Genomic DNA, 115,343 nt, shown 5'->3' with positions numbered 1-115,343 from the left:
CGAGAGCAGGTGTCCGTGCAGCTTCTCCAGCGGGGCGGACTCGATGCCGAGGTCCTGGCCCATCGCGCCCTCGCCGATCCGCAGCCGCTTGGCCACCCACGGCAGGGTCGGCCCCTGGAGCAGGGTGAAGACGACGACCAGGATGAAGACGATGTTGAAGACGTCCTCGGCCTCGTGGGCGCCGGACACCACCGGGATGGTGGCCAGCACGATGGGCACCGCCCCGCGCAGCCCGGCCCAGCTCAGCAGGGCCTGTTCGCGGGCGGGCACCTTGAACGGGGTCAGCGAGAGCACCACCGACAGCGGCCGGGCCAGGAAGACCAGCACGCCGCCGATCACCAGCGCGGGCACCACCGAGGAGCCCATGGTCGCGGGCGTGCAGAGCAGGCCGAGCAGGACGAACATACCGATCTGGCCGATCCACGCCAGCCCGTCGGCGAAGCCGCGGACGGCGGGCCCGTGCGGCAGCTTGGAGTTCCCGAGGATCACCGCGCTGATGTAGACGGCGAGGAAGCCGGAGCCGTGCAGCAGCGCGCCGCCCGCGTACGCGAGCACGGTGAGCGCCATCACGGCGATCGGGTAGAGGCCCGAGGAGGGCAGTGCGACGTGCTTGATCCCGAAGGCACCGAGCTTGCCGACGGCGAAGCCGACCGCGGCGCCGATCGCCAGTTCGGCGAGGATCGTGCCGATCATGACGTACCAGGGGTCCAGCTCGCCGGCGGTGGCGAAGGCGACGACCAGGATGACGACGGGCGCGTCGTTGAAGCCGGACTCGGCCTCCAGCAGGCCGGTCAGCCGGTGGGGCAGCGGGACCATCCGCAGCACCGAGAAGACGGCCGCCGCGTCGGTCGAGGAAACTATCGCGCCGAGCAGCAGTGAGGTGCGCCAGTCCAGGCCGACCAGCCAGTGCGCGCCGGCCGCGGTGGCGAACACGCTGACTCCGACGCCGACGGTGGCGAGCACGGTGGCCGCCGGCATCACCGGCTTGATCTCCCGCCAGCTGGTCTTGAGGCCGCCCTCGGCCAGGATCACCACGAGCGCCGCGTAGCCGATCACCTGGGTCAGCTCGGCGTTGTTGAAGGTGACGCCGATCCCGTTCTGCCCCAGCGCCACGCCGATCCCCAGGTAGATCAGCAGGCTGGGCAGCCCTGACCGGGTGGAGATCCGTACGGCGACCACCGCGAAGAGCAGGATCACGGAGGCTTCGAGGAGGAGCTGGTTCAGATGGGAGACGTTCACGCAGGGGCACCTCGGGCAGGCAGGGGCGGACGGGGTGTCTGGTGGTGCTGGGGGCCGACCCGTTAAGGAGGCGTCAATGCTCCTCTTGCGGATCGTTACTCAGTCTAACATTTTGCCATATCTTTAGCTTGGTCCCCCGTTCACGGCTCCCGGCCGACTCGGCCTAATGTGGTGCCCTGTCACGGCCGCAGGCCCTGGACACGCCCGCCCGCCCCGAAGTCAGGACCGCAAGGACCCAGATGCCCCGCTCGAAGAAGTTCCGGCGCGCCCGTCTGTTCGTGATCGTGCTGGTCGTGCTGCTGGTGGCCGGCGTCGGCTACGGCGGCTACCGCGGGGTCACCGCGGTCCGCGCCTCCTTCCCGGAAGTGGACGGCAGCGTCAAGGTGGCGGGCCTGAGCGCGCCGGTCGACGTGAAGCGGGACGCCAACGGCATCCCGCAGCTGTACGCCGACACCTCCGAGGACCTGTTCCGCGCCCAGGGCTACGTCCAGGCGCAGGACCGTTTCTGGGAGATGGACGTCCGTCGGCACATCACCGCCGGCCGGCTCTCCGAGATGTTCGGCGACGGCCAGGTCGACACCGACACCTTCATCCGCACCATGGGCTGGCGGCAGGTGGCGCAGAAGGAGTACGACACCAAGCTGTCGCCGGAGACCAAGAAGTACCTGCAGGCCTACTCGGACGGCGTCAACGCCTGGCTCGCCGAGCACCCCGGCGGTGAGAAGGCCTCGCTGGAGTACGCCCTGCTCGGCGCCGTCAACAGCGGCTACACGCCCGAGCAGTGGAGCCCGGTGGACTCGGTGGCCTGGCTCAAGGCGATGGCCTGGAACCTCTCCGGGAACCTCCAGGAGGAGATCGACCGCTCGCTGCTGACCCAGGACTTCGGCCCGGACAAGATCGCCGAGCTGTACCCGGACTACCCGTACGCCCGCAACGGCACCATCGTGAAGACCGGCACCGTCAACGGCGACAACTACCGCCCCGCCGACGGCTCCCCGCAGCCCGGCGCGGGCAACGGCACCGCCACCGCCCAGGGCGCGGCCACCACCAAGGCGCTGCTGCAGGGCCTCACCGACCGGATCGACGGGATGCCGCAGCTGCTCGGCCGCCCCGGCCAGGGCATCGGTTCCAACTCCTGGGTGGTCGCCGGCAGCCACACCACCACCGGCAAGCCGCTGCTGGCCAACGACCCGCACCTCGGCCCCGGCCTGCCCTCGGTCTGGTACCAGATGGGCCTGCACTGCCGGACCGCCTCCCCGGCCTGCCAGTTCGACGTCTCCGGCTTCACCTTCGCGGGCATGCCCGGCGTGGTGATCGGCCACAACAAGGACGTCGCCTGGGGCTTCACCAACCTCGGCGCCGACGTCACCGACCTCTTCCTGGAGAAGGTCACCGGCCCGGACACCTACCAGGTGGACGGCAAGGACGTGAAGTTCGACCTGCGCAAGGAGACCATCAAGGTCGCCGGCGGGGACGACCGCACCATCACCGTCCGCACCACCCAGACCGGCGCCCCGCTCATCTCCGACCAGAGCAACGAGCAGCAGAACGTCGGCAAGTACGCCCCCAACGGAACCTCCGCCCCCGACCGCGGCACCGGCGGCTACGGCGTCGCCCTGCAGTGGACGGCGCTCAACCCCGGCAAGACCATGGACGCCGTCTTCGAGCTCGACAAGGCGAAGAACTGGGACGACTTCCGCGCAGCCGCCAAGGACTTCGCCGTCCCCGCGCAGAACCTGATCTACGCCGACGCCAAGAACATCGGCTACCAGGCCCCGGGGGACGTCCCGGTCCGCGGCAAGGGCGACGGCACCTACCCGGCCCTCGGCTGGGACTCCGGCTACCAGTGGAAGAGCTCGATCCCCTTCACCGCGCTGCCGTGGAGCCTCAACCCGTCCTCCGGCTACATCGTCACCGCCAACCAGGCCGTGGTCGACCCGAGTTACAAGTACAGCCTGACCAAGGACTGGGAGTACGGCACCCGCGCCAAGGAGATCACCGACCAGATCGAGGGCCTGCTCAAGAACAACGGCAAGATCTCGCCGGACGACATGCAGACCCTGCAGCTGGACAACACCAACGTGATGGCCAAGACGCTGGTCCCGCTGCTGCTCAAGCAGCAGATCGACGACCCGTACGTGCGCCAGGCGCAGGACCTGCTGAAGGACTGGAACTACCACCAGGACGCCGACTCGGCCGCCGCCGCCTACTACAACGGCGTCTGGCGCCAGCTGCTCACCCTCGCCTTCGGCCAGAAGTTCCCGGCCGACCTCCGGGCCAAGGACAACTGCCTGCTGGTGCGCCAGCAGGACGACCCGACCAAGCCGGACAGCACCACCAGGATCGTCACCGAGTGCGGCACCCGCGACCCGGGCAAGGCCCAGCCGGACGGCGGCGACCGCTGGACCGAGGTGGTGCGTGCGCAGCTGGACAAGCCCGACAGCTCGTGGTGGACGTACATCGACTCCCAGCACACCGTGCAGAAGGGCCTGGACAACCTCCTCAAGGAGGCGATGAAGAATGCCCGCCAGGAGCTGACCTCGCTGCTCAGCAAGGACATCTCCACCTGGAGCTGGGGCCGGCTGCACAAGCTGGAGCTGCGGGAGCAGACGCTCGGCACCGACGACTCCTCGATCGCCTCCCCGGTGCTCCACAAGCTGCTCAACCGCGGCCCGTACCGCCTCTCCGGCGGCTCGGCGGCGGTCGACGCGGCGGGCTGGAACGCGGCGGCCGGCTACCAGGTGGACTGGATCCCGTCGATGCGGATGGTGGTCGACCTGAACGACCTGGACTCCTCGCGCTGGATCAACGTCGGCGGCGCCTCCGGCCACGCCTTCCACGCCAACTACAACGACCAGACCGACCTCTGGCTCAAGGGCAAGCTGCTGACCTGGGCCTTCGGTCCGGATGCGGTCGAGAAGGCCACCACGCACAAGCTGGTGCTCACCACCGGCTGACGCCGGTACTCGCCGGCGGCCCCGTTCCCCTCAGGGAGCGGGGCCGCTGTGTCCTCGCCCGCTCGCCTCCGGGGCGCTCCGGCCCGGTGCCGACGGTCGGCGCTCCCTCGCTCCTGCGTCGCTCCCTCGCGCTCTCGCTTTCGGCACCGGCGCGCCCCTTCGGCTCGGCGCGGGGCCGTTCACCCCTCCGGGCCCAGCCGCCGGACGCCCGAGGGCGTGACCGCCAGGTCCACCGGCCGGTCGTGCGGCTCGGCCGGCACCCGGTCCAGCAGCTCGTGCTCGTACAGCAGCACCGCCAGCACCGGCCGTACGCCCGCCCGCCCCAGCCGGGCCAGTACCCGGTCGTAGCTGCCGCCGCCCCGGCCCAGCCGCAACCCGTCGCGGTCCACCGCCAGGCCCGGCAGCAGCACCACGGAGGCCTCCGTCACCGCCTCCGGCCCGAGCCGCGGGCCCACCGGCTCCAGCAACCCGCGCCCGGCCGGGGCCAGTTCCCCGGGCCCTGCGTACTCGGCCCAGTCCAGGTCGTTGTCGGCCAGCAGCACCGGCAGCAGCACCCGCACCCCGCCGGCCCGCAGCGCGTCCAGCAGCGGCCGCGTCCCCGGCTCGGTGCCCACCGAGACGTACGCGGCCACGGTGGCGCCCGGACCAGCCAGCTCCCCGGCGTGCCCGGCCAGCGCGCGGGCCGCCGCCACGCGCCCCTCAGCGGAGAGTGCGCGCCGTTCCGTCAACAGCCGTGTCCTCAGGTCGCTCTTCTCGTTGTGCATCGGATCCTCCACGTGTCCAGACCGTCGACGCGCAGAGCCTGCCACGCGAAAGGGCGCCCCGATTGTCCACCCCGCTGCTGGTCCAGGCCCTGGCCGCGCTGAGCGCCCCCGCGGTGGCCGGCGCCACCGTCCTCGGACTGCGGGGCCGCCGGGCCCGGGCCTCGGCCGCCGCCGGCGCCGAGCGGCTGAAGGCCCGGATCGCCGAACTGGAGGAGCGCTGCGCCGAGCTGGAACGCACCGCCTCCTGCGATCCGCTCACCGGCGTGTGGAACTACCGCCACCTGCAGCTCACCCTCGACCGGGAGATCGAACGGGCCCGCCGCGCGGAGCAGACCGACCAGGCCGACGGCCCCCGCCCGCTCGCCGTGCTGATGCTGGCCATCGCCGGCTTCGACGCGGTCGTCGCCGAGCACGGCCGCGGCCGTGCCGGTGCCGTCCTGCGGGACCTCGCCCAGCGCCTCGCGATGGAGATCCGCCGGGCCGACACCCTCGGCCGCTACAGCGGCGAGGAGTTCCTGGTGGTGCTGCCCGACACCGGCGCCGAGGGCGCCGCACAGGTCGCCGAGCGGCTGGTCTGGTCGGTCCGCCGGCACCTGCTGCTCGACTGGTCCTCCGGCACCCGCGCGCCCCGCCCGGCGCACGGGAACGGCCTCACCGCCGCCGTCGGCATCGCCGTCCTGCCCGAGGACGGCACCCACGCCGCCGTCCTGCTGCGCGCCGCCGACGCCGCGCTCGCCGAGGCCCGGGCGGCCGGCGGCGACTGCTGGCGGAGCACCGCGGGGGCCCCCGAGCGGGCCGCCGCCGGGCGCCCCGCACCGGTCGCTTCGGGCGCCGGACAGGGGCCGACTGCCGAACGTAACCGTTCGGAAAAGCCGGGTAGTCTGTCGGCCTGTGCCGGCGGGGACCCCCTCGCCCAGCCGGTCACGTCCCATACGCCAGCCAGTGTGGCCGTGCCCCGCGACGTGCTGTCCTAGCCGTCCCCGCGCGTGCGGCCGGGCGAAAACGTGCCTGAGTAAGGTAAACGCATGACGACGACCAACTCCCGAGTTCCGGTAACCAAGGCCGTGGTACCCGCGGCCGGACTGGGCACCCGCTTCCTCCCGGCGACCAAGGCCACCCCGAAGGAGATGCTGCCCGTCGTCGACAAGCCGGCCATCCAGTACGTCGTCGAGGAGGCCTCGGCCGCGGGCCTGTCGGACATACTGATGGTCACCGGCCGCAACAAGCGCGCGCTGGAGGACCACTTCGACCGCGCCTACGAGCTGGAGGAGCTGCTGGCCCGCAAGGGCGACGAGCAGCGCCTCGCCCGGGTCCGGGAGTCCGTCGAGCTGGCCAACATGCACTACGTCCGCCAGGGCGACCCCAAGGGCCTCGGCCACGCCGTCTCGGTCGCCGAGCAGCACGTCGCCGGCCAGCCCTTCGCCGTCCTGCTCGGCGACGACCTGATCGACCCGCGCGACCCGCTGCTCTCCCGGATGATCGAGGTGCAGCAGGAGCTCGGCGGCTCGGTCGTCGCCCTCATGGAGGTCGAGCCCTCCCAGATCCACCTCTACGGCTGCGCCGCCGTCAAGGCGAACGGCTTCGGCGAGGACGTCTTCCAGGTGACCGACCTGATCGAGAAGCCCGAGCCCGGCGAGGCCCCCTCGAACTACGCCGTCATCGGCCGCTACGTCCTCGACCCGCTGGTCTTCGACGTGCTGCGCGAGACCCCGCCCGGCCGCGGCGGCGAGATCCAGCTCACCGACGCCCTGCGCGAGCTCACCGCCCGTGAGCCGGAGGACGGCGGCCAGGTCCACGGCGTGCTCTTCACGGGCCGCCGCTACGACACCGGTGACCGCGCCGACTACCTGCGCGCTATCGTCCGTCTGGCCGCCGAGCGCGAGGACCTGGGCCCGGAGTTCCGCTCCTGGCTGCGGGAGTTCGTCGGCTCCGAGATGCAGGACTGACCGCACGACAGAGAGCGAGCCGCCGATGACCGGGTCCACCGAGCACAGCACCACGCCCGCAGCCTGCTGCGACGCAGGAGCGGACCCGGCACCGGCGGCGCCCCGCCTCTGGACCGTGGACGAGCACCTCGCCGACGTGCTCTCCGCGGTCGGCCCGCTGCCCGCGATCGAGCTCCAGCTGCTCGACGCCCAGGGCTGCCGGCTCGACGAGGACGTCGTCGCCGACGGCGACCTGCCGCCCTTCGACAACAGCTCGATGGACGGCTACGCGCTCCGCACCGCCGACACCACGGGCGCCACCGACGCCTACCCCTCGGTCCTCTCCGTGGTCGGCGACATCGCCGCCGGCGCGGGCGAGCTGCCCAGGGTCGGCCCCGGCCAGGCCGCCCGGATCATGACCGGCGCCCCCCTGCCGCCCGGGGCCCGGGCCGTCGCCCCGGTCGAGTGGACCGACGGCGGCACCGGCACCGGGGTGGCCGCCGCCGCGATGACCGCGCCCGTCCCGGACGAGGAGGTCCGCGTCCTGCGCCCGGTCGCCGACGGCGCACACATCCGCCGCCGCGGCAGCGACGTCGCGGCCGGCACGAAGGTCCTGGAGGCCGGCACCCGGCTCGGCCCCACCCAGCTCGGCCTGCTCGCCGCGATCGGCCGGGCCACCGTGAAGGTCCGCCCGCGCCCGCGGGTCGTGGTGCTGTCCACCGGCAGCGAGCTGGTCCAGCCCGGCGAGCCGGTCGGGCCCGGGCAGATCGCCGACTCCAACAGCTTCACCCTCACCGCCGCCGCCCAGGAGGCCGGCGCCATCGCCTACCGGGTCGGCGCCGTCCCGGACGACGCCGACCGGCTGCGCGCCGTGCTGGAGGACCAGCTCGGCCGCGCCGACCTGATCGTCACCAGCGGCGGGGTCAGCGTCGGCGCGTACGACGTGGTCAAGGAGGTCTTCGAGACCTACGGCGGGATGGACTTCCGGAAGCTGCGGATGCAGCCCGGCAAGCCGCAGGGCTTCGGCCGGATCGGCGGCGCGAGCGGGGTGCCGCTGCTCGCCCTGCCGGGCAACCCGGTGAGCGCCTACATCTCCTTCGAACTCTTCGTCCGCCCGGTCATCCGCACCATGCTCGGCGCCGCCGACGTGCACCGCCCGGTCGTCCGCGCCCTCTGCCCGACGGCGCTGCGCTCCCCGGCCGGCCGCCGGCAGTTCCTGCGCGGCCGCTACTCGGCGGCCGACGGCACCGTCGAGCCGGTCGGCGGCGCCGAGTCGCACCTGGTCGGCGCACTGGCCCGGGCCGACTGCCTGATCACCGTCCCCGAGGACGTCACCGACCTGCCCGCCGGCAGCGCGGTGGACGTGGTGCTGCTGGACTCCTGAGCGCGCCGGGTCAGGAGTGCCCCGGAGGCGGGCGGGCGAACAGCAGCGGTACGGTAGCGCGGTATTCGACCTGCGCGCCCCTGGAGTTACCCGTGACGACACCCCCCGGCGACCGCCTCACCCACGTCGACGACCAGGGCGCGGCCCGGATGGTCGACGTCTCCGAGAAGGCCACCACCGCGCGCACCGCCGTCGCGGCCGGGCGGGTGACGGTCTCCCCGAAGGTGGTCGAGCTGCTGCGCGGCGAGGGCGTGCCCAAGGGGGACGCCCTCGCGGTGGCGCGGATCGCCGGCATCATGGGCGCCAAGAAGACCCCGGACCTGGTCCCGCTCTGCCACCCGATCGCCGTCTCCGGCGTCAAGGTCGACCTCGCGGTCGTGGACGACGCGGTCGAGATCACCGCCACCGTGAAGACCGCCGACCGCACCGGCGTCGAGATGGAGGCGCTGACGGCCGTCGCGGTCGCCGGGCTGACCGTGATCGACATGGTCAAGGCCGTGGACAAGGGCGCCGCCATCGAGTCCGTCCGGGTGCTCAGCAAGACCGGCGGCAAGAGCGGCGACTGGTTCGCGCCGGAGGTGGGCGCGTGAGCGGGCGAAGCGAGCTCACCATCGAGAGGTGCGGGTTGCGCGAAGCGCCTGCCGAGCGAAACGGGGCGGGCGCATGAGGGCGCTCGCAGTGACGGTCTCCAACCGCGCCTCGGCCGGGGTCTACGCGGACAAGGGCGGCCCGCTGCTGGTGGCCGGCCTGACCGCGATGGGCTTCACCGCCGACGGCCCCCGCGTCGTCCCGGACGGGGAGCCGGTGGAGGCAGTGCTGCGCGAGGCCGTGGCGGCCGGTTACGACGTGGTGCTGACCACCGGCGGCACCGGCATCTCGCCGATGGACCTCACCCCCGAGATGACCGCCCGGGTGATCGACCGGCCGGTCCCCGGCATCGCCGAGGCCATCCGCGCGTACGGCCGGGAGAAGGTGCCCACCTCGGCGCTCTCCCGCGGGCTCGCCGGGCTCGCCGGACGTACCCTGATCGTCAACCTGCCGGGCTCGACCGGCGGCGTCAAGGACGGCCTGGCCGTGCTGGAACCGCTGCTCGCCCACGCCGTCGACCAGCTCGGCGGTGGGGACCACCCCCGGCCCGACGCCCCGGCCTCCGGGGCTCCAGCATCCGGGAGAGGGCACTGAACGCCGGCTGGCCGGTAGAACTCCACGAGGGGGAGGTCACGCTGCGCCCGATCCGGGCCCGTGACCAGCGCGAGTGGCAGGAGGTGAGCCGGCGCAACCGCGACTGGCTGCGGCGCTGGGAGGCCACCGTGCCGCCCGGCCCGGCCGGTCAGGTCGCCGGTCCCCGCCCGACGTACCGGCAGATGGTCCGCTTCCTGCGCGGCGAGGCCGCGGCCGGCCGGATGCTGCCCTTCGTGGTGCTCCACAAGGGCCAGCTGGTCGGCCAGTTGACCGTCGGCGGGATCACCTGGGGCTCGATGTGCTCGGCGAACGTCGGGTACTGGGTGGACGAGGCGGTGGCCGGCCGGGGCATCATCCCGACCGCCGTGGCGCTTTCGGTGAACTACTGCTTCCGCACGCTCGGACTGCACCGGATCGAGGTCTGCATCCGCCCGGAGAACCTCCCGAGCCGACGGGTGGTGGAAAAGCTCGGCTTCCGCTCGGAGGGAATCCGCCCGCGCTATCTCCACATCGACGGCGACTGGCGCGACCACCTGGTGTACGCGCTGACCGACGAGGAGGTCCCGGAGGGGATGCTGGAGCGCTGGCGGGCACTCAGCTCGGGCCGCGAGCCGGGAAATTGAATATATGTTCGAAAGAAATATCGATATGGCATCGCCGCGATGGCGGACCGTCACAAATGCCGGCAAAATAGTCGGAGAATCAGCTTGATCACACGACACGCCGCGCCAAATTGCTGCCAGGCCTTCCCCGGCGCCCGTACGGTGTGAATCGTGAGCAGTAGCGGCCTTATCTACGCCGTCATCGTAGGGGCCTGGGCCGCCTATCTGGTGCCGATGTGGCTCCGCAGGCAGGACGAACTCAACGAGGCGCGCCCGACGGAACGCTTCAGCACCGCCATCCGCCTGCTGGCGGGACGTTCGGCGCTGGAGCGACGGGCAGCCCGGGCCCTGGGCGACGAACCGCGTGACGACGAGCAGAGCAACGACGGCCCTCCCGGACGGGACGAGGCCGCCTCCGGCGACCCCGTCGCGCGGGAGCCCGAACCCCCGGTGGAACGCCCGGCCGAGCGGCCGGTGCCGGTGTCCGCGCCGGGAGCCGGGGGCGAGCGCCGGGCGCGGCTGCTGGCCCGCCGGCGCCGGATGGTCACCGCCCTCTTCCTCGCCTTCGCGCTCGGCGCGGTCGTCGCGGCGGTCGCCGGACTGGCCTTCCTCTGGGTCCCGGCCGTCCCGGCGACCCTCCTCACCCTGTACATCGGGCACCTGCGCAAGCTGGAGCGGCAGCGGTACGAGGTGAAGCTCGACCGCGTCCGGGCCGCCCAGGCGGCCGAGCGGCTGCGCAAGCGCGAGCAGCAGCGCGCCCAGGCCCCGGCCGACGGCGGCGGCCCGGCCGAGACCGCCGCGGCCGCGCAGCCGGCCCCGGCCGCGCCCGCCGAGGAGTGGACCGGACGTCGCCCGCACCTGCGACTGGCCGCGGATCCCGAGGAGGCGACCGTCTCGGTGCCCTCCGCCTCCGCGGTGGCCGAGGCGACCGAGCACGAGGAGTGGGTCGACGGCATGCGCGAGCGCGGTGCGGCCGGCCCGGACTCGTGGGAGCCGGTGCCCGTCCCGCTGCCGACCTACGTGACCGCGCCGGTCGCCCCCCGGGTCTCCCGCGGGCTCGACCTGTCGGCCCCCGGCACCTGGACCGCGGGCCGCCCCGCCGAGCCCCGCACGACCCCGCTCTTCGACCAGTACGCCGAACCGCAGGGCCCCGAGACCCGCCCGCGCGCGGCCAACGAATGACCCGGGCCGCCCCCCGACCAGCACCGCATCCCGGGGGGTGGTCACGGACCCCCTCCGAAAGGTGCTAGAGTTTCTTCTCGTTGGGGCTGTGGCGCAGTCCGGTAGCGCACCTCGTTCGCATCGAGGGGGTCAGGGGTTCGAATCCCCTCAGCTCCACCCAACGGATCGGCTCCGGCCGGTTCACCGAATCCCGCCGGGAGGCAACTCCCGGCGGGATTTCGCGTTTTGTGGCACCGGGCCCGCTCCGGGGCGCACTGTGGCTGGGATCACAACCCCTTCCGGGGGCGGTTTCTGACGCGGTTTGAGCCTCAGGGGGGTCGGTTATGGTGGGTGGGCCCAGACGCTGACGACGGAACGATCTGGTCTATCTCAACGGGGTGCCATCGAGGTGCGCGAGTTCGGTCTGACACGGTGGGCGCGGCAGTCCGGCCCGGAGGGATCCGGCGACGGCCCGGCACCCGGTAGATCGAACTCCTGGACCATCGCGGCGACCTGTGCGGCGGCGGTCTCGCTGGCGGTGTTCACCGTCTTCCGGCACGGCCACGCGGCCACCATGGTCGACATGCTGGTCTACCGGGCCGAGGGCCAGGCCGTCGTCCGGGGCGAGGACCTGTACGCGATGCGCCTGCCCGGCTGGGACCTGCCGGCCACCTACCCGCCGTTCGCGGCGATGCTCTTCGTGCCGAGCACCTGGTTCGACGTGAGCACCCTGCGCGTCCTGGTGATGCTCCTCAACTACGCGCTGCTCGCCCTGGCCGTCCACCTGTCGCTCAAGCTGGCCGGGTGGGGCAAGCAGCACCGCACGGCCGTCGTGATCCTGGCGGCCGGCCTGGGGATCTGGCTGGAGCCGGTCTTCACCACCTTCCAGTACGGCCAGGTCAACCTCGGCATCCTCTGCCTGGTCCTGTGGGACCTGACCCGCTCGGACCGCAACCGGTTCAAGGGCGTGGGGATCGGCCTGGCCATCGCCATCAAGATCACCCCAGGGCTGTTCGCCGTCTACCTGCTGCTGACCGGAAGGATCCGGGCCGCGCTGGTCTCGGGCGGCACGTTCCTGGCGGCGGGCCTGATCGGCTGGGCCGCGCTTCCGGACGCCTCGTACGGGTTCTGGACCAAGTACCTCTGGGACCCGAGCCGGGTCGGGGTGACCGTCCTGGTGGACAACCAGTCGCTGCGCGGAGCCGTCTGCCGGGTGCTCGACGTCAACGACCCGGGGCTGGTCGGGCTGATCGCCTCCGCGCTGGTCGGCGCCTTCGGGCTCGGGGTGGCCGTGCTGGCCGGGCGCTCCGCGCGGGTGCTGCGCCGGGCCGACGCCTGGGGCGGGGTCTGCACCGCGTTCACCGCGCTGCTGGTCTCGCCGATCAGCTGGACCCACCACTGGGTCTGGTGCATCCCGCTGATCGCCCTGCTGGTGGTGGAGGCCAGGACCAGGGCGCGCCGGGTGCTGCTCGGCGTGACCGTGGTGGTGTTCTTCTCCCACGTCATGTGGACCGTGCCGCACCGGTGGGGACGCGGGGTCGCCTGGTACTGGCAGCTGCCCGGCGCGCTCTACGCACCGCTGGGCATCGCCGTCCTGGTCGTCCTGGGGGTGCGGCTGTACCGCGCCCGGCGGCAGGCCGTGGACGACAGCGGTGGCGGAGCCTGGGCGCTCCTCGCCGCCAAGCTCGACCGCGATCCCGCACTGACCAACCGCACCTGACGGAACGGACCCGACGGCCCAGGACCCGACGGCCCCGGACCGGACCCGACCGACCCCGACCGGACGGACCAGAGCTCACGTGACCACCCAGACCGCACCCCCGTCGCCTCCCGCTGCCGGGCCCGCCGCCCGGACGTCGGCCGCGGCCCTGCTGATCGGCCCGGGCCGGCGCACCGTGCTGCTCACCGCGCTCTGCTTCGCGGTGACCTGTGCCATCGGCCTGCAGGGCTGGACGTCCGTGTCGCTCGGCGGTTTCGACCTCGGCATCTTCGACCAGGGCGTGCGCGGCTACGCCCACTTCGGGCTGCCCGTCTCCACCCTGAAGAGCTTCCACCACGAGTTCCCGCCCGGCTTCTCCCTGCTGGGCGACCACTTCTCGCCCGTCCTGGCGCTGCTGGCGCCGCTGTACTGGATCTGGGACGACCCGCGCTCGCTGATCGTCGGCCAGTCGCTGCTCTTCGCGGCCGGGGTGCCGCTGATCCGGCGGATCGCCGTGCACAGCTTCGCCGGGGCCCAACCGCGCACCGCCCGGCGGGCCGCCGACCTGGCCGGCCTGGTCTACGCGCTCGGCTGGCCGCTGCTGGTCGCCGCCCGGGTCGGGTTCCACGAAGTCGCCTTCGCCGTACCGCTGACCCTGCTGATGCTGGAGCGCGGACTGGTCCGCCGGTACGGCACGGTGGTGCTCGCCGCCGTGCTGCTGTGCTGCACCAAGGAGGACCTCGGCCTGATGGTCGGGGCGTACGGGCTGGTGCTGCTACTGCGCACCCGCCGCACCCGGGACCGGGCGGGCCGGTACACCGGCCTCGGCCTGCTGCTGGGCGGGCCGATCGCCTCGGCGGTGGCGATCACGTGGCTGATCCCGGCGATGGGCGGGGAACCGGGCTACTACTGGAACTACGGCTCCCTCGGCACGGACGGCGGGGACGCGCTGAGCAACCTGCTGCACAACCCGTTCCTGCTGGTGCAGGCCGCCTTCGACCAGCCGCTCAAGCCGCTGCTGCTGCTCTGGCTGTTCGGCACCACGCTCCTGCTGCCGCTGCGCTCGGCCACCGTGCTGTGCGCGGTGCCGCTGCTGGCCGAGCGGATCCTCTCCAGCAACCCCAACCACTGGTCGATCGCCCGGCACTACGACTCGATGCTCTGGCCGATCCTGCTCACCGCCGCCGTCGAGGTGCTGGGCCGGCTGAGCAGCGCCGAACGGCCCGCGCGGACCGTCCGGCGGGCCCGCCTGCTGGGCCTCGGCACGGCCGGGATCGCGCTGGTGGCCGCCGTACCGATCGGGCTGCTGCACCTGGCCATGCCCTCCTCGTGGGAGGCCAAGCCGAGCGAGGCCGCGCTGGTGCGGGCGGCCGCGCTCATCCCGGACGGCGCCTCGGTGGAGGCGGACAACCAGATCGCGCCGCGGCTGACCGCCCGGACGGACGTGGTGCTGGTGGACGGCACGCCGCGCGGGCGCGCGTACGTGCTCACCCGGGCGGACAAGCGGTCCTTCCCGTTCGCCGCGGACACCGAGCAGGCCGCGCGGATCCGACTGCTGCTGGCGCACGGGTACCGGCAGCTGTGGGCCGAGGACGGCGTGGTGCTGCTGCACCGGGAGAGCAGCGAGCCCGTCCCCGGCGAACAGGTGCCGGGGCCGGGCAGCAAGCCCGTCCAGGACAAGGTCCCGTCCGACGTGGGGCACGACCTCTTCCGCGGCTGAGCCGCACGGCCCGGGACGGCCGAGGGCCGACCGGAGACGCTGCTCCGGCCGGCCCTCGGGTCGTGCCGACGGTCAGGGACGGTCGGCGTAGGAGCCGCTGTGGTGGCTGCCCTGCGGCGGCACGGAGCCGTGGTGGCCGGGGCGCCGGCCGTGCGGGTGCCGGGTCAGGTTGTAGCCGAGGACGCCCGCCAGCGCGGCCAGGAAGCCGCCGCCGATCGTCCAGTACCAGCGGCTGTTCCAGCCGGAGAACCAGCCGGTGTACCAGTGCTCCTCCTCCGCCACCGGGGCGGCCGCCTTGGCCGTGCTCGCACCGCCGCCGACCGGCGGGACCAGCGGGGCCTTCAGCTCCCCGCCCTCCGGCTGGGCGTTGTCGGCGTTGCCCTTGGCGGCGACGTGCAGCCGGACGGCGGAGGCCAGGCCGAGGTCCGGCTGCGGGACGTCGGTGACCGACAGCCGGACGTAGTAGGTGCCGGGCAGCGGGTCGCCGGACCACGGCTCGGCCCAGGTGCGGACCTCGCGCAGGGTGCAGTCGAGCGTCAGGGCGGTGGTGTTCTGGTCACCGGTGGCGTTCTGGGTGCCGGCCGTGCAGGACTGGCGGCGGCGCAGCCCGTCGAAGACCTCGACGGACCAGGTCTGCGGGCCGTGCCGGTCGGTCGCCGGGGCCAGGTCGACGGTCAGGCCGACCGTCGGGGTCTGGCCCTCGGAGGCGCCGAAGGCCCAGTACAGGTAGTCGCCGGTGGAGACGGAGACCTTGGCGTCCTGGCCGGGGGAGAGGTTGACCGCGGTCAGGAAGGAGGTGCCGGCCTTGGTGGCCGGGGCCGGGGTGCCGCTCGCGCTGGGCGAGGGCGAGGGCGCGGCCGAGGCGGCCGGGGCACCGAGCGCCCCCACGGCGAGGGCGGGCAGCAGGGCGAGGGTGGCGAGGGCGCCGCGAATCGTCGTACGCATGGTCAGTTCTCCCGCCAGACGGCGATCCGCCAACGTGCGATCCAGCCGAACAGCAGGCCGAAGACCAGGCCGGCCAGGGTGAGGGTGAGCAGCAGGATCCAGCCGCGGCCGAGGCCCATCGCGGCGCCCTCGGGGGCGGGCGAGGAGGAGGCCAGGTCCACGGTCAGCTCCAGCGGCAGGCCGGGGTCGGCCTGGACGCCGGCCTGCGGGGCCAGCGAGTTGCTGACGACCAGGCAGACGGTCGTCTCCGGCTTGTCCTTCGAGTCCTTCGAGTCCTTCGCGGAGCCCGAGGAGGCGGTCGGGCTCGCGGTGACGTAGCCCGTGGAGTCGGCGGTGGACCAGCGCAGGCCGGTGGAGACCAGGTCGGTGCGGCTGCTGCCGGCGTCGGTGCCGCGGACCAGTTCCTGGCCGGTCGCGCTGGTGGCCTGCAGCAGGACGCCGTAGTCCCGGGCCACCGGGCGGTCGAGGCCGACGCTGACCGAGGCGCGCAGCTCCTGGCCGGCCTTGACCGGGACCTTGTAGACGCGGTGCTCGGAGAACTTCTCGCGGTCGGTGTAGACGCCCGGGGCGAGGACCGGGGCGCTCTCGCACTTGTCGGTGCCGGCGGTCTTGACCGGGGTCACCGTGTAGGTGTCGTTGGAGCGGTCGACCAGCTGCTTCACCTTGTCGGTGAGCTGCTCCTGGGTGCGGACGTCGGTGTAGGTGCCGCCGGTCGCGTTGGCGATGCAGAGCAGCTGCTGGCGGGTCTTGTCGTCGTGGGCCAGGCCCAGGGTGTCGACCACCAGGTGGATGCCCTGGGAGGCGAGCTCGCGGGCGACGTCGCACGGGTCGGGCGGGGTGCAGGTGTCCTCGCCGTCGGTGATCAGCACCACGCGGCGGGTGGTCTCTCCCTTGCCGAGGTCCTGGGCGGCGCCGCGCAGGGCCAGGCCGATCGGGGTCCAGCCGGTCGGGCGCAGGGTGGCGACGGCGGTCTTGGCCTCGACCTTGTTGGTCTTTCCGACCGGGAACAGCTGCTTGGTGTCCTGGCAGCCCTGGTTCTTGTCGTTGCCGGGGTAGTTCGCGCCCAGGGTGCGGATGCCGAACTCGGTCTCCGCGGGCAGGGCGTCGATCACCTCGTTCAGCGACTGCTGGGCCACCGAGATGCGGCTCTTGCCCTGGATGTCGGTGGCGGTCATGGAGCCGCTGACGTCCAGGACCAGGTCGACCCGGGGGGCCTCCTTGGGCCCGGGGGCGGCACCGGCTGATGGTTCGTCGGCGTGGGCGGGCAGGCCGAGGAGCAGCGAGGCGCCCGTTATCGCCAGGGCGGCCAGCAGGCTGCCGAGCCTGGTCTGTGGTCGTCGTCCGGTAGTCACCCGGCCGATCCTAGGGATCATCAGTTCGTCGTGGCGAAACGAGTCCGGATCGTGCACCGACCAGCCCCGGCGTGAACTCCGGCGCGCGGGACCGGAATCCGGGACTCACGGCGGCCTTACGCGGGCTGGATAGCCTTCGTATCCGGTGGGCGGAGACGGGGGCGCGATGGAGCTGGCGGCGGTCGGCAAGCGGTACGGGCGGGGCGGGAGGTGGGTGCTGCACGGGGTCGACCTGGCCGTCGGGCCGGGGGAGTTGGTGCGGATCGCCGGGGCGAACGGGAGCGGCAAGTCGACGCTGCTGCGGCTGGCCGCCGGGATCGAACGGCCGAGTACGGGTCGAGTGGCGCGGCCCGGTGCGACCGCGTACGTGCCCGAACGCTTCCCGCCGGCGCTGCCGTTCGACGCGGCCTCGTACCTGCTGCGGGTGGGCCGGGTGCACGGGCTGTCGGCGCGGACGGCGCAGCGGCGGGCGGGGGAGTGGCTGGACCGGTTCGGCATCGCGGACCGGGCGGGCACCCCGCTGAGCCGGCTGTCGAAGGGCACCTGCCAGAAAGTCGCGGTCGCCCAGGCGCTGCTCGCCGAGGCGCGGGTGCTGCTGCTGGACGAGGCGTGGACCGGGCTGGACCCGGAGGCCCGGGCGGTGCTGGACGAGGCCGCCGCCGAGCGGGCGGCGGCGGGCGGCACGGTGCTGTTCGTCGACCACGACCCGGCCCGGCCGGCCGGGCTGACCAGCGCCGCGTACCGGGTGGGGGCGGACGGCGGGCTGCGGCCCGTCGAGGACGTGGCTGCGGTGTCGGAGGAGCGCGGCCCGGTGATGGAGGTGGAGGTGGACGTCCCGGACGGCGCGCCGCTGCCGGAGCGGCTGCCCGGCGCGCCGGAGCGCACCTCGCTGGCCGGGACGGCGGTGCGGCTGGCCGTGCCGGCCGCGCACTCGGACGCGCTGCTGCGTCGGCTGCTGCTGGGGCGCCCGGCCGTGCGGGTGCTGGCGGTGCGGGCGCGCGGGGAGGCCGTGGCGGGGGAGCCGTCGTCCGGGAAGTCCTTGGAGGGGACCTCGGCGGGGGAGGCCTCGGTGGGACGACCCGGGCCGGGGGAAGCGGAGGGGGAGCGGTGAGGCAGCTCGGCTCGCTGACGCGGTACCACCTGGAGCTGCTGGTGCGCTCGCACGCCTGGCTGCCGCCGTTCCTGGCGTACGTGCTGCTGCTGGTGATCGGGGTGACGGCGGGCGACCCGCTGCTGGGCGCCCTCGGCTTCGGCGCCGGGGTGCTGCTGCCGGTGAGCGCCTGGTACGTGCGCAGCGTGCTGGCCGCGGAGCCGCCGGCCTCGCGGGCCTGCCTGGTCGCGGTGGCCGGACCGGCCCGGGTGCACCTGGGTGCGCTGCTGGCGGCGCTGACGGTCTCGCTGCTGCTGGCGGCGGGTCAGGTGGCGGCGCTGTGGTGGGCCGGTGGTGCGGTGGCCGACCCGGGAGCGGGGGCGACGCCCGGGGTGGGGACGGCGCTGCTGGCCGGGCTGCTGACCTCGGTGGTCTGCGCGCTGCTCGGGGTGCTGGCCGGGGCGCTGACCAACCGTCCGCTGGCGGCCCGCGGGCCGTACGGCATCCCGGCGGCGTTGGCGCTGGCCACGCTGCTGCTGGTGGTGCCGGTCTCGCCGGCCAACGCGGCCCTGCGCGCCCTGGTGAGCGCCGGGCGGACCGGCCGGGTCGCCGTGCCGTGGCCGGAGCTGCTGCTCGCCGTCGTGCTGCTGGCCGCGGGCTGCGCGGGTGCGGCGGCGCTGGCCGGGCGTCGGCCCGAGTGAGCAGCCGGGTCGGTCCGGGTGGGCACCGGAGGCTGGTGCGGGCGAGCACCGGGGCAATCGGGGCAATGGACGACACACCACGACGAAGAGCGAATCCTGGCGGATAGCACTCGTTAGGGTGCGGAACCAGGGCATCGGGCGCCGCTGCCGGTCCGCCCCGAGCGGTATCCCCTGATCGGCATCGCCCGGACGGCGGCATCGGGCTCCCCGCGATTTCCAGGACGGTCCGTGGCGACACCCTCCGCCGTGACGCGATCCGCCGCCGGGCCGAGCCGGCCGGTGGCGACCGGACGCACCACCGAGCTCGTCCTGCTGCTCGCTGCCGTCCTGACCGCCGTGTTCGGTTACGTCGAGGTCGGCGTCAACCTGGACGGCGAGGTCCCGGCCGACGCCGCCGAGTACGGCGGCGCGCTCGGGGTGCTCGCCCTGGCGGCGCACGCCGTGGTGCGGTGGCGGGCCCGGTGCGCGGACCCGCTGCTGCTGCCGATCGCGGTGCTGCTCAACGGGATCGGCCTGGTGGTGATCTACCGGCTCGACCGGGCCACCCCGGGCCGCGGCGCCGCCTCCACCCAGCTGCTCTGGTCGGCGCTCGGGGTGGCGCTGTTCATCGCGGTGGTGCTGCTGGTGCGCGACCACCGGCGGCTGCAGCGCTACGCCTACCTCGGGGCGCTCGCGGCGCTGGTCCTGCTGGTGCTGCCGATCTTCTTCCCGCCGGTGTACGGCTCGCGGATCTGGATCGTGATCGGGCCGCTCTCCTTCCAGCCCGGCGAGTTCGCCAAGGTCCTGCTGGCCGTCTTCTTCGCCGCCTACCTGGCCGTGCACCGGGACGCGCTGGCGCTCACCGGCCGGCGGGTCTGGCGTCGGCAGCTGCCGCGCGGGCGGGTGCTCGGTCCGGTCCTGCTGATCTGGGCGGCCTTCGTCGGCGTGCTGGTGCTGGAGACCGACCTCGGCACCTCGCTGCTGTTCTTCGGCCTGTTCGTGGTGATGCTCTACGTGGCCACCGCGCGCACCGGGTGGATCGCGATCGGGCTCGGCCTGGCCGCGGTGGGGGCGGTGACGGTGGGCTGGCTCTCACCGCACGTGCACAGCCGGGTCGCGGACTGGCTGGACCCGCTGGGCTCGATCGCGGCGGGCCGGGGCGCCAACCAGATCGCCCAGTCGCTGTTCGCCTTCGCCTGGGGCGGCGAGCTGGGCACCGGGCTCGGCAGCGGGCACTCGGTGCTGATCGGCTTCGCTGCCAAGTCGGACTTCATCCTCGCCACCATCGGGGAGGAGCTGGGCCTGACCGGGCTGATCGCGGTGTTCCTGCTGTACGCGGCGTTGGTCTCCCGGGGCTTCCGGACCGGCCTCGCGCTGCGCGACCCGTTCGGGCGGCTGCTGGCGATCGGGCTGGCCTCGATCGTCGCCCTGCAGGTGTTCGTGGTGGCGGGCGGGGTGCTCGCGCTGATCCCGCTGACCGGGATGACCATGCCGTTCATCGCCCAGGGAGGCTCCTCGGTGGTCACCAACTGGATCATCGTCGCGCTGCTGGTGCGGATGAGTTCCGTCGCGCGGCAGCCGGCGCCGGAGGCGGAGTGATGGCGCGGGTGCGGCCGCGCGGCAACGGCCCCCAGGGGCTGCCCGGCATCTCGGTCACCGGGCGCCGGGCGGGCACCTTCTGCCTGCTGCTGGTCGTGGCGCTGTGCGTCCAGGCCACCCGGGTGCAGGTGTTCCAGGCCAGGGAGCTCGACCGCAACAGCGCCAACCAGCGGCTCACCATCGAGCGGTACGCCCGGCCGCGCGGCGACATCCTGGTGGGTACCGAGCCGGTCACCGGCTCGGTACCCACCAGCGGCCGGTACGCCTACAAGCGCAGCTACCCCGAGGGCCCGACCTACGCGGCCGTCACCGGCTACGCCTCGCAGGCGTACGGCACCACCCAGCTGGAGGGCACCGAGGACGAGCTGCTGACCGGCACCGACGGCCGGCTGGCGGGCTGGTCGCTCCGGGACGCCGTGGCCCGTCGGCAGAACCCCGGCGGGGACGTGCACACCACGCTGAACCGGGCCGCCCAGGAGGCCGCGATGCGCGGACTCGGCGAGCAGAAGGGCGCGGTCGCCGCGATCGAGCCGGCCACCGGGCGGATCCTGGCGCTGGCCAGCACGCCCTCCTACGACCCGGGCAGCTTCGCCGGCCACGCCGCCGACGACCAGGAGGCCTGGAACCGGCTGCAGGCCGACCCCGACCAGCCGATGCTCAACCGGGCGCTGCGCCAGACCTACCCGCCGGGCTCGACCTTCAAGGTGGTCACCGCCGCGGCCGCGCTCGCGAACGGGGTGGTCACCGACATCGACGCGCCGACCGGGGCGCCCTCCCCGTACGTCCTGCCCGGGACGACCACGCCGCTGGTCAACGACACCCCGGCCTGCGACCGGCCCGGCCTGTCGCTGGACGCCGCGATGACCGCCAGTTGCAACAGCGTGCTCGGCTGGCTCGGGGTGCGGACCGGGCTGGACCGGATGGCGGCGATGGCCGGGAACTTCGGCTTCGACGACGCCAGGCTGGACGTCCCGGTGCGCGCGGCCCGCTCGGCCTTCGACACCCGGATGGACGAGTCGCAGCTGGCGCTCTCCTCGATCGGGCAGTTCGACACGGCGGCCACCCCGCTGGTGATGGCGATGGTGGCGGCGGGGGTCGCCGACAACGGGACGGTCATGCGTCCACAGCTTGTGGACAGGCTCACCAGGAGCGACGGGACCGTGGTGCGGCAGACGGCGCCGGTGACGTACCGGCAGGCGATGACGCCGGCGGTGGCCGCGCAGCTGCAGAAGCTGATGACCGACGTGGTGGAGAACGGGACCGGCGGCAACGCCCGGATCGCCGGGGCCGTGGTCGGCGGCAAGACCGGGACGGCCCAGCACGGGGTGGAGAACAGCGGGACGCCGTACGCCTGGTTCGTCTCCTGGGCCAGGCCGGCCGGCTCGACCGGGGTGCCGCCGGTCGCGGTGGCCGTGGTGGTCGCGGACAGTGACGCCACGGATGTCACGGGTGGCGCCCTGGCCGCGCCCATCGCCCGCTCGGTGATGCGGGCGGTGCTCGGCCTCTGACCGTCGCAGGGGTGCTGAGCTGCTGCTTTAGCTGCTCGGTGGCAGATGCGCCGTTTGCGAAGTGTCCGGTTTGTACAGCGATATGCGCCAATTCGGACAATGCGCCGATCCGGACTGTTCGTTTGCGACACTGGTGCTTTCGCCGGGTACTGTCCCATGTTTGTTCGGTTGGTCCCTGATGACACCCCACCGAGTGTCGGGCGGCCAGCCGCTAGGACACCCTCCCCCGCCTAGAAGGACCGCAGTTTTGGCCAGCAACACCCTTGGTGCGCGTCTGCTGCGACGCAAGCCCGTCTCGTCACTGATCGCGGAGAGCGAGGGCAAGGACGCCCTCCCGGCCGGCGCGCCCGAGGAGGGCGGACGCTCCGGCATCCACCTGCGCCGCTCCATCGGGCTCTGGCAGCTGTCCGCGATCGGCATCGGCGCCACCATCGGCACCGGGATCTTCTTCGTGCTGAACACCGCGGTGCCCTCCGCGGGCCCGGCCGTCATCCTGTCCTTCGTGATCGCCGCGGTCACCGCCGGACTCACCGCGCTCTGCTACGCCGAGATGGCCTCCGCGATCCCGGTCTCCGGCTCCTCGTACTCCTACGCCTACGCCACCCTCGGCGAGGGCGTGGCCTTCGGCGTCGGCATCTGCCTGCTGATGGAGTACGGCGTCTCCGCCTCCGCGATCGCCGTCAGCTGGGCCGAGTACCTGAACAAGTTCCTCGACCTGGCCTTCGGGTTCAAGATCCCCGAGCAGCTGTCCGGCGCGCCGGACAGCACCCACTGGTTCAACCTGCCGGCGCTGCTGCTGGTCGCGATGGTCTGCTTCCTGCTGATCCGCGGCGTCAGCGAGTCGGTGAAGGTCAACGCGGCGATGGTCGCGATCAAGATCGTCATCCTGCTGCTGTTCATCGGCGTCGCGTTCACCGGCTTCCACTCCGGCAACCTGACCCCGTTCATGCCGCTCGGCATCGGCGGCGTGCAGGTCGCCGCGTCCAGCATCTTCTTCTCCTTCATCGGCCTGGACGCCGTGTCCACCGCCGGTGAGGAGGTCAAGAACCCGCGCCGCACCCTGCCGATGGCGATCATCATCTCGCTGGTCGTGGTGACCCTGCTCTACATCCTGGTCGCCCTGGCCGGCATCGGCGCCCAGCCCTGGGACAAGTTCGACGGCCAGGAGGCCGGCCTCGCCCAGATCCTCCAGGACATCACCGGCCAGAGCTGGCCCGCGATGGTCTTCGCGATCGGCGCGATCCTCTCGATCTTCAGCATCACCCTCGTGGTGATCTACGGTCAGACCCGCATCCTGTACTCGATGGGCCGCGACGGCATGCTGCCCAAGCGCTTCGCCGAGCTCTCCCCGCGCACCGGCACCCCGGTCTGGAACACCATCGTGGTGGGCCTCGGCGTGGGCGCGCTGGCCGCCTTCGTCCCGCTGAACGTCCTGGCCGACATCACCAGCCTCGGCACGCTCATCGCCTTCTCGGTCGTCTCGCTCGGCGTGATCGTCCTGCGCCGCACCCAGCCCGACCTGCCGCGCGGCTTCAAGGTGCCCGGCTACCCGGTCGTCCCGCTGGTCAGCGTCGCCTTCTGCATCTACCTGATCACCGGCCTGCACGCCGACACCTTCCGGGCCGGGGCGATCGCCCTCGCCGTCGCCGTGGTCGTCTACTTCGGCTACAGCATCAAGCACTCCAAGCTGGAGCGGGCCGCGCAGGCGGCAGAGCCGGTGGACTCGGCGGAGTCGGCGGAGTCGGCGGAGTCGGCGGAGCACGCCGACCGCACCGACCGCACCGCCGGCTGACCGGAAGACGAACCAGACGTGAAGGGCCGCCGACCGCAACGCCATTCGGCGGCCCTTTTCGTGCCATCCCCCGCCCAGTGCCCCACGCCATGGCGACAGGGCCGGGCCCGCACCCCTAACCTTCCACCATGGTGAGCACCCGCACGCCCGGCTTGACCCGCCCGCGCGGCCGCTTCACCGGCCGCAGCAGAACGCCGGCCCAGACCATCGCGACCGAGACGTCGTCCAGACCCGGACGACCGCCGAGAGGCTTCTCCGTCCGCCCGTTCCCCCGTCAGCGTGGCGAGAGCACCTTCCCGCCCACGCACGATCGGCTGAATCCCGCCAAGCTCGCCTCGATGCGGAGCGTCCAACTGTTCGGCTGCCTCATCGCGGCCGGCTGGGCCGGCGCCTTCCCGCTCGTCTCCGACCTGGACAACCAGCGGGTCTGGGGCCTGATCGCCGCCCCCGCCTACCTCCTCGCCGGACTGCTCTGCCTGACCCTGCCGCGCCGCTTCGCGGCCCACGCCGCAGCCGCCGTCGCCCTCGTCGGCGCCGTCCTCGCCCCGCTCGGACTGCTCGCCCTGCACGGCCGCCACCAGTCCGAGGTCATGGTGGTCGAACGCTCGGCCCACCTGCTGCTCACCACCGGTGACGCCTACCTGCCGCACCCGGCGGTGGTCACCGACTACAACCCCTACCTGCCCGCGATGGCCCTGTTCGGCCTGCCGCGCCAGCTGCTCGGCGACTCCACCGCCTTCGCCAGGGTCGCCGGGGACGCCCGGATCTGGTTCGCCCTGACCTTCTTCGCCTGCCTGCTGGCCGCTTGGCGGCTGCTGCGCCCGTCCAGGGACCGCGCACCGCTGCTGCCGCTGGCCGTCCTCACCGCGTCGCCGCTGATAGCGCTCGCCCTGGCGGTCGGCGGGGTCGACCTGCCCCTGATCGGGGTCTGCTGCCTGGCCATGGCGCTCGCCGAGCGCGACCGCACCGTCGGCGCCGGGCTGGTGCTCGCCCTCGCCTGCAGCCTCAAGTGGACCGCCTGGCCCGCCCTGCCGGTGGCCGTCCTGCTCCTGTGGCGGCTGTACGGGCGCCGGCCCGCCGCCCGGACCGCGCTGATCGGGGTCGGGGTGAGTGCGGCGGTGATCGTGCCGTCCGTCCTGACCCAGGCGGACGCGCTGATCGAGCAGGTGGTGCGCTTCCCGCTCGGGATGACCGCGATCCGCACCCCGGCGGGCAGCCCGCTGCCCGGCAAGGTGCTGGCCGGCTTCGGGCCGACCGGGCACAGCATCTCGATGGCGCTGATGACCGTGGCCCTGATCGGGGTGGCGATCTGGCTGCTGGCCCGCCCGCCGGTGTCCGCGATCGCCGCCGCCGACCTGCTGGCCGCGGGGCTGGCGATCGCCTTCATGCTCGCCCCGGCCGGGCGGTTCGGGTACCTGGCGCTGCCGGCCGTCCTGGTGATCTGGCCCCGGCTGGCGGCCCGGCGCTGGAGCAGCCGCCTGCCGGTGCCTCCGCTCGGGCGGGTGCCGGACGAGCCGGAGCCCGCCCTGCCGAGAGGCTGAGGGCGGGCTCCGTACGACGGTGCCGCTAGCGGCCCGCGGCGGCCTTCAGGAGGGAGGCGACCGCCGGGCCGGCCGCGTCCACGCCGTGGCCGCCGCCCTGGACCTCGGCGGCGACCGCGAGGTTGCCGCGGAAGGCGGTGAACCAGCTGTTGGTGGTGGACGCGCCCTGGACCTCGGCGGAGCCGGTCTTGGCGCCCGCGTTGTCGGTGATCCCGGCCATCACGGCCTGGGCGGTGCCACCGGTGGCGGTGGCGTTCATCATCGCGCGCAGCTTGGCGGCGACGTCCGGCGAGATCTGGCGGGCCGCGGTCTGCTGCGGCAGGCCGGCGACCAGGATCGGCTGCTTGAAGGCGCCGCTCTGGACGGTCGCGGTGATCGAGGCGATGGCCAGCGGGTTCATCTGGACCTTGCCCTGGCCGATGTAGTTCATGGCCTGCTCGTCCTTGCTGCCCGGGGTCGGCGGCACCTTGCCGTCGGCGTTCGGCAGGCCGGTCTTCCACTCCAGGCCGATGCCGAAGACGTCCTTGGCCGTGGCGGAGAGCGTCTCGGGCTTGAGGCTGGTCAGGCCCTGGTTGATGAAGGCCGTGTTGCAGGACACCATGAAGTCCTGCTGGAGCGTGTTGTTCGGGAAGGCGCCGGGGAAGTCGTTCGGGATCGCGACCGCGTTGCTGCTCTTCTCCGGACAGGCCACCGTGCTGTCCGGGTTGAGGCCGGCCTCCAGCAGGGCCGTCGAGGTGACGATCTTCATCGTCGAGCCCGGCGCGAGCAGCCCGGTGAAGGCCCGGTTCTGACCGCTGGCGGGGGCGTTGGCGAAGGCCAGCACCTGGCCGGTGCTCGGCTCGATCGCGACGATGGAGCCGGACTTGCCGCCCAGGTCGGTCATCGCCTTCTCGGCGGCGGCCTGGATGGTGTTGTCGATCGTCACCTTGAACGGCTTGCCGGGCTTCGGCTCGACGATGGTGAACAGCTTGTCGGCGGCGGCCTTGCCGGCCGGGTCGCTGATCACCACGGCCTTGCCCGAGTCCGCGTCCTTGTTCGGGTCCGGCGGGAGCAGCTTCTGGGCGTTGTCCTGCAGGGTGGCCATCAGCGCCGGAGTGAGCGAGGCGCCCTGCAGCACCTTGCCGTTGCGGTCCACCACGGTGGACGGCGGGGCGAAGACCTGCTGAGTGGCGATGGTCTCGTTGCCGGACAGGTGCGGGTGGATCACCGAGGGCGCCCAGTGCACGGCCGGGGTGTTGTCGCTCATCTTCACGACGCCCAGGAAGCCCTGGTAGTCCCAGGCCCGGTTGGTGCCCTCGAACTCGGCACGGGCCTTGAAGCTCATCAGCGTGCCGGTGGGCCCGGGCGTGGCGGTCGCGGACGGCGAGTCGGTGGCGCCCGGGGTGCCGGCCGCCGGGGGCGTCGCGGAGGCCCCGGCGGCGGGCTTGGCGGGGGCCGGGGTGCCGGTGGCGGCGGAGAAGACCTGCTGGGTGGTCGGACCGGTCGGGGTGAGGGTCAGCGCGCTCGGCTTCACCTGGTCCCGGAAGGCGGTCAGCGCGGTGGTGGCCGCGGCCGGGTCGTCGGTCAGCGAGGCCGCCTTGGCGATGTCGCCGGAGGCCCAGGCCGCCAGGAAGTCCTTGGCGCCGGCCGCCGCCTGCTCGGCGGTGGGCGGCTCGGCGACCACCGTACGGGCCTTCTTGCCGCCGGACCCGGAGTCGTTCGAGCCCATCAGGCTGTACGCGCCGTAGCCGCCGCCCGCGAGGACGACGATGGACACGCCGGTGATGATGCCGATCTTCGCGCCACTGCGCATGGTGCAGGTCCCCCAGGGGTCTCGCGGCCGGGCGCAACCGGCCGGAGCCGGAAACGCGGTACGACCCCACCCTAGGCAGCGCGGATCGGTGCGCTGACGAATCGCCCGTCACTTGTGACGGATCTGGTACGTGTCGTGCACCGCATACGGACGAATCGGGGGGACGCGGTGTGGGCCGGACCACTTTCGAGCGCCGGGCCGGCCTCGGCTCCCGCCGTCAGATCCAGCTGTTGAACCACATCCGGCGGCGCCAGTCCTCCAGCGGGATCGTCTGCCCGGTGAACAGCGGGAAGAAGAACAGGAAGTTCCAGACGATCAGCAGCACCAGCAGGCCGGCCGCCGTGGCGCCGATGATCCGGCGGTCCCGGGAGGCGCCGGGCGGGCCGATCAGGGCGCCGACCAGCATCGTCACCGCGAGCACCAGGAACGGGACGAAGACCACCGCGTAGAACAGGAAGATCGTCCGCTGCTGGTAGGCGAACCAGGGCAGGTAGCCCGCGGCCAGGCCGCACAGCAGTGCGCCGGCCCGCCAGTCCCGCCGGAACGCCCAGCGCCACAGGCAGTAGACCAGGGCCACCACGGCCGTCCACCAGAGCAGCGGGGTGCCGATGCCCAGCACCTCGCGGGCGCAGTCGGCGGCGGTGCAGCCGGCCTGGCCCAGCTTGGGGGACTCGTAGTAGAAGGAGACCGGCCGGCCCAGCACCAGCCAGGACCACGGGTTGGACTGGTAGGTGTGCGGGTCGCTCAGGTGGGTGTGGAACTCGTAGACCGTCGAGTGGTAGTGCCACAGGGCGCGCAGGCCCTCGGGTATCCACGGGTAGTCGGTGGAGCGGCCGACCGCCCAGTCACGGCCCCAGCCGCCCTTCCCGGGGGCGGTGCTGCTGGCGAACCAGCCCCACCAGGACGCGACGTAGACGACCACCGAGACCACGACGACCGAGACGAAGGCCGGCACGACGTCCCGGGCGAGCACCGCCAGGTACGGCCGCGGGGCCCCGGCCAGCCGGCGGGCGCCGACGTCCCAGAGCACGGTCAGCACGCCGAAGGCGGCCGCCACGTACAGGCCGCTCCACTTGGTGGCGCAGGTCAGCCCGACGCAGACGCCGGCCGCGATCCGGTACGGGCGCCAGCCCAGGTTCAGCCGCTGGGCGAGCTCCGCGTTCTCCACCCCGCCGAGCCGCGAGGCCAGCAGGGCCCGGGTGCGGTCGCGGTCCAGCAGCAGGAAGCCGAAGGCGGCGACGATCCAGAACATCACCACCAGGTCCAGCAGGGCGGCCCGGCTCAGCACCAGGTGCAGGCCGTCCACCGAGAGCAGCAGGCCCGCCACGCAGCCCAGCAGGGTCGAGCGGAACATCCGGCGGGCGATCCGGGCCAGCATCAGCACCGACAGGGTGCCGAGCAGGGCCACCGCGAAGCGCCAGCCGAAGGGGTTCATCCCGAACAGCTGCTCGCCCACGCCGATGATCCACTTGCCGACCGGTGGATGCACCACGTACGAGGGCGTCGACCGGTACGGGACGGCCGCGCCCGGCGTCATGATCGTCGTGTTGGCGTCCTCCGGCCAGCTGATCTCGTAGCCGCCGTGCCAGAGCGCGTAGGCGTCCTTGGCGTAGTACGTCTCGTCGAAGATGATCGCGTGCGGCTGACCGAGGTCGGTGAACCGCAGGGCCCCGGCGAACAGCGCCACCGCGATCGGGCCCAGCCAGCCGGACCAGCGGCACAGGAAGTACCAGAGGTCCTGCGGCAGCGAGATGCCCAGGCGCAGCAGCAGCGGGGACTGCGGCACGTCGCGCGGCGTCACCCGCGGGCCGTCCGGCATCGGCGGCACCAGGCGCTCGGCCAGCGGCGCCGTCGGGCGGGCGAGGTAGCCGTGGCGGGCCAGGCGCTCGCGCCAGCCGGGGGCCGGAGGGGTCGGAGGGGCCGGGGGAACCGCCGGGGCCGGCGGGGCTGCCGGGGGTGCGGGGACGGTGGCGACGGCGGGCTCCGGTGGGCGGGGAGACGGCAGGCCGGCGCCGCCCCGCGCGGAGTGGTCCGTACCAGTGGGCGTCTGCGCCGCCTTGTCGCCGTTCATCCGCCACATCGTAGGGGCGCTCTTCGCACACGTGTCCGCTCCCTCGGAAGCTGACCGAATCGTCACCAAACGCCCCGCACCGCCGGTAGCTGGAAGGATGGGGCCCGTGACAGGAGTACTCGTTCTCGCAGGCACCCCCATCGGCGACGTCTCGGACGCCCCGCCCCGGCTGGTCCACGAACTGGCCACGGCCGACGTGATCGCGGCCGAGGACACCCGGCGGCTGCGCCGGCTCACCCAGGCCCTCGGGGTGACCCCGGCCGGACGCGTCGTCTCGTACTTCGAGGGCAACGAGGTGGGCCGCACCCCCGAACTGGTCGAGGCGCTGCTCGGCGGCGCCCGGGTGCTGCTGGTCACCGACGCGGGCATGCCCTCGGTGTCCGACCCCGGCTACCGGCTGGTCGCCGCGGCCGTCGAGGCCGAGGTCAAGGTCACCGCGGTGCCCGGGCCGTCCGCGGTGCTCACCGCGCTCGCCCTATCCGGCCTGCCCGTCGACCGCTTCACCTTCGAGGGCTTCCTGCCGCGCAAGACCGGCGACCGCGCCCGGCAGCTCGCCTCCATCGCCGCCGAGCCGCGCACCATGGTCTTCTTCGAGGCGCCGCACCGGATCGCCGAGGCCCTGGCCGCGATGGCCGAGGCCTTCGGGCCGGAGCGCCCGGCCGCCGTCTGCCGCGAGCTCACCAAGACCTACGAGGAGGTCAAGCGCGGGCCGATCGGCGAGCTGGCCGCCTGGGCGGCGGAGGGCGTCAAGGGCGAGATCACCGTCGTGGTCGCGGGCGCCCCGCCGGCCGCGCCGCAGGAGCTGACCCCGGCCGAGCTGGCCCGGCTGGTCGCCCTGCGGGAGGAGGCCGGGGAACGGCGCAAGGAGGCCATCGCGGCCGTCGCGGTCGAACTCTCGCTGCCCAAGCGGGAGGTCTTCGACGCGGTGGTGGCAGCGAAGAAGGAAGGCCTGGGGAAGGCCTGAGGGGACACGTGCGGGAAGGCCCGCGGGAAGCCTGGACGGAGGCCTGGGGGACGCTTGGGGGAAGGCCTGGACGGGGGCCGAAGGAGCGGTGAATTCGGGGGGTTGCGTCGCGCACGGGGCGTCGTACCTTTGAGGGAAGGCCCCGGTAAACGCCCGCTGAGCTGAAGTTTCGGTCGCGGTTTTCGGCTCCCGGGAGGCCCTTCGTATAGGACTTCCCAACCCGCATCCAAGTCTTCACAAGTGGGGCGTCGGCCGAGGCGGTCCGGGCATTTCCTGAAAGGGAAAGACCCAGCCGGGCGAGCGCCCGGCGGGCGCTGGGAGACGGCTATGAGCGAGACGATCGGTAGCCCCCGCAATGGCAGCGCACTGAGCACCGCCGGCCTGGCCGGGCGGGCGCACACTCCCGTCGAGACCGTACGGGAGGCCTACTCCTTCGCCTGCCTGCGCTGCGGGTACGGGTGGGAGCAGGCGTACGACATCGAGCACCACGTGGCCAACGACGGGCACGTCGTGTTCGAGTACCACGCCAACGGCGTCCGGGTGCCGTCCCCGCTGCTCAAGCCGACCTGCCCGGGGTGCGGTGGCCACACCGTCCGGATCATGCGCGAGGGCCGGGTCGCCTCCGCCGACCAGCCCTGGCAGCACGCCCCCGGCTACCCGGCGCACGCGGAGCCGGCCGAGCCGGTCCCGGCCCCCGCGCCCGCCGAGCCGCGCGGCCGCTGGGCCCGGTTCTGGGCGCGGCTGCTGGGCTGACGGTCGCAGCTGCCGGTGCGGGCCCCGGTTACCCGGCCCGCACCGCAGGACGCGGGCGGACCGCAGGAGACCGGACGGACCGTCCCCCGGCCGGGAAACAACTCGGTCGAGGGCGGTCCGCGGGCCCGACTAAGCTTTCCGACCATGGCGGCCACTGCAGACCACAGCACCACCGGGGCGAACGCCCCGGCGTACTACGTTTCCACCCCGATCTACTACGTCAACGATCGCCCGCACCTGGGCCACGCGTACACCACCGTGGCGGGCGACGTCCTCACCCGCTGGCACCGCCAGCGCGGCGAGAAGGTGTGGTACCTGACCGGCACCGACGAGCACGGTCAGAAGATCATGCGGACCGCCGAGGCGAACGGCGTCACCCCGCAGGAGTGGTGCGACAAGCTGGTCGAAGAGGCCTGGAAGCCGCTCTGGGAGCACCTGGAGATCGCCAACGACGACTTCATCCGCACCACCCAGCAGCGCCACACCGACCGGGTGCAGGAGTTCGTCCAGGACCTGTACGACAAGGGCGAGATCTACAAGGGCGGCTACTCCGGCCCCTACTGCGTCGGCTGCGAGGAGTTCAAGCTCCCGGCCGAACTGCTCGACGGCGCCACCGCGGACGAGAAGCTCTGCTCCGTCCACAAGAAGCCCGTCGAGTGGCTGGAGGAGGAGAACTACTTCTTCCGCCTCTCCGCGTACGGCCCCAAGCTGCTGGAGTTCTACGCCGCGAACCCCGACTTCATCCAGCCGGCCTCGGCCCGCAACGAGGTGCTGCGCTTCGTCGAGCAGGACCTGAAGGACCTCTCGATCTCCCGCTCCACCTTCAACTGGGGCGTGCCGCTGCCCTGGGACGAGAAGCACGTCCTCTACGTGTGGGTGGACGCGCTGCAGAACTACATCACCGCGGCCGGCTACGGCAGCGACCCGGAGCGCTTCGCCGAGCTGTGGCCCGCCTCCGTGCACCTGGTCGGCAAGGACATCCTGCGCTTCCACGCCGTCATCTGGCCCGCCATGCTGATGGCCGCCGGGCTGCCGCTGCCCAAGCGGGTCGTCGCCAACGGCTGGCTGATGGTCGGCGGCGAGAAGATGTCCAAGTCGAACCTGACCGGCATCGCGCCCACCGACCTGACCTCGCACTTCGGCGTGGACGCCTACCGCTACTACTTCCTGCGGGCGATCCCGTTCGGCACGGACGGCTCGTTCTCCTGGGAGGACTTCAGCGCCCGCTACACCTCCGAGCTCGCCAACGACTTCGGCAACCTCGCCTCCCGGGCCGCCGCGATGGTCGGCAAGTACTTCGGCGGCGTGCTGCCGGCCGCCACGGCCGACGGCGAGGCCGAGCAGGCCCTGAAGGACGGGCTGGCCAAGGCCGTCGAGGCGGCCGACTGGAAGATCGGCGAGGAGCTGGACTTCGCCGGCGGCCTCGCGGCGATCTTCGAGTTCGTCAAGCAGGTCAACGGCTACATCACCGAGCAGGAGCCCTGGAAGGTCGCCAAGGACGAGTCGGAGGAGGGCCGGGCGCGCCTCGCGACCATCCTCTACGCCGCCGCCGAGTCGCTGCGCGCCACCGCCGTCCTGCTCAACCCGGTGATGCCGTCCACCGCCGAGAAGCTGTGGGCCTCCCTGGGCGCCGAGGCCGAGCTGGGTGCGCTGTCCGCGCAGACCGTCGCCACCGTCGCCGACTGGGGCCGGCTGCCCGCCGGCGTCACCGTCACCAAGGGCGAGATCCTCTTCCCGCGCCTCGAAGAGAAGCCCGCCGCCTGATGGCCGCCAAGGACGACGACCGGTCGACCCCGCCGCCGCTGCCGGAACCCCTGGCAGTGGCGGTGGCCGACTCGCACACCCACCTCGACATGCAGTCCGGTACCCCGGCCGAGGGCCTGGCCCGGGCCGCCTCGGTCGGCGTCACCACGGTCGTCCAGGTGGGCTGCGACGTGCCCGGCTCGCGCTGGGCCGCCGACCTGGCGGCCCAGTACGAGCAGGTGCACGCGGCCGTCGCCCTGCACCCCAACGAGGCGCCGCGGATCTTCCTCGGCGACGCGGACGGCTGGTCCGGACAGCAGCGCAAGGCCGGCGGCGCCGCCGCACTCGACGAAGCCCTCGCCGAGATCGACCGGCTCGCCGCCCTGCCGCAGGTCCGGGCCGTCGGCGAGACCGGACTGGACTACTTCCGGACCGGGCCCGAGGGCGTGGAGATCCAGAAGGAGTCGTTCCGCCGCCACATCGAGATGGCCAAGCGGCACGGCAAGGCCCTGGTCATCCACGACCGGGACGCCCACGAGGACGTCATCGCCGTCCTGCTGGAGGAGGGCGCCCCCGAGCGGACCGTCTTCCACTGCTACTCCGGCGACGCCACGATGGCCAAGACCTGCGCCGAGCACGGCTGGTACCTCTCCTTCGCAGGCCCGGTCACCTTCAAGGCCAACCAGCCGCTGCGGGACGCCCTGCTCGCCACCCCGCTCGACCGCATCCTGGTCGAGACCGACGCCCCCTTCCTCACCCCGCACCCCTACCGCGGCCGGCCCAACGCCCCGTACCTGATCCCGGTCACGGTGCGCTCGATGGCCGCCACCCTGGGGCTGCACGAGGACGAGCTGTCGACGGCCATCGCCGAGAACACAGCGCGGGCCTTCGGGTACTGATCTACCCGGCACCCAGGGCCTGCCCGTCGCGCAGCACGAGGGAGTGCTCCGCACTTCGGTGCCGTACCCGGTGGAGATCGACCTGGCGGCCCTGGTCGAACTCTGAGCCCCGCCCGCGCCCGTATCCTTGGCGCGTGAGCACCACCGACCCCACCCCTGACAGCCACCTGCTGGGCGCCGCCGACATCCGCGAGCTGGCGGCCGCGTTCGGCGTGAAGCCGACCAAGCAGCGCGGGCAGAACTTCGTCATCGACGGCAACACCGTGCGGCGGATCGTCCGGGCGGGCGGGGTGACCGGGGAGGACGCGGTCGTCGAGGTCGGGCCCGGGCTCGGGTCGCTGACGCTCGCGCTGCTTGAGGTGGCGAAGCACGTCACCGCCGTCGAGATCGACCCGGTGCTCGCACAGCACCTGCCGGACACCGTCGCGGCCCGGATGCCCGGCAAGGCGGACAGCTTCGACCTGGTGTTCAGTGACGCCATGGAGGTCACCGAGCTGCCCGGGCCGGCCCCCACCGCGCTGGTCGCCAACCTCCCGTACAACGTGGCCGTGCCCGTCCTGCTGCACATGCTGGCGACCTTCCCCAGCATCGAGCGGACCCTGGTGATGGTGCAGAGCGAGGTCGCCGACCGGCTCGCCGCCAAGCCCGGCAACAAGGTGTACGGCGTCCCGTCGGTCAAGGCCAACTGGTACGCCGAGGTGAAGCGGGCCGGTGCCATCGGGCGGAACGTGTTCTGGCCCGCCCCCAACGTCGACTCCGGGCTGGTCTCGCTGATCCGCCGCGAGCCCCCGAAGACCACCGCCAGCCGCGAGGAGGTGTTCGCGGTGGTCGACGCTGCGTTCGCCCAGCGGCGCAAGACCCTGCGTGCCGCCCTGGCCGGCTGGGCCGGCTCCCCCGCCGGCGCCGAGCAGGCCCTCGCCGCTGCCGGGATCGACCACAAGCTGCGCGGCGAGATGCTGACGGTGGAGCAGTTCGCCGCGATCGCCGAGCACAAGCCCGAGCACAAGCCCGAGCACAAGCCCGAGCGCAAGCCCGCGAAGGACAGTGAGTGATCACCGTACGGGTCCCGGCCAAGGTCAACGTCCAGCTCGGCGTCGGCGGACTGCGCGCCGACGGTTTCCACGACCTGGCCAACGTCTTCTTCGCCGTCGCCCTCGGTGACGAGGTCACCGCGACGGCAGGGGAGGGCGTCACGCTCTCCTGCACCGGACCGGACGCCGCCGTCGTCCCGCTCGACGACAGCAACCTCGCCGCCCGCGCCGCCCGGCTGCTCGCCGCCCACCACGGCATCGCCGACCCCGGCGTGCACCTGCACATCGCCAAGGCCATCCCGGTGGCCGGCGGCATGGCCGGCGGCAGCGCCGACGGCGCGGCGGCCCTGGTCGCCTGCGACGCGCTGTGGCAGCTCGACACCCCGGTCGAGACCCTGTTGGAGCTGGCCGCCGAGCTCGGGTCGGATGTGCCGTTCGCCCTGCTCGGCGGCGTCGCGCTGGGCCGCGGCCGGGGCGAGATCCTGGACCCGCTGGCCGTCGAGGGCACCTTCCACTGGGTCTTCGCGGTCGCCGACGGCGGCCTGTCCACCCCTGCCGTCTTCCGCGAGTGCGACCGGCTGCGCGAGGAAGCCGGCACCGGCTCCAGCGACACCGACGTCCCCACCCCCGACGCCGACCCGGCGCTGCTCGCGGCACTCGCCGAGGGCGATGCCGTCGCCCTGGCCGCCGCGCTCGCCAACGACCTCCAGTCCGCCGCCCTCTCGCTGCGCCCCGCGCTCGCGGACACCCTGCGGGCCGGCACCGAGGCCGGCGCGCTCGGGGCACTCGTCTCCGGCTCCGGGCCGACCTGCGCCTTCCTCGCCAAGGACGCCGACGCGGCCGCTGCCGTCGCCGAGGCGCTGCGGGCCTCAGGAACCTGCCGGACGGCGCACGTCACGTACGGGCCGGTGCCGGGGGCTTCGGTCGTGGCGTAGGCGGGGCGTCCCTCGGCGTCCCTCGGCCTGCTGCGGCGTCCCGGGCTTCACCTGGTGGCCGGGCTCCCCGTGGTGGCCCGGCTCGCTCCCGTGGTGGCCCGGCGCGCTCCCCGGGAGCGCGGTGAGGCCGTCGCCGCGAGCCCATTAGGCTGGGGAGATCGGGGTGTCCCCGAGACGGGGCCGGTCGTCCGCCCCGCGACCGCCGATCCCAGGAGCGCAGCACACGTGGCCGTCAACCTCGCCACCATCGAGTCCGTCACGAAGGTCTACGGCACCCGCACCCTGCTGGACGCGGTCAGCCTCGGCGTCAGCGAAGGCGACCGGATCGGAGTCGTCGGACGCAACGGCGACGGCAAGACCACCCTGATCCGGATGCTCGCCAAGCTGGAGGAGCCCGACGGCGGCCGGATCACCTGGAGCGGCAACCTGCAGCCGGCCGTCCTCACCCAGCACGACTCGCTCGACCCGAAAGCCACCATCCGGCACGAGGTCATCGCCGACCGGGCCGACCACGAATGGCTCGGCGACGCCCGCATCCGCGACATCATCGAAGGCCTCTTCGGCGGCCTCGACCTCCCCGGCTTCGCCGACGGCCTGGACACCGTCATCGGCCCGCTCTCCGGTGGCGAACGCCGCCGGATCGCCCTCGCCAAGCTGCTGCTCGGCTCGCCCGACCTCATCATCCTGGACGAGCCCACCAACCACCTCGACGTCGAGGGCATCAACTGGCTCGCCCAGCACCTCCAGAAGCGCCGCTCCGCGCTGGTCTGCGTCACCCACGACCGCTGGTTCCTCGACCAGGTCTGCACCCGGATGTGGGACGTCCAGCACGGCACCGTCCACGAGTACGAGGGCGGCTACTCCGACTACGTCTTCGCCCGCGCCGAGCGCACCCGGGTCGAAGCCGTCGAGGAGCAGAAGCGCCAGAACCTCGCCCGCAAGGAACTCGCCTGGCTGCGCCGCGGCGCCCCCGCCCGCACCTCCAAGCCGCGCTACCGCATCGAGGCCGCCAACGCGCTGATCGCCGACGTGCCGGAACCGCGCGACAAGTCCGAACTGATGAAGTTCGCCAACGCCCGGCTCGGCAAGACCGTCTTCGACCTGGAGGGCGTGACCGTCAAGGCCGGCCCCAAGCTGCTCCTGGAGAACCTCACCTGGCAGCTCGGCCCCGGCGACCGGATCGGCCTGCTCGGCGTCAACGGCGCCGGCAAGACCTCGCTGCTGCGCGCCCTGCGCGACGCGTACACCAGCGAGGGCGACGTGCAGCCCGCCTCCGGGATCATCAAGGTCGGCAAGACCGTACGGCTCGCCTACCTGTCGCAGGAGATCGCCGAACTGGACCCGGAGATCCGGGTGCTGCAGGCCGTCGAGCAGGTCCGCTCGCGAGTCGACCTCGGCAAGGGCCGCGAGATGAGCGCCGGCCAGCTGTGCGAGCAGTTCGGCTTCGGCAAGGACAAGCAGTGGACGCCGGTCGGTGACCTCTCCGGTGGCGAGCGCCGCCGCCTCCAGCTGCTGCGGCTGCTCATGGACGAGCCCAACGTCCTGTTCCTGGACGAGCCGACGAACGACCTGGACATCGAGACGCTGAACCAGCTGGAGGACCTGCTCGACGGCTGGCCCGGCTCGATGATCGTCATCAGCCACGACCGCTTCTTCATCGAGCGCACCACGGACGTCGTCCACGCGCTGCTCGGCGACAAGAAGATGCGGATGCTGCCGAACGGCGTCGACGAGTACCTGGAGCGGCGGGCCCGGATGGCTGCGGAGGCGGCTTCCGCCGCCGCCGCTGCTTCCGGTGCCGCTGCCGCCTCGGCGGCGGCGGCCGGCGCGGCCGGGTCGGGGCTGACCGGCGGGGACCTGCGGGCGGCGAAGAAGGAGATGCAGAAGCTGGAGCGGCAGATCGCCAAGCTGGACGAGAAGGAGTCCAAGCTGCACACCCAACTCGCCGAGCACGCCGCCGACTTCTCCAAGGTCGCGGAGCTGGACGGGCAGCTGCGCGCGGTCCGGGAGGAGAAGGAGGAGCTGGAGATGAGCTGGTTGGAGCTGGCGGAGCAGGTGTGAGTCGAAGCGAGTCGGGTCGGCTGGTTCGCTAGCCGTTGGTGAGGAGCGCTTCGAGTTCGTCCGCCGCACGGCCCAGCGCGCTGCGCGTGGGGTCGTGCGGCTCGGTCGGACGGTCGACCGAGACGGTCGTGCTGCCCGTCGGAGCACTCGGTGGGCGGTGGGCGCGGGCGGCGACGGTCAGTTCGGCCAGCGCGCGGCGGACCCGGTCGACCTCGTCCGGGTCCGGCACCCGGCCGCCGTACCGGATCTGCGCCGCGAACGCCGCCACCGCGCCGCCCAGCCGCTCCAGCGCCGCCGTCGCCGGCAGCCACTGCTCCGCGAGTCGCCCTGTCGGCGGCGGCTCGGCCAGGCCCTGCCGCACCTCCTGGCGGGCCTCCGCCAGCGAGCGGTAGGCGGTGCGGCGCAGCCACACCTCGACGCGGTCGGTGCGGCCTGTGCTGCTGTCGGGGCTCTGGCTGATTTCGGGGCTCCGGCTGTTTTCGGGGCTCCGGTCGTTTCCGGGGCTCAGGTTGTCTCCGGGGCGCGTGCGCGTGGCGGTGACGGCGTCCAGGTAGGCCCGTAGCGCCCCCGTCGCGTCCACCAGCCGGGGCTCGATCCGGTGGCGCGGCCGCTCGGGCCACAGCAGATAGCCGAAGAGCAGCACGATCGCGCTGGCCAGGACGGTGTCCAGGACCCGTGGCCAGAACTCCGCCGCGCTGCTCTGGCCGCCCAACTGGAGCAGGACCAGCGCCATCGGCGTCATCGCGACGGTGTTCAACCCGTAGTGTGCCGCCGTCGCGTACGGGAGCAGGGCCACGCACAGCGCGGCGATCGCGGTCAGCGCCCACTCCTCGGTGGTCAGCACGAGCAGCGCCGCCGTGACCGCCACCCCGAGCACCGTGCCGAGCGAACGGCTCACCGCGCGCAGGAACACCGAGCCGAGGTCCGGCTTGAGCACGAAGGCGATCGTCATCGGCACCCAGTAGCTCTTGCTGAGCGGGAAGTTGGCGGTGACCGCCGAGCCGACCGCGATGCACAACGCCACGCGCAGCCCGTACCGCACCGAGCCCCGGGACAGCAGCCGCACCCGCAGCCGCCAGGGGTCGGGCGGGGGCACGGGCGCCGTGCCGAGCCGCGCCTCCCGGCCCGCCACCGTGTCGGCGGCGGCGCGCAGCGCCACGTCCAGGGCCTGCCGCGAGGGCGTGTCCGGCTGCCAGTCCGGCACGGCGACCTCGCCGCCGCCCTGCCGTACGGCGGCCGCGAGGCGGTGCGGCACCGCGGCCACCTCGGACGGGACGGCACGACGGGCCCACAGCAGGCCGGTCGCCGCCTCGGTGGCGGCAAGGGCGGCTTCGTACTGGTCCTGGCTCCGCGTCTGGTGCTGGTTCCGGTTCCGGCTCCGAGTTCGGGTTCCGGTTCGGTTCGGGAGGAGGTCCTGGAGCTGGTTCAGACGGGCCGTCAGCACCTGGCGCGAGCCGGCCGCCCGTGAGGTGCCCAGATCGGCGAGCGTACGGCCGAGCGCGTCGTACGCGGCCGCGAGCGCCCGGACCCGCGGATCGGCGGCGGGCCGGCTCGGCACACCCGCCGGCAGCCCGAGCAGCACCACGAACGCCGCGCCCACGAGCATCATCGGCGCCGCCGCCCACCACGGGTGCGGCAGCGGCATCCCACTGCCCAGCGCCGCCGACACCAGCAGCAGCATCCCGGCCGCCGAACCCCGCGGACCCGTCGCACTCAAGGCGCCGGAGACGAAGGCGGTGGACGTCAACGCCGCACCGAGGGCCAGGCCGTTCGCGTCGGCGCGCTGCAGGGCCGTACCGACCAGCATGCCGAGCGCGGAGGCGAGCACGGCCGTCCCGATCCGGGCCGCCCGCAACCGTGACGGCTCGGCCCGGTCGTTCATCGTCGCGTGCATCGCACCCAGGCCCGCGAACACCCCCAGATCCAGCCGGTGCAGCAGCAGGCCCGCCGCCAGCGGCACCGCCATCCCCACCGCGGCCCGGACCATCAGCGCCAACGGCAACGGCGGCCGCTCGGGCCGTACGGCGCGGGCCCACCAGGAGGCGGCGTCGGAGGAAGGCATGCGGTCACGTCCGTTCTGCGGCCTTGGGTCGCTGCTGTGCGACATTGCGCGGCAGATGGGGCGTACCCGGGCAGTCTACCCAGGGGCGGGTAGGGAGTTGTACGTGTCGGGTTCGTACCGATCGCGTACGGGCAGACCAAGGGCCCTGCCCGGCCGACAGAGGCGGTGGCTACGATGACGGAGGCGAAAACCGCCCTCAGGACGGACGGTTCGCCGACCAAGACGGTACGACGACGGCACGACCCAGAAGTTGACGGTGTGTTGCGGCACGGCACCACCCGGGGACACCCCGGGGCGGCGGCCGGCCGAACGGGGGAGAGGTGAACTGCTATGGCAGGAAATAGCGCATCGGGTTCGGGGACGCCGACCCCTTCGGCAAGTCCTTCGGCGAGTCCGTCCCCGAGCCCATCGCCGAGCTCGTCGGGGACACCCACGCCCAGCGCGTCCCCGAGCCCTTCACCGAGCCCCGCCCCCAGCCCGTCGGCGAGCGCCACGCCGAGCCCGTCGGCGAGCCCGGCCCCCTCCTCCAGCCCCGCGCCCAGCTCCTCGGGGGACGGCACGAACGCCCAGGGGCTGACGGGTGACGCGACGCCGTTCATGCTGGACAAGAAGATCCCGTTGCCGTGGGGCGCGATCAACATCGCCCCCGTCGTCAGCACCGCGCAGACGAACGTCAGCGCCAACGACCTGGTGGCGGCCTTCGGCAAGCAGGACGTCAAGGTGGAGCTGCAGACGCTCTCCGCCTTCGCTGCCAAGGTCGAGGCGCTGCTCGCCGCGATGGAGGGCTCGGCGGCCGCGCCGTACAAGCTCGAAGAGCAGAAGCTGACCCAGACGAGCTTCGTCAGCGGGGGCAATCCCGGATCGTTCACCGAGGCGGTGGCTCTGACCACTGCCTACGGCAAGGTCCACTCGCAGCTCGTGAAGTTCCACAAGGACTTCAAGGCCCAAATCGAGGCGATGCAGAACGCGGTCACGAAGACCGCGGGCACCTACTCGACCAACGAGGACAACACGACGGCCGATCAGAACGCGGTCGCGAAGAACGCGGGGGTCAGCCCGACGACGACGAAGGAAAAGACGACCCTCTGACGGCGTTGCGGGGAGAGACTCACGGGGAGACGGGGAAGCAGGTCATGGCAGGAGAATCGAAGTACCACGACATGGAGCACGCCGAACTCAGGGAGTTCGTCGTGTCGACGCAGCCGGACTTGGTGTTGAAGCGAGCCGGTCAGCTCCAGGACGCCGGTCGTGTTCTGACCGAGCTCAGCACGGCACTGCAGGGGCACCTCGGCCAGGTCCACTGGGAAGGCCCGGCGGCCGAGAACTTCAAGGCCTGGGTCGGAAACCTGTACAAGTCCGCGGCGATCATCGGTCAGCACTCGGCGACCGCCGGCGGTGCGATGACCCAGGCCGGTGAAGCACTCAGCACGGCCAAGGTCGCGATGCCCCCGGTTCCCACGGAAGCGATGAAGGTGGTCGCCAAGTACGAGGGGCAGGCCACTCCCGCCGGAGTGCAGGCCAAGCTCGCCGTCGGTCAGTCGGTCGACGATTACATGAAGACCGTTCCGGGCTCCGGCTGGGTGAGCAAGGCGGAGTACGACCAGGCCAAGGCGACGGTCGAGAAGGAGCACCAGGAAGCCAGCCATCAGGTGGTGAACCTGGCCCAGGCTTACAGTGCGGCGACGACGACGCTGAACGGGATTCCCGAGGACGTGACGTTGCCGGGGACGCCTGGGGATGACAAGGCAAGGGCATCCAGTACGGAGTACGGAGGCTCCGGAGGCGGCGGCTACAGCGGCTCCGTCCGTAGCCCTCGCACGGGCGGCGGTAGCGTCGGAGGCAGCTACAGCCCGTCCGGTGGAGGCAGCTACGGCGGCGGGTCGGTCGCGCCGCAGAACCCGGGGTCGGGTTCCACCGGGCCGTCCGGTCCGGGGCACACCACCCCCATTCCTCCGCACGGTGGTGGCCAGGTTCCCCCCAACCCGCAGGATCCGGGTTCCGTCCCGCCGTCCCACCCCTCGGACCCGGTCAATCGTCCCGGCACGGGGCTGGACAGCGTGCCGACCCTCCCGACCCAGACCGGTCCGTACGGTCCCGGAGGCGGCCCGCTGCCGACCGGTGGTCCGACCGCCACACCCGTCTACCCGAGCGGCCCCAACGGGCCCGGCGGCGGTCCTGGTGTCCCCGGTGGTGGCCCGGTCCCCGGATTCCCGGTCGGGCCCGGCGGTGGTTCGGTGCAGGCCAAGGGCGGTGGCGGCGGATACCAGCCCGGCAAGGGCGGTAGCTTCACCCCCCGTCCGGCTCCCTTCGGCGGCGGCCAGATCCCCGGGAAGAACGGCACCCCGGGTTTGCCCAGCGGGACGGTCTTCGGCGGACGCGAAGCGGGGCCGGGCGGTGGCCGGGCCGGCGGGCCCAACGGCATGGGCATGCAGCCCGGCATGGGTGGGCATGGCGGTGGAGCCGTCGGTTCCGGCGGTGGTGGGCGTGGCCGGGGTCTGTCCTCGACCAGAGGCGGCACGGTCGGCGGCCGCAAGGGACCGGCCGTCGGCGGGGAGTTCACGCCCGGCGGCACGGGCCTGCGCAACCGCGCGGCCGCGGCAGGAGCTGCGGAGGGCGGTTCCCAGTCCAGGCAGAACGGCATGATGGCCCCCGGAGCGGCGGGCCACGGAGGCCGCAACGAACGCGACCGCCGCAAGCGGGCCGACTACCTCCACGAGGACGAGGAGACCTGGACCAGCGGTACGCCGCAGAGCAACCCGGACGTGGTTGAGTAGGACGGCAACGACTGCCCGGCCACTGGGCTCTCCCAGTGGCCGGGCAGGCTTGTTCGGGGCACGCTTCCCGGTCGGGTGGACAGATTGACGAGGAGTTGTGATGGGGCGGAAGCAAGGTCGGTGGCGGATGCTTTCAGCCGCGCTCCTGGCTGCAGGAATTCTTGCTGGTCCGGTTGCTGGGCCTGCGGTTGCCGATGATTCGATCCGCGCTGATCAATGGCACCTGGATGCCATGCACGCCCCTGAGATGTGGAAGGTCTCGAAGGGCGAGGGAATCACTGTCGCGGTCATCGACGGAGGATTCAAACTGGATCATCCGGACCTGGTCGGGCAGTTTCTTCCGGGAAAGGATTTCAGCGGTGGCTCCAGTGGCTTGGGCGTAGACCGCAACGGCCATGGCACCGAAATGGCTAGCCTCATCGCGGGCACGGGCAGGAACCGAGCCGGGAACGGCGCCTACGGCCTTGCGCCTGGTGTGAAGATTCTACCTCTGAAGATCAATAGTGGATCTGAGGGTACTGTCATCACGGCCGAATTCCTCGATCAGATCGGCCAGGCGATCAGCTATGCGGTCGACCAGGGTGCGAAGGTCATCAGCATTTCGCAGGGTACATCTGCGGTTACCGCCACGTCAGACGATGTGGCCAAGATAAATCGAATCCTTGAAAATGCGCGCGCGAAGGGCGTCCTCGTGGTCGCCAGTGTCGGGAATTCTGCGCAGCAGGGCAATATTGTCGAGTATCCGGGTGGTCTGCCGAATGTGGTCGGCGTCGGGGCTGTTGACCGGAACGGAACCGTGACGGATGAGTCCGAGCGTGGGCCGCAGGTCGCTCTCGTGGCCCCTGGCATGGATGTGATTGCTGCTTGTACGGCGTCCACCGGCTATTGCAAGAGCCATGGCACCTCCGATGCGACTGCCCTGGTCTCCGCTTCGGCGGCGCTGGTTTGGGCGGTTCACAAGGACTGGACAGCGAATCAGGTGCTGCGGGTGCTCATCAACACCGCTGGCCGGTCGAATGGTGGGGACGGCCGCACGGACGGTGCGGGGTGGGGGGCGGTTCGGCCTCGGGTCGCGCTGACGGATCCCGGCGATCCCGGTCCGGCGGGTGTGTCGCCGCTGCCGGCCGATGCGGTTTCGCCGTCGGCGGCTCCGTCTGCTTCGGCGAGTGCGTCCGCGCCCGTGTCGTCGGCGCCGAGTGCGGCCGGGAGCCCGACCGATGTCGCGGTGGGTGCGCCGCCCGTGGAGCCCAAGGCAGGGTCGAGTAGTTCGGCGCCGATCGTGGCGGGCGTCCTTGCCGGGTTGGTGCTGGTGGCCGGCGTGGTGTTCGTGCTGGTGCGGCGGCGGAAGTCGGCCGTGCAGCCTGAGGCCGCTGTTCCGCTGGTGCCGCCGCATCAGCCGATGCCGCCGTCGTACCAGCCGCCGGTGCCGCCGGAGGACAATCCGTACGCGAGGTAGTAGGGGCGCTTCTGTGGTGGGGGATCGGGTGGGGAATCGTTGGACTCGGCGGTTTGTGGCCGTTGGGGTGGCGAGTCTGTGGGTGGCGGGGGCATTGGCGGGGCCGGCGGCTGCGGACGAGACGGTTCGCGCACGGCAATGGCACCTGGACGCCATGCATGCTCCCGAGATGTGGAAGACCTCGACAGGGCAGGGCGTCACTGTCGCGGTGATCGACGGAGGCTTTCGACTGGACCATCCTGACCTGGTCGGACAGTTCCTGCCAGGCAAGGATTTCAGCGGTAGTCCCGGCGGGGTGGGGACCTTCGGCGACGGACACGGTACGGAGATGTCCAGCTTGATTGCGGGTACTGGCAAAGGCGTGGGCGGAACAGGCGCCTACGGTCTGGCGCCCGGAGCCAAGATCCTCCCACTCAAGATCAACAATGGGTCTGTCGGTGCCCTCGTTTCGGCCGACTTCCTGGACCAGATCGGACAGGCTGTCAACTATGCCGTAGACCAAGGGGCGAAGGTCATCAACATCTCGCAGGGCATTGCTGCAGTGACGGCCATGCCGAGTGATGTGGATAAACTGGACAGAATTCTTGCTGCTGCGCGATCCAAGGGTGTCCTGGTCGTATCCAGCGTCGGAAATAAGGCGCAGTCCGGAAACCTGATGTCGTACCCGGGTGGGCTGCCCAACGTAGTCGGAGTGGGGGCCATCGACCGACAGGGAACCGTTACGGCTGAATCGGAAACCGGACCTCACGTTGCCCTGGCTGCTCCGGGCGATGAAATTCTCGCGGGTTGCACCTCGGAAACGGAATACTGCAAGAGCCATGGAACGTCGGACGCGGCGGCTTTGGTTTCCGCTTCGGCTGCGCTGGTTTGGGCGGTTCACAAGGACTGGACAGCGAATCAGGTTCTGCGGGTGCTCATCAACACCGCGGGCAGGCCGAACGGTGGGGACAAGCGTACGGATGATGCGGGGTGGGGGGCGGTTCGGCCTCGGGTCGCGCTGACGGATCCCGGCGATCCCGGTCCGGCGGGTGTGTCGCCGCTGCCGGCCGATGCGGTTTCGCCGTCGGCGGCTCCGTCTGCATCGGCGAGTGCACCGGCGCCAGTGTCGTCGGCGCCGAGTGCGGCCGGGAGTCCGACCGATGTCGCGGTGGGTGCGCCGCCGGTGCAGCCGAAGGCTGATTCGTCGTCCGGGTCGGGCAGTTCGCTGCCGATCGTGGCAGGTGTGGTGGCCGGGTTGGTATTGGTGGCCGGTGTGGTGTTCGTGGTGGTGCGGCGGCGGAAGTCGGCCGTGCAGCCTGAGGTCGCCGTTCCGCCGGTGCCGCCGCCGTACCAGCCGCTGGTGCCGCCGGAGGACAATCCGTACGCGAGGTAGTTCGAGCGTTCCATGGCGGTAACGGCGCCCCGGCTGGTGTGGCCGAGCGGGGGCGGGTGGCTCGGTACCGGTGGTCGTGGTGGTGCGGCGGCGGTAGGGGGCGCCGGGTGGGTGGGGGTGCGCCGGGGTCACTCGGGTGGGGGCTGGTGGGGGAGGGGGTTGGTGGTGAGGGTGGTGGTATGGATGCGGAGGGTGCTTGGCGGGTAGGGCAGTTGCGGCGGGCGGCGGCTGCGGCGCTGATCGGGACGGCGATCGAGTTCTACGACTTCTTCATTTACGGCACGGCGGCGGCGCTCGTGTTCGGGGTGGTGTTCTTCCCCGGGTTGGGTGCGGTGGGGGCGCTGTTGGCGGCGTTCTCGGTGTATGCGGTGGCGTTCCTGGCCCGGCCGTTGGGGGCGGTGGTGTTCGGGCACTTCGGGGACCGGGTGGGGCGGAAGGCGACCTTGGTGGTGTCGCTGCTGTTGATGGGGTTGGCGACGGCGGCGGTGGGGTTGTTGCCGGGGTTCGCGGCGTGGGGGTGGTGGGCGCCGGCGGTCCTGGTGGTGTTGCGGGTGTGCCAGGGCGTCGGGTTGGGCGGGGAGTGGGGCGGGGCGGCGCTGCTGATCGCGGAGAACGCGCCGGCCGCCCGGCGGGGGCGGTACGGGGGCTTCCTGCAGTTGGGGCCGACGATCGGGTTCGTGTTGGCGAACGGGGTGTTCTTGGCGCTCCAACTCGGTTTGGGCGAGCGGGCGTTCCGTGCGTGGGGTTGGCGGGTGCCGTTCCTGGCCTCGTTCGCGCTGGTCGCGGTGGGGTTGTTCGTACGGCTGCGGATCGAGGAGTCGCCGCTGTTCCGGGCGATGGAGCGTACGGAGGAGCGCGGGGAGAAGGGGCGCACGGGGAGCGGCTGCCGGTGCTGGAGGTGGTGCGGGAGCACTGGCGTCCGGTGGTGGCGGGTGGGGGCGCGATCACCCGTGGGGTACGCGCTGTTCTACCTGACCACGACGTACTCGCTGGCGTACGCGACCTCGGGGCTCGGGGTGGCGAGCACGCTGGTGCTGGCGATGCTGCTGGTGGGCGCGGTGGGGATGGCCGGGACGGTGTGGCTGAGCGCCGAGCGCAGTGACCGGTGGGGGCGGCGGCGGACGTTGCGGTGGGCGACGGGGCTGGCCGCCGGCTGGGCGCTGGTGCTGTTCCCGCTGCTGGAGTCGGTGAGCCGCCCGCTGATGTTCGTGGCGCTGGCGGGGGCGATGGTGGTGCTGGGCTGCATGTTCGGGCCGGTGGCGGCGTTCCTGCCGGAACTGTTCCCGACCCGGGTGCGCTACACGGGTGCGGCGCTGACGTACAACCTGGGCGGTGTGGTCGGCGGTGCGTTGACGCCGCTGGTGGCGACGCGGCTGATGGCGGCGTACGGGACGGCGCAGCCGGTGGGCTGGTACCTGGCCGGGCTGGGGGTGCTGGCCCTGGGGTGTCTGCGGCTGCTGCCGGAGACCACGGGTGCCGAGTTGGGGGCGGTGGACGGCGGACGCCGCCGGGCGCCCCTGTGGGGGGCGGATCCGGCGGCGTAGGCGCAGGGCGCGGCGGCGCGGGCGGGTCGACCGACCGGGTCAGCCGGCCAGGGCGGCGCGGCCGGCGAGGACGATGGCGGTGTGCGCGGCGACGCGGGCGCCCAGGTGCTCGGCGGTCGCGATGTCGGCCTTGTGGACGGCCTCGGGGCCGGCGTCGGCCGGGGTGGAGGCAGCGGCGCCGCTGGAGAAGCCGAGGCGGTTGAGGTCGTTCTCGGAGGCGGTGGTGGCGTTCCAGCCGGGCTTGAGGCCGAGGTTGACCCAGGACATGCCGTGCTGGGCGGCGAGGGTCTGGAAGAAGCCGAGGGTGCCGGCCTTGTCGCCGTACTTGGAGGCGGAGTTGGTGAAGCCGGCGGCGACCTTGTCCTTCCAGGCGTCGGCGAACCAGCGCTTGCTGCTGGCCTCGGCGAAGACGTGGAAGGCGCCGGAGGCGGTGCCCATGTAGGTGGGGGAGCCGAAGACGATCGCGTCGGCGGCGTCCAGCTGGGCCCACTGCTCCTCGGTGATGGTGTCGACGGCGATCGTGACGACCTCGGCGCCCGCGTCGGCGGCGCCGCGGGCGACGGCCTCGGCGATCACGGCGGTGTGGCCGTAGCCGGAGTGGTAGGCGAGGGCGACGGTCGGACGGATGGCGGTCATGCGGCACTCCATGGGGACGGGCGGGCGGGCGGGCAGGGACAGGACGGGGCGGCACGGGCGCAGCGAGAACTGCGGCGGACCGAACCTGCTCCAGGCCCGTCCGGCGGTCTCTAATATAGACCAAGTCTCTATTGGTTACCAAGGGTGGATTGGAGACCGAAGGGCTACCCTGGATGGCATGACGACGCAGGAACGGCCAGAGCACGACGTGTTCGCCCAGCTCTGTCCCAGTCGCGAGGTGTTCGCGGAGCTTGCCGACAAGTGGTCGATGCTGATCCTGATGAGCCTCTCCGCCTGCGGCCCGCGGCGCTTCTCCGAACTCCAGCGCGGGGTCGGCGGGGTCAGCCGCAAGATGCTCACCCAGTCCCTGCGCAACCTGGAGCGCAACGGCCTGGTGCGCCGTACGGTCTTCCCGGAGACGCCGCCGCGGGTGGTCTACGACCTGCTGCCGCTGGGCCGCGAACTGGCCGAGCTGGTCGCGCCGCTCGGCCGGTGGACCGAGCGCCACGCCGGCCGGCTGATGGCGGCCCGCGAGGAGTTCGACGCGGCGCACGCCGAGGGCTGAGGCCGGAGCGGCGGGCAGGAGGGGCCGATTTCCCTTCCGGCCCCACGGCCGTGTAATGTCTTCCTTGTTCGACCGGCCCGGTGAAAACCCGGCAAGCCCCTATAGCTCAGTCGGTAGAGCGTCTCCATGGTAAGGAGAAGGTCTGCGGTTCGATTCCGCATGGGGGCTCAACTGGAAGACCCCCGCCTCAGGGCGGGGGTCTTTCGCGTTTCCATCGACAGTCGATGCGTCACGGCCTAGCGGGTCGGGTGCGGAATGCGCTGTGATGGGGCGTCATCGGCCGCCCGCCCGTGGGGTGTGGGCGGGAGCCGGACCCCGACCGGGAGGGCGTCATGGGCGTTCGACTCGTGGTGGTGGACGACCACCGGTTGCTGGCCGAGGCCCTGGCCACCGCGCTCCAGCTGCGCGGTCACCGGGTGCTCGCGGTCGGTTGCCCGGCCGCGGTCGCCGCCGATCTGGTGGCCGGGCGCCGGCCCGAGGTGTGCCTGCTCGGCGTAGCCGCGCCCGCCGAGGCGGGCGCCTTCGACGGGCTGCGCCGGATCCGCCGGGAACGCCCCGAGGTGGCCGTGATCGTGCTCGGGCCGGTGGGTGAACTGCGCGGTGTGGCCGCGGCGTTCGCGGCCGGCGCGGCGGGCTACGTGCCCAGCGACGAGCGGATCGAGGTGGTCGAGCGGGCCATCGGCCGGGCCAGGGCGGGCGAGGCCGCCGTCGCGGTGGACATCCTGCGCGGGGCCTTCGACCAACTGCTGCGCCCGGAGGCCGAACCCGACGACGAGGCGGTCCGGCTGCTGCGGCTGCTGACCCGCCGTGAGGTGCAGGTGCTCGGCCGGATCGCGGACGGCGAGGACACCGCGGCGATCGCCGCCGGGATGCGGATCGCGGCCAGTACGGCCCGGACGCACGTCCAGCGGGTGCTGATGAAACTGGGCGCGCGGACCCGCCTGGAGGCGGCCGCGGTGGCGGCGCGCACCGGCCTGTTGGAGCGGATGTCCGGCGGCTGAGGCCGTGGCGCAGGGCCCGGTGGCCGCCGCCCGCGAGGGGCGGGATGTCCGGCGGCTGAGGACTTGGTGAAAAGCCTGCGCGCGACCGCCTCCGTGGTCCGGAGCACCCCGGTGGATTGGGAGAATGGCCTGAGTCGTACGCATTCCGTCGATGGCCCCGCCGTCCGCGCGACCATCGCCCGCTGGAGGTCCCAACATGAGTAAGTACCTGGTCACGGGTGGCGCCGGCTACGTGGGCAGCGTGGTGGCCGCCCACCTGCTGGAGGCGGGGCACCAGGTGACGGTCCTGGACGATCTCTCGACCGGCTTCCGCGAGGGTGTGCCGGCCGGCGCCGAGTTCGTCGAGGGCCGGATCCAGGAGGCCGACAAGGTGCTGGACGGCTCCTTCGACGGCGTGCTGCACTTCGCCGCCTCCTCCCAGGTCGGCGAGTCGGTCGCGGACCCGGAGAAGTACTGGCGCAACAACGTGGCCGGCTCGCTGGAGCTGATCAGCGCGATGCGCGCGGCGGGCGTGCGCAAGCTGGTGTTCTCCTCCACCGCCGCCACCTACGGCGAGCCGGAGGCCGTGCCGATCGCCGAGACCGCCCGCACCGCGCCGACCAACACCTACGGCGCCACCAAGCTCGCCGTGGACCACCTGATCACCAGCGAGGCCGTCGCGCACGGCCTGGCCGCCGTCTCGCTGCGCTACTTCAACGTGGCCGGCGCGTACGGCAGTTCTTTCGATGTCACTTTCGGGGAGCGGCACGACCCCGAGTCGCACCTGATTCCGCTGGTCTTCCAGGCCGCGCTCGGCCAGCGCCCGCACATCGCGGTGTACGGCGACGACTACCCGACCCCGGACGGCACCTGCATCCGCGACTACATCCACGTCGCGGACCTGGCCGAGGCCCACCTGCTGGCCCTGGACGCCGCCAAGCCGGGCGAGCACCTGATCTGCAACCTGGGCAACGGCAGCGGCTTCTCGGTGCGCGAGGTGATCGAGTCGGTCAAGCGCGTCACCGGCCGGGAGATCCCGGTGCAGATCGCGGGCCGCCGGGCGGGAGACCCGGCGGTGCTGGTGGCCTCGGCCGCCCGCGCCCACGAGGCGCTGGGCTGGACCCCGCGCCGCCCGAGCCTGGACGACATCGTCGCCGACGCCTGGAAGTTCACCCTGGAGAAGAACGCCCGCTAGACCTGTGCGCCCCGGCCGCCGCCGTCCGCGGTGGCCGGGCGCCGTCCGGTGACGCAAGTCCTGTCACGCACGCCCCTTCTGACGAAACTTCACCGAATCACCACGAGGGCGATTCCCGACCCGTACGCTGAGTGCGGTACCGGTGGGGGCCGGCGCCCTTCGGTCTTACCGACCACCGGTGGGCGGGCGGAGCGGCGGGTCCGGATCGCGGATGCCGGGCCGGTCTCCCCGTTCCCGGGCTCGGGCGGTCTGAGCAGGGGAGGGACGATGGGGCGGATTCGCGTCCTGGTGGTCGACGGTCACCGGATCTTCGCCGAGGCACTGGCCGCGGCGCTCGCCGCCGAGCCGGACGTGGAGGTGGGCGCGGCGGGCAGCGCGGCGGCCGCCGAGCGGGCGCTGGAGCGTGCCGCCGTCGAGGGCCGGGCCTACGACGTGGCGCTGATCGACGCCGACCTCGGAGCCGAGACGACGGTCGGCGCGGCCGGGGTCGGCGGAGCGGGCGGGTCGGCGGCGACGGCCGTCCGCAGGCGGCCCGGTCCGGATGCCGCCGAGGAGGTGCGGCGCCGGGCGGCCCCGCCCGTACCGCCGGCGCGCCGGGCGGCCGTTCCGCTCGGGGCACCGCCCACGCTGTCGGCCGGGGTGGCCGGCGCCCGCCCGGCGGGCGACCAGCTCCGGGCCGACCAGCTCCGGGCCGACCAGGTCCGGGTCGACCAGCTCAGGCCCGACCAGGTGCGGCCCGATCAGCTCAGACCGACGCCGTCGCCCGACGGCATCACCCTGCTGGCCCGGCTCCGCCGCGCCCACCCTGGGCTGCGCGCCGTCGTCCTGGCCACCGCCGACGACCCGCACCGCGCCGCCCGCGCCCTGCACGCCGGCGCCACCGGCTGGGTGGCCAAGGAGAGTTCGCTGGCCCGGCTGCTCGCGGTGGTCCGCGGGGTGCTGCGCGACGAGACGCACCTGCCGCCCGCGCTGCTCACCGGGGTGATCCGCGAGCTCACCACCGCCCGGCGGGACCGCACCGAGAGCGAGCGGCTGGTGGACACCCTCACGCCGCGGGAGAAGCAGATCCTGCGCTGCATGGTCGCGGGCCTGGGCCGGCAGGCCGTCGCGGAGCGGCTCTACCTGTCCCCGCACACCGTCCGGACGCACATGCAGAACGTGCTCGGCAAGCTGGGGGTGCACTCCACGCTGGCCGCCGTCGCGGTCGCCCGCCGGGCCGGGGTCAGCCCCGCGGAGCCGGCCGTACCCGTGGCGCCGCCGTCCGTCGCCACGGGCGCCGACAGGTCCTAGGGACCAGCCGGACAGGCCCTAGCCGGGGATGTTGTCGAAGGGGGCGACCAGCTGCCGCAGCAGTGCCGCGAGTTCGGTCTGCTGGCCGGAGCTGAGCTGGGCGAGGAGTTCGCGCTCGTGCGCGAGGAGCCCGGCGAGTGCCTGGTCGGCGCGGTCGCGGCCGTCGTCGGTGAGGCGGACCAGGACGCCGCGTCGGTCGTCCGGGTCGGGCAGGCGCTTGACCAGGCCCTTGCCGGTGAGCCGGTCGATCCGGTTGGTCATGGTGCCGGAGGTGACCAGGGTCTGGGTGAGCAGTTGGCCGGGGGAGAGCTGGTAGGGGGTGCCGGCCCGCCGCAGGGCGGTCAGGACGTCGAACTCCCAGGGCTCCAAGCCGTGCTCGGCGAAGGCGGTGCGGCGGGCGCGGTCCAGGTGCCGGGCGAGCCGGCTGACCCGGCTGAGCACCTCCAGCGGCTCCACGTCGAGGTCGGGGCGCTCTCGGCGCCACGCTGCGACCAGCCTGTCGACCTCGTCCTCCATGACGATCAGTGTATCGGTGGATGTGTCGATGTGAAGTCTCTTGACATCGAGAAATGTGCGGGCAAGGCTACGAGCAGATATCTTGATATCGAGATACTTGCGAGGTAGACCATGACCACCACCGTCTGGGACCCGGCGCAGTACCTGCGCTTCGCCGACGAACGCACCCGCCCGCTGCGCGACCTGCTCGCCCGCGTCCCCGATCTGCCGACCCGGGGCGACGAGCGGATCCTCGACATCGGCTGCGGGCCCGGCAACTCCACCGCCGTCCTGCGCGAGCGCTGGCCGGGCGCCCGCATCACCGGCGTCGACAACTCCGCCCCGATGCTCGCCACCGCCCGCGCCGAGGGCGAACCGAGCGCCGACTACCTGCTCGCCGACGCCCGCGACTACGACCCGGCCCCGGCCCGGCCGGACCTGATCGTCTCCAACGCCACCCTGCAATGGATCGACGGCCACCTCGACCTCGTCCCGCGCTGGGCCGGCGCCCTGCGTCCCGGCGGAGTCGTCGCCTTCCAGGTCCCCGGCAACTTCGAGGCCCCAAGCCACACCCTGCTCGCCGAGCTGCGCCGCAGCCCCCGCTGGCGCGACCTGCTCGGCGAGGACGCCGTCCGCGCCGGCGTCCACCCGCCCGAGCGCTACCTCGACGCCCTGGCCGGCGCCGACTGCCTCCCGGACGTCTGGGAGACCACCTATTCCACCCTGCTCCCGGGGCCGGACCCGGTCCTGGAGTGGGTCAAGGGCAGCGCGCTGCGCCCGGTCCTGGGCCTGCTCGCCGACCCGGCCGAGCGGGCCGCCTTCCTCGCCGAGTACGGGCGGCTGCTGCGCGAGGCGTACCCGGCCGGGCCGTACGGGACGGTGTTCCCGTTCCGGCGGATCTTCGCGGTGGGGATCAGGCGGTAGCCGGCCGGGGGGCGATCGGCGACCGGGCCCGGCAGCACGGCGGCCGGCCGGCCCCCGGTCGGTCGCGGTCAGCCCGTGCGGTCGCCGACCAGCCGGGGGTGGCGCTCCAGGCCCTCCAGCCCGTGCCAGGCGAGGTTCACCAGGTGCGCCGCCACCGTCGCCTTGTCCGGCTTGCGCACCTCCAGCCACCACTGCCCGGTCAGTGCGACCATGCCGACCAGCATCTGCGAGTACATCGGGGCCAGCCGGGCGTCGAAGCCCCGGGACTTGAACTCCAGGCCCAGGATGTCCTCCACCTGCGTGGCGATGTCGCTGATCAGCGAGGCGAAGGTGCCGGTCGACTGGGCCACCGGCGAGTCCCGGACCAGGATCCGGAAGCCGTCCGTCGAGGTGTCGATGTAGTCCATCAGCGCGAAGGCGGCCTGCTCCAGCAGCTCGCGCGAGTGTCCGCCGGTCAGCGCCCCGGTCACCATGTCCAGCAGCAGCTGCATCTCGCGGTCCACCACCACCGCGTACAGCCCCTCCTTGCCGCCGAAGTGCTCGTAGACGACGGGCTTCGACACCCCGGCGCGCTCGGCGATCTCCTCCACCGAGGTTCCGTCGTAGCCGCGCTCCGCGAAGACCGTCCGGCCGATCTCCAGCAGCTGTTCGCGCCGCTGCTTGCCGGTCATCCGGACCCGGCCGCCCCGGCGGCGCGGGGCCGGGGCGGCGCCCCGGTCCGCACCCCCCTCGGCGGCCGCGCCCGCCGGTGCAGCGGCCCGCGGACGGGCCGGCGCCGTAGCGGGCGCCGCGTCCGTCCGCGTGCTGTGTTGCCCGCCTGTGCTGTCTGCGCTGCTCCCGTTCACCCCTACATCATGCTGGAAGCGCCGCCTCATGCGGCGCGGCGGGCGGCGATCCGCTGCGCGTCCGGCCAGCGGACGTCCCGGGCCCAGCCGGCCAGCTCGAACCAGCGGATCAGCCGGGCCGAGGAGTCGATCTGTCCGCGGAGCACGCCGTGCCGGGCCGAGGTCGGGTCGGCGTGGTGCAGGTTGTGCCAGGACTCCCCGCAGGAGAGCACCGCGAGCCACCAGACGTTGCCGGAGCGGTCCCGGGAGCGGAACGGGCGGCGGCCGACGGCGTGGCAGATCGAGTTGATCGACCAGGTGACGTGGTGCAGCAGGGCCACTCGGACCAGCGAACCCCAGAAGAAGGCGGAGAGCGCGCCCGCCCAGGAGAGCGTCACCAGGCCGCCGACCAGCGCGGGCAGCAGCAGCGAGATGGCGGTCCAGAGCCAGAACAGCCGGGAGATCCGCCTTATGGCCGGGTCGCGGACGAGGTCCGGGGCGTAGGTGAGCTGCGGGGTCTGCTCCTCGTCGAAGAGCCAGCCCAGGTGCGCCCAGAACAGGCCCTTCAGCAGCGCGGGGACGCTCTCCCCGTAGCGCCAGGGCGAGTGCGGGTCGCCGTCCTTGTCGCTGAACCGGTGGTGCTTGCGGTGGTCGGCCACCCAGCGCACCAGCGGGCCCTCGACCGCGAGGCTGCCGGCGATCGCCAGCGCGAGGCGCACCGGGCGGTTGGCCTTGAACGAGCCGTGGGTGAAGTAGCGGTGGTAGCCGACGGTGACGCCGTGGCAGGTGAGGAAGTACATGGCGACGGCGATCGCGAGGTCCGTCCACCCCAGCCCCCAGCCCCAGGCCACCGGGACGGCGGCCAGCAGCGCGGTGAAGGGCACGAGGATGAACAGTCCGAGCGCGATCCGCTCGGGCAGACCCTGCTTCTCCCCGCCGCGGGTGGCGGACAGCTGGGTGGCGGCGGTCTGCGGGTCGAGGGTCTGGGGGTCGGAGGACGGAGTACGGGAGGCGGCGGTCCCCGCGCGCGCCTCTCCTGCCTGGATGGTCATGGGCGTCCCTTTGCGGCGTCCCGGTACGGGAGAGAAGCGGAGCCTACGTCGGCGTAACCTACGGCATCGTAGGTTGCGCTCCGTGTCCAAGGGAACACTCCGCCGCGCGGCTCTTGAGTGAATTCACCCGACTGGATGGATGAACCCCGACCCCACGGGGTTCGGCGGCGGAGACGCCGGCGGATCGGGGCGTGGATCGGAGCGCGGACCGCGGCGGGAACCGAGCGTGGGCCGGCGGTTGCGGATCGGTGCAAGGCGATACCCACGGCAGGGTCGACTCGGGTAGGGTCTGACACGACTGTCCGCCGTGGTGTAATGGCAGCACAGGGCCCTTTGGAGGCCTTTGTCTGGGTTCGAATCCTAGCGGCGGAGCCTCTGCACGCCTCTGGTTCGGGCGTCTTCCATCGCGCCGGTATTGTCGGTGCCGCTCGGCGGACTGTGCGACCGGCGACCGGCGTGGGTCCGGGCCGGGCCTGCTCTGCCCTCTCCGTGAACCTACCGAGGAGCCTCCCCGCATGGGTGCCAATTCGCTTGCCGCCGTTGTCGTGCTCGCCGCCGGTGGCGGGACCCGGATGAAGTCGAACAAGCTGCCCAAGGTGCTGCACGAGGTGTGCGGACGGTCGCTGGTGGGGCACGCGGTCTCGGCGGCCGGGGAGCTGGCTCCGGAGCAGCTGGTCGTGGTCGTCGGGCACCAGCGCGAGCAGGTGCAGGAGCACCTGGCGGCGCACTACCCGGCGGTGCGTACGGCCGTCCAGGAGGAGCAGAACGGCACCGGGCACGCGGTGCGCACCGCGCTGGAGGCGCTGGGCGCGGACGGCGTGGTGCTGGACGGCACCGTGATCGTCACCGCCGGCGATTCGCCGCTGCTGACCGGGGCGACCCTGCGCCGGCTGGCGGACGCTCATGCGGCCCAGCAGAACGGCGTCACCGTGCTGACCGCCGTCGTCCCCGAGCCCTTCGGCTACGGCCGGATCCTGCGGGACGAGGACGGCACCGTCGCCTCGATCGTCGAGGAGCGGGACGCCACCGACACCCAGCGGGCGATCGCCGAGATCAACTCGGGCGTCTTCGCCTTCGACGCCAAGCTGCTGGTCGAGGCGCTGGCCGAGCTCACCACGGACAACTCGCAGGGCGAGGAGTACCTGACCGACACCCTGGAGATCCTGCGCAAGGCCGGCCACCGGGTCGGTGCCGTGGTCGCCGAGGACCACCGGGACATCCTGGGCATCAACGACCGGGTCCAGCTGGCGCAGGCCCGCCGGCTGCTGAACGACCGTCTGCTGGAGCGGGCGATGCGCGCGGGCGTCACCGTGGTGGACCCGGCGACCACCTGGTTCGACGTCCAGGTGACCTACGAGCCGGACGCGGTGGTGCTGCCCAACACCCAGCTGCAGGGCGCCACCCACCTGGCCGAGGGCTGCGAGGTCGGTCCGAACTCGACCCTCAAGGACACCCTGATCGGCGCCGGCGCCCGGGTGAGCAACACCACGGCCGACCGTGCCGAGGTGGGCGAGCTGGCCACCGCCGGCCCCTACGCCTACCTGCGGCCGGGCGCGAAGCTGGCCCGCAAGGCGAAGGTCGGCACCTACGTCGAGGTGAAGAACTCCGAGCTCGGCGAGGGTGCCAAGGTGCCGCACCTGTCGTACATCGGCGACGCCACGATCGGCGAGGGCACCAACATCGGCGCGGCCTCGGTCACCGTGAACTACGACGGCGTGAACAAGCACCGCACCGTCATCGGCGCGCACTGCCGCACCGGTTCGGACAACATGTTCATCGCCCCGGTCACCGTCGGTGACGGTGCCTACACCGGTGCGGGCTCGGTCATCACCTCCGACGTCCCGGCCGGCGCACTCGGCGTGAACCGCGCGCAGCAGCGCAACATCGAGGGGTGGGTCGAGCGCAAGCGCCCCGGAACCGTCTCCGCGCAGGCCGCGAAGGCGGCGACGGACGGGGCCGGGCAGGCCTGACGGGGCGGGCGGGGCACCGCGGGCCGACCCAGGGGCGATCCCGGGGCGGACGGTTTCTGCGCGGGCGCGTAACCTTGGGGACATACGTGCGCCACTGGGCTTACCGCCCGTGTCCAGGCGTACCGACATTCCCCCCGACCCCGTACCGCGCGTGGGCCCCGCCTGCCCGCACCGGGTCGAGGGTTCAGCGTCCGCAACGCGAGGAGACGGTGCAGTGAGCGGGATCACGACGTCGGGTGAGAAGAAGCTCAAACTCTTCTCCGGCCGTGCCCACCCGGAGCTGGCGAAGGAGGTGGCCGAGGCGCTCGGGACCGAACTGGTCCCCACCAAGGCCCTGGACTTCGCCAACGGCGAGATCTACGTCCGCTTCCTGGAGTCCGCCCGTGGTGCGGACTGCTTCGTGATGCAGAGCCACACGGCTCCCATCAACCAGTGGATCATGGAGCAGCTGATCATGATCGATGCTCTGAAGCGGGCCTCCGCCAAGAGCATCACCGCGATCCTGCCGTTCTACGGCTACGCCCGCCAGGACAAGAAGCACCTCGGCCGCGAGCCCATCTCGGCCCGCCTGGTCGCCGACCTGCTGCGCCAGGCCGGGGCCGACCGTCTGATGGCCGTGGACCTGCACACCGCGCAGATCCAGGGCTTCTTCGACGGCCCGGTGGACCACCTGTTCGCGCTGCCGCTGCTGGCCGACTACATCGGCGAGAAGGTCGACCGCTCCAAGCTGACCGTCGTCTCCCCGGACGCCGGCCGGGTGAAGGTCGCCGACCAGTGGTGCGACCGCCTGGCCGCCCCGCTGGCGATCATCCACAAGCGCCGCGACATCACCCAGGCCAACACCATCCTGTCGGCCGACGTCGTCGGTGACGTCGAGGGCCGGGTCTGCGTCCTGGTCGACGACATGATCGACACGGCCGGCACGATCTGCGCCGCCGCCGACGCGCTGTTCGAGAACGGCGCCGCGGACGTCCTGGTCGCGGCCACCCACGGGGTGCTCTCCGGCCCGGCCGCGGACCGGCTGAAGAACTCCCGGGTCAGCGAGTTCGTGTTCACCAACACGCTGCCCACCCCGGCCCAGCTCCAGCTGGACAAGATCACCACGCTGTCCATCGCCCCGTCGATCGCCGCCGCGATCCGCGAGGTGTTCGAGGAGGGTTCGGTCACGAGCCTCTTCGAGGGCGTGCACTGACGAAGGCCCGCGCAGGCGGCCCCGGTCCGAACGGACCGGGGCCGCCGCCGATTTCGCGGCAGGGCACCGGTGCGGTTAGACTCGTGAGACTGCTCGGCGAGGGATGCCGTGTGCCTGCTCGACGGGCGCCCGCTCCGTGATCGACGCGCTGCCGGTGCCGGATTCCCGTCCGCCGGCAGGCCGTTGCCGCCGAGTGACCCCCGAACGTACTGAGGGTGTGGTCCCGGCGGTTTTTCGCGTTGCCTGCACCCCCGCGCCATCTTCCACGAGGAGTGCAGTCGTGTCCGAGATCCGCCTTGCCGCTGAGACCCGTTCCGAGTTCGGCAAGGGTGCCGCCCGTCGCGCCCGCCGTGCCGGCTTCGTCCCCGGTGTCGTCTACGGCCACGGCCACGCCCCGGTTCACCTGAACCTGCCCGGCCACGACCTGATGATGGCCCTCAAGACCCCGAACGCCCTGCTGGTCGTCCCGATCGAGGGCAAGGACGAGTACGTGCTGCCCAAGGCCGTCCAGCGCGAGGCCATCAAGCGCACCATCGAGCACGTCGACCTGCTGCTGGTCAAGCGTGGCGAGAAGGTCACCGTCGAGATCCCGGTCCACACCGAGGGCGAGCTGGCCCCGGGCGGCAACCTGCTGGAGCACGTCCTCAACGCGCTGCCGATCGAGGCCGAGGCCACCCACCTGCCCGAGTCCGTCACCGTCTCGGTCGAGGGCCTGGAGGCCGGTGCCTCCATCCACGCCAAGGACATCACCCTGCCGGCCGGCGTCACCCTGGCCGTCGAGGCCGACGCCGTCGTCCTGCAGGTCATCGGCGCCCAGGCCGCTCCGGCCGACGAGGAGGCCGCCGAGGCCGAGGGCACCGAGGCCTGAGCCTCGCCCTGCTAGCACGGACCGCTGCCCCGGTCGCTCCCGCTGGAGCGGCCGGGGCAGCGGTGTGTCCGGGATGATGACGACGAGCGCGAAGGCGAGGAGTGAGAGCGCGATGGCGGACGAGTACGAGGGCCCCTGGCTGGTGGTGGGGCTGGGCAACCCGGGCGAGCAGTACGCCCGCAACCGGCACAACATCGGGTTCATGGTGGTGGACCTGCTGGCGCAGCGGATGGGCGCCAAGTTCAAGGCGCACAAGAGCAGGGCGCAGGTGGCCGAGGGACGGCTGGCGGGCAAGCGGGTGGTGCTGGCCAAGCCGATGTCCTTCATGAACCTCTCCGGCGGGCCGGTGACGGCGCTGCGAGACTTCTACAAGGTGCCGGCCGCCGCGCTGATCGCGGTCCACGACGAGCTGGACATCGACTACGCGGCGCTGCGGCTGAAGCTGGGCGGCGGCGACAACGGCCACAACGGGCTGAAGTCGATCACCAAGTCGCTGGGCCCGGACTACCACCGGGTGCGCTGCGGGATCGGCCGTCCGCCGGGCCGGATGGAGGTCGCGGACTTCGTGCTGAAGGACTTCTCCTCGACCGAGCGCAAGGAGCTGGAGTGGTTCGTGGACCGCTCGGCGGACGCGGTGGAGGCGCTGCTGTCCGAAGGGCTGGAGCGGGCGCAGGGGACGTACAACTCCTGAGCCTCCGTCAAGACGGCGCGCCGGGCGCCGGGTACGCAACAGTCGTACAACGCTTGGCGGGCCGGAGCTGAATCCGTGTGAGAAGCCCGGACGGGATCGGATAGCGTCGGCCGCGGTACGCGAACGAGTCCTGGGGAGTTTGGGGAGTTCTCGATGCGGGGATTGGGTCCGGTCCGCCGACTGCGGCGGACCCGGGTGGTTCGGCTGAGGCGGCTCGGACGGCGTGTCGGTACGGCCGGTGCGCTGGGGGCGGCCGGGATGCTGCTGTCCAGCGGTGCGGTGGCGCACGCGGACCCGGTGGCGGAGTCCGATCCGGCGCTCCCCCCGGAGCCGGCCGCGGCGCAGTTCAGCCCGGTGCTGGGCGAGTCGATGGGCCCCGACGCGGGGCTGCTGGCGGTCGGCGGCGGCCTGGTCGTGGCGGCCGGCGGCGCGGCGCTGTGGCTGAAGCGCAGGCGCGCGGGCGAGCCCGCGGAGTAGCAACCCCCGTACGGCGAGGGGCCGGTGTCCCGGGGGCGGGACACCGGCCCCTCGGCCGTTGCGGGCCCGGCGTCAGCCGGTGTTGCGCAGGCCGGCGGCGATGCCGTTGACGGTCAGCAGCAGCGCGCGGGCGCGCAGCGGGTCGTCGCGGCGGCCGGCCGAGACCTCCTCGCGCTGGCGGCGCAGCAGCGCGACCTGGAGGTAGGAGATCGGGTCGAGGTAGGCGTCGCGGACGGCGAAGGTCTGCTTCAGCACCGGGTTGTGCTCCAGCAGTTCGCCCTCGCCGGTGAGCCGGAGCACCTCGCGCAGGGTGAGCGCGTGCTCGTCCTTGATCTGGTCGAAGACGTGCCGCAGCTCGCCGGGCACCAGCTGCTCGACGTAGTGGCGGGCGATCCGCAGGTCGGTCTTGGCCAGCGTCATGGCGACGTTGGACAGGAAGTTGCGGAAGAAGTGCCACTCGCCGTACATCTCGTCCAGCACGCCGCCCAGGCCCGCGGCGCGGGCGGCGGCGAGGCCGGAGCCGACGCCGTACCAGCCGGGGACGATCTGGCGGGACTGGGTCCAGCCGAAGACCCACGGGATGGCCCGCAGGCCGTCCAGGCCGGCGCCGGAGTCGGGGCGGCGGGACGGGCGGGAGCCCAGGTGCAGCGAGGCGAGCTGGTCGACCGGGGTGGAGGCGAAGAAGTACTTCGGCAGGTCCTCCTGCTCGACCAGGCCGCGGTAGGCGGTGTGGGCGGCCTCGGAGACCTGGTCCATCGCGGCGTCCCAGCGGGCCAGCGACTCGGGGGCCTGGCGCGGGGCGGTGTGCAGCGCGGAGGCGGACAGGGTGGCGGAGATGGTCAGTTCCAGGTTCTCCCGGGCGAGGGAGGGGAGCAGGTACTTGTCGGAGATGACCTCGCCCTGCTCGGTGACCTTGATCTCGCCCTCCAGGGTGCCCCAGGGCTGGGCCAGGATGGCCTCGTGCGAGGGGCCGCCGCCGCGGCCGACGGTGCCGCCGCGGCCGTGGAAGAGGCGCAGCCGGATGCCGTAGCGGTGGGCGACGTCGCGCAGCCGGCGCTGGGCGCGGTGGATCTCCCACTGGGAGGTGGTGATGCCGCCGAACTTGGAGGAGTCGGAGTAGCCGAGCATGACCTCCTGGATGTCGCCGCGCAGCGAGACGAGCAGCCGGTAGGAGGGGTCGGAGAGCATCTCGTCCAGGATGCGGTCGGCCTGCTGGAGCTCGTCGGTGGTCTCCAGCAGCGGCACGATGCCGATCTTGGCGATCCCGGTGTGCAGGTCGATCAGGCCGGCCTCGCGGGCCAGCACGGTGGCGGCGAAGACGTCGTCGGCGCCCTGGCACATCGAGATGATGTAGCTCTCGACGATCTCGTCGCCGAAGCGCTCGAAGCCCTCGCGGATGGTGTTGAAGACGCCGAGGGTCTTGGTGCCGGCCTCGTCCAGCGGGGCCGGGGTGGGGGCGAGCGGGCGGCGCGAGCGGAGCTCCTTGGCGAGCAGCTTCTGCCGGTACTCGCGCGGCATGTCGGCGTAGCGCCAGGCCTCCTCGCCGAGGCGGTCGAAGAGCTGGCCGAGGGCGTGGTGGTGGGCCTCGGCGTGCTCGCGCACGTCCATGGTGGCGAGTTGGAGGCCGAAGGCCTCGATGGTGCGGATGGCGCGGGCGAGGCGGCCGTCGGCGATCAGCTCGCCGCGGTGGGCGCGCAGGGACTCCTGGATCAGCCGCAGGTCGGCGAGGAGTTCGCGGGTGCCGAGGTAGTCGCGGCCCTCGACGTGCGGGGTGCCGCCGGCCAGGCGCTCGCGGGTGTTCTCCAGCTTGAGCCGGATGCAGGTGGCCTTGAGGCGGTAGGGCTCCTCGGCGTTCATCCGCCGGTAGCGCGGGCTGAGTTCGGGGAGCAGGTGCAGGTCGGTGTTGAGCGAGGCGAGCAGTTCGACGGAGGCGCCGGCCAGCCGCTCGGAGGTGGAGAGGGTGTTGCGCAGGTCGTCGATGGCGGCCAGCGCGTCCTTGATGCCGTACTCGTGCTGGAGGTTGAGGACGTCCCAGGTGACCTGCGGGGTGACGTTGGGGTTGCCGTCGCGGTCGCCGCCGATCCAGGTCCCGAAGGTGAGCGGGCGCACGCCCTCGGGCAGGCCCAGGCCGACCCGGGCCAGCTCCTCGTGCAGCTCCTCCAGGACCTCGGGGACGGCCTCGCGGTAGAGCTCGTCCAGGTAGTAGACGGCATTGCGGGCCTCGTCGGTGGGCTCGGGGCGGGCGATGCGCAGCTCGTCGGTCTGCCAGAGCAGGTCGATGACCTCGGCGAGGCGGCGGTCGGCGGAGCGCCGGGCGCTGCTGGTGCGCGCGGGGCCGGCGGCGGCGAGGCCGGAGCTGAGCTCCTCGCGGTGGATGCGGTCGAGGAGTTCGCCGATCCTGCGCAGCTTGTTGAGGACGCTGCGGCGGGCTGCCTCGGTGGGGTGCGCGGTGAAGACCGGACGGACCGCGAGGTGGGCCAGGGTGTCCTGGAGGTGCTTGGGGTCGGCCTCGGCGAGCTGGTCGGCGGTCTGCGCGAGCAGCGAGCCCTCCCGGGCGCGGCGGGTGGCGAACTCGCGGCCGCGGTGCACCTGCTCGGTGACGTTGGCGAGGTGGAAGTAGGTGGAGAACGCGCGGACCAGCTTGGCGGCGGTGTCCAGGTCGATGTCGGAGAGGAGTTCGGCGGTGGCCTCGCCGTCGGTGCGGCTGAGCAGGCGGACCTGTTCGACCAGGCCCAGCAGCTGGGGGCCCTCCTGGCGGACCAGCGTCTCGCCGAGCAGGTCGCCGAGGCGGCGGATGTCCGCACGCAGGGCGGCGTTGTCGGCGATGACGGTGGGGCTGTCCGCCGGGGTGGGGACCGGAGCGGTCACGGCTGGCTCCCTGTGGTGGTGGGGTTCGGCAACGGCTCATCGTCACAGGTCCGCCCGCGTGTGGCGGTTGTGACGCGTGCGGACCGCGCTGTCCGACGCGACCAGCATAGGTGTCGGGGCGTGCGCTGTCCGAGAGGTGGCCGGATGGCGGACAGAGCTGCCGGGATACAGCTGTGGTCTGGACCACTTGGCGTGCCCGGGAGGTGTGCCGGACAATCCCGGTGGGGAGGGGTGGGGGTTGCCGCATAGGCTGTCGGACATGAGCAAGTCGCCTGGGGAGCGCGCGCAGGAACGATCGTTCTGGTGGTGGAAGCGGCCGCGCAGCGCCTTCCTGGACATCGGGCTGGCCCTGCTCGCCGCGCTGGAGTGCGCGGCCAGCACGATCGGATTCCTGTCCGCACGGGTCGATCTGACCACCGCGGGGAAGGTCGGGATCGCGCTGCTCGGCGCGCTGGCCGGCGGCTCGCTGGTGCTGCGCCGGCGCTGGCCGGCCGTCCCCGTGCTGGTCACCCTGGTCGCCATGCCCGGGATGCTCGGGGTGCTGCTGCTCGTGGTGGCGCTGTACACACTGGCCGAGACCTGGGAGTGGCCCACGCGGCGCTGGCGGGTGGTGGCGCTGTCCGGGCTGGCCTTCGCCGAGGCGGTCGCCGTGATGATGGTCTCGATGCTGACCCCCGGCGACTCGGGGGTGGAGCAGCCGCCGCTGTGGGGCCAGGTCCTGATAGCCGTGCTGGTCGCGGTCGGGCTGACCGTCCCGCCGGTGGTGACCGGCCTGTACGTGGGTGCGCGGCGGCGGCTGATCGAATCGCTCAAGGACCGTGCGCACGGCCTGGAGACCGAACTGGACCTGCTGGCCGAGCAGGCCCAGGAGCGCGCCCGGCGGGCCCGGCTGGAGGAACGCACCCGGATCGCCCGGGAGATGCACGACGTGGTGGCGCACCGGGTCTCGCTGATGGTGGTGCACGCCGGCGCGCTGGAGCGGATCGCCGCCAAGGACCCGGAGAAGGCCGCGCAGAGCGCCAAGCTGATGGGCGAGGTGGGCCGGCAGGCGCTGAACGAGCTGCGCGAGATCCTCGGCGTGCTGCGGATGGACGACGAACGGCCGCAGGAACCGGACTCGCTGGCCGCGCTGCCCCGGCTGGTGGACCAGTCCCGGGCGGCCGGCATGGCGGTGACGCTGACGGTCAGCGGCAGCCGGCAGGAGTTCACCGGCGAGGCGGAGCAGACCGCCTACCGGGTCGTCCAGGAGGGGCTCACCAACGCGCACAAGCACGCGGGCGGCGCACAGGTGTCCGTGCTGCTGGCGTACGCGCCGAACGGGGTGCGGGTGAGCGTGGTGAACGCCTGCCCGGGCGGGGAGCGCGGTGCGGCCCAGCTGCCCAGCGGGGGCAACGGGCTGGTCGGGATGCGCGAGCGGGTGATCGCGCTGGGCGGCACCTTCTCGTCCGGGCCGGAGGCGGACGGCGGGTTCCGGGTCGAGGCGGTGCTGCCGTCCCGGCTGGCGGTACGGGCCGAGCGGCTGCGGTAGCCGTCGGCCCTGCTTCTTCGCCGTACCCGTCAGTGCTCGTCCGCGGTGCGCAGCCGCCCCGGGGCGGTGCCCAGCACCAGGGCGGTGATCGCCTGGTCGACGCCGTGGCCGAGGAACCACTCGCCGGTGTGGTCCAGGCTGTAGACCCGGCCCTCCTCGTCGACGGCCAGCAGCGCCTGCCCGTACGCCTCCTCGCCGAGCGGGGACAGCTTGGTGCCCAGTGCCCGGCCGAGGTCGTGCAGGGTGCGCGGCTGGTGCAGGCCGCACAGCGGGTCGATCAGGAACGGGGTGCGGGCCAACTGGCGGCCCGGGCCTGACAGGTCGAAGGCGAGGCCGCCGAACTCGGCCCAGGCCTCCACGGCCGCCGGGAACACCGCGTGCCCCACGCCGGTGGGTGCGCCGAAGCCGACGAGGGTGTCGGCCCACTCCTCGGCCTGCCGGATCTGCCAGCGGCCGGGGTGCCAGCCGGCGGCCTTGAGTTCGGCGGCCACGTCGGCGGGGAAGCGCGGGCGGGTCCGGGTGCCGGTGGCACCGCCGGCGGTGGACAGGGTGGCCGGCGGGGGCGGGGGAGGGCTGGGCGGGTTCAGGGCTTGCTCCAGGGCTCGGGGACGGGGGGACGGACCGGGGGCGGGTGGGCCGGGGCCGGCCGGGGCCGGGCCGGTGCTCGGCCGGTCAGTGCGCGGGCGGTCCGACGGCGACGACCTGCACGGTGAAGTGCTCCAGCAGCGGGGCGCAGGAACGGCACGGCGGGGCGTGGGTGCCGTGCGCCGGATCGCCCTCCTCGCGGATCCGAACGGTCGTCATCCGGGAGCCCTTGAGCGCCTTGCGGGCCTCGTGCAGGGTCATCGGCTTGCGGGCGGCGCGCTTGGAGCGCCGGCCGTCGACCGTCGTCAGGTACTGGGAGAGCAGGACGGCCTCCGGGCAGCGGCCGGTGAACCGCTCGCGGGCGTCCAGCGGCAGGGCGTCCAGGAACTCCGTGACCAGGCCGTGCAGCACCGGGCGACGGGCGTCCTTGTCGCCCGCCAGGGTGTGCACCTCGCCGCCCTTGAGCGACAGCGCGGCGGCGACGGCGGGCAGCAGGCTGTCGCGGTGGTGGCGCAGCACTGGTGGGCCCGCCGGCTCACCGGTGGTCATCCGTCGTCCTCCTCCTCGTCATCCGGCGGCGGCCGCAGCGGCCCGGCCGGTCCTGGGCAAGCCTGTCAAACGACACCGACATCCGTACAACCGGGGTGCGGGCGTGGCGGATACCGGGCAGAGCGGCCGGATGTCCGACGGGGCATCACCCGATACTGGCCGAATCCGCACCCCCGCGTCATGACTTGTCCCCTGATGTGCCGAAACCGTCCCCGGGGCCGCGGCCGCGGCGGTACCGTCCCGGCGGCGAGCCGGGGGATGCAGCCGGCCGCCGGGACGGGTGAGGTGCGGCCCGGTGCGGGGGTTCCGCGCGGGGCCGGCGCGTGGGTTCCGGGAAGGTTCCGGGCGGGGGGCTCTCCCCAGGACCGGGGGTTGAAGGCAGGCCCTAGGCTGGTGCCCAGCAAGCACCGAGTATTTGCAGCAGCCAGTGGGGGCTCCCAGATGACGACAGGTCGGCCCGGCGTCGCCGCCGCACCGAACGCGGCGTACGCAGGTCAGGTGGTGCAGTTCCCGGATCCGGTCCGCGCGGAGCGGCACCCCGCCGGGGTCAGGGTGGACGAGTACGGCTACCCGGACTTCGGCCCGTACGCCGCGGCCGCGGCCGAGGTCGCCGACCCGCCGGAGGGCTTCGGCGTGGACGAACTGCGGCTGACCGACTACGTCTCGGCCAACGCCGCGCTCTACACCCAGGGCCACCCGCTCTGGGCCGACCTGGAGACCGCGGTCGCCACCCCGCCCGGCTGGACCTGGCACCACGCAGTGGGCCGGGCCGCCCCCGGCTGGCGGCGGATGGAGCTCGTCCCGGTCGAGGTCAAGGCCCTGCTGCGGCACCACGGCGGCCTGGCCACCTCCGCCGCCGACCACACCCGGCGCGGCACCCGCCCGCTGCAGGAGCGCCGGCCCGTCCACTTCTCCCTGGCCAGGGACGGCGGCGACCCGATCGGCGTCCCCGAGGACCTGGTGCAGCGCGCCGAGGAACGCCTCGGCTACCGGCTGCCCGGCGCCTACCGCACCTTCCTCAAGCTGGGCGGCGGCCGCGGCCCGGTCGGGGTGGCCCTGGACACCGAACTCGGCCTGCTGCTCGACCAACCGTTCCTGACCCTCAGCGAGGAGTACGGCACCGAGGACGTCGTGTACGCCAACAAGTGCCTGCGCGACCACCTCACCAAGGACTACCTGGGCATCGCCTACGCGCAGGGCGGCATCGTCGCGCTCAAGGTGCGCGGCGACCGGACCGGCTCGGTCTGGTTCCACCTGTACGACGACGCCCGCGACTCCGGAGGCCCGGAGGCCCCGGAGGACCGCCTCGCCCGGCTGCTGCTGCCCTGTGGCGAGGACTTCGACGCCTTCCTGCTGCGACTGGCGGGCAGCCCGCCGGAGCTGGAGACGGTCGCGGAGCTGATGGTGGACGGCGGGTTCGCCCGGGCCGTCCCGGTGGGCTGATGCGCACGGCTGCGGCGGTGGCCGTGGTGGCGGTGCCGGCAGTTCCGGTGCTGGTGGAACGGGGGACGACGAGGATGCGGACAGGGGTGAACCGGGCGTGGTGACGTACGCGCAGGCGCAGGAGCTCGCCGAGGAGTGGATCAACGGCGGGGTGCCGCGCGCGCAGCAGCGCGAGGTGCGGGTCCGGGAGTTCGACCTGGGCTTCGTCTGCTGGGCGGTGGCGCCCGGGGACGCGGCGGCCGGCGGCGGTACCGAGGGTGCGAGCGGCTCGGGTGAGGCGCGGCTGGTGATCGCCCGGGACTCGGGTGCCAGCACGCTCTGGCCGGCGCTGCCCGTCAACGAGGTGGTCCGGCAGTACGAGGAGGTGTACGGGCGGCCGGTCGCGGCCAACCCGGCCGGGGCGGCCAAGCCCGCACCGGGGCCGGTGGAGGCGACCTCCTTCCTGCTCAGCCCGCCGCAGTGGCTGCAGGAGGCGGGGGCCGCGGCGATCGCGGCGGAGGCGGAGCGGCTGGGGGGCGGTTCGGCCGGTCCGGCCGGTTCGCAGGCTGCTGCCCCGGGTTCGCCGCTGGCGGCGACGGAGGAGTTGCCCGGTCCGGCTTCGGCGCTGGCGGCCACCGAGGAGCTGCCCGGTCCGGCTTCGGCACTGGCGGCCACCGAGGAGCTGCCCGGCCCGGCTTCGGCTTCGGCTTCGGCTTCGGCGCCCGCGGCCGCGGTGCTGACCGAGCCGCCGGTGTCCGACCGGCCCGCCGGGGACGCGCCGACGATGCTCGCCCCGCCGCCCGGGCCGGACGAGCAGTTCGTCGCGCCTCCGCTGCCGCAGCCGCAGGCCGGCGTGCCGCTTGCGCCGCCGGCCCCGGTTGCGCCCGTGGCGCCCGTCGCGCCGACCGCTCCGCCGGTCGGTGCCGAGGCCGCGACCGTCCTGATGCCCGAGGGCCTGCGGACCACCGGCGCGGACCGGCCCGACACGGCCGCGCCGGCCGGTGCCGAGGCCGCGACCATGCTGATGCCGCCGGGCAGCGGCGGGTACGGCATGCCGCCGGTCCCGCCGTCCGCCGCGCAGGCCGCGCCGGCCCAGCCCCCGGCCGTACCGCCGACTGCGCCGCCGGCCGCACCGCCGTTCGCGCCGCCGGCCCAGGCCCCCGCACCCGCCCCGGTGGCCGAGCCGGCGCCGACGCTGCTCGCGCCGCCGGACGCCGTGCCCGGGCTGATGGGCCTGCCCGGTGCCCCGGCGACGCCGCCCGGTACGCCGGTGGAGCACGCGCCGACGATGCTCGCCCCGCCCGGCGGGGTGCCCGGTCTCGCCGGCCTGCCCGGTGCCCCGGCGACGCCGCCCGGTGCGCCGGTGGAGCACGCCCCGACGATGCTCGCCCCGCCCGGCGGAATGCCGGGCCTCGCCGGCCTGCCCGGTGCCCCCGGCACCCCGGCCGCGGAGCCGCCGGCCGCCGCTGCGCCGCAGGGCGGGCTCGGCCGTGCGCCGGGCTCGGCTCCGCCGCCGCCCCCGCCGGCCGCGCTGCGCGGCGGTGCAGCCGGTTCGCCCGGCGCGGGCGCCGCTCCGGGCGGGTTGGGCCGCAACTCCGGTTCCGCCCCGCCGCCGCCCCCGCCTGCCGGCCTGAAGCACACCCCGGGCCCCGGCGCGCCCGCCGCCGCCCCCGGTGGCCGCGGAGCCGGCTCGGCCCCGCCGCCCCCGCCCCCGGCGGGCCTGCGTGGCGCCGAGGCGCCCGCCCCCCAGGGCACGCCGGCCGGCGGCACGCCCGCGGCCGCGGCGGCGTACGAGGCGACCCAGCTGGCGAGCGCGATCGACCCGGCGCTACTGGGCGGTCCGGCGGACCCCGGCACCCCGCCGTCCGGCGGCCCGGCCGTTCCGCCGCCGCCCGGCGGTCCGGTGGCCCCCGCCGCGCCGGTGGCCGGCTACGGCTACCCGAACGCGGGCGGCGCTGCCGGGGTCGTCCCCCCGGCGGCGGTGACCGGTGCGCCGCAGCCCGCGCCGGTGCCCCCCGGCGTGCCCGCGGTCGGCCCGGGCTACTTCGCCGCGCTCAGCTACCGGGGGCCGGACGGTTCGGAGCAGAAGCTGCTGCACCGCAGCGAGCCCGGCACCCCGCACCCGGAGTGGAAGATCCTGCAGGACCTGCGCCGGCTCAACGTGCCGCCGGAGCAGGTGCTGGAGCTCTACACCGAGCTGGAGTCGTGCGACCTGCCCGGCGGCTACTGCAACCGCATGATCGCCGCGTCCTGGCCGAACGTGCGGCTCACCCACACCGCCCCGTACGGCCGTGACCACGCCTCCCGGCAGGCCGGGATGGCCGAGCTGCTGGACCACCTGGACGAGCTGCACCAGTTGGCCTCCGGTGCCCAGCGGGTCCGCCCGTTCCGGGTGCCGCCGCCGGCGCCCGGGACGGTCCAGCCGCTGCCGCCGCTCCCGCCGCAGCAGCTCGCCCAGGAGGTCGGCGCCGCCTTCGGGCAGAACCTGTTCCGCTACGAGCAGCGCGCGGTCTCCCGCCAGGGCGTGCCCGAGCCGGTGTCCCAGACCCTGATGTGGGCCGGGCTGCCGCGGGACTTCGGGCCGTTCTTCTGGGCGCAGGCGCAGGAGGGCCGGCCGATCCCGACGCTCGCCGAGCTGGCCGCCGAGCGCGGCCTGGCCGGCGGCCCGGACTTCGGCGGCTACCTGGTCCTCGGCAACGACTACGGCCGGCAGCTGTGCGTCCAGTACGGCACCGCGCACGTGGTCGCCGTGGACATCGATGGAACCGCCCAGCCGCCCCGGTTCGTCAACAGCGGTGTACCGGAGTTCGTCCGCGCGCTGGCCCTGCTGGGCCGGATGTGGCGGCTGCGGTACGGGCTGACGCCGGATCAGGCCGGTCGCTGGACGACCGACTTCCAGGCCCAGCTCGCCGCGATCGACCCGGCGGCCCTGCAGAACGCGGACACCTGGTGGGCCGTGCTGCTGGAGCAGTTCTGGGACGGTCTGCTGTAGCGGACCGTCGTGGATCCTCGCAGGTGGGGAGGGGTCGTTCCGGTGTTCGGGACGGCCCCTCCGGCGTGCCGCGGCGGCTCTGCCTCGTTGGGGTTTCGCCCGGATCTGCGCAAAATAGGTCAAGAGGATGGGTCTATTCGTCCCGTCCTCGACGTATTCAGGTCCGTACGACGACCGAATCCGGCCCCCGGCTCCGAAGCGGTTCCGGATCCGGCCGTTCCGTCCGATCATGGGCTCCGCAGCCCGCGACAACGAGGGGAAGAGCCCATGAGCGACGCCGTCCCCCAGCACGGCTTCACCCAGGCCCGGCGCGGTTACGCGCCCGATCAGGTCGAGCGGGCCCTTGCCGCGCTCACCGCGCAGCGCGACGAGGCGTGGGAACGGTTGAGCGTCCTCGGCGCCGGCATCCGGCAGATGGAGGCCCGGCTGGCCGACATCCGCCGGGCCGCCGAGGAGGCCCCGGAGCCCGACTACGAGGTGCTCAGCGAACAGGCCGCAGGACTGGCCGCGATGGCCCAGAACGAGGCGCGCGCCGTCCGGGAGAAGGCCGAGCGCTTCTCCGAGGACCTGCGGGACGAGGTCTACGAGGCCGGCCAGGCGCTCGACCGGGCCGCCAAGGAGTACAGCACCACCACCCGGACCGAGGCCGACGCGGCCGCCCGGCGCACCGACGAGCGCACCCGCGCCGAGGCCGAGGGCATCCGCGCCGAAGCCGACCGGGAGAGCCGCGCCGTCCGGGACGCCGCCACCGCCTACGCCGCCAAGGTGCGGGTGGCCGCCGCCGAGGCCGGCGAGCAGGCCGAGGCCGAGCTGGCCACCCGGCGCCGCCGGGCCGACGAGGACTTCGCCGCGGCCCAGGCCGCCGCCGACGCCGAGGACGCCGAGGTCTCGGCGACCGCCGAGCGCCGGGTCAAGGAGGCCGAGCAGCACCGGGAGACCGTGCTGAACCGGATCAAGCAGCTGGAGACGGACGCCCAGGCCAAGGCGGACCAGCTGGTCGAGCAGGCCCGCCGGGAGGCCGAGAAGATCAACGCGGCGAGCGAGCGCGAGCAGGCCGAGTTCGACATCCGGCTGGAGACGGTGCAGCAGCACCTGGACCACATCAAGGCCACGCTGGCCTCCCTCACCGGGGCGGCGGTCGGCCAGATCGAGCCCGGGCTGGCGGCTGCCGCGGCCGCGCGGCGGGGGGACGCGGCTCCGGCCCCGGCCCCCGTGGACGAGGCTCCGGCCTCGGTGGATGCGGGCCCGGCGGACGCGGTCGTCGACGCGGTGCCGGTGGACTCGGAGGCGGACACGGGGGAGATCCCGCTGCCGACGCTGCGGAAGGCTCCGGCTTCGGCCGGGGCTTCGGGTGGCGCTTCGGTGCCGCGGACGCCGGTGGTCGGCGGTGGCGCGGCGAAGGCGGCCGCCGGGCCCGTGGTGACCGGCCCGGTCGCCCCGGCCGTGGTCCCGCCGAAGCCGGCCTCCCCGCCCGAGGCCGTGACCGGGGCGGCGGGTGACGAGGCAGCGGGCGACGGGAAGGCGGGGGCGCCGGCGGAGGAGACCCGGATCATCCCGAAGATCATCATCGTGGACGACGGCGCCGACTACGCGACGCCCAACACCGTGAGCTACCGCCGCCGCTAGGGCCTGTCCGGGGCGGGGCCCGGGAAACGCAGTAGGCCGAGACCCGTGGCGCCCTCCAGGAAAGGGCGCCACGGTTCCCGGCGCTTGGGCGGGCGCCCCCACCCAGGGTCGCCCGGCCTCGCACCTCCGACCCCCATCGGGGGTGCGACAGTGCCGCCACAGCCATCCCCCACGGTTGGGTGCGGCGGGCACGTTCACCATGGTGCGCGATCTCCATGGACGGCCAGTGACAGGAGTATGTCCAGTTCGTGGCGGGTGGCTGTGCCCGTGGCGGGGGCGGCGCCGGGCCGGTTCGTCCACCGGCGGTCCGGTGTTCCGTCCAGTGGTTCGTTCCCGGTCATGTCCCCGTCAGGGATGGGGTGCGGGAGGCGGTTCGTCCCCGCCCGGCCCCGCCGTGGCCGTACGCCGCGTGCGTGTCCCTGGCGCGGCGTAGGCTGGAGACCCCCGGCCGCTCGGCGCGCCGGGCCGTTCGCGTTGCCCTGGCGGGCCTTCGCCGCCCGGGGGCAGCACCAGCCACGGGACGAAGAAGAGACCCCAGATGAGTCTGACCGGACTGCTCGATGTCGTCGCCCGGGACGCGGCGCTCGCCGAGGCGATCGAGGCGGCCACCGCCACCGGAGCCGCGGCCGGCGGCCGCCGCCACCTGGACCTCGTCGGACCGCCCGCCGCCCGGCCGTTCGCGATCGCCGCGCTGGCCCGGGCGCTCGCCGGGCAGGCCGCCGGGGAGCGCGGCCGCCCGGTGCTCGCGGTCACCGCGACCGGCCGGGAGGCCGAGGACCTGGCCGCCTCGCTGCGCTCGCTGCTGCCCGCCGACGCGGTCGCCGAGTTCCCGGCCTGGGAGACCCTGCCGCACGAGCGGCTGTCGCCCCGCTCGGACACCGTCGGGCGCCGGCTGGCCGTCCTGCGCCGGATCGTGCACCCGCGGGCGGACGACCCGGCGGCCGGGCCGGTGCAGGTGATCGTCGCCCCGGTCCGCTCGGTGCTGCAGCCGCAGGTCAAGGGGCTGGCCGAGCTGGAGCCGGTGGCCGTCCAGCGGGGCGAGTCGCACGACCTGGAGGAGGTCGCCCGCCGGCTCGCCGCGGCTGCCTACGCGCGTGTCGAACTGGTCGAGAAGCGCGGCGAGTTCGCCGTCCGCGGCGGCATCCTGGACGTCTTCCCGCCGACCGAGGAGCACCCGCTGCGGGTGGAGTTCTGGGGCGACGAGGTCGAGGAGATCCGGTACTTCAAGGTCGCCGACCAGCGCTCGCTGGAGATCGCCGAGCACGGGCTGTGGGCGCCGCCCTGCCGCGAGCTGCTGCTCACCGACGAGGTGCGGGCGCGGGCCGCCGAGCTGTCCGCCGAACACCCCGGGCTGGCCGAGATCCTGGACAAGATCGCCGAGGGCATCGCGGTCGAGGGCATGGAGTCGCTGGCGCCCGTCCTGGTCGACGACATGGAGCTGCTGCTCGACGTCCTGCCGCTCGGCTCGGTCACCGTGGTCTGCGACCCCGAGCGGGTCCGCACCCGCGCCGCCGACCTGGTGGCGACCAGCCAGGAGTTCCTGCACGCCTCCTGGGTCGCGGCCGCGACGGGCGGGGACCGGCCGATCGACCTGGAGACCATCGACGTCTCCGCCGCCTCGCTGCGCTCGCTCGCCGAGGTGCGCGAGCACGCCGACGAGATCGGGCTGCCCTGGTGGTCCGTCAGCCCGTTCGCGACCAGCGAGTCGACGGTGAGCGAGGTGCTGGAGTTCGACGCCAACACGCTGACCCTCGGCATGCACGCCGTCGAGGCCTACCGCGGCGACACCGCCCGGGCGATCGCCGACGCCAAGGAGCGGCTGGCCGCCGACTGGCGGGTCGTCATGGTGACCGAGGGCCACGGGCCGGCCTCCCGGCTCGCCGAGGTACTGGGCAACGAGGGCATCCCGGCCCGGCTGGTCGCCGACCTCGCCGAGGCGCCCACCCGGGACGTCGTGTACGTCTCCTGCGGCTCGATCGAGCACGGCTTCGTCGACGAGGCGCTCAAGCTCACCGTCATCACCGAGACCGACCTGTCCGGCCAGAGGTCCTCCACCAAGGACATGCGCCGGATGCCCTCGCGCCGCCGCAACGCGATCGACCCGCTGGCGCTCGTCCCCGGCGACTACGTCGTCCACGAGGCGCACGGCGTCGGCAAGTACGTCGAGATGGTGCAGCGCACCGTCCAGGGCGCCACCCGTGAGTACCTGGTGCTGGAGTACGCCCCGGCCAAGCGCGGCCACCCCGGCGACCGGCTGTTCGTGCCGACCGACCAGCTCGACCAGGTCACGAAGTACGTCGGCGGCGAGGCCCCGACGCTGCACCGGCTCGGCGGCGCGGACTGGGCGAAGACCAAGCAGCGGGCCAAGAAGGCCGTCAAGGAGATCGCCGCCGACCTGATCAAGCTGTACTCGGCGCGGATGGCCGCTCCCGGCCACACCTTCGGCCCGGACACCCCGTGGCAGCGCGAGCTGGAGGACGCCTTCCCGTACGCGGAGACCCCGGACCAGCTGACCACCATCGCCGAGGTCAAGTCCGACATGGAGAAGTCCGTCCCGATGGACCGGCTGATCTGCGGCGACGTCGGCTACGGCAAGACCGAGATCGCCGTCCGGGCCGCTTTCAAGGCCGTGCAGGACGGCAAGCAGGTGGCGGTGCTGGTGCCGACCACGCTGCTGGTGCAGCAGCACTTCTCGACCTTCGCCGAGCGGTACGCCAACTTCCCGGTGACGGTGAAGGCGCTGTCCCGCTTCCAGAGCGACAGCGAGGCCAAGGCCGTCCTGGAGGGGCTGTTCGAGGGCTCGGTGGACGTCGTCATCGGCACCCACCGGCTGTTCTCCTCCGAGACCAGGTTCAAGGACCTCGGCCTGGTCATCGTCGACGAGGAGCAGCGGTTCGGCGTCGAGCACAAGGAGCAGCTGAAGAAGCTGCGGGCCAACGTGGACGTGCTGACCATGTCCGCGACCCCGATCCCGCGCACCCTGGAGATGGCGGTCACCGGCATCCGCGAGATGTCCACCATCACCACCCCGCCGGAGGAGCGGCACCCGGTGCTGACCTTCGTCGGGCCGTACGACGAGAAGCAGATCTCGGCCGCGATCCGGCGTGAACTCCTGCGCGAGGGCCAGGTGTTCTACATCCACAACCGGGTGGAGTCGATCGACAAGGCGGCCGCCCGGCTCAAGGACCTGGTGCCCGAGGCGCGGATCGCCACCGCGCACGGGCAGATGGGGGAGACCCAGCTGGAGAAGGTCGTCGTCGACTTCTGGGAGAAGGAGTTCGACGTCCTGGTGTCGACCACGATCGTGGAGTCCGGCATCGACATCTCCAACGCCAACACCCTGATCGTCGAGCGCGGCGACACCTTCGGCCTCTCCCAGCTGCACCAGCTGCGCGGCCGGGTCGGGCGCGGGCGCGAACGCGGCTACGCGTACATGCTGTACCCGCCGGAGAAGCCGCTCACCGAGACCGCGCACGAGCGCCTGGCCACCATCGCCCAGCACACCGAGATGGGCGCCGGCATGTACGTCGCGATGAAGGACCTGGAGATCCGCGGCGCCGGCAACCTGCTCGGCGGCGAGCAGTCCGGGCACATCGCGGGCGTCGGCTTCGACCTCTACATGCGGATGGTCGGCGAGGCGGTGGCCGAGTTCCGCGAGTCGCTGGCGGGCGGCGGGGAGCCGGAGGAGGAGCCGCTGGAGGTGAAGATCGAGCTGCCCGTCGACGCCCACGTGCCGCACGACTACGCGCCCGGCGAGCGGCTGCGGCTGCAGGCGTACCGCTCGATCGCGGCGGTCAACTCGGAGGCGGACATCACGCAGGTCCGGGACGAACTCGTCGACCGCTACGGCAAGCTGCCCGAGCCGGTGGAGAACCTGCTGCTCGTCGCGGCGCTGCGGCTGTACGCCCGGCGGTGCGGCATCTCGGACATCACCCTCCAGGGCACCAACGTCCGCTTCGGGCCGGTGGAGCTGCGCGAGTCCCAGCAGCTGCGGCTGAACCGGCTCTACCCGCGCAGCCAGGTCAAGGCGGCGGCCCGGCAGCTGCTGGTGCCGCGCCCGAGCACCGGGCGGATCGGCGGCAAGCCGCTGGTCGGCCGGGAACTGCTGGGCTGGTGCAGCGAGTTCCTGTCGACCATGTTCGACGACCTGGCGGGGGCGAAGAAGTAGCCCTGGCGGGCGGTGGTGCACGGCGGTCTCGGGCTTCGGTCCGGGGCCGCCGTTCTGCGGTCGGGGAGCGGGGGTCGGTGGGGTGGGTGGGGGAGTAGGTTCGGGGTGTGATGACGAATGTGCCGGGTGCCAAGTTGATTCTGCTGACCACCACGCACCGGGTGGCTCCCGGGCTGTTGGCGTGGCCCGCGTGGGAGGCGTTGCGGTCGGCGGGGCGGGTGCTGGTGGGGGACGAGGGGCATCCGCAGGTGCCGGCGGTGCGGCAGGCCGGGGTGGCGGTGGAGGTGGTGGCGGCCGGGTCGGTGCCCGCGCTGGCGCGGTTGCTGACCGAGCAGCCGGCCGGGGGCGGGCCGACAGTGTGGCTGGGCGGCCCGGACGGGGATCCGGGGCTGACGGACGCGCTGGCGCGGCTGGCGGTGGAGCGGGCCGGTGAGGTGCCGGAGATCGAGGTGCTGCCGGGCTCGTACGACCTGCCGGGGTCGCGGCTGCTGGACCTGGTGACGGTGATGGACCGGCTCCGCTCGCCCGGTGGCTGCCCCTGGGACGCCGAGCAGACGCACGAGAGCCTGGTGAAGTACCTGGTCGAGGAGGCGTACGAGCTGGTCGAGGCGATCGAGGAGGGGGACCGGGAGACGCTGCGCGAGGAGCTGGGCGACGTGCTGCTCCAGGTGTTCTTCCACTCCCGGATCGCCGAGGAGCACCCGACGGAGCCGTTCACGGTGGACGACGTGGCCGGCGACATCGTCGAGAAGCTGATGTACCGGCACCCGCACGTGTTCGGGGACGTCGAGGCCGGGGGCGCCGCCGAGGTGGAGGCGAACTGGGAGCAGCTGAAGGCCGCGGAGAAGGCGGACCGGGAGTCGGTGCTGGACGGCGTGCCGGCCGGGCTGCCCGCGCTGGCGTACGCGGCGAAGCTGGTGTCGAGGGTGCGCCGGGCGGGCTTCACGGCGGTGCCGGACGAGCCGTACGTGCTGCCGGCGGAGCTGACCGCCGAGTCGGTGGGCCGGCTGCTGCTGGCGGTGGCGCAGCGGGCGCACGACGCCGGGGTGGACGTGGACGCGGCGCTGCGGGCGGCCGCGCGCGGTTACCGGGACGCGGTGCGCGCGGCCGAGGGCCTCGAATCGGAGTAGCGGGCCTCAGGCCGCCGTGGCGGTGTTCTCGGCCGGGCGGCGCTGCGGCGGGACGAGTTCCCCGATGGCCTCGCCGACGAGGACGACGAGTTCGGCGAGGCGTTCCAGGTCGAGGTGGGCGGGCAGGTCGGCGAGGGAGATGATGCGCTCGCCGTCCGGTCCGGCGACGGCGAACAGGTCGATCGGTCCGAGGTGCTTCTCCGCGGTGTCGACGAGGGCGGCGACGTCGCTGGGGCGGCGGATGTCGCCGGAGACGCCCACGACGGGGCAGCCCGGCCGGTCGAGTTCGGCGGCAAGGTCCTCGGCGATGCCGACGTGCTGGTCGGCGATCAGCATTCCGGCGGCGCCGGCCGCGGAGAACCGGCGGGCGAGGTCGGCGCCCGACCCGCCGTCGAGTACCGCGATGACGACGACTGACCCGCTGACCCGCATGGTCTGCTCCTCCCTGTGGGCGGCACCGCACCGGCGCCCACGCGTACTGCGGAGGATCGTAGGCAGTTCCTGACCCTCCGCAACAGGGATTACCCCGCAGGTGACCAGGCTCACGCCGCCCGCCCGGCCAAGAGCTGTCCAAGAGCTGTCCACGGACCGTCCACGTACCGTCTGCGGGTCGTCCACGGAGCGTTGGCGCGGCCGTCGCCGGAAGGGCGCGCCCGGCCCGCCGGGGACGCACCGGATACGGTCGACCCATGCCTGCTCAGCCCGACTCCGCCCGGCCCGCCGCCGCCCCGCTCGACGCCTCCGCGCCGCAGCTGTTCACCTGGGAGTTCGCCGCCGATCCGTACCCCGCCTACGCCTGGCTGCGCGAGCACGCCCCGGTGCACCGGACGACGCTGCCGAGCGGGGTGGAGGCCTGGCTGGTGACCAGGTACGCGGATGCCCGGCAGGCGCTCGCGGACGGCCGGCTGTCGAAGAACCCGGCGCACCACAGCGAGCAGGCGCACCGCACCGGCCGGGTGGGCATCCCGGGGGAGCGGCAGGCGGACCTGATGACCCACCTGTTGAACATCGACCCGCCGGACCACACCCGGCTGCGCCGGCTGGTGTCGAAGGCGTTCACCCCGCGCCGGGTGGCCGAGTTCGAGCCGCGGGTGCAGCAGCTCACGGACCGGCTGATCGACGGCTTCGCGCAGCGCGGTTCGGCGGACCTGATCCACGAGTTCGCGTTCCCGCTCCCCATCTACGCGATCTGCGACATGTTGGGCGTGCCGGCGGAGGACCAGGACGACTTCCGCGACTGGGCCGGGATGATGATCCGGCACGGCGGCGGTCAACGCGGTGGCGTGGGGCGGGCGGTGAAGCGGATGCGGGCGTACCTGCTGGAGCTGATCCACCGCAAGCGCGCGGACCTCGGGGACGACCTGATCTCGGGCCTGATCCGGGCGAGCGACCACGGCGAGCACCTGACGGAGAACGAGGCCGCGGCGATGGCCTTCATCCTGCTCTTCGCCGGCTTCGAGACGACGGTGAACCTGATCGGGAACGGGACGTACGCGCTGCTGCGCAACCCGGAGCAGCGCCGCCTGCTGCAGGAGTCGATGGCGCGCGGCGAGCGGGGGCTGCTGGACACCGGGATCGAGGAACTCCTGCGCTACGACGGGCCGGTGGAGCTGGCGACCTGGCGGTTCGCGACGCGGCCGTTGGCCATCGGCGGGGTGGACATCCCGGTGGGCGATCCGGTGCTGGTGGTGTTGGCGGCGGCGGACCGCGATCCGGCCCGGTTCGCGGACGAGAACACCCTGGACCTGGCCCGAACGGACAATCCCCATCTGGGGTTCGGGCACGGCATCCACTACTGCATCGGCGCCCCGCTGGCCCGTTTGGAGGGGCGTGCCGCGCTGGCCACGCTGCTTTCCCGGTTGCCCGATCTGCGGCTCGCGGAGAGTCCGGAGAATCTGCGCTGGCGGGGTGGTCTGATCATGCGTGGGCTGCGGGAACTTCCGGTCGAATTCACGCCGGAGAGCCGGTCCCCGCACGCGCCGCCGGCGGCCTCGACACGCTGACGCGGTGTCGCCGACTGGCCCTTGGCGGCGGTATGAACGCCCATCAAACCGGACATAGCGACGCCGTTGGTAGGCGATCGGCCACGCGCCGTAATTTCTGTGTGATATCTGCGATATGAGCTTGTGATCGGTCTGATGTTCTGTCTACTCTCCCTGGAGTTCGCAGCTGCGGACCTCGTGCGCGGAACGCCGAATCCTGCCCGCCGCGTCACGGGAAACCGACCAGAACCCTGGGCAGGGGCGGGGGAACCAGGTTTGTTGCCGTCCTCCCACGGCTTGGGGTGAAGCCGCCCGAGCGGAATCTTTTCCGCACACGGCGGCCGGGCCACCTCCCGGTCCGAACCCGACAGCTCACCTCGCAGGCGTGCGGAGAGGGACCTCTTCATGCTGCTCGTTGGAACTGGCCGTCACCGTCGTCGCACCCAGGCCGAGAAGGCCATCGCCGTCGCCGGTGTGGCCGGCGTCGGACTCGCACTGCCGCTCCTCACCGCCACCGGCGCCTCCGCCGCCCCGGCCTCCACCTGGGACTCCGTCGCCCAGTGCGAGAGCGGCGGCAACTGGAGCATCAACACCGGCAACGGCTTCTACGGCGGCCTGCAGTTCACCTCCGGCACCTGGAAGGCGTACGGCGGCACCGCGTACGCGCCGCAGGCCAACCAGGCCAGCAAGGGTCAGCAGATCGCCGTCGCCGAGAAGGTGCTCGCCTCGCAGGGCCCGGGCGCCTGGCCGGTCTGCTCGCAGAAGGCCGGTCTGACCAAGGGCGGCGCCCCGGCCTCGGTGGACACCTCCGCGGACGCCAAGCCGCAGTCCGCCGCCAAGCAGCAGACCCCCCAGCAGACCGCCAAACCGCAGGCCGCGAAGCCCGCCGCCAAGTCGGCCCAGCAGCCGGTGCAGCAGTACACGCCGAAGCACGCCGCCCCCCAGCAGGCCGAGAAGCCCGTCGAGCAGTCGGCGCCGCAGTACACGCCGAAGCACGCCGCTCCCCAGCAGGCCGCGCCGGCGTCCGGCCACGACTACACCGTCCGCTCCGGCGACACGCTGTCGACGATCGCCGCCGCCCAGGGCGTGTCCGGCGGCTGGCAGGAGCTGTACGCACAGAACCACGCCACCGTCGGTGGCGACCCGGACCTGATCCTGCCCGGCCAGGTGCTGCACCTCGGCTGAGCCGAGCCGCCCGGGCCGACCCGCCCGGGCCGTCCCCGGCGCGACGCGCGGAGGGAGCCGGTACGTCCGGCCCCCTCCGTCCGCGTTCGTCGGCCTCGTCCGCGCTCGTCCGCCCCGGGGCGACGAAGCTGGGACAAGCAGGTGAACTACCGGTGCGTAGCGGGGCCACACGCTGAGACGGAACCGAGGCCGACGTGGCCCCGGGAGCCCGGGCGGCTAGGCTCTGGTCCGTAACGACTCCGCAATCGTCCCGCCGACAGCACCAGCGTCAGCCGGACCTGCTTCCGCAAGGAGATGCCTCGTGCCGTCCATCGATGTCGTCGTAGCCCGTGAGATCCTCGACTCGCGCGGCAACCCCACGGTCGAGGTCGAGGTCGGCCTCGACGACGGCAGCACGGGTCGTGCCGCTGTCCCGTCGGGTGCCTCCACCGGTGCCTTCGAGGCGCTGGAGCTGCGCGACGGTGACAAGAACCGCTACTTCGGCAAGGGCGTCGAGAAGGCCGTCCTGGCCGTCATCGAGCAGATCGGCCCGGAGCTGGTCGGCTACGACGCCACCGAGCAGCGCCTGATCGACCAGGCCATGCTCGACCTGGACGCCACCCCGGACAAGTCCTCGCTCGGCGCCAACGCCATCCTGGGCGTCTCGCTGGCCGTCGCGCACGCCGCCTCCGAGGCCAGCGACCTGCCGCTGTTCCGCTACCTGGGCGGCCCGAACGCGCACGTCCTGCCGGTCCCGATGATGAACATCCTCAACGGCGGCTCGCACGCGGACTCCAACGTCGACATCCAGGAGTTCATGATCGCCCCGATCGGCGCGGAGTCCTTCTCCGAGGCCGTCCGCTGGGGCGTCGAGGTCTACCACACCCTCAAGGGCGTGCTGAAGGAGCGCGGCCTGTCCACCGGCCTCGGCGACGAGGGCGGCTTCGCGCCGAACCTGGACAGCAACCGCGAGGCCCTGGACCTCATCACCGAGGCCATCCAGAAGGCCGGCTACGTGCCCGGCCGCGACATCGCGCTCGCCCTGGACGTCGCCGCCTCCGAGTTCTACGAGGACGGCGCCTACCAGTTCGAGGGCAAGGGGCTGACCTCCGCCGAGCTCATCGAGTACTACGCCGAGCTGGTCGCCTCCTACCCGCTGGTCTCCATCGAGGACCCGCTGGACGAGTCGGACTGGGACGGCTGGAAGGCCATGACCGTCAAGCTGGGCGACAAGGTCCAGCTGGTCGGCGACGACCTGTTCGTCACCAACCCGCAGCGCCTGGCCAAGGGCATCGAGACCGGCACCGCCAACGCGCTGCTGGTGAAGGTGAACCAGATCGGCTCGCTCACCGAGACCCTGGACGCCGTCGAGCTGGCCCAGCGCAACGGCTACCGCTGCATGATGTCGCACCGCTCCGGCGAGACCGAGGACGTCACCATCGCCGACCTGGCCGTCGCCACCAACTGCGGCCAGATCAAGACCGGCGCCCCGGCCCGCTCCGAGCGCGTCGCCAAGTACAACCAGCTGCTGCGCATCGAGGAGATCCTCGACGACGCCGCCGAGTACGCCGGCCGCGGCGCCTTCCCTCGCTTCAAGCACGAGGGCTGAGCGGCCACCCGGTAGCGCACGCCTGACCGGTGCCCCGCCGTTCACCCCGTAGGGTGGACGGCGGGGCACCGTCGCGACCAGGAGGGGACACCGGAGATGGCAGGCTGGAGGATCCCGGGCTTGGCGGCCCGGCCTCGGTTCACGAGCCGGGCGACCGTCCTCGTCCTGGTGCTCTGCTCGCTGGTGGCGATCCTCGCCTACCCGACGCGGCAGTTCATCTCCCAGCGCGCCGAGATCTCGGCCCAGCGGGCGAAGGCCGACCACGCGCGCCAGCAGGTCGAACAGCTGCGCCGGGACAAGGCCCGCTGGCAGGACCCGGAGTTCGTCAAGGCGCAGGCCCGCGCCCGGCTGCACTACGCGGTGCCGGGGGAGACCCCGTACATCGCGGTGGACCCGGCCGGCCAGGCCTCCGCCAAGCCCTCCTCGTCCGCGGCCGGCGCCGCCGCGTCCGGCGGTACGGCCGCCGCCCAGGCGAGAGCCGCCGCGCCCTGGTACGCCAGCATCTGGGACTCGGTGGACGCCGCCGACACCGCCGCGGCCGCCCCCGCCACCCCCCTTCCGCTCCCACCGTCCCCCGTTGGAGACACCTCCCCCCATGACCACTGAGAACCACCCCACCGTCTCCGACGCCGACGTCGCGGCCATCGCCGCCCAGCTCGGCCGGGTGCCGCGCGGCCTGCGCGGCGTGGCGCACCGCTGTCCCTGCGGCAACCCCGACGTCGTGGAGACGGCCCCCCGGCTGCCGGACGGCACCCCGTTCCCGACGCTGTACTACCTGACCTGCCCCAAGGCCGCCTCGCTGATCGGCACCCTGGAGGCCGACGGCGTGATGAAGGAGCAGAGCGCCCGGCTCGCCGAGGACCCGGAGCTGGCCGCCGCCTACCAGAAGGCGCACGAGGACTACATCGCCCGGCGCGACGCGATCGAGGTGCTGGAGGGCTTCCCGAGCGCCGGCGGCATGCCGGACCGGGTGAAGTGCCTGCACGTGCTGGTCGGCCACTCGCTGGCGGCCGGCGAGGGCGTCAACCCGCTCGGCGACGAGGCGATCGGCATGCTGGAGGACTGGTGGGCCAAGGGCCCGTGCGTCTCCCCGGCCGAGGTCCAGGCCGCCGGTGAGCGGGTCGCCCGCAACCGCGCCAAGGACCAGGACCACGAGGCCGTGATCGCCGCCAAGCAGCAGAAGGCCGCCGAGCGCGCCGCCAAGAAGCGCGCCGCGGCGGACGAGGCGGCGCAGGACGCCGACGGGCAGCAGGAGCCGCAGTGACCATGACCCGCGTCGCCGCGATCGACTGCGGCACCAACTCGATCCGGCTGCTGGTCGCCGACCTGGACCCGGAGACCGGGGAGATCACCGACCTCGACCGCCGGATGATCGTCAACCGGCTGGGCCAGGGCGTGGACCGGACCGGCCGGCTGCACCCGGACGCGCTGGCCCGCACCTTCGCGGCCTGCCGGGAGTACCAGGAGATCGTCTCCGGCTTCGGCGTCGGCCCCGAGCGGGTCCGCTTCGTCGCCACCAGTGCCTCCCGGGACGCCGAGAACAGCGACGAGTACGTCAAGGGCGTGCGCGACATCCTGGGCGTCGAGCCCGAGGTGGTGAGCGGCGAGGAGGAGGCGCGGCTGTCCTTCCTGGGCGCCACCAAGGAGCTGACCGGCGGCCCGTTCCCGGGCCCGTACCTGGTGTTCGACCTGGGCGGCGGCTCGACCGAGTTCGTCCGCGGGACGGTCGACGTGGAGGCGGCGCGCTCGGTGGACATCGGCTGCGTGCGGCTGACCGAGCGGCACTTCGGCGGTGCCGAACTGCCGTCCGCGGAGCAGATCGCCGAGGCGCGGGCGCACGTGCGGGCCGAGCTGGACAAGGCCGAGGAGGTCGTGCCGCTGACCGGCGCGGCCACCCTGGTGGGCCTGGCCGGGACGGTCACCACGGTGTCCGCGATCGCCCAGGGCCTGCCGGGCTACGACTCGGCGGCGATCCACCACTCGCGGCTCAGCCGGGAGCAGGTCGCCGGGATCGCCGCCGAGCTGCTGGCCGCGACCCACGCCGAGCGCGCAGCCATCCCCTCGATGCACCCCGGCCGGGTGGACGTGATCGCGGCCGGCGCGCTGGAGCTGCTGGAGATCATGGAGCGGACGGGCGCCGCCGAGGTGGTCGTGAGCGAGCACGACATCTTGGACGGGATCGCCTGGGGTATTGCCCCCTGACGCTCCGCACGGCTTACCGGACCGGCCCCGGCACCCCTTCCGGGGAGCCGGGGCCGGGGCGCGCCCGGGCGCGTGCGGAAAAGTTCGTGAATTTCTTCACATGGCGATCGAGCCATTCGCCGCACCGGCCCGCCCGCTACGTCCGAATTGTGGGACCGAAGGCCCTCCCCTGACGGGGCCCACTGGATCGCAGGTCAGGGCTCGCCTGAGGTTTGAAAATCGAAATCATCTGCGGGAACCCGGGCCCTGTACGGATCGTTGCTGCTCAGCAGGGTGGTGCTCCGGCGCACGTTCGCAAGGGGGTGCACAGGGGTGTGAGCAGGCACCCGGGGGCCGGATTTGTGGCCGCGCAGTGTAGCACGGGGTGTCCATGAGCTTGTGACCGGGCTCACGAAGGCTGCTCCGGACGGTGCTGGATACTTTCCGATATGAGCACCACGGAGCGTCCTCGCATCCTCATTGTCGGCGGTGGTTACGTCGGCCTGTATGCCGCGATGCGCATCCTCAAGAAGATGCGTTACGGCGAAGCGACCGTCACGGTCGTCGACCCGCGGTCGTACATGACGTACCTGCCCTTCCTCCCCGAGGCGGCCGGCGGCAACGTCGCGCCCCGCAACCTCGTCGCGCCGCTGCGCAGCGCCCTCAAGCAGGCGGAGGTGCTGACCGGGTCCGTCACCGGCATCGACCACGCCCGCAAGGTCGCCACCATCCAGCCGGCGGCCGGCGACAGCTACGAGCTGCCCTTCGAGTACCTGGTCGTCGCGACCGGCTCGGTCTCCCGCACCTTCCCGATCCCGGGTCTGGCGGAGAACGGCATCGGCATGAAGACGGTCGAGGAGGCCATCGGCCTCCGCAACCACGTCATGGCCCAGCTCGACAAGGCCGAGTCCACCGCGGACGAGGAGGTCCGCCGCAAGGCCCTGACCTTCGTCGTCATCGGCGGTGGCTTCGCCGGCATCGAGACGATCGCCGAGATCGAGGACATGGCCCGCGACGCGGCCAAGCTGTACAAGACCGTCAGCCGCGACGACATGCGCTTCGTCGTGGTCGAGGCCGCCAACCGCATCCTCCCCGAGATGGGCCCGGACCTCGGTCTGTGGACCAAGGAGAAGCTGGAGGAGCGCAACATCGAGGTCTACATCGAGACCTCCATGGACTCCTGCGTCGACGGCCACGTCATGCTGAAGAACGGCCTGGAGATGGACGCCTCCACCATCGTGTGGACGGCCGGCGTGAAGCCGAACCCGGTGCTGTCCGAGTTCGGTCTGCCGCTGGGCCCGCGCGGCCACGTCGACACCGCGCCGACCCTCCAGGTCCAGGGCTTCGACTACGTCTGGGCCGCCGGCGACAACGCCCAGGTCCCGGACCTCGCCGCCGGCGAGGGCGCCTGGTGCCCGCCGAACGCGCAGCACGCCTGCCGTCAGGCCGTCGTCCTCGGCGACAACGTGATCTCCGGCATGCGGGGCTTCCCGCAGAAGGAGTACAAGCACAAGAACCTCGGTGCGGTGGCCGGTCTCGGCCTGCACAAGGGCGTCGCGATCCTCTTCGGCAAGTACAAGCTGAAGGGCCGTCCGGCCTGGTGGTTCCACCGCCTGTACCACGGCGCGATGGTCCCGACCTTCAACCGCAAGGTCCGGGTCTTCACCGACTGGACGCTCGCGATGTTCCTCAAGCGCGAGATGGTCGGCCTCGCCCAGATGGAGAAGCCGCAGCTGCCGATCCAGGAGGTCACTCCGCCCACCAAGCCCGTCGAGGCCGTCAAGCCGGCCGCCGACAAGGAACTCGCGAGCAAGTAAGCGACTGAGACCCCGGTGTGGGAGCGCCGGGGTATGAGTCGGAGGCCCTCCGCCCGGCAGCGTTGCCGGACCACGACCTCCGTGGTGCTCAGCCGGCCGTGCGACCGGGCGGAGTACAGCAGTAGAAGAGCCCCTGCCGGAACTCCGGCAGGGGCTCTCTCTGTGCCCGGGGCTCAGTCGGTCTTGATGCTCGAAAGGATGTCCAGCCTGGACGCCCGGCGGGCCGGCCAGAGCGCGGCCACCAGGCCGACCACCCCGGCCAGGGCCAGGAACAGCGCCAGCTGGCCGTACGGCACCACGGTGGTCAGACCGGCCAGGCTGGACTTCAGGGTGCCGTTGATCGCCCAGGCGATGAAGCAGCCCAGCAGCAGGCCGATGCCGGCGCCGAACAGCGAGATCACCACGGACTCCAGACGGACCATCCGCTTGATGCCCCGGCGGTCCAGGCCGATCGCCCGCAGCATCCCGATCTCGCGCTTGCGCTCGAAGACCGACATCGCCAGCGTGTTGATCACGCCGAGGATCGCGACCAGCACGGACATCGCCAGCAGGCCGTACATCAGGTTCAGGATGAAGGTGATGGACTGGCTGAAGTCGTCGCGGACTTCCTGCTTGGACTTGACCTCGATCACCGGGTTGGCGCCGGTGGCGTCCTTGAGCGACTGCTTGAGCGCGCCGGTGGCGCCGTCCTTGCCCTTGACCAGGACGTCGGAGACGTACGGCTTGGGGTCGTGCTTGGCGATCTCGGAGTTGGCCAGGACGACCGGGCCGAGCATGCCGCCCTTCTCGTACACGCCGCCGACGGTCAGCTGACCGGTGGACTCGTCCGGGAAGGACACGGTCATCGTCGAGCCGGTGGTGACGTTGAACTTCTTGGCGACGTCCTGGTCCACCAGCAGCTGGCCCTTGCCGAGTGCGGAGGTGGAGCCGCTGGTCAGCTTGACCTCGGCGAGCTGGTCGAAGGAGTCCGCGTTCAGACCGCTGATCGCCTTGCTGGTGCCGTTGAGCTCCCAGTAGGCGGAGGTCAGCGGCGAGGAGGCGACCACCCCGGGGGCCTTGGCGATCTGCGCGGCCACCTGGTCGGACAGGTTCATGCTGTTGGCGGCCGACACGATGTAGTCGGCCTTCATCGAGCTGGTGACGGCCTTGTCGATCGCGCCGCCGACCGAGGCGCCCAGCACGGTCAGGCCGCTGACCAGGGTCAGGCCGATGGTGAGCGCGGCGGCGGTGGAAGCGGTGCGGCGCGGGTTGCGGACGGCGTTCTGCTGGGCGAGCTTGCCCGGGGTGCCGGCCAGCTTGCGCAGCACCGGGCCCACCAGGGCGATGACCGGGCGGGAGAGCAGCGGCAGCAGGACGAACACGCCGATCAGGGTCAGGAAGGCCCCGAGCGCGACCGGCATCCGGCCGCTGCCGTCGCCGGTGGAGGCGCCGAAGCCGATCAGCGCCAGACCGCCGGCGGCGAGCAGCGAACCGATCGTGTTGCGGACCACCAGGCTCTTCTGGCTGGTCGGCTGGTCACCGCTGCTCATCGCGGCCACCGGGGCGATCCGCGAGGCGCGCATGGCCGGCAGCAGGGCCGACAGCACCGTCACCAGGACACCGACCGTGAGGGTCACGACGACGGTGGTCGGCTCGATCACCAGCGAGCTCTGCGGCATGTTCTCGTTCAGCGTGCGCATGAGGGACTGCATCCCGGCGCCGATCCCGATGCCGGCGAGCAGGCCGGCCACCGCGGAGACGGCGCCGATCGCCAGCGCCTCGACCAGGACGGAACGGGTGACCTGCTTGCGGCTGGCCCCGATCGCCCGCAGCAGCGCGAGTTCCTTGGTGCGCTGGGCGACCAGCATGGTGAAGGTGTTGGCGATGATGAAGATGCCGACGAAGAGCGAGATGCCGGCGAACGCGAGCAGCACGGTGCGCAGGGTGTCGGTGCCCTTGGCGATCATGTCCTGCTCGTCGGCCTTCAGCTTGGTGCCGGTCTCGACGTCGAACTGGTGGCCCGACGGCACCTTGGGCTCGGCCTGGGCGAGCAGCGCGTCGTCGGTGGTGCCGGGCTTGGCGGTGAGCACGATGCTGCTGTAGCGGCCCGGTTCCAGCAGCAGCTGCTGGGCGGTTGCCTTGTCGAACAGGGTGAGCGTGCCGCCGGTGCTCACCACCGGGTCGTCGGTGGTGAAGATGCCGGTGAGCTTCGCCTCGACCACCGGGCCGTTGGCGGCGACCCGGACGGTGTCGCCGACCTTGTAGCCCGCCTTGTCGGCGGTCCTGCGGTCGAGGGCGATCTCCTTGGCGTTCGTCGGGCCCTGGCCCTCGGCCATCGGGTAGCGCGGGTCCTTGCCGTCCTGGCCCGGGGCGAAGTTGGCCCCCTTCGCGGCCCAGAACTCGCCTATCAGGTTGCCGCCCCGGTCGGCGACACCGGTGAAGCCGCCGACCACGCCGCGCGCGTTGGCGGTGCCCGGGAGGGCGGCCAGCTGCTGGACGGTGGCGTCGGTGAGCGCGGCGGAGCCGCTCTCGCTCTTCTGCTTGGCGCTGGCGCCGGAGCCGGCCGCGCGGTCGACCACCTGGACCGAGACGTCCGAGTAGCTCTTGGAGTTGCTGTCCCGCATGGCCTTGCCGAAGGTGTCGGAGAAGACCATGGTGCCCGCCACGAAGGCGGTGCCGAGCATGACGGCGAGCGCCGTCATCAGCAGTCGGCCCTTGTGGGCCAGCACGTTGCGCAGTGCGGTGCGGTACATGGGGTGTCCTGTGGTTCGCGGAGGGGCGGCTGGGTGCTGTCGCCGGGTCAGCTGGTGCGGCCCTTGGCGTCGAAGCGGCGCATGCGGTCCAGGACGGTGTCGGCGGTGGGGGTGTGGAGTTCGTCGACGATGCGGCCGTCGGCGAGGAAGACGACGCGGTCGGCGTAGGAGGCGGCGACGGGGTCGTGGGTGACCATGACGACGGTCTGGCCGAGTTCGCGCACGGAGTTGCGCAGGAAGGAGAGGATCTCGGCGCCGGAGCGGGAGTCGAGGTTGCCGGTGGGTTCGTCGGCGAAGACGATGTCGGGCTTGCCGGCGAGGGCGCGGGCGCAGGCGACGCGTTGCTGCTGGCCGCCGGAGAGCTGGGAGGGGCGGTGGCTGAGGCGGCCGGAGAGGCCGACGGTGTCGACGACGCGGTCGAGCCAGGCCTGGTCGACCTTGCGGCCGGCGATGTCCATGGGGAGGGTGATGTTCTCCAGGGCGGTCAGGGTGGGGAGCAGGTTGAAGGCCTGGAAGACGAAGCCGATGTGGTCGCGGCGCAGTTGGGTGAGTTGCTTGTCCTTGAGGCCGACGAGTTCGGTGTCGCCGATGGTGGAGGAGCCGGAGCTGACGGTGTCGAGGCCGGCCATGCAGTGCATGAGGGTGGACTTGCCGGAGCCGGAGGGGCCCATGATGGCGGTGAACTCGCCCTGGGGGAAGGCCACGCTGACGTTGTCGAGGGCGACGACGCGGGTCTCCCCCTCCCCGTAGACCTTGTTCAGGCCGGTGGCGCGGGCGGCCGCCCGGCCGGTGCGGACGGCGGTTGCGGTCGACGTGGTCACGGGGAGCTCCTTGTGCTGGTGATCGGGGTACCTCCATGCTCCGCGACGTGATCATGCTCCGGCGTCGCTCCGCCGGACGGTTGTCGGACCACCGCTGGGTGTAGGAGCCGGGCGGGCCCTCCTCCTGCGGTATGACGGGAACCCCGAGGGGCGACCGGTTTCCGGTCGATGGCCTGAACCACTATGCTTCGTGGCCGAATCCCGAACAGTTCGTCAGATAGCAAGGAAACATGACAACTTCCGGGGCTGGGAACATGCGAAAGGGTGATCCTGGCGACTAGGCTCAGGGTGGTTTCGCGAGAGGCCCGGATGGTGGAACGCAGACACGGGCAGCTTAAAACTGCTTGGCCGCGAGGCCGTGCCGGTTCGAGTCCGGCTCCGGGCACCGGTTGGACCGGCGGGGGCGCCGACGGGCGTCCCCGCCGGGTGTCGTTCACCGGATCCTCCTCGCGGCGTATCCCGGAATTTTTGCCAAGCCATTACCCTTGTGCGTTGGGCGGTGCAGTGCCGCCACGGAGGGAATGTGCAATGAGAAGCAGCAACCCGGTCTTCTCGCGGGAGGGGTCCTTCACCCGCGACTCCGGCTACGCGGGGTTCGGCAACAACGCGCAGGCCGGGAGCCCGTACGGCGCCAACCCGTACGGCGCCAACCCCTACGCGGGGACGCAGTACGCCCAGCAGCCTTCCGCGCAGGGCCCGCTGAGCGACGAGCAGCTGTACGAGCTGTACAACGGGCCGTCGGCCGGCCCCGGGGCCACCGGGCGGATGACGCTCGACGACGTGGTCGCCCGCACCGCCATGACGCTGCTGACCCTCGTCGCCGCAGGCGCGGTGGCCTGGTTCACGCTGCCGTTCAAGAACTTCGGCTTCGCGATCGCCGCCTCACTGATCGCCCTGGTCGTCGGCCTGGTCATCCAGTTCAGGGTGAAGGTCAGCCCGGCGCTGATCCTGGTCTACGCGGCCCTGGAGGGCGTCGTCCTCGGCGCCTGGTCGCACTACCTCAACACCGTCTTCCCGGGCATCGCGATCCAGGCCGTGCTCGGCACGGCGGCGGTCTTCGGTGCGACGCTGTTCGTCTACAAGAGCGGTCGGCTCCGGGTCACTCCCCGGTTCACGCGGATCGGCTCCGCGATCGGCCTCGGCTTCGCCGTCCTGCTGCTGGTCAACTCGATCGCCTGGTGGTTCGGCGGGGGCGTCAACACCTGGTCCGGCCCGGTGGGCATCGGCGTCGGCCTGATCGGCATCGCCATCGGCGCGTTCTACCTCACGCTGGACTTCAACGAGATCGAGCAGGCCATCGCCGGGGGCGCCGCCCAGCAGGAGGCCTGGCGGGCCGCCTTCGGGCTCACCTTCTCGCTGGTCTGGATCTACTGGGAGATGCTGCGCCTGATCGCGAGCCTGCGCGGCGACGACTGATCCGACGTCCCGCCGTGAGCACTGCCGCCGGGCCCCGGAGCGACCTGCTCCGGGGCCCGGCGGCTTTTCGCCTAGGCTCGCTGCCATGCATGACGTACAGCCCCTGATCGAAGCCGTCGACGCCCTGGCGGATCGTTTCCGCTCGCTGCCGCAGAGCAAGTTGCTGGGCTCCGTGCCCGGGTACGGGTCGCGGGCGGCGGCCGCGCTGGAGCTGGCCCGGCGGCTGGCCGCGCTGGCGCTGGCGGCGGAGGGCGGGCCGGCGCGGGAGTTCCCGGACGCCGGGGCCTTCGCGGTGGGGGACCAACTGGCCGTCGCCGGGCACGAGCTGGCGGCCGGGCTCGCGGCGCTGCCCGAGGGTGCGCAGGTGGCGCTGCCGGGCGGGCCCGCGGGTGTCGCCGAGGTGCTGGCGGGCGCGGTGGCGGCGGTGCGGGAGACGGCGGCGCTCTGCGCCTGAGGCGCCCTGGGGCCGGACGCGCCGAAGGCCGGCCGGGTCGGTAACCCCTTGACCCGGTCGGCCTTCGGTGGAGCGGTGGTGAGTCGGCGTCAGATGCTGGCGACGACCCGGTCGGCGAGCACGTAGACGGCGTCCTCGTCGGTGGAGAAGGTCAGCGAGTACGAGCCGGAGAAGCGCGAGCCGCCGAGCAGTCGGACGTGCTCACCGGCACGGACCGCGTCGATCAGCCGGTAGGCGGCCTCCCGGTCGCCCGGGGCCACGCAGAGCGTGGTGCCGTCGGCGAAGGCGTACACGTCCAGGGTGCCCAGCGGGCCCGGGCGGACGTCGATCAGGGCGACGGCCTCCTCGGCGAGCGTGGCCAGCCGGGTGTCGGTCCACTCGCGGGACGGCGCCTGGCTGGGCACGAAGTCGGGGTGCGAGGGGTGGCGGCGCGGGTCGGGCGCGACGACCGGGGCCTCCTCGACGGCCGCCTCGGCGTCCAGCAGTCCGGCCTCCAGGCCGGTGGCCAGCAGGTCGGCCTCGCGGCGGGCGCGGGCGTCCTTCGTGGTCTCGCCCACCGGGTGGCCGGGACGCAGCGGCGCGCCGCCGTCGGTGCCGGGCTCGGCCGGGCCGGCGCCGTCCTCGTTGATCAGGTCCTCCAGCGCGGAGCGCAGCGCCTCGCCGAACTCCGGGTCCATCGTCCCGGCGTTGTCGGCGGCGTCCTGCGGGCCGGTGGGGCGGGGGAAGAAGAGCGGCCACTCGTCGGTGCCGGAGAACGCCCCGGTGTAGGGGGAGTCGAACAGCGGCGCGTCCTCGGCCGCGCGGGCCTCCTGCTCGGCCCAGAACGCCCGGGCCTCGGTGATCTCCCGCTCGCGGTCGGCGGCGAGCGCCTCGGTGACGGCCCGGCGTATCGCGGCCTCGTCCACGGACGTGGGCACGGCCCTGGCGGCAGCCTGGGCGTCCAGCCGACGGGAGATGCCCCGCAGGCGGAGCAGCACGGCGGCCGACACGGCGATCAGGATCAGTAGCAGGATGGTGTAGACGGCGCTCACGGAACGTACTCCTAGCGAGGAGCGGAACGGGGTTACCTCTCCACACTGCCGCATGCGGGGGTGTTGCCGCAGTGGCGAATGTCCAATTCATCCCGGACTTTCGCTCTTGTCCCCAAATTGTTAGGTAACACCGTTCTACGCAGTGGAGTTGATCCGCTCCGCAGTGTCGATTTCCGAGCCGGAAACGAACGAAAAGAGGGCCGGATCGACCTCGCGGTGTGATCCGGCCCTCAATCACGCAGTGTCACTCCAAATGGGTGGTCCAGACCCTTCGGAGGCTGCGGGGGCGAGCGGTCGAGCAGACGGGCGGATCAGCTGAGGCGCTCGATGACCATCGCCATGCCCTGGCCGCCGCCGACGCACATGGTCTCCAGACCGAACTGCTTGTCGTGCCACTGCAGGGAGTTGATCAGCGTGGTGGTGATCCGCGCGCCGGTCATGCCGAAGGGGTGGCCGACCGCGATGGCGCCGCCGTTGACGTTCAGCTTGTCCAGGTCGATGCCGAGGTCGCGGTAGGAGGGGATCACCTGGGCCGCGAAGGCCTCGTTGATCTCGACCAGGTCGATGTCGTCGATGGTCAGGCCGGCCCGCTTGAGCGCCTGCTTGGAGGCCTCGACCGGGCCGTAGCCCATGATCTCGGGGGAGAGCGCGCTGACGCCGGTGGAGACCACCCGGGCGAGCGGGGTGATGCCGAGCTCGCGGGCCTTGGTGTCCGACATGATGACCAGCGCGGCCGCACCGTCGTTCAGCGGGCAGCAGTTACCGGCGGTCACCGTGCCGTCCGGGCGGAACACCGGCTTCAGGCCCGAGACGCCCTCCACGGTGACGCCTGCGCGCGGGCCGTCGTCCTTGCTGACCACGGTGCCGTCCGGGAGCGTCACCGGGGTGATCTCGCGCTCCCAGAAGCCGGCCTTGATGGCAGCCTCGGCGAGGTTCTGCGAGCGGACGCCGAACTCGTCCTGCTCGGCGCGGGTGATGCCCTTGAGCGCGGCCAGGTTCTCGGCGGTCTGGCCCATCGCGATGTAGGCGTCCGGGACCAGCCCGTCCTCGCGCGGGTCGTGCCACTCGCCGCCACCCTCTTCGGCGCGCTTGGCGGTGCGGGCCTGGGCCTCGTCGAAGAGCGGGTTCATGGTGCCCGGCATGCCGTCCGAGGTGCTGTGGATGCTGCGCGAGACGGTCTCCACACCGGCCGAGATGAAGACGTCGCCCTCGCCGGCCTTGATCGCGTGCAGCGCCATCCGCGTGGTCTGCAGCGAGGAGGAGCAGTAGCGGGTGATGGTGGCGCCGGGCAGGTAGTCCATGCCCATCTGGACGGCCACGATGCGGGCGAGGTTGTGGCCCTGCTCGCCGCCAGGCAGGCCGCAGCCCAGCATCAGGTCGTCGATCTCGCGCGGGTCGAGCTGCGGCACCTTGGCTAGGGCGGCCTGGATGATGTGGGCGGTCAGGTCGTCCGGGCGGACGTCCTTGAGCGAGCCCTTGAAGGCCCGGCCGATCGGCGAACGGGCGGCGCTGACGATGACGGCTTCGGGCATGACGGGCTCCTCGCTGGGTGACGGCGGACCTGACGTCCGGGAGGAAAGTTACCGCCTGGTAGGTCAGGCGTCACCCGCACCAGCGTGTGAGCTGGCCGACGTATTCCCGGGGGTCGGCGGGGCCTCCTGGACGGGGTGCAGCCGGGCCCCGGCGGCCCCGCCCGAGCCGGGCAGACCGATCCGCAGGCGCCGGCGCAGCAGCGCCCAGCGGTGGCCCGCGCCCTCCGCCTCCACCGCCGCGACCTCGGTGCCCTCCCGGCCGGCCGCCGCCGCGGCGGCCACCGCGACCGGCAGCACCGTCTCGCCCGGGACGGGGGCGCTCGGACGCTCCTCCTCGGGCCACAGGCCGAGCGCGGCACAGACCGAGGGCAGCACCGCCATCGAGGCGGTCGCGTAGCCCTGGGCGGAGGGGTGGTAGCGGTCGGCGGCGAACATCTCCGGGCGGGCGGCGAACTCCGGGCCCAGCAGCGAGCCGAGCGAGACCGTCCGGCCGCCCGCCTCCACCACGGCGATGGTCTGCGCGGCGGCCAGCTGCCGGCTCAGCCGGCGGGCCACCCAGCGCAGCGGCGGGCGCACCGGCTTGATCGTGCCGAGGTCCGGGCAGGTGCCGACGACCACCTGGCAGCCGTTGGCGCGCAGCGCGGCAACGGCCTCGCCGAGCTGGCGGACGGCCAGCTGGGCCGGGCTGTGCCGGGTCACGTCATTGGCCCCGATCATGATCACGGCGATGTCCGGGTGGTGCGGCAGCGCCTGCTCCAGCTGGCCGGAGAGATCGGCGGAGCGGCCGCCGGAGCGGGCCACGTTGACCAGCCGGACGGGGCGCTCGGCCACCGAGGCCAGGCCGGCGGCGAGCAGGGCGCCCGGGGTTTCGCGCGCCCGCGCCACGCCCAGCCCGGCGCCGGTGGAGTCGCCGAGGACGGCCAGGACGAGCGGCGGCGGGTCCGCGGCGCGGTCGGCGAAGGCCTCGCCGTAGGTGCCGTCGGCCTTGGGCGGGACCGTCTCCAGGGCGCCGATGGCCTGGATGGCGAGCTTGCTCTCGGTCAGCAGCAGGCCCACCAGGCCCACGCCGAGGAGGCCGAGCCCGCCGCCGCCGTACGCCGCCGCGGTGGCGATCCGCCGGGCCACCCGGGCCCGCGAGGTCTGTGCGCCTGGCATCCGGCACCCCCTTCCCGTCCTCCTGCTGCCCCTCCCGGGGGCGTACACCCCTCCTACCCGCGCGGAGGGCGGGAGTACCTGCGGGAGTGGGCCATTGGGGGCGGGGGCGGGCCGTGGCACGGGGCTGAGGTGGGTTGTTGGCGGAGACGGACAGCGGGAGCGCTGGGGTGCGTGGCACGGCCTAGGCTTTGCAGTACCGAAAGCACTCGCATGCCCATAGACCGGGAGGACCCCCGTGCGGTACCACAACTCGATCATCGACCTGGTCGGCAATACGCCGCTCGTCAAGCTGAACAAGGTCACCGAGGGCATCAGCGCGACAGTGCTGGCGAAGGTCGAGTACTTCAACCCCGGCGGCTCGGTGAAGGACCGCATCGCGATGCGCATGATCGAGGCCGCCGAGGCCTCGGGCGCCCTCAAGCCGGGCGGCACCATCGTCGAGCCGACCTCCGGCAACACCGGTGTCGGCCTGGCGATCGTGGCCCAGCAGAAGGGCTACAAGTGCATCTTCGTCTGTCCTGACAAGGTCTCGACCGACAAGATCAACACCCTGCGCGCGTACGGCGCCGAGGTGGTCGTCTGCCCGACCGCCGTCGCCCCGGAGCACCCGGACTCGTACTACAACGTCTCCGACCGCCTCGTCCGGGAGACCCCGAACGCCTGGAAGCCGGACCAGTACTCCAACCCGGACAACCCGGCCTCGCACTACTACTCCACCGGCCCGGAGCTGTGGGAGCAGACCGACGGCAAGATCACCCACTTCGTGGCGGGCGTCGGCACCGGCGGCACCATCTCCGGCACCGGCAACTACCTGAAGGAGGTCTCCGGCGGCAAGGTCAAGGTGATCGGCGCCGACCCGGAGGGCTCGGTCTACTCGGGCGGCACCGGCCGGCCGTACCTGGTCGAGGGCGTCGGCGAGGACTTCTGGCCGACCGCTTACGACCGTGGCGTCGCGGACGGGATCGTCGCCGTCTCCGACAAGGACTCGTTCCAGATGACCCGCCGCCTGGCCAAGGAGGAGGGCCTGCTGGTCGGCGGTTCCTGCGGCATGGCCGTGGTGGCCGCGCTGGAGGTCGCCAAGGAGCTCGGGCCGGACGACGTCGTGGTCGTGCTGCTGCCGGACGGCGGCCGCGGCTACCTGTCGAAGATCTTCAACGACGACTGGATGGCCGACTACGGCTTCCTGCCCTCGGCCACCGACGAGGCGCACATCGGCGAGGTGCTGGCCCGCAAGGAGTCCATCGAGCAGGGCGGCGTCCCGCAGTTCGTCCACATGCACCCGAACGAGACGGTCGCCGAGGCGGTCCGGGTGCTGCGCGAGTACGGCGTCTCGCAGATGCCGGTGGTCTCCCCCGGCGCCGGGCACCCGGACATCATGGCCGGCGAGGTGATCGGCTCGGTGGTGGAGAAGCTGCTGCTGGAGGGCATCTTCGCCAAGGAGATCGAGCTGACCGACACGCTGGACAAGGTGATGTCCAAGCCGCTGCCGGTGGTCGGCTCGGGCGAGACCGTGACCAACCTGATGACCGTGCTGGAGAAGGCCGACGCGGCCGTCGTGCTGGTCGAGGGCAAGCCGCAGGGCATCGTCACCCGCCAGGACCTGCTGGGCTACCTGACCGGTCGCGCCGCGCACTGACGCACGGTCACCTTCAGTCGCCCGTGGTCGGATCCGGAGGATTCGTCCACGGGCGAAGTGGTACACCGGCGTCACCTGCCCGCAGCACGGGCTTAACACGGCTCCGGCATGGTTGTGGTCAACGGCAGGACGCCGAACGAGGCGACGGCAACCGTCCGGGAGCGGCTCCCCGGGCGAGCGCAGTCGGCTCGGGACACATCGGGCGGCCCTGACCCGGCCGCTGTGTCCTCCCTCCGCGGGAGGCGCCGTCGTCCCGCCCCTGTCCGGCTCCGGCCGGTCGACAGGGTGCGGCGGCTCCCGCGGCCGCACTGCGCCGTACGGCGCGTCCCCGCGGCTCCCGGGTGGGGGAGCCCAGGCGGGGAAACGGTGGGGCCGGTCCTTCTCCGAGGGGCCGGCCCCACCGGTGCGTCCGCCCGTCCGTTCGTTCGCGGCCCGCGCGTTTCCCGTACGCTCGCACGCATGACCAGCATTGAAACGACCGAACAGGACGCCCCGCGCTACGTCCGGGTCAAGATCGAGCTCATCGCGGAGATCACCGACGAGGGGGCGCTGAAGGCGGCCGCCCTGCAGGCGGTGTCCGACGACGAGTACCTCGACGACGAGGAGCGCGCCCAGTCCGTCGAGGCCATCGAGGTGGACCCGTCGGGTTCGCTCGCCCACTTCATCGACCCCGTCGCGCTGCTCGGTGACGTGCCCGGTGTGGAGCTCGCCTCGGCGACCTGGGAGTCGGCGCAGACCGAGTTCGACCCCGAGAGCGAGGAGTGGGACGAGTACGCGGTGGAGGAGTCCGCCGAGTGACGGCAGTGTGCCGCCAGGGCTCGTGAACGCCCGGTCTGCCAGCGGCAGGCCGGGCGTTTTGTCCCTGTTCGGCAGGAAGTTGGGTCATCTCATACGATCGCCTACCCTTCGGTGGTGGAACCGTGAACGGGCGGATTGCGTTTCTGTATCCGTAAATGCCCGGGATGATCAGCAGGGAGACGCGACGTGACGGCACGGGACGGTCAGGGGCGAGCGGCCGGGGGAAGTTGGAGCCGACGCGGTGTCCTCGCAGGACTGATCGGGGCCCCGGTCCTGCTGCTGGCGGCCTGCAACGACAACAGCGACAGCGGCGGCGGGAACGGCGGCGGATCCGGCGGCAGCGCGAGCGGCGCTCCCGGCTCCGGCGGCAGCAGCGCCCCCAGGACCTCGGCCGCCGTCATCACCGTCACCCCCGCCGACGGGGCCGCCGCCGCCAGCTTCAGCGACCCGGTCAAGGTCACCGTCAGCAACGGCACCCTGAGCAGCGTCAAGGTCGTCGACTCCACCGGCAAGGAACTGGCCGGCCAGCTCTCCGCCGACAACACCGGCTGGACCTCGGCCGCCGCGCCGGCCAGCGGTACCAAGTACACCGTCACCGCCGTCGCCGTCGACAAGGACAAGCTGGAGGCGGACTCCAACGCCGTCTTCACCACGGCGACCCCGGCCAACACCTTCGTCGGCTACTTCACCCCCGAGGACGGCTCGACGGTCGGCGTCGGCATGCCCGTCTCGATCAACTTCAGCAAGCCGATCACCGACAAGAAGGCCGTCCAGCAGGCGATCACCGTGATAGCCGAGCCGGGCGTCGAGATCGTCGGGCACTGGTTCTCCAGCACCCGCCTCGACTTCCGGCCGCAGGAGTACTGGGCCAAGGGCACCGTCGTCACCCTCAAGCTCCGGCTCAAGGACGTCGAGGGCGCCAAGGGCGTGTACGGCACCCAGTCCAAGGACGTCCGGTTCACCGTCGGCCGGGCCCAGACCAGCGTCGCCGACCTCGCCACCAAGAAGCTCACCGTCACCACCGACGGCCAGGTCAGCGCGGTCTACAAGATCTCCGGCGGCTCCCCCGAGCACACCACCTGGGGCGGCAAGATGGTCATCTCCGAGCAGTACACGCAGACCCGGATGAACTCGCAGACCGTCAACCTGGGCAGCGAGTACGACATCGCCGACGTGCCGCACGCCCAGCGCCTCACCACCTCGGGCACCTTCATCCACGGCAACTACTGGTCCTCGGCGTCGATCTTCGGCGGCCAGAACACCAGCCACGGCTGCGTCGGCCTGCAGGACGCCAAGGGGGCGCAGGACAGCAGCACGGACGGCTACAAGTTCTACAAGTCCTCGATGGTCGGCGACGTCGTCGAGGTCGTGAACTCCGGTGACAAGACGGTCGCCCCGGACAACGGCCTGAACGGCTGGAACATGAGCTGGGCCGACTGGAAGGCCGGCAGCGCCGTCTGACCGTCCGGGGCCGGGCGGGCGGTAGGGCCGCGCCGCCCGGCCGGCCCCGAGGCCGCGGCTCAGCGCTTCGCGTAGTCCGCGAAGCCCTGCCAGTCGATGACGACGCAGCGCTCGTCGCCGAGGATCCAGGCGTCGTGCCCGGGCGGGCAGACCATGTAGTCGCCGGGGCCGAACTCGGACTCCTGGCCGTCGTCCATGACGATCTTCATCCGCCCGGAGACCACGTACCCCCGGTGGGCGGCCTGGCAGCTGTCGGTCTTGGCGATCGGCTTCACGTGCTTGGACCACTGCCAGCCCGGCTCGAACACCGCCCTGCCGACCGGGCCGGAGTCCACGTCGACCAGGCGCAGTTCTCCCTTGCCCTCCTCGAACGGGCGGACTTCCTCGGGATCGTCGAAGCTCTTGCGGACGAGACCGGTCATGGCGCTCTCTCCTCTCCCCGGAGGGAGGGCGGCCCGGCCGCCGGTAGGGGCCGGGCCGCCCCTGCTGGCCCTTCCAGTCTGCGCCCGGGCCCGGGAGCGGTCACCTCGGGTCGCCGGCCCGGGCGGGCGGCTCGGGGCGCCGGCTGGGCGGGCGGCTCGGGGCGCCGGCGCCCGCGTCAGCCCTGGGTGCGGGCGACGCCGATCGGGCAGGAGGCGCCCGTCCCACCGAGACCGCAGTAGCCGTTGGGGTTCTTGGCCTCCGACAGGTACTGCTGGTGGTACGGCTCGGCCGGGTAGAACGGGCCGGCCGGGGCGATCTCAGTGGTGATCGGGCCGTAACCGAGCGCGGTCAGGGCCGGCTGGAAGGCCTCCCGGGAGACCGCCGCCGCCTCCGCCTGGGCGGCGGAGTGGGTGTAGACGGCGGAGCGGTACTGGGTGCCCACGTCGTTGCCCTGGCGGTTGCCCTGGGTCGGGTCGTGCGCCTCCCAGAACGTCTTCAGCAGGCGCTCGTAGGAGACCACCGCCGGGTCGTACACCACCCGGACCGCCTCGGTGTGCCCGGTCAGCCCGCTGCACACCTCCTCGTACGTCGGGTTCGGGGTGTAGCCGCCCTGGTAGCCGACCAGCGTCGTCCAGACGCCGGACAGGCGCCAGAACGTCCGCTCGGCGCCCCAGAAACAGCCCAGCCCGAAGTCGGCCACCTCCAGGCCCTCCGGGTAGGGGCCGAGCAGCGGGTGCCCGAGGACGGTGTGCGGCGCACGCAGGTCGAAGCCGGCGGCCTCCCGGCCGGGCAGCGCCTGGTCGGCGGGAACGAGCGAGGTCTTGTGGCGGTTGAACAGCACGGCCTGCTCCAGCTGGTCGGGAAACGTGGCGCAGTGTGCAACGCGAACGGCCGCCCGCGGATTCCGGCGCCGCCCGTCCCCTTGGGGAGGGGTACGGCGCACCGGTCTCCGTGCGCCCGCACCCCCGCTCCCACCTGCGGGTTCGTCGTGAGTTCCGATTCGGGAGGGCTACCCGGCGTTCGGCCACTAGGCTCGGACCCATGACCGAGCACCAGCTTCCCCAGGGCTTCGAGACCCTCGCCATCCACGCGGGTCAGGAAGCAGACCCCCAGACCGGGGCCGTCGTCACGCCGATCTACCAGGTGTCCACCTACAAGCAGGACGGGGTGGGCGGCCTGCGGGGCGGCTACGAGTACAGCCGCAGCGCCAACCCGACCCGCACCGCGCTGGAGGAGTGCCTCGCGGCGCTCGAAGGCGGTGCCCGCGGCCTCGCCTTCGCCTCCGGCCTGGCGGCCGAGGACACCCTGCTGCGCACCATCCTCAAGCCGGGCGACCACATCGTGATCCCCAACGACGCCTACGGCGGCACCTTCCGGCTCTTCGCCAAGGTGCTGACCCGCTGGGGCGTCGAGTTCTCCGTGGCCAACACCCAGGACCTGGCCACCGTCCGCGCGGCGCTGCGCCCCAACACCCGCGCGGTGTGGGTGGAGACGCCGTCCAACCCGCTGCTGGGCATCACCGACCTCGCCGCGCTGGCCGAGATCGCGCACGGCGCCGGCGCGCTGTTGGTGGTCGACAACACCTTCGCCAGCCCGTACCTGCAGCAGCCGATCGCGCTCGGCGCGGACGCGGTCGTGCACTCCACCACCAAGTACATGGGCGGCCACTCGGACGTGGTCGGCGGTGCGCTGGTGCTGGCCGACGCGGCCCTCGGCGAGGAGGTCACGTACCACCAGAACGCGATGGGCGCCGTCTCCGGCCCGTTCGACGCCTGGCTGGTGCTGCGCGGCATCAAGACGCTGGGCGTCCGGATGGACCGGCACAGCGCCAACGCGGAGAAGATCGCCGAGCTGCTGGCGAGCCACCCCAAGGTCAGCGAGGTGCTCTACCCGGGCCTGCCCGAGCACCCCGGCCACGACATCGCCGCCAAGCAGATGAAGGCCTTCGGCGGCATGGTCTCCTTCCGGGTCGCGGGCGGCGAGGAGGCGGCCGTCGAGGTCTGCAACCGCACGCAGCTGTTCACCCTCGGTGAGTCGCTCGGCGGCGTCGAGTCGCTGATCGAGCACCCGGGCCGGATGACCCACGCCTCGGCGGCGGGCTCCCCGCTGGAGGTGCCGGCCGACCTGGTGCGCGTCTCGGTCGGCATCGAGTCGATCGACGACCTGCTGGCCGACCTCAAGCAGGCGCTGGGCTAGGGTCCGTCAGACCCTGAGGCTGTTCACTGCCCCTGCTGGTCCGCGGTGTACGACTCCATCGCGTGGTTGAAGCGGGCCAGCAGGGCGCAGAACGCGCGCTGCTCCTCCGGGGGCCAGTCGGCGACCAGGCGGCGGGTCAACTCGGCCCGGCCGTCGCGGACTTCGTCCAGCCGGCCGGCCCCGCGCGAGGTGAGGGCGAGCCGTACGGCGCGCCGGTCGGCCGGGTCCTGCACCCGGCCGACCAGCCCGGCCGCGACCAGCGGCGCGACCTGGCGGGTCACCGTGGAGGAGTCCACCCCCAGGGACTCGGCCAGTGCCTTGACGTTGGCGGGCCCGTGCCGCTCCAGCCGGTCGAGCAGCAGGTAGGCGGCCCGGTCCAGCGCCCCGACCCCACCGCCGGAGGTCCGGACCTGTTCCATGCGGCGGGCGAACACCGCGAGCTGGTACTGGAGTTGGGTGTGCACGGGGTCGGTGCGGTCGGTGGCCTGGGGCGAGGTCGTCGTCATCGCGGCTCACGATCGTCGTGCGGTGAGGGAGGCTCAGAAGCAGCAGCGTACGCGGGCACGGCGGACCCGGGAACAGGCCCGGCGTCCCGGATTGTCGGCCTGCGGCCCGGGGACGGGCCCTCTACCCTGGCGGCATGCACAACTGGCCGATCACCCTCGACGACGTCCGCGGCGCCCAGAAGATGCTCGCCGGGATCGCCCGGGTGACCCCGATGGAGGGCAGTCGGCACCTCTCCGGGCTGATCGGCGCGCCGGTGCACCTGAAGTGCGAGAACCTGCAGCGCACCGGCTCCTTCAAACTGCGCGGGGCGTACGTGCGGATCGCGGGACTCTCGCCGGTGCAACGGGCCGGCGGGGTGGTGGCGGCGAGCGCCGGGAACCACGCCCAGGGCGTGGCGCTGGCGGCCTCACTGCTGGGGGTGCGCTCGACCGTGTTCATGCCGGTCGCCGCGCCGCTGCCGAAGGTCGCGGCCACCCGCGAGTACGGCGCCGACGTACGGCTGCACGGCGCCACCGTGGACGAGGCGCTGCAGGCCGCGCAGCGCTACTCGGACGCGACCGGCGCGGTGTTCATCCACCCCTTCGACCACTGGGACGTGGTCACCGGGCAGGCGACCGTCGGGCTGGAGATCCTGGAGCAGTGCCCCGAGGTGCGCACCATCCTGGTCGGGGTGGGCGGCGGCGGGCTGCTGGCCGGGATCGCGGCGGCGGTGAAGCCGCTGCGGCCGGACGTACGGGTGATCGGGGTGCAGGCGGCCTCGGCGGCCGCGTACCCGCCCTCGCTGGCGGCCGGGCGGCCGGTGTCGCTGGAGCACTTCGCGACCATGGCCGACGGGATCATGGTCGGGCGCCCGGGGGACATCCCCTTCGAGGTGGTCAACACGCTGGCGGACGGCATCCGTACGGTCTCCGAGGACGCGCTGTCGCGGGCGCTGCTGCTCGGCCTGGAGCGGCTGAAGCTGGTGGTGGAGCCGGCCGGGGCGGCCCCGATCGCGGCGCTGCTGGAGCAGCCGGACTCCTTCGAGGGCCCGGTGGTGGCGGTGCTGTCCGGCGGGAACATCGACCCGCAGCTGATGCAGCGGGTGCTGCGGCACGGGCTGGCGGCGGCCGGGCGCTACCTGTCGCTGCGGGTGCGGCTGGCGGACAAGCCGGGCTCGCTGGCGGACCTGCTGGGCGTGCTGACCAGGCTGGACGCCAACGTGCTGGACGTGGCGCACGTGCGGATCGATCCGCGGTTGGGGCTGACCGAGGTCGAGGTGGACCTGCACCTGGAGACCAAGGGGCCGGAGCACTGCGCGGCGGTGGTCGGGGAGCTGCGGGACGCGGGGTACGTGGTCTCCGAGTAGGCGTCGGGGGAGTGGATCAGTCCTTGGGGAGTGGGCCTGCAGCCCTTGACGCGATATATCGCGTGCTGGGAGACTCGCGATACATCGCGTTCGAGTCCCGCGGGTCGAGAATCGAGTCGCCCGTGCGCCCGAAACCGGGGCAGAGTGGGACAGATCGCTCCACACGTCCGAGGAGATGAGGCAGGCCATGGCGCCAGCCATCCAAGCCGAGAACCTGGTGAAGACCTTCGGCGACGTACGAGCCCTGGACGGCGTCAGCCTCGACGTCCCCGAGGGCACGGTGCTCGGGCTGCTCGGCCCGAACGGCGCGGGGAAGACCACCACCGTGCGGGTCCTCACCACCCTGCTCCGACCCGACTCCGGCCACGCGGTGGTCGCCGGGGTCGACGTGCTCAAGAACCCCAACCAGGTCCGCAGCCTGATCGGCCTGTCCGGCCAGTACGCGGCGGTCGACGAGTACCTGACCGGCTTCGAGAACCTCACGATGGTCGGCGAGCTCTACCAGATGAGCAGCCGCGACGCGAAGGCGCGCGCGCTGGAACTGCTGGAGTGGTTCAACCTCAGCGACGCCAAGGACCGCACCGCCAAGACCTACTCCGGCGGCATGCGCCGCCGCCTGGACCTCGCCGCGGCGCTGGTCGTCCGGCCGCCGGTGATGTTCCTGGACGAGCCGACCACGGGCCTCGACCCGCGCAACCGGCTCGCGCTCTGGGAGGTCATCGAGACCCTCGTGGAGCAGGGCACCACGCTGCTGCTCACCACCCAGTACCTGGAGGAGGCCGACCGGCTCGCCCACGACATCGCCGTGGTCGACCAAGGCCGGGTCATCGCGCGCGGCACCGCCGACCAGCTCAAGGCGCAGATCGGCGGCGAGCGGATCGAGGTCGTGGTGCACGAGCCCGGCCTGGTTGCCGACGCGGTCGCCGCGCTGTCCGGCTACGCGCTGAGCGAGCCCGCGGTGGAGAAGAACACCCGGAAGATCACCCTGCCGATCAGCGGCGGCGCCCGGGTGCTCGCCGACGCGATCCGCGAACTCGACGCCCGCGGGATCGAGATCGACGACATCGGGCTGCGCCGTCCGACCCTGGACGACGTCTTCCTCACCCTCACCGGCCACGTCGCCGAGGCGGCCGAGGAGGAGGGCGGCACCGGCGCCAAGGACCGCGGCCGGGGCGGCCGGGGCCGCGGAAAGCCGGGCGGCGGCGACGCGGACGACAGCGGCGGCGGACAGGGCCCCGAGCAGCAGGCCGTCACGGCCGGAACGGAGCGCTGAGATGAGCACCGCCACCGAGCACGCCATCGGCGCCGCGATGCCGACGCCCCGCCGGGGCCTGTCCGCGACCCTGCACGACTCCTGGGTGGTCGCCAAGCGCAACCTGCGCCGGATGTCCCGGATCCCCGAGATCGTGGTCTTCGGGCTCATGCAGCCGGTCATGTTCGTGCTGCTGTTCTCGTACGTCATGGGCGGGGCGATCCGGATCCCCGGGGCGAACTCCAGCTCCCACACGTACATCCAGTTCCTGATGGCCGGCATCTTCGCCCAGACCGTCACCTTCGCCGTCGCCGGCGCCTCGGCCGGCATCGCGGAGGACATGACCAAGGGCCTGGTGGACCGCTTCCGCTCGCTGCCGATGGCCCGCTCGGCGGTGCTGGTCGGCCGCACCCTCGCCGACCTGTGCCAGACCGCGTTCACCCTGGTCGTGCTGGCGCTGGTCGCGCTGCTGGTCGGCTGGCGGATCCACGAGGGGCTGCTCAAGGCGCTCGGCGCGTTCGGCCTGCTGCTCCTGCTCGGCTACGCCTTCTCCTGGATCGGAGCGCTGATCGGGCTGTCGGTGCGCAGCCCCGAGGCGGCCACCTCGGCCGGGCTGATCTGGCTGTTCCCGCTGACCTTCGTGTCCAACGCCTTCGTGCCGGTCAGCTCGATGCCGGGCTGGCTGCAGCAGGTCGCGTACTGGAACCCGTTCAGTGCCACCGTGCAGGCCTGCCGGGTGCTGTTCGGCAACCAGGTCGGGCCGGTGGACCCGGCCTGGCCGATGCAGCACGCGGCGCTGGTGTCGGTGCTCTGGTCCGTGGTCATCACGGCGGTGTTCTCGTGGCTGTCGGTGCGCAAGTACCGCTCGTCCACGGCCTGAGGCGGTACCGCCGCCTACGCGGGAGGGCGGCCGCGGAGTCACTGACTCCGCGGCCGCCCTCGACCGTGCGGGGCCGGCTCAGCCGGCGTGCGGCACGACCTTGACGATCTTCACCATGGCCGGCTTGCCGTTCGGCAGGTCGTAGGTGGCCTCGTCGCCGATCCGCTTGCCGTCGATCGCGCGACCCAGCGGCGACTGCGGCGAGTAGACGTCCAGGTCGTCGGCGCCCGCGACCTCGCGGGAGGCCAGCAGGAACTCCATCAGGTCGTCCTCGTCGCCGTCGAAGGCGACCGTGACGACCATGCCCGGGGCCACCATGCCCGAGTCGGCCGGGGCCTCGCCGACCTTGGCGCGCTCCAGCAGCTGGGTCAGCTGGCGGATGCGCAGCTCGTACTTGCCCTGCTCCTCCTTCGCCGCGTGGTAACCGGCGTTCTCCTTGAGGTCGCCCTCCTCGCGCGCCGCCTCGATCTTCTGGGCGATCTCGATGCGCCAGGGCCCGGTCAGGTGATCCAGCTCGGCCTTGAGCTGGTCGTAGCCGGCCTGAGTGAGCCAGGTCACGTTCTCACTGGTCTGGGTCACGGGTGCTCCTCGTAGGTGCTGGGGCTGTGCTGAGGGTGTGAGTCGTCAGCAGGGTCGGTGGGTGGTGATATCGGTCTCAACTACAAAGCAACGCCCGCTCCCGTACCATCCGGTGCGGAAGGGGCGAAACCACGAGACTAACAAGTCCTGCCGACAAGCGGGAGGGGCGTTGGCGCGCCATTGACGGCGGCGTCACGCCCCGGTGTACAGAACGCGTACGGGACGCGTACAGGACGGTGCGGGGACCTCCTACGGATGCCCGCTCCCGGATCGAATATGCGCCCTACTTCGCGGGCGTGCAGCCCAGCAGTTCGGCGGTGGTACCGCGGGCCGTGGTGCGCAGGGTGACCACGGCGTCGTAGCTGTCGCCCGCCGCCGGGACGGGGAAGTCGGCCACCCCGACCACCGCGTGGTCGTCGCCCTGCGAACGGACCGTACAGGTGCCCGCCTGCCCGTCCCCCTTGCGCACGGTGAGGTGCAGCTGGACCTCGGAGTCGGAGAGCACCTGGAAGGTCGGCACCGAGCCGTTGATCTTCGTCTCGCGCAGCAGGTACGAGGTGCCCAGCCAGGCGATCAGGCCCAGGCCCAGCACGCCGCAGACCGCGCCGACCACCTTCAGGCGGCGGTCCGAGTCGCGGTCGCCGCCGCGGCCGTAGCGCCCCTCGGGAAGCGGGGTGGCGGTGGTCTCTGCAGTCATCGGACTCTGTCCTCTCCTGGGGAGGGGCCGCGCGGGTGGTGCGGGGGAATGCGACGCTCCTCCAGTCCGTCACTATAGGAGGGGCACGCCCGCGGCCGGTCCGGCGGGGGCAGGGCCCGGTCCGGTCGGCGGTTCGCGCGGGTCGGCCCCGCGGCGACGCGGCCCCGAAGTGAGCGGTTCGTACGGTGGTGGGCGACCCGGACTTCGCGGAACGCCCGAGGATGTGGAAGGAACGCAAGGCGTTGACTGAGCAGTTGCGACTGATGGCGGTGCACGCCCACCCGGACGACGAGTCCAGCAAGGGCGCGGCCACCATGGCCATGTACGTCGAACAGGGTGTGGACGTGCTGGTGGCCACCTGCACGGGGGGCGAGCGCGGGTCGGTCCTCAACCCCAAGCTCCAGGGGGACCCGTACATCGAGGAGAACATCCACGAGGTCCGGCGCAAGGAGATGGACGAGGCGCGCGCCATCCTCGGCGTCAAGCAGGCCTGGCTGGGCTTCGTGGACTCCGGGCTGCCCGAGGGTGACCCGCTGCCCCCGCTGCCGGAGGGCTGCTTCGCCCTGCAGGACGTGAAGGAGGCGGCCGAGCCGCTGGTCCGGCTGATCCGCGAGTTCAAGCCGCAGGTCATCACGACCTACGACGAGAACGGCGGCTACCCGCACCCGGACCACATCATGACCCACAAGATCACCATGCTGGCCTTCGACGCCGCGGGCGACCCGGACGCCTACCCCGAGGCCGGCGAGCCCTGGCAGCCGCTCAAGGTCTACTACAACCACGGCTTCCCGATGGGCCGCATCCGCGCCCTGCACCAGTACCTCACCGAGCACGGCCACGAGTCGCCGTACGGCGAGTGGATCGAGGGCTGGGAGAAGAGCGGCCGCAAGGAGCGGGAGATCACCACTCGGGTCCGCTGCGACGACTGGTTCGAGACCCGCGACCGCGCGCTGATCGCCCACGCCACCCAGATCGACCCGGACGGCCCGTGGTTCCGCGTCCCGCTGGAGGTCCAGCGCGAGGTGTGGCCCACCGAGGACTACGAGCTCGCCCGTACCCTGGTCGACGTGGACCTGCCGGAGGACGACCTGTTCGCCGGCCTGCGCACCCCCACCGTGGCGGCCGAGGCCGCCGACACGCGCGACTGAACCACCCCCCGATGGCCCGGCTCCCCGTGAGCCGGGCCACCATAGAGATATGAGCGCCCCCGTGAACCTCATCAGCCTCGCCGCCGACCTCGCCGTCGACGACGCCAAGGTCACCCCCGGTCTCCTCGGCTTCGTCGTCTTCGCCGCCCTCGGCGTGGCGACCTGGTTCCTGGCCAAGTCGATGAACCGGCAGTTCAAGAAGGTCGACTTCGTGGAGGAGCCGGAGGCTCCGAAGGAGTGAGTCCCCGGCCCCCGCCTCGTGCCGGTGCGCGAGGACGGGGGCACTCCGCGTGCTGTGCCCCCACTCGGCGCAGGCGGCGACGATCAGGCCCGGGCGCCGACGATCCCGGGAGGGCGCGTCATTGGTCGGTGTAGCTGAGGTCCCCCACGGTCCAGCTGCTGATGTCGGCGATGGAGATGCGGTACATGCCTCCGGTGTGCGGCAGCCCGTAGCTGCCTTGCAGGATTCGGGCGACGTGCAGGTGCAGGTGCGTCGGCCGAGCTGGGTGTGAGGTGCCATCACCGATATCGCCGGTGCCGCGGCCTGCGGGGTTCGAGAACAGTGCGGCGAACGGCTTCAAGTGGTCCGAGGCCGACAGGACTTCGGCGACCCGCTCGTGCCACAGGCTCTCCGGCGCCAGGCGCCCGGTGATGACCGCGCCCGGAACGACCACGGTCAGGGGCATCTGGTTGCTGTGCTCGGACTCCACCATCGCGGCGATCTCGACGAGCAGCGCATCAGGGTTCGACATGCCCCCAGAGGATAGTTCCAGCCGCAGCACACGCGCACGACCGCCCCCGAACGGACTCCGGCTGTGGCTCGTCGCGCGCCGACACCGGCGGGCCGTGCCGATCCCGTAGCGGTGATCGGGCGCGGGAAAATGTGATGCGGCCGAGAGAGATATCTGGCGGCCCGGTGCGGCCGCCGCCGACGTGCGCCCCGCCGGCCGTCGGCGACGGAGACGACAGGGTCCTGCGCCGGCTGCTGGCGCGCCTGGCCGAACAGGCCATCGTCGTCGACCTCATGCCCTGCGTGATGCCCTCTCGCGGCATCCGCAGGCCGCCGGCCTGGACTGCTCCGACCGTTAGTGCTCCGCCTCCGCGCGAAAACCTGCTCCGGCGAGAGTAGACATTGCTCGGTGCTCTGTGTAGTGTTCCTGGTGTTGGAAGAGCAGGACAGCAGGACGGGCAGACACGAACTGCCCGGGTGGTACAGCAGTGATGCATGAGGCGTGCAGGTCGTCAGTCCGCGGGGCCCGGTCATGGCAGGGGTCCGGCGGGGGCGGGTGACCTGCCAGGCGCGTCGGGCCCGGTTGTGCGTGGGGTCCGAGGCGGTGGCGGTCGCGCACGTGCAGGAACGCAGTACCGGCAGCACCCGGGGAGCCGGGCCTCCAGCAGTACCGGAGGTTCGCACCGCGCAGTATCAGCAGGACGGGTGCCGCCAGCAGTTCGCAGTACCCAGCAGTTCGCACGATGTACAACAGAGGAGAAGGGAAGGGTTCACCCAGCCGGATCGCCCGCCCCGGCGCACATTCACTGCCGGGCGGTCACCGCAGTACCCATCGTCATGGAACGTCATGGAAGAGGTGGTTCTCGGTCACGCATACGCGATCCCCGCATCCCGTCCATCCCCTGGGCGGTGCGGACACTACGGGCCGACCCGACGGTCGGCAGCAGTAGTGCAGTAGATGGTGAAGTGAAGCCCTACACCCCTGGGCCCCGGCGCACAGCGCGCCGGGGCCCTCGACCCGTTTCCCAGGAAGGAAGGTGCCGGTGGAACAGGCCACCCACGCCACAGACCCGAAAAAGGACCCAGTGAGCGCAGAGAGCAAGTTCGACGACGACGACTACCCCGCCTACACCATGGGCCGGGCCGCAGAGATCCTGGGCACCACGCCGGGCTTCCTCCGCAGCCTCGACGAGGCCAAACTCATCGCCCCGCAGCGCTCCGCCGGCGGTCACCGCCGCTACTCCCGCTACCAGTTGCGCATCGCCGCCCGCGCCCGCGAGATCGTCGACCAGGGCACTCCCCTCGACGCGGCGTGCCGCATCATCATCCTCGAAGACCAGCTCGAAGAGGCCCTGCGCATCAACGCCGAACTCCGGCGCGACCACCCCAGGTAGCGCCGCGCCCACGCGACCTCTTCAGGAGCGCGAAGATCGGGTCCCGGCGCCGAAGCGCCAAGGCGCACGGGTCCTGCGGCAATCCGGTGCCGGCACGGCCGGGGTCAGAGCCTGTGCATCGCGGTGTACGGCTGCGTGAGGCGTTCCTGCCGCGATCCGAAGTCGACGAGGACGGCGATGTCGCTACCGCCCTCGACACCGATGACCCGGCCGAGGCCGAACCCGTCGTGGGTGACACGGTCGCCGACGGCGAAGTGCTTGCGCGGCGCTGCCTCCGCCTGGCGCTTGAAGGGGCTGGTGGGCAAGGGGCGGCGAGGTGCTGCGTAATTTGTCATTCCGGCCAGTGTGCGCCGGAAAACTCGAAATGGATACCCTCGGAGGTCGGGCTCCCGCAGGACCGGAGGTGAAATATCCCCCCGTTTCGGGCCCCGGCCTGCTAGAGTCGTACCAGTTGCAGTAGTGGTTCCCATGAACTTTGTGTGCGCCTGCCTGTGTTGCGGGCGCATTTTTGTTCCCCCGGCTCTTCCCCGGGCGGGTTCTCCATGCGGCGTACTCGAAGTCCGCGGTCCGCGCGCTTCGGACTGCCCCTTGAAGGAGATTTTTTATGGCTAATGGCACTGTGAAGTGGTTCAACTCGGAGAAGGGCTTCGGCTTCATCGAGCAGGAGGGTGGCGGCCCCGACGTCTTCGCCCACTTCTCGAACATCCAGGCCAACGGCTTCCGTGAGCTGCTCGAGGGCCAGAAGGTCGAGTTCGACGTCACGCAGGGCCAGAAGGGCCCGCAGGCCGAGAACATTCGCCCGCTGTAGTACCGCCACGGCACCCGCCTGGCAGCGAGGGGCCCGCACTGCTTACATGCCAGTGCGGGCCCTTCGGCATCGCACGACAACACGTCGCACGACAACGCACCCGGCCGTCCGGAACCTGTCGGTTCCGTCACCGCCGACCACTCACGCGAGACGCACGGCGCCGCTCCTGGCGCCGCGTCCTGACCACGTGACGCCGCGCATTCCGTGGTTCTCCGCTCCCGCCTTGCGCGGCGAACCCCACGCGGTGGGTGATGTGCCGCACGGTTCTCCCGTCCACGCTCCACCCATCGCATCTCCCGGCCCGTTCCCTCGCGGTCTTCCGCCGTCGCCCTGCGCCGGCCGAGTCCTCCTCGTGACGCGCCGCTCCGAGGAAGGTCTCCCGCATGAACCGCTCCAGCCGTTCCCCGTATCAGAACGCCCACCGCCGCTCCTCTGGCATGAACGACCGTCAAGGGTCCACCGGTCGGGATGAGTTCACGATGCCGGCGAGCACCTCCCCGGCGCTGCCGGCCGTCACGTCCTTCGAGGGGTTGGACCTGCCCGACGCGCTGCTGTCGGTCCTGGTCCGCCAGGGCGTCACCGTGCCCTTCCCGATCCAGGCGGCGACGCTGCCGAACTCGCTCGCAGGCCGCGACGTGCTGGGGCGCGGGCAGACCGGTTCGGGCAAGACCCTCGCGTTCGGGCTCGCGGTGCTGGCCCGCACCGCCGGGCGCAAGGCCGAGCCGCGCCGCCCGCTGGCGTTGGTGCTGGTGCCGACCCGTGAGTTGGCGCAGCAGGTCACCGAGGCGCTCACTCCCTTTGCCCGTGCTCTCCGGCTGCGGATGGCGAGTGTGGTGGGCGGGATGTCGATCGGCGGGCAGGCACGGCTGCTGAACCGCGGGGCGGAGGTCGTTGTGGCCACCCCGGGGCGGTTGAAGGACCTGATCCAGCGAGGCGACTGCGAACTGCACCAGGTCAGAGTCACGGTGCTGGACGAGGCCGACCAGATGGCCGACATGGGCTTCCTTCCCCAGGTCACCGAGCTTCTTGAGCAGGTCGCCGAAGACGGTCAGACGATGCTGTTCTCCGCCACCCTGGACCGCAACGTGGACCGGCTGGTGCGGCGGTTCCTCGATGACCCGGTCACGCACTCGGTGGACCCGTCGACCGCGGCTGTCAGCACGATGGAGCACCACGTGCTGGGGGTGCAGTCCTTCGACAAGGACGCCACGATCGCCCACATCGCCTCCCGCGAGGGCGGGGTGATCATGTTCATCGACACCAAGCACGGTGCGGACCGCCTGGTGGAGTACCTGCTCACGAACGGTGTGAAGGCCGCGGCCCTGCACGGCGGCAAGTCCCAGCCCCAGCGCACCCGCACCCTGGAGCAGTTTCGCTCCGGCGAGGTGACGGCGCTGATCGCGACCAACGTCGCCGCCCGCGGAATCCACGTCGACGGGCTGGACCTCGTCGTCAACCTGGACCCGCCGAGCGACCACAAGGACTACCTCCACCGGGGCGGCCGGACCGCCCGCGCCGGCGAGTCCGGGACCGTCGTGACCCTGGTGCTGCCCGCCCAGCGCCGCGAGATGGCCCGCCTGATGGCCAAGGCGGCCATCACCCCCGTGACCACCAAGGTCAGTGCGGGCGGCGAGGAGCTGGCTCGCATCACCGGCGCCCGCACCCCCACCGGCATCCCCACTGTGATCGCCGACCCCGTCGTCGAACGGCCACGGCGCAACCCCTCCGCCGGCCGGAGCCGCTACGGCCGCCCGGCCCGCACCGCCGGTACCCGCGCTGCCGCCGGTCGTGACGACCGGAGCTCTGCTGACCGCCGCCGCACCCCCGGGCGCCCCACGCTCGCCGGGTAGCAGGCGACTTCTGGTCCGCGACGAGGACGGCCACTGCGCGGGCGTGCCTGACGTCGTGAGTTGCTGCGGACATTCGGCCGCGAGGGCGGCCGAGCTCGCGGCTTTCAGACGCTCGGAGCTACCGCGCGGATGGCATAGGTGGATGCTTCCGGTCGTGGGACGATAGCGACATGAACCGACTCGCTGACGCGACGTCGCCATACCTGCTCCAGCACGCCTCCAATCCGGTGGATTGGTGGCCATGGGGAGAGGAGGCGATCAATGAAGCCAAGCGGCGGGACGTGCCCATTCTCTTGAGTGTGGGCTATGCGTCCTGCCACTTATGCTTCTGCTAATTCACTGGTGCCACGTGATGGCGCACGAGAGCTTCGAGGACGCCGGGCTCGCCGGATACCTGAACGAGCGGTTCGTCGCGGTGAAGGTCGACCGGGAGGAGCGGCCGGACGTCGACGCCGTGTACATGGAGGCCGTGCAGGCCGCCACCGGGCAGGGCGGATGGCCGATGACGGTGTTCCTCACGCCCGACAAGGAGCCGTTCTACTTCGGGACTTACTTCCCGCCGGTGCCCCGGCACGGCATGCCGTCCTTCCGCCAGGTGCTGGAGGGCGTGGACGCGGCGTGGCGGGACCGACGGCAGGAGGTCGCGGAGGTCGCCGGGCGGATCCGCGCCGACCTCGCCGAACGGGCCGCGGTCTACTCCGCCGGCGCCCACAACCCGCCCGGCGAGGCCGACCTGCACCAGGCGCTGGTGACGCTCACCCGGGAGTTCGACCAGGCCCGCGGCGGCTTCGGCGGCGCGCCCAAGTTCCCGCCGGCCATGGTGATCGAGTTCCTGCTGCGCCACCACGCGCGCACCGGCTCGCAGGCGGCGCTGGAGATGGCCGTCCGCACCGGCGAGGCGATGGCCCGCGGCGGCATCCACGACCAGCTCGGCGGCGGCTTCGCCCGGTACTCGGTGGACGCCGGCTGGGTCGTGCCGCACTTCGAGAAGATGCTGTACGACAACGCCCTGCTGCTGCGCGCCTACCTGCACCTGTGGCGGGCCACCGGCGATCAGCTCGCGCGGCGGGTCGCGCTGTCGACGGCGGACTTCCTGCTGCGCGAACTCCGCACCCCCGAAGGCGCGTTCGCCTCCGCGCTGGACGCCGACAGCCTGGACGAGGAGACCGGAACCTCCGTCGAGGGGGCGTACTACGTCTGGGAGCCCGGGCAGTTGGTCGACCTGCTCGGCCCCGCCGACGCGGCCACCGCCGCCCGACTGTTCTCGGTGACGGCGGACGGGACGTTCGAGCACGGCACCTCCGTCCTCCAACTCCTGGCCGAGCCGGGAGAGTCCACCGGAGCCTTCGCAGAGGCATTCGCGGAGTACGAGGCGATCCGGGCCCGGATGCTCGACGCCCGGGCGGCCCGGCCCGCGCCCGCGCGGGACGACAAGGTCGTCGCCGCCTGGAACGGCCTCGCCATCGCCGCGCTCGCCGAGACCGGCGCCCTGCTGGAGCGCCCCGACCTGGTCGAGGCCGCCGAACGCGCCGCCGACCTGCTGCTCGCCGTCCACCTCACCCCCGACGGCCGGCTGCTGCGCACCTCCCGGGACGGCCGGGCCGGTGCCAACGCGGGCGTCCTGGAGGACTACGCGGACACCGCTGAGGGCTTCCTCGCGCTGTACGCCGTCACCGGCGCCGCGGAGTGGCTGCAGCTCGCCGGCGGCCTGCTCGACACCGTCCTCAAGCACTTCACCGACGAGGCCTCCGGCGCGCTCTACGACACCGCCGACGACGCCGAGAAACTGATCCGCCGCCCGCAGGACCCGACCGACAACGCCACCCCGTCCGGTTGGACGGCCGCCGCCGGCGCGCTGCTCACGTATGCCGCGTACACCGGCTCCGACCGGCACCGGACGGCCGCCGAACGGGCCCTCGGCGTGGTCGGCGCGCTCGCCGGGCGGGCGCCGCGGTTCATCGGCTGGGGCCTCGCCGTCGCCGAGGCGCTGCTCGACGGGCCGCGCGAGGTCGCCGTGGTCGGCCCGGCCGACGACCCGGCCACCGCGGCGCTGCGGCGGGCCGCGCTGCTCGGGACGGCGCCGGGGGCGGTCATCGCGGTGGGCGAGCCGGGCTCCGGGACGGACGCCGAGGTGCCGCTGCTGGCGGACCGGCCGCTGGTCGGCGGGGCGCCGGCGGCGTACGTGTGCCGGCACTTCGCCTGCGACGCGCCGACCACCGACGCGGCGGCGTTGGCGGAGCGGCTGGGCGTGGCGGTCGAGTAGCGGGGGGCCGAGCGACCGGGGAGCGGGAGCGGGGAGCCGGAAGGGGTGCGAACAATCGTTGGCGGGTGTGGGCCGGCCGGGGCGAACATGGGCCATGACCTGGACTTTCAGCACCTCCCTCGACGATTTCCGGGACGGTGGCCCGGTCGGCGGCGCCTTCCTGCAGACGCCCCCGTTCGACCCCCGGCTCTCCTTCATGCCGGAGGCCGCGGCTGCCGAGCTGGCGGTCGAACTGGCCGCCGCCGGGCCCGGGTTCACCACCGTGACCGGGGTCGGCGGCGCGGCGGACACGGTCCGCGCCTTCGCCGCGGCCTGGACGGCCGCCACCGGCACCAAGCAGTCCGTGCGGGTCGACGAACGGCTGTACCGACTCGGCGAGTTGACCGACCCGCCGCGGCCGCCCGCGGGCCGTCACCGACTGGCCGGACCGGCCGACCGTGACCTGGCGATCCGCTGGTACCAGGAGTTCGGCGCCGAGGCGAAGGTCGAACTGCCGAACGTGCCAAGGGCGGTGGACGACCGGATCGCCGCCGGCGGACTCCACCTGTGGGAGGACGAGGGCCGCCCGGTCGCCCTCGCCGCCAGCACCCCGGTGCTCGCCGGGATGTCCCGCATCGGCCTGGTCTACACGCCCACCGACCGCCGGGGTCGCGGCTACGGCAGCGCCGTCACGGCCGCCGCCTCCGCCTACGTCCTCACCCAGGGAGCAGAGGAGGTGCTGCTGTACACCGACCTCTCCAACCCGACCAGCAACTCGATCTACCAGCAGATCGGGTACCTGCCGGTGGAGGACTGCCTGATCGTGGACTTCCGGGCGCGGTAGGGGAGTTACGCGTCCTTGGTGGGGTGGACGCCGAT

Annotated in this window: 93 protein-coding genes, 4 tRNA genes, 2 pseudogenes and 1 riboswitch (2 of these 100 cut by a window edge); of the genes and pseudogenes, 71 read left to right on the top strand and 28 right to left on the bottom strand. The window is 72.7% G+C overall.

Annotation, left to right across the window (positions count from 1 at the left end):
• Positions 1 to 1,239 carry the 5' portion of a potassium/proton antiporter gene (locus tag BX285_RS02910; protein ID WP_097236527.1) on the bottom strand. Its footprint begins 246 nt before the window's first position, so only the first 1,239 of its 1,485 coding nucleotides appear in the window; its start codon is at positions 1,237 to 1,239; its stop codon lies off the left edge, out of view.
• A gap of 239 nt (positions 1,240 to 1,478) precedes the next feature.
• Here BX285_RS02910 and BX285_RS02905 point away from each other — a divergent pair, with 239 nt between their 5' ends.
• Entirely contained in the window at positions 1,479 to 4,196 is a 2,718-nt protein-coding gene (locus BX285_RS02905) for a penicillin acylase family protein (protein WP_097236526.1), read from the top strand.
• A gap of 179 nt (positions 4,197 to 4,375) precedes the next feature.
• On the opposite strand, the gene BX285_RS02900 is transcribed toward BX285_RS02905, so the two are convergent.
• Entirely contained in the window at positions 4,376 to 4,960 is a 585-nt protein-coding gene (locus BX285_RS02900; protein WP_097236525.1) for a 5-formyltetrahydrofolate cyclo-ligase, read from the bottom strand.
• Positions 4,961 to 5,022: 62 nt separating this feature from the next.
• On the opposite strand from BX285_RS02900, the gene BX285_RS02895 reads away from it, so the two are divergent.
• The 10 genes from BX285_RS02895 (at position 5,023) to BX285_RS02850 (ending at position 14,633) form a co-directional block, all read left to right on the top strand.
• Positions 5,023 to 5,934, top strand: a complete 912-nt coding sequence (locus BX285_RS02895; RefSeq protein ID WP_183106990.1) for a GGDEF domain-containing protein — start codon at positions 5,023 to 5,025, stop codon at positions 5,932 to 5,934.
• 51 nt (positions 5,935 to 5,985) lie between these two features.
• Positions 5,986 to 6,906 (top strand): UTP--glucose-1-phosphate uridylyltransferase GalU, encoded by a 921-nt coding sequence (galU, locus tag BX285_RS02890; protein ID WP_097236524.1) that lies wholly within the window; start codon positions 5,986 to 5,988, stop codon positions 6,904 to 6,906.
• Between the two features lie 25 nt (positions 6,907 to 6,931).
• A complete protein-coding gene (gene glp / locus BX285_RS02885) occupies positions 6,932 to 8,269 on the top strand; it encodes a gephyrin-like molybdotransferase Glp (protein ID WP_121174384.1) in 1,338 nt (445 codons plus the stop codon).
• Between the two features lie 149 nt (positions 8,270 to 8,418).
• Positions 8,419 to 8,859 (top strand): cyclic pyranopterin monophosphate synthase MoaC, encoded by a 441-nt coding sequence (gene moaC, locus BX285_RS02880; RefSeq protein ID WP_097240045.1) that lies wholly within the window; start codon positions 8,419 to 8,421, stop codon positions 8,857 to 8,859.
• Between the two features lie 73 nt (positions 8,860 to 8,932).
• Positions 8,933 to 9,451, top strand: coding sequence for a molybdenum cofactor biosynthesis protein B (locus BX285_RS02875; RefSeq protein ID WP_097236522.1), 519 nt, complete (start codon positions 8,933 to 8,935; stop codon positions 9,449 to 9,451).
• Positions 9,448 to 10,074 (top strand): GNAT family N-acetyltransferase, encoded by a 627-nt coding sequence (locus BX285_RS02870; protein WP_121174383.1) that lies wholly within the window; start codon positions 9,448 to 9,450, stop codon positions 10,072 to 10,074. The genes BX285_RS02875 and BX285_RS02870 overlap by 4 nt, the downstream gene beginning before the upstream one ends.
• Before the next feature lie 150 nt (positions 10,075 to 10,224).
• A complete protein-coding gene (locus BX285_RS02865) occupies positions 10,225 to 11,235 on the top strand; it encodes a hypothetical protein (protein WP_121174382.1) in 1,011 nt (336 codons plus the stop codon).
• 82 nt (positions 11,236 to 11,317) lie between these two features.
• A tRNA-Ala gene (locus BX285_RS02860) sits at positions 11,318 to 11,391 on the top strand.
• A gap of 232 nt (positions 11,392 to 11,623) precedes the next feature.
• Positions 11,624 to 12,934: a glycosyltransferase 87 family protein gene (locus BX285_RS02855; RefSeq protein ID WP_259470416.1), complete on the top strand. Its 1,311-nt coding sequence runs from the start codon at positions 11,624 to 11,626 to the stop codon at positions 12,932 to 12,934.
• A 79-nt stretch (positions 12,935 to 13,013) separates the two neighbouring features.
• A complete protein-coding gene (locus BX285_RS02850; RefSeq protein ID WP_121174381.1) occupies positions 13,014 to 14,633 on the top strand; it encodes a DUF2079 domain-containing protein in 1,620 nt (539 codons plus the stop codon).
• A 72-nt stretch (positions 14,634 to 14,705) separates the two neighbouring features.
• On the opposite strand, the gene BX285_RS02845 is transcribed toward BX285_RS02850, so the two are convergent.
• The gene (locus BX285_RS02845) at positions 14,706 to 15,578 is read right to left on the bottom strand and encodes a peptidase (protein ID WP_220783895.1); all 873 of its coding nucleotides are present in this window, start codon (positions 15,576 to 15,578) and stop codon (positions 14,706 to 14,708) included.
• A 2-nt stretch (positions 15,579 to 15,580) separates the two neighbouring features.
• Positions 15,581 to 16,930 carry a VWA domain-containing protein gene (locus BX285_RS02840; protein ID WP_398899481.1) on the bottom strand — a complete coding sequence of 450 codons (1,350 nt, stop codon included), beginning with the start codon at positions 16,928 to 16,930 and terminating at the stop codon, positions 15,581 to 15,583.
• A gap of 166 nt (positions 16,931 to 17,096) precedes the next feature.
• Here BX285_RS02840 and BX285_RS02835 point away from each other — a divergent pair, with 166 nt between their 5' ends.
• The 6 genes from BX285_RS02835 (at position 17,097) to BX285_RS02810 (ending at position 25,140) form a co-directional block, all read left to right on the top strand.
• A complete protein-coding gene (locus BX285_RS02835) occupies positions 17,097 to 18,041 on the top strand; it encodes an ATP-binding cassette domain-containing protein (RefSeq protein WP_121174380.1) in 945 nt (314 codons plus the stop codon).
• Positions 18,038 to 18,721, top strand: a complete 684-nt coding sequence (locus BX285_RS02830) for an ABC transporter (protein ID WP_121174379.1) — start codon at positions 18,038 to 18,040, stop codon at positions 18,719 to 18,721. Before BX285_RS02835 ends, BX285_RS02830 begins: the two co-directional genes overlap by 4 nt.
• A gap of 246 nt (positions 18,722 to 18,967) precedes the next feature.
• Positions 18,968 to 20,299, top strand: a complete 1,332-nt coding sequence (locus tag BX285_RS02825; RefSeq protein ID WP_097240042.1) for an FtsW/RodA/SpoVE family cell cycle protein — start codon at positions 18,968 to 18,970, stop codon at positions 20,297 to 20,299.
• Complete coding sequence (locus BX285_RS02820; RefSeq protein WP_121174378.1) at positions 20,299 to 21,807, top strand: penicillin-binding transpeptidase domain-containing protein; 1,509 nt, start codon at positions 20,299 to 20,301, stop codon at positions 21,805 to 21,807. Before BX285_RS02825 ends, BX285_RS02820 begins: the two co-directional genes overlap by 1 nt.
• 247 nt (positions 21,808 to 22,054) lie before the next feature.
• Positions 22,055 to 23,599, top strand: a complete 1,545-nt coding sequence (locus BX285_RS02815; protein WP_259470414.1) for an amino acid permease — start codon at positions 22,055 to 22,057, stop codon at positions 23,597 to 23,599.
• Positions 23,600 to 23,937: 338 nt separating this feature from the next.
• Positions 23,938 to 25,140, top strand: a complete 1,203-nt coding sequence (locus BX285_RS02810; protein WP_121174376.1) for a glycosyltransferase 87 family protein — start codon at positions 23,938 to 23,940, stop codon at positions 25,138 to 25,140.
• Positions 25,141 to 25,165: 25 nt separating this feature from the next.
• Here the strand turns inward: BX285_RS02810 and BX285_RS02805 are convergent, their stop codons facing one another.
• A complete protein-coding gene (locus tag BX285_RS02805; protein WP_121174375.1) occupies positions 25,166 to 26,932 on the bottom strand; it encodes a penicillin-binding transpeptidase domain-containing protein in 1,767 nt (588 codons plus the stop codon).
• Positions 26,933 to 27,149: 217 nt separating this feature from the next.
• The gene (locus tag BX285_RS02800) at positions 27,150 to 29,003 is read right to left on the bottom strand and encodes a dolichyl-phosphate-mannose--protein mannosyltransferase (protein ID WP_121174374.1); all 1,854 of its coding nucleotides are present in this window, start codon (positions 29,001 to 29,003) and stop codon (positions 27,150 to 27,152) included.
• A gap of 106 nt (positions 29,004 to 29,109) precedes the next feature.
• On the opposite strand from BX285_RS02800, the gene rsmI reads away from it, so the two are divergent.
• From rsmI to BX285_RS02765, 7 genes are all read left to right on the top strand, one after another.
• Positions 29,110 to 29,967, top strand: coding sequence for a 16S rRNA (cytidine(1402)-2'-O)-methyltransferase (gene rsmI, locus BX285_RS02795; RefSeq protein WP_097236511.1), 858 nt, complete (start codon positions 29,110 to 29,112; stop codon positions 29,965 to 29,967).
• Between the two features lie 327 nt (positions 29,968 to 30,294).
• The gene (locus tag BX285_RS37075; protein WP_179852780.1) at positions 30,295 to 30,720 is read left to right on the top strand and encodes a hypothetical protein; all 426 of its coding nucleotides are present in this window, start codon (positions 30,295 to 30,297) and stop codon (positions 30,718 to 30,720) included.
• Between the two features lie 144 nt (positions 30,721 to 30,864).
• On the top strand, positions 30,865 to 32,484 hold the full coding sequence (metG, locus tag BX285_RS02785; protein ID WP_121174373.1) for a methionine--tRNA ligase: 1,620 nt from the start codon (positions 30,865 to 30,867) through the stop codon (positions 32,482 to 32,484).
• Positions 32,484 to 33,362, top strand: a complete 879-nt coding sequence (locus BX285_RS02780; protein ID WP_097236509.1) for a TatD family hydrolase — start codon at positions 32,484 to 32,486, stop codon at positions 33,360 to 33,362. The genes metG and BX285_RS02780 overlap by 1 nt, the downstream gene beginning before the upstream one ends.
• Before the next feature lie 134 nt (positions 33,363 to 33,496).
• Complete coding sequence (rsmA, locus tag BX285_RS02775) at positions 33,497 to 34,414, top strand: 16S rRNA (adenine(1518)-N(6)/adenine(1519)-N(6))-dimethyltransferase RsmA (protein ID WP_121174372.1); 918 nt, start codon at positions 33,497 to 33,499, stop codon at positions 34,412 to 34,414.
• Positions 34,411 to 35,328, top strand: a complete 918-nt coding sequence (locus tag BX285_RS02770; protein ID WP_121174371.1) for a 4-(cytidine 5'-diphospho)-2-C-methyl-D-erythritol kinase — start codon at positions 34,411 to 34,413, stop codon at positions 35,326 to 35,328. Before rsmA ends, BX285_RS02770 begins: the two co-directional genes overlap by 4 nt.
• Positions 35,329 to 35,553: 225 nt before the next feature.
• The gene (locus tag BX285_RS02765) at positions 35,554 to 37,389 is read left to right on the top strand and encodes an ABC-F family ATP-binding cassette domain-containing protein (protein ID WP_121174370.1); all 1,836 of its coding nucleotides are present in this window, start codon (positions 35,554 to 35,556) and stop codon (positions 37,387 to 37,389) included.
• 28 nt (positions 37,390 to 37,417) lie between these two features.
• On the opposite strand, the gene BX285_RS02760 is transcribed toward BX285_RS02765, so the two are convergent.
• Positions 37,418 to 39,451, bottom strand: a complete 2,034-nt coding sequence (locus tag BX285_RS02760; RefSeq protein ID WP_121174369.1) for an FUSC family protein — start codon at positions 39,449 to 39,451, stop codon at positions 37,418 to 37,420.
• A gap of 597 nt (positions 39,452 to 40,048) precedes the next feature.
• Here BX285_RS02760 and BX285_RS37070 point away from each other — a divergent pair.
• The 5 genes from BX285_RS37070 to BX285_RS02735 all read left to right on the top strand — a co-directional run bounded on the left by BX285_RS37070 (position 40,049) and on the right by BX285_RS02735 (position 46,597).
• Positions 40,049 to 40,540 (top strand): hypothetical protein, encoded by a 492-nt coding sequence (locus tag BX285_RS37070; protein ID WP_179852779.1) that lies wholly within the window; start codon positions 40,049 to 40,051, stop codon positions 40,538 to 40,540.
• Between the two features lie 44 nt (positions 40,541 to 40,584).
• Positions 40,585 to 42,225 (top strand): WXG100 family type VII secretion target, encoded by a 1,641-nt coding sequence (locus BX285_RS02750; protein ID WP_147465097.1) that lies wholly within the window; start codon positions 40,585 to 40,587, stop codon positions 42,223 to 42,225.
• Between the two features lie 127 nt (positions 42,226 to 42,352).
• Entirely contained in the window at positions 42,353 to 43,681 is a 1,329-nt protein-coding gene (locus BX285_RS02745; RefSeq protein WP_259470413.1) for a S8 family serine peptidase, read from the top strand.
• Positions 43,682 to 43,850: 169 nt separating this feature from the next.
• A complete protein-coding gene (locus tag BX285_RS02740) occupies positions 43,851 to 45,053 on the top strand; it encodes a S8 family serine peptidase (RefSeq protein WP_259470412.1) in 1,203 nt (400 codons plus the stop codon).
• Positions 45,054 to 45,232: 179 nt separating this feature from the next.
• Complete coding sequence (locus tag BX285_RS02735; RefSeq protein WP_259470411.1) at positions 45,233 to 46,597, top strand: MFS transporter; 1,365 nt, start codon at positions 45,233 to 45,235, stop codon at positions 46,595 to 46,597.
• Between the two features lie 39 nt (positions 46,598 to 46,636).
• On the opposite strand, the gene BX285_RS02730 is transcribed toward BX285_RS02735, so the two are convergent.
• Entirely contained in the window at positions 46,637 to 47,233 is a 597-nt protein-coding gene (locus tag BX285_RS02730) for a flavodoxin family protein (protein WP_121174366.1), read from the bottom strand.
• Between the two features lie 178 nt (positions 47,234 to 47,411).
• On the opposite strand from BX285_RS02730, the gene BX285_RS02725 reads away from it, so the two are divergent.
• The 5 genes from BX285_RS02725 (at position 47,412) to BX285_RS02700 (ending at position 51,263) form a co-directional block, all read left to right on the top strand.
• Positions 47,412 to 47,798: a helix-turn-helix domain-containing protein gene (locus BX285_RS02725; protein ID WP_097236500.1), complete on the top strand. Its 387-nt coding sequence runs from the start codon at positions 47,412 to 47,414 to the stop codon at positions 47,796 to 47,798.
• A gap of 95 nt (positions 47,799 to 47,893) precedes the next feature.
• Positions 47,894 to 47,966: transfer RNA gene (locus BX285_RS02720), tRNA-Thr, on the top strand.
• A gap of 164 nt (positions 47,967 to 48,130) precedes the next feature.
• Positions 48,131 to 48,799 (top strand): LuxR C-terminal-related transcriptional regulator, encoded by a 669-nt coding sequence (locus BX285_RS02715; protein WP_097236499.1) that lies wholly within the window; start codon positions 48,131 to 48,133, stop codon positions 48,797 to 48,799.
• 196 nt (positions 48,800 to 48,995) lie between these two features.
• The gene (gene galE, locus BX285_RS02710) at positions 48,996 to 49,973 is read left to right on the top strand and encodes a UDP-glucose 4-epimerase GalE (RefSeq protein WP_097236498.1); all 978 of its coding nucleotides are present in this window, start codon (positions 48,996 to 48,998) and stop codon (positions 49,971 to 49,973) included.
• Between the two features lie 267 nt (positions 49,974 to 50,240).
• A complete protein-coding gene (locus BX285_RS02700) occupies positions 50,241 to 51,263 on the top strand; it encodes a response regulator transcription factor (RefSeq protein ID WP_183106989.1) in 1,023 nt (340 codons plus the stop codon).
• Between the two features lie 18 nt (positions 51,264 to 51,281).
• On the opposite strand, the gene BX285_RS02695 is transcribed toward BX285_RS02700, so the two are convergent.
• Entirely contained in the window at positions 51,282 to 51,779 is a 498-nt protein-coding gene (locus BX285_RS02695) for a MarR family winged helix-turn-helix transcriptional regulator (RefSeq protein WP_097236496.1), read from the bottom strand.
• 111 nt (positions 51,780 to 51,890) lie between these two features.
• On the opposite strand from BX285_RS02695, the gene BX285_RS02690 reads away from it, so the two are divergent.
• Positions 51,891 to 52,682: a methyltransferase domain-containing protein gene (locus BX285_RS02690; RefSeq protein ID WP_097236495.1), complete on the top strand. Its 792-nt coding sequence runs from the start codon at positions 51,891 to 51,893 to the stop codon at positions 52,680 to 52,682.
• 68 nt (positions 52,683 to 52,750) lie between these two features.
• Here the strand turns inward: BX285_RS02690 and BX285_RS02685 are convergent, their stop codons facing one another.
• Positions 52,751 to 53,353, bottom strand: coding sequence for a TetR/AcrR family transcriptional regulator (locus BX285_RS02685; protein ID WP_045710789.1), 603 nt, complete (start codon positions 53,351 to 53,353; stop codon positions 52,751 to 52,753).
• Between the two features lie 200 nt (positions 53,354 to 53,553).
• Positions 53,554 to 54,558, bottom strand: coding sequence for a fatty acid desaturase (locus tag BX285_RS02680; RefSeq protein ID WP_097236494.1), 1,005 nt, complete (start codon positions 54,556 to 54,558; stop codon positions 53,554 to 53,556).
• A 301-nt stretch (positions 54,559 to 54,859) separates the two neighbouring features.
• Between BX285_RS02680 and BX285_RS02675 the strand changes: the two genes are divergently transcribed.
• The 6 genes from BX285_RS02675 to BX285_RS02650 all read left to right on the top strand — a co-directional run bounded on the left by BX285_RS02675 (position 54,860) and on the right by BX285_RS02650 (position 59,756).
• Positions 54,860 to 54,930: transfer RNA gene (locus tag BX285_RS02675), tRNA-Gln, on the top strand.
• A 143-nt stretch (positions 54,931 to 55,073) separates the two neighbouring features.
• Positions 55,074 to 56,528: a bifunctional UDP-N-acetylglucosamine diphosphorylase/glucosamine-1-phosphate N-acetyltransferase GlmU gene (gene glmU / locus BX285_RS02670; protein WP_097236493.1), complete on the top strand. Its 1,455-nt coding sequence runs from the start codon at positions 55,074 to 55,076 to the stop codon at positions 56,526 to 56,528.
• Positions 56,529 to 56,742: 214 nt separating this feature from the next.
• Positions 56,743 to 57,720 carry a ribose-phosphate diphosphokinase gene (locus tag BX285_RS02665; RefSeq protein WP_097236492.1) on the top strand — a complete coding sequence of 326 codons (978 nt, stop codon included), beginning with the start codon at positions 56,743 to 56,745 and terminating at the stop codon, positions 57,718 to 57,720.
• Positions 57,721 to 58,000: 280 nt separating this feature from the next.
• On the top strand, positions 58,001 to 58,588 hold the full coding sequence (locus tag BX285_RS02660) for a 50S ribosomal protein L25/general stress protein Ctc (RefSeq protein ID WP_097236491.1): 588 nt from the start codon (positions 58,001 to 58,003) through the stop codon (positions 58,586 to 58,588).
• Between the two features lie 112 nt (positions 58,589 to 58,700).
• Complete coding sequence (gene pth, locus BX285_RS02655) at positions 58,701 to 59,279, top strand: aminoacyl-tRNA hydrolase (protein ID WP_097236490.1); 579 nt, start codon at positions 58,701 to 58,703, stop codon at positions 59,277 to 59,279.
• Between the two features lie 258 nt (positions 59,280 to 59,537).
• A complete protein-coding gene (locus tag BX285_RS02650; RefSeq protein ID WP_121174365.1) occupies positions 59,538 to 59,756 on the top strand; it encodes a hypothetical protein in 219 nt (72 codons plus the stop codon).
• A 72-nt stretch (positions 59,757 to 59,828) separates the two neighbouring features.
• Here the strand turns inward: BX285_RS02650 and ppc are convergent, their stop codons facing one another.
• Positions 59,829 to 62,624, bottom strand: a complete 2,796-nt coding sequence (gene ppc / locus BX285_RS02645; protein ID WP_183106988.1) for a phosphoenolpyruvate carboxylase — start codon at positions 62,622 to 62,624, stop codon at positions 59,829 to 59,831.
• A 259-nt stretch (positions 62,625 to 62,883) separates the two neighbouring features.
• Here ppc and BX285_RS02640 point away from each other — a divergent pair, with 259 nt between their 5' ends.
• The gene (locus BX285_RS02640) at positions 62,884 to 64,152 is read left to right on the top strand and encodes a sensor histidine kinase (protein ID WP_121174364.1); all 1,269 of its coding nucleotides are present in this window, start codon (positions 62,884 to 62,886) and stop codon (positions 64,150 to 64,152) included.
• 29 nt (positions 64,153 to 64,181) lie between these two features.
• Here the strand turns inward: BX285_RS02640 and BX285_RS02635 are convergent, their stop codons facing one another.
• Together BX285_RS02635 and BX285_RS02630 are read right to left on the bottom strand one after the other, a co-directional pair.
• Positions 64,182 to 64,643, bottom strand: coding sequence for an SUKH-3 domain-containing protein (locus BX285_RS02635; RefSeq protein ID WP_097236487.1), 462 nt, complete (start codon positions 64,641 to 64,643; stop codon positions 64,182 to 64,184).
• 181 nt (positions 64,644 to 64,824) lie between these two features.
• On the bottom strand, positions 64,825 to 65,286 hold the full coding sequence (locus BX285_RS02630) for a YwqJ-related putative deaminase (protein ID WP_121174363.1): 462 nt from the start codon (positions 65,284 to 65,286) through the stop codon (positions 64,825 to 64,827).
• Between the two features lie 441 nt (positions 65,287 to 65,727).
• On the opposite strand from BX285_RS02630, the gene BX285_RS02625 reads away from it, so the two are divergent.
• The 5 genes from BX285_RS02625 to BX285_RS02605 all read left to right on the top strand — a co-directional run bounded on the left by BX285_RS02625 (position 65,728) and on the right by BX285_RS02605 (position 76,624).
• The gene (locus BX285_RS02625; protein WP_121174362.1) at positions 65,728 to 66,729 is read left to right on the top strand and encodes an SMI1/KNR4 family protein; all 1,002 of its coding nucleotides are present in this window, start codon (positions 65,728 to 65,730) and stop codon (positions 66,727 to 66,729) included.
• 97 nt (positions 66,730 to 66,826) lie between these two features.
• Positions 66,827 to 69,700 carry an SUKH-4 family immunity protein gene (locus tag BX285_RS02620; protein ID WP_121174361.1) on the top strand — a complete coding sequence of 958 codons (2,874 nt, stop codon included), beginning with the start codon at positions 66,827 to 66,829 and terminating at the stop codon, positions 69,698 to 69,700.
• Positions 69,701 to 69,967: 267 nt separating this feature from the next.
• Entirely contained in the window at positions 69,968 to 71,326 is a 1,359-nt protein-coding gene (locus BX285_RS02615) for a hypothetical protein (RefSeq protein ID WP_121174360.1), read from the top strand.
• A 538-nt stretch (positions 71,327 to 71,864) separates the two neighbouring features.
• A complete protein-coding gene (gene mfd, locus BX285_RS02610; protein ID WP_121174359.1) occupies positions 71,865 to 75,494 on the top strand; it encodes a transcription-repair coupling factor in 3,630 nt (1,209 codons plus the stop codon).
• 110 nt (positions 75,495 to 75,604) lie between these two features.
• On the top strand, positions 75,605 to 76,624 hold the full coding sequence (locus BX285_RS02605; RefSeq protein WP_121174358.1) for a MazG family protein: 1,020 nt from the start codon (positions 75,605 to 75,607) through the stop codon (positions 76,622 to 76,624).
• A gap of 6 nt (positions 76,625 to 76,630) precedes the next feature.
• On the opposite strand, the gene BX285_RS02600 is transcribed toward BX285_RS02605, so the two are convergent.
• Positions 76,631 to 77,056 carry an SDR family NAD(P)-dependent oxidoreductase gene (locus BX285_RS02600; RefSeq protein WP_097236480.1) on the bottom strand — a complete coding sequence of 142 codons (426 nt, stop codon included), beginning with the start codon at positions 77,054 to 77,056 and terminating at the stop codon, positions 76,631 to 76,633.
• A 257-nt stretch (positions 77,057 to 77,313) separates the two neighbouring features.
• Here BX285_RS02600 and BX285_RS02595 point away from each other — a divergent pair, with 257 nt between their 5' ends.
• From BX285_RS02595 to BX285_RS02565, 7 genes and pseudogenes are all read left to right on the top strand, one after another.
• Positions 77,314 to 78,627: a cytochrome P450 gene (locus BX285_RS02595; RefSeq protein WP_121174357.1), complete on the top strand. Its 1,314-nt coding sequence runs from the start codon at positions 77,314 to 77,316 to the stop codon at positions 78,625 to 78,627.
• A gap of 210 nt (positions 78,628 to 78,837) precedes the next feature.
• Positions 78,838 to 79,006: riboswitch (cyclic di-AMP (ydaO/yuaA leader) on the top strand.
• 5 nt (positions 79,007 to 79,011) lie between these two features.
• Entirely contained in the window at positions 79,012 to 79,791 is a 780-nt protein-coding gene (locus BX285_RS02590) for a transglycosylase family protein (protein WP_121174356.1), read from the top strand.
• 301 nt (positions 79,792 to 80,092) lie between these two features.
• On the top strand, positions 80,093 to 81,379 hold the full coding sequence (eno, locus tag BX285_RS02585) for a phosphopyruvate hydratase (protein ID WP_097236477.1): 1,287 nt from the start codon (positions 80,093 to 80,095) through the stop codon (positions 81,377 to 81,379).
• 120 nt (positions 81,380 to 81,499) lie between these two features.
• Positions 81,500 to 81,985 (top strand): septum formation initiator family protein, encoded by a 486-nt coding sequence (locus BX285_RS02580; RefSeq protein WP_179852775.1) that lies wholly within the window; start codon positions 81,500 to 81,502, stop codon positions 81,983 to 81,985.
• A pseudogene (locus BX285_RS02575) lies at positions 81,957 to 82,490 on the top strand (DUF501 domain-containing protein); the annotation flags it as partial. The gene BX285_RS02580 and the pseudogene BX285_RS02575, both read left to right, overlap by 29 nt.
• A gap of 155 nt (positions 82,491 to 82,645) precedes the next feature.
• Positions 82,646 to 83,581: a Ppx/GppA phosphatase family protein gene (locus tag BX285_RS02570; RefSeq protein ID WP_121174355.1), complete on the top strand. Its 936-nt coding sequence runs from the start codon at positions 82,646 to 82,648 to the stop codon at positions 83,579 to 83,581.
• Between the two features lie 428 nt (positions 83,582 to 84,009).
• On the top strand, positions 84,010 to 85,377 hold the full coding sequence (locus BX285_RS02565; protein WP_097236473.1) for an NAD(P)/FAD-dependent oxidoreductase: 1,368 nt from the start codon (positions 84,010 to 84,012) through the stop codon (positions 85,375 to 85,377).
• Between the two features lie 173 nt (positions 85,378 to 85,550).
• Here the strand turns inward: BX285_RS02565 and BX285_RS02560 are convergent, their stop codons facing one another.
• Positions 85,551 to 88,109 (bottom strand): ABC transporter permease, encoded by a 2,559-nt coding sequence (locus BX285_RS02560; protein WP_121174354.1) that lies wholly within the window; start codon positions 88,107 to 88,109, stop codon positions 85,551 to 85,553.
• A gap of 47 nt (positions 88,110 to 88,156) precedes the next feature.
• Positions 88,157 to 88,930, bottom strand: a complete 774-nt coding sequence (locus BX285_RS02555; protein ID WP_097236471.1) for an ABC transporter ATP-binding protein — start codon at positions 88,928 to 88,930, stop codon at positions 88,157 to 88,159.
• A 303-nt stretch (positions 88,931 to 89,233) separates the two neighbouring features.
• Between BX285_RS02555 and BX285_RS02550 the strand changes: the two genes are divergently transcribed.
• From BX285_RS02550 to BX285_RS02540, 3 genes are all read left to right on the top strand, one after another.
• Positions 89,234 to 89,315 (top strand) — tRNA-Leu (locus BX285_RS02550).
• Positions 89,316 to 89,458: 143 nt separating this feature from the next.
• Positions 89,459 to 90,346 carry a Bax inhibitor-1/YccA family protein gene (locus BX285_RS02545; protein WP_097236470.1) on the top strand — a complete coding sequence of 296 codons (888 nt, stop codon included), beginning with the start codon at positions 89,459 to 89,461 and terminating at the stop codon, positions 90,344 to 90,346.
• Positions 90,347 to 90,431: 85 nt separating this feature from the next.
• Entirely contained in the window at positions 90,432 to 90,800 is a 369-nt protein-coding gene (locus BX285_RS02540; RefSeq protein WP_121174353.1) for a hypothetical protein, read from the top strand.
• A gap of 89 nt (positions 90,801 to 90,889) precedes the next feature.
• Here BX285_RS02540 and BX285_RS02535 read toward each other — a convergent pair whose 3' ends face one another.
• From BX285_RS02535 to BX285_RS02525, 3 genes are all read right to left on the bottom strand, one after another.
• Positions 90,890 to 91,831 carry a hypothetical protein gene (locus BX285_RS02535; protein ID WP_101948180.1) on the bottom strand — a complete coding sequence of 314 codons (942 nt, stop codon included), beginning with the start codon at positions 91,829 to 91,831 and terminating at the stop codon, positions 90,890 to 90,892.
• 311 nt (positions 91,832 to 92,142) lie between these two features.
• On the bottom strand, positions 92,143 to 93,363 hold the full coding sequence (locus BX285_RS02530) for an acetyl-CoA C-acetyltransferase (protein WP_121174352.1): 1,221 nt from the start codon (positions 93,361 to 93,363) through the stop codon (positions 92,143 to 92,145).
• A 63-nt stretch (positions 93,364 to 93,426) separates the two neighbouring features.
• Positions 93,427 to 94,518, bottom strand: coding sequence for an SGNH/GDSL hydrolase family protein (locus BX285_RS02525; protein WP_121174351.1), 1,092 nt, complete (start codon positions 94,516 to 94,518; stop codon positions 93,427 to 93,429).
• A 235-nt stretch (positions 94,519 to 94,753) separates the two neighbouring features.
• On the opposite strand from BX285_RS02525, the gene BX285_RS02520 reads away from it, so the two are divergent.
• The 3 genes from BX285_RS02520 (at position 94,754) to BX285_RS02510 (ending at position 98,413) form a co-directional block, all read left to right on the top strand.
• Positions 94,754 to 96,154, top strand: coding sequence for a cystathionine beta-synthase (locus BX285_RS02520; protein WP_097236466.1), 1,401 nt, complete (start codon positions 94,754 to 94,756; stop codon positions 96,152 to 96,154).
• Between the two features lie 459 nt (positions 96,155 to 96,613).
• Positions 96,614 to 96,952 carry a hypothetical protein gene (locus BX285_RS02515; RefSeq protein WP_097236465.1) on the top strand — a complete coding sequence of 113 codons (339 nt, stop codon included), beginning with the start codon at positions 96,614 to 96,616 and terminating at the stop codon, positions 96,950 to 96,952.
• 186 nt (positions 96,953 to 97,138) lie between these two features.
• Complete coding sequence (locus BX285_RS02510) at positions 97,139 to 98,413, top strand: Ig-like domain-containing protein (RefSeq protein WP_259470410.1); 1,275 nt, start codon at positions 97,139 to 97,141, stop codon at positions 98,411 to 98,413.
• 59 nt (positions 98,414 to 98,472) lie between these two features.
• Here BX285_RS02510 and BX285_RS02505 read toward each other — a convergent pair whose 3' ends face one another.
• Positions 98,473 to 98,835, bottom strand: a complete 363-nt coding sequence (locus BX285_RS02505; protein WP_121174350.1) for a cupin domain-containing protein — start codon at positions 98,833 to 98,835, stop codon at positions 98,473 to 98,475.
• A 176-nt stretch (positions 98,836 to 99,011) separates the two neighbouring features.
• Positions 99,012 to 99,677: a peptide-methionine (S)-S-oxide reductase MsrA gene (gene msrA / locus BX285_RS02500; protein WP_121174349.1), complete on the bottom strand. Its 666-nt coding sequence runs from the start codon at positions 99,675 to 99,677 to the stop codon at positions 99,012 to 99,014.
• A 200-nt stretch (positions 99,678 to 99,877) separates the two neighbouring features.
• On the opposite strand from msrA, the gene BX285_RS02495 reads away from it, so the two are divergent.
• Positions 99,878 to 101,032: a cystathionine gamma-synthase gene (locus tag BX285_RS02495; protein ID WP_097236462.1), complete on the top strand. Its 1,155-nt coding sequence runs from the start codon at positions 99,878 to 99,880 to the stop codon at positions 101,030 to 101,032.
• Between the two features lie 23 nt (positions 101,033 to 101,055).
• Here BX285_RS02495 and BX285_RS02490 read toward each other — a convergent pair whose 3' ends face one another.
• Positions 101,056 to 101,538 carry a MarR family winged helix-turn-helix transcriptional regulator gene (locus BX285_RS02490; RefSeq protein WP_097236461.1) on the bottom strand — a complete coding sequence of 161 codons (483 nt, stop codon included), beginning with the start codon at positions 101,536 to 101,538 and terminating at the stop codon, positions 101,056 to 101,058.
• A gap of 134 nt (positions 101,539 to 101,672) precedes the next feature.
• Here BX285_RS02490 and ilvA point away from each other — a divergent pair, with 134 nt between their 5' ends.
• The 3 genes from ilvA to BX285_RS02475 all read left to right on the top strand — a co-directional run bounded on the left by ilvA (position 101,673) and on the right by BX285_RS02475 (position 105,016).
• Positions 101,673 to 102,884, top strand: coding sequence for a threonine ammonia-lyase (gene ilvA / locus BX285_RS02485; RefSeq protein ID WP_097236460.1), 1,212 nt, complete (start codon positions 101,673 to 101,675; stop codon positions 102,882 to 102,884).
• A 187-nt stretch (positions 102,885 to 103,071) separates the two neighbouring features.
• Positions 103,072 to 104,157 carry an ATP-binding cassette domain-containing protein gene (locus tag BX285_RS02480; protein ID WP_097236459.1) on the top strand — a complete coding sequence of 362 codons (1,086 nt, stop codon included), beginning with the start codon at positions 103,072 to 103,074 and terminating at the stop codon, positions 104,155 to 104,157.
• Position 104,158: 1 nt separating this feature from the next.
• Positions 104,159 to 105,016 carry an ABC transporter permease gene (locus BX285_RS02475; RefSeq protein WP_097236458.1) on the top strand — a complete coding sequence of 286 codons (858 nt, stop codon included), beginning with the start codon at positions 104,159 to 104,161 and terminating at the stop codon, positions 105,014 to 105,016.
• 78 nt (positions 105,017 to 105,094) lie between these two features.
• Here the strand turns inward: BX285_RS02475 and greA are convergent, their stop codons facing one another.
• Positions 105,095 to 105,595, bottom strand: a complete 501-nt coding sequence (gene greA, locus BX285_RS02470; RefSeq protein WP_097236457.1) for a transcription elongation factor GreA — start codon at positions 105,593 to 105,595, stop codon at positions 105,095 to 105,097.
• Positions 105,596 to 105,878: 283 nt separating this feature from the next.
• A complete protein-coding gene (locus BX285_RS02465; protein WP_097236456.1) occupies positions 105,879 to 106,292 on the bottom strand; it encodes a DUF4307 domain-containing protein in 414 nt (137 codons plus the stop codon).
• Positions 106,293 to 106,534: 242 nt separating this feature from the next.
• Here BX285_RS02465 and mca point away from each other — a divergent pair, with 242 nt between their 5' ends.
• Both mca and BX285_RS02455 read left to right on the top strand, forming a co-directional pair.
• A complete protein-coding gene (gene mca, locus BX285_RS02460; RefSeq protein ID WP_097240038.1) occupies positions 106,535 to 107,440 on the top strand; it encodes a mycothiol conjugate amidase Mca in 906 nt (301 codons plus the stop codon).
• Positions 107,441 to 107,489: 49 nt separating this feature from the next.
• Positions 107,490 to 107,681, top strand: coding sequence for a hypothetical protein (locus tag BX285_RS02455; RefSeq protein ID WP_097236455.1), 192 nt, complete (start codon positions 107,490 to 107,492; stop codon positions 107,679 to 107,681).
• Positions 107,682 to 107,799: 118 nt separating this feature from the next.
• On the opposite strand, the gene BX285_RS02450 is transcribed toward BX285_RS02455, so the two are convergent.
• Positions 107,800 to 108,192, bottom strand: a complete 393-nt coding sequence (locus tag BX285_RS02450) for a hypothetical protein (RefSeq protein WP_097236454.1) — start codon at positions 108,190 to 108,192, stop codon at positions 107,800 to 107,802.
• Positions 108,193 to 109,303: 1,111 nt separating this feature from the next.
• On the opposite strand from BX285_RS02450, the gene BX285_RS02445 reads away from it, so the two are divergent.
• Positions 109,304 to 109,564, top strand: coding sequence for a MerR family transcriptional regulator (locus tag BX285_RS02445; protein ID WP_097240037.1), 261 nt, complete (start codon positions 109,304 to 109,306; stop codon positions 109,562 to 109,564).
• Between the two features lie 104 nt (positions 109,565 to 109,668).
• Here BX285_RS02445 and BX285_RS02440 read toward each other — a convergent pair whose 3' ends face one another.
• Positions 109,669 to 109,899, bottom strand: coding sequence for a hypothetical protein (locus BX285_RS02440; protein ID WP_097236453.1), 231 nt, complete (start codon positions 109,897 to 109,899; stop codon positions 109,669 to 109,671).
• A gap of 269 nt (positions 109,900 to 110,168) precedes the next feature.
• Here BX285_RS02440 and BX285_RS02435 point away from each other — a divergent pair, with 269 nt between their 5' ends.
• The 4 genes and pseudogenes from BX285_RS02435 (at position 110,169) to BX285_RS02420 (ending at position 115,308) form a co-directional block, all read left to right on the top strand.
• On the top strand, positions 110,169 to 110,372 hold the full coding sequence (locus BX285_RS02435; RefSeq protein ID WP_097236452.1) for a cold-shock protein: 204 nt from the start codon (positions 110,169 to 110,171) through the stop codon (positions 110,370 to 110,372).
• A 383-nt stretch (positions 110,373 to 110,755) separates the two neighbouring features.
• Entirely contained in the window at positions 110,756 to 112,222 is a 1,467-nt protein-coding gene (locus BX285_RS02430) for a DEAD/DEAH box helicase (protein WP_121174348.1), read from the top strand.
• 170 nt (positions 112,223 to 112,392) lie between these two features.
• Positions 112,393 to 114,485, top strand: a pseudogene (locus BX285_RS02425) (thioredoxin domain-containing protein).
• Between the two features lie 94 nt (positions 114,486 to 114,579).
• The gene (locus BX285_RS02420; RefSeq protein ID WP_121174347.1) at positions 114,580 to 115,308 is read left to right on the top strand and encodes a GNAT family N-acetyltransferase; all 729 of its coding nucleotides are present in this window, start codon (positions 114,580 to 114,582) and stop codon (positions 115,306 to 115,308) included.
• A 5-nt stretch (positions 115,309 to 115,313) separates the two neighbouring features.
• On the opposite strand, the gene BX285_RS02415 is transcribed toward BX285_RS02420, so the two are convergent.
• Positions 115,314 to 115,343, bottom strand: the end of a protein-coding gene (locus tag BX285_RS02415; protein WP_097236449.1) for a hypothetical protein. Its footprint extends 330 nt past the window's final position; only the last 30 of its 360 coding nucleotides appear in the window; the start codon falls outside the window, past its right edge; it ends in the stop codon at positions 115,314 to 115,316.

It is taken from the genome of Streptomyces sp. 1114.5, assembly GCF_003635085.1.
Lineage (GTDB): Bacteria > Actinomycetota > Actinomycetes > Streptomycetales > Streptomycetaceae > Kitasatospora.
The sequence above is the reverse complement of the archived record's forward strand: the minus strand, read 5'-3'. Positions and strand labels throughout refer to the sequence as shown.

Coding starts and splice junctions, on each gene's coding strand:
- BX285_RS02905 (WP_097236526.1), top strand. CDS start 1,479: ATGCCCCGCTCGAAGAAGTTCCGGCGCGCCCGTCTGTTCGTGATCGTG.
- BX285_RS02900 (WP_097236525.1), bottom strand. CDS start 4,960: ATGCACAACGAGAAGAGCGACCTGAGGACACGGCTGTTGACGGAACGG.
- galU (WP_097236524.1), top strand. CDS start 5,986: ATGACGACGACCAACTCCCGAGTTCCGGTAACCAAGGCCGTGGTACCC.
- glp (WP_121174384.1), top strand. CDS start 6,932: ATGACCGGGTCCACCGAGCACAGCACCACGCCCGCAGCCTGCTGCGAC.
- moaC (WP_097240045.1), top strand. CDS start 8,419: ATGGTCGACGTCTCCGAGAAGGCCACCACCGCGCGCACCGCCGTCGCG.
- BX285_RS02875 (WP_097236522.1), top strand. CDS start 8,933: ATGAGGGCGCTCGCAGTGACGGTCTCCAACCGCGCCTCGGCCGGGGTC.
- BX285_RS02845 (WP_220783895.1), bottom strand. CDS start 15,578: ATGCGTACGACGATTCGCGGCGCCCTCGCCACCCTCGCCCTGCTGCCC.
- BX285_RS02835 (WP_121174380.1), top strand. CDS start 17,097: ATGGAGCTGGCGGCGGTCGGCAAGCGGTACGGGCGGGGCGGGAGGTGG.
- BX285_RS02820 (WP_121174378.1), top strand. CDS start 20,299: ATGGCGCGGGTGCGGCCGCGCGGCAACGGCCCCCAGGGGCTGCCCGGC.
- BX285_RS02810 (WP_121174376.1), top strand. CDS start 23,938: ATGCGGAGCGTCCAACTGTTCGGCTGCCTCATCGCGGCCGGCTGGGCC.
- BX285_RS02805 (WP_121174375.1), bottom strand. CDS start 26,932: ATGCGCAGTGGCGCGAAGATCGGCATCATCACCGGCGTGTCCATCGTC.
- BX285_RS02800 (WP_121174374.1), bottom strand. CDS start 29,003: ATGAACGGCGACAAGGCGGCGCAGACGCCCACTGGTACGGACCACTCC.
- BX285_RS37075 (WP_179852780.1), top strand. CDS start 30,295: ATGAGCGAGACGATCGGTAGCCCCCGCAATGGCAGCGCACTGAGCACC.
- metG (WP_121174373.1), top strand. CDS start 30,865: ATGGCGGCCACTGCAGACCACAGCACCACCGGGGCGAACGCCCCGGCG.
- BX285_RS02780 (WP_097236509.1), top strand. CDS start 32,484: ATGGCCGCCAAGGACGACGACCGGTCGACCCCGCCGCCGCTGCCGGAA.
- BX285_RS02760 (WP_121174369.1), bottom strand. CDS start 39,451: ATGCCTTCCTCCGACGCCGCCTCCTGGTGGGCCCGCGCCGTACGGCCC.
- BX285_RS37070 (WP_179852779.1), top strand. CDS start 40,049: ATGCTGGACAAGAAGATCCCGTTGCCGTGGGGCGCGATCAACATCGCC.
- BX285_RS02750 (WP_147465097.1), top strand. CDS start 40,585: ATGGCAGGAGAATCGAAGTACCACGACATGGAGCACGCCGAACTCAGG.
- BX285_RS02745 (WP_259470413.1), top strand. CDS start 42,353: ATGCTTTCAGCCGCGCTCCTGGCTGCAGGAATTCTTGCTGGTCCGGTT.
- BX285_RS02740 (WP_259470412.1), top strand. CDS start 43,851: ATGTGGAAGACCTCGACAGGGCAGGGCGTCACTGTCGCGGTGATCGAC.
- BX285_RS02735 (WP_259470411.1), top strand. CDS start 45,233: ATGGATGCGGAGGGTGCTTGGCGGGTAGGGCAGTTGCGGCGGGCGGCG.
- BX285_RS02730 (WP_121174366.1), bottom strand. CDS start 47,233: ATGACCGCCATCCGTCCGACCGTCGCCCTCGCCTACCACTCCGGCTAC.
- BX285_RS02725 (WP_097236500.1), top strand. CDS start 47,412: ATGACGACGCAGGAACGGCCAGAGCACGACGTGTTCGCCCAGCTCTGT.
- BX285_RS02715 (WP_097236499.1), top strand. CDS start 48,131: ATGGGCGTTCGACTCGTGGTGGTGGACGACCACCGGTTGCTGGCCGAG.
- galE (WP_097236498.1), top strand. CDS start 48,996: ATGAGTAAGTACCTGGTCACGGGTGGCGCCGGCTACGTGGGCAGCGTG.
- BX285_RS02700 (WP_183106989.1), top strand. CDS start 50,241: ATGGGGCGGATTCGCGTCCTGGTGGTCGACGGTCACCGGATCTTCGCC.
- BX285_RS02695 (WP_097236496.1), bottom strand. CDS start 51,779: ATGGAGGACGAGGTCGACAGGCTGGTCGCAGCGTGGCGCCGAGAGCGC.
- BX285_RS02690 (WP_097236495.1), top strand. CDS start 51,891: ATGACCACCACCGTCTGGGACCCGGCGCAGTACCTGCGCTTCGCCGAC.
- BX285_RS02685 (WP_045710789.1), bottom strand. CDS start 53,353: ATGACCGGCAAGCAGCGGCGCGAACAGCTGCTGGAGATCGGCCGGACG.
- BX285_RS02680 (WP_097236494.1), bottom strand. CDS start 54,558: ATGACCATCCAGGCAGGAGAGGCGCGCGCGGGGACCGCCGCCTCCCGT.
- glmU (WP_097236493.1), top strand. CDS start 55,074: ATGGGTGCCAATTCGCTTGCCGCCGTTGTCGTGCTCGCCGCCGGTGGC.
- pth (WP_097236490.1), top strand. CDS start 58,701: ATGGCGGACGAGTACGAGGGCCCCTGGCTGGTGGTGGGGCTGGGCAAC.
- BX285_RS02650 (WP_121174365.1), top strand. CDS start 59,538: ATGCTGCTGTCCAGCGGTGCGGTGGCGCACGCGGACCCGGTGGCGGAG.
- BX285_RS02640 (WP_121174364.1), top strand. CDS start 62,884: ATGAGCAAGTCGCCTGGGGAGCGCGCGCAGGAACGATCGTTCTGGTGG.
- BX285_RS02630 (WP_121174363.1), bottom strand. CDS start 65,286: ATGACCACCGGTGAGCCGGCGGGCCCACCAGTGCTGCGCCACCACCGC.
- BX285_RS02625 (WP_121174362.1), top strand. CDS start 65,728: ATGACGACAGGTCGGCCCGGCGTCGCCGCCGCACCGAACGCGGCGTAC.
- BX285_RS02615 (WP_121174360.1), top strand. CDS start 69,968: ATGAGCGACGCCGTCCCCCAGCACGGCTTCACCCAGGCCCGGCGCGGT.
- mfd (WP_121174359.1), top strand. CDS start 71,865: ATGAGTCTGACCGGACTGCTCGATGTCGTCGCCCGGGACGCGGCGCTC.
- BX285_RS02605 (WP_121174358.1), top strand. CDS start 75,605: ATGACGAATGTGCCGGGTGCCAAGTTGATTCTGCTGACCACCACGCAC.
- BX285_RS02600 (WP_097236480.1), bottom strand. CDS start 77,056: ATGCGGGTCAGCGGGTCAGTCGTCGTCATCGCGGTACTCGACGGCGGG.
- BX285_RS02595 (WP_121174357.1), top strand. CDS start 77,314: ATGCCTGCTCAGCCCGACTCCGCCCGGCCCGCCGCCGCCCCGCTCGAC.
- BX285_RS02590 (WP_121174356.1), top strand. CDS start 79,012: ATGCTGCTCGTTGGAACTGGCCGTCACCGTCGTCGCACCCAGGCCGAG.
- BX285_RS02570 (WP_121174355.1), top strand. CDS start 82,646: ATGACCCGCGTCGCCGCGATCGACTGCGGCACCAACTCGATCCGGCTG.
- BX285_RS02565 (WP_097236473.1), top strand. CDS start 84,010: ATGAGCACCACGGAGCGTCCTCGCATCCTCATTGTCGGCGGTGGTTAC.
- BX285_RS02560 (WP_121174354.1), bottom strand. CDS start 88,109: ATGTACCGCACCGCACTGCGCAACGTGCTGGCCCACAAGGGCCGACTG.
- BX285_RS02545 (WP_097236470.1), top strand. CDS start 89,459: ATGAGAAGCAGCAACCCGGTCTTCTCGCGGGAGGGGTCCTTCACCCGC.
- BX285_RS02540 (WP_121174353.1), top strand. CDS start 90,432: ATGCATGACGTACAGCCCCTGATCGAAGCCGTCGACGCCCTGGCGGAT.
- BX285_RS02530 (WP_121174352.1), bottom strand. CDS start 93,363: ATGCCCGAAGCCGTCATCGTCAGCGCCGCCCGTTCGCCGATCGGCCGG.
- BX285_RS02525 (WP_121174351.1), bottom strand. CDS start 94,518: ATGCCAGGCGCACAGACCTCGCGGGCCCGGGTGGCCCGGCGGATCGCC.
- BX285_RS02515 (WP_097236465.1), top strand. CDS start 96,614: ATGACCAGCATTGAAACGACCGAACAGGACGCCCCGCGCTACGTCCGG.
- BX285_RS02505 (WP_121174350.1), bottom strand. CDS start 98,835: ATGACCGGTCTCGTCCGCAAGAGCTTCGACGATCCCGAGGAAGTCCGC.
- BX285_RS02495 (WP_097236462.1), top strand. CDS start 99,878: ATGACCGAGCACCAGCTTCCCCAGGGCTTCGAGACCCTCGCCATCCAC.
- BX285_RS02490 (WP_097236461.1), bottom strand. CDS start 101,538: ATGACGACGACCTCGCCCCAGGCCACCGACCGCACCGACCCCGTGCAC.
- ilvA (WP_097236460.1), top strand. CDS start 101,673: ATGCACAACTGGCCGATCACCCTCGACGACGTCCGCGGCGCCCAGAAG.
- BX285_RS02480 (WP_097236459.1), top strand. CDS start 103,072: ATGGCGCCAGCCATCCAAGCCGAGAACCTGGTGAAGACCTTCGGCGAC.
- BX285_RS02475 (WP_097236458.1), top strand. CDS start 104,159: ATGAGCACCGCCACCGAGCACGCCATCGGCGCCGCGATGCCGACGCCC.
- BX285_RS02465 (WP_097236456.1), bottom strand. CDS start 106,292: ATGACTGCAGAGACCACCGCCACCCCGCTTCCCGAGGGGCGCTACGGC.
- BX285_RS02455 (WP_097236455.1), top strand. CDS start 107,490: ATGAGCGCCCCCGTGAACCTCATCAGCCTCGCCGCCGACCTCGCCGTC.
- BX285_RS02450 (WP_097236454.1), bottom strand. CDS start 108,192: ATGTCGAACCCTGATGCGCTGCTCGTCGAGATCGCCGCGATGGTGGAG.
- BX285_RS02445 (WP_097240037.1), top strand. CDS start 109,304: ATGGGCCGGGCCGCAGAGATCCTGGGCACCACGCCGGGCTTCCTCCGC.
- BX285_RS02440 (WP_097236453.1), bottom strand. CDS start 109,899: ATGACAAATTACGCAGCACCTCGCCGCCCCTTGCCCACCAGCCCCTTC.
- BX285_RS02435 (WP_097236452.1), top strand. CDS start 110,169: ATGGCTAATGGCACTGTGAAGTGGTTCAACTCGGAGAAGGGCTTCGGC.
- BX285_RS02430 (WP_121174348.1), top strand. CDS start 110,756: ATGAACCGCTCCAGCCGTTCCCCGTATCAGAACGCCCACCGCCGCTCC.
- BX285_RS02420 (WP_121174347.1), top strand. CDS start 114,580: ATGACCTGGACTTTCAGCACCTCCCTCGACGATTTCCGGGACGGTGGC.